This is a genomic window from Phyllobacterium lublinensis, assembly GCF_020164435.1.
Lineage (GTDB): Bacteria > Pseudomonadota > Alphaproteobacteria > Rhizobiales > Rhizobiaceae > Phyllobacterium > Phyllobacterium lublinensis.
Window position 1 is genome coordinate 1 of the sequence record NZ_JAIUDQ010000001.1, and the last position, 115343, is coordinate 115343.

The following is a 115343-nucleotide window of genomic DNA, read 5'->3' on the forward strand; positions in this document are numbered from 1 at the left end:
CTGTCCGATGAGCGTGCCGGCATGATGCATGAAGTGCGCGAGCAGCTTCGGCCCGATGCCGAATCCCTGGGTCTGCAGATTACCGACGTGCGAATTCGCAGGACGGATCTAACACAGGAAGTCTCCCAGCAGACATTCGATCGCATGAAGGCCGAACGCCTTGCCGAAGCCGAACGCCTGCGGGCACGGGGACGTGAAGCGGCACAGCGCATCAAGGCCATCACAGATCGTCAGGTGGTCGAGATCATTGCCGAAGCACGCAAGGAATCGGAAATCGCCCGAGGCGAGGGCGAGGGCGAGCGCAGCCGCATCTTCGCGGAAGTGTTCTCGAAGGATCCGGACTTCTTTGCCTTCTATCGTTCAATGACGGCATATGGCACCGCGTTGGACAACACGGGAACGACGATGGTGCTTTCGCCCAATTCCGAGTTCTTCCGTTATTTCCAGGACTCGAAGGGCACTTTGCCTCCTGTCAGTGGATCGACACCGCCGGTTACCCCGGCACCAACGCCCGCCCCTCAGTAGTAGGGCGGGCCTGGGGGATGGTTGATTTCATCGATGCCGTAGGGCTGTTCCTCGTATTCGAGGGGCTGCTCTACGGCTGTTTTCCGCTGGTTGCAAAACGGCTTGCGCGCGATGTGAGTGAACAGCCGGATGGGTTCCTGCGTATCGCAGGTGTCGCTTCGGTTGCCGCGGGTGTAGCAGTCGTTTGGATGGCGCGCGGCTAGCAGTTAAAGGCGAAGTCATTCTCGCCTTTCATCAAACCTTCGTGTCGGCGGTCATATTTTTGTCTACTCTCGCCGTTCTGTTGTATTATCCGAGCTCTCGATTAAAGGCCCGAACGTATGGTTTTCAACACTGGTCGCTCCGCTTTCCGTTCCACCACAGCGGCAATCGCCCTGATTGGCTTTGCTGCAACAAGTGCTGTTCCGGCCTTTGTGACCGTTGCCAGGGCGCAGAGCCAGGCCGCTCCGGTGCCAAACAGCGAACAGCCGCGCGCACTCGGCCCGGCATCGGTGGCCGATCTCGCCGATGGATTGCTCGACGCGGTCGTCAATATTTCCACATCCCAGACCGTCAAAGGCCAGGATGGGGAATCTGGACCAATACCGATGCCGAAGGTGCCGGAAGGCTCGCCCTTCCAGGAATTCTTTGACGAGTATTTCGGCAAGCAGGCGCCTGGCCAGAACAATCCTTCGCACAAAGTGCAGTCGCTTGGATCGGGCTTCGTTATCGATGCCGAACAGGGGATTGTTGTCACCAACAATCACGTCATCGCCGATGCGGACGAGATTGAAGTCAACTTCAATGACGGCTCGAAACTGAAGGCCGAACTGGTCGGCAAGGACACCAAGACGGACCTAGCGGTTCTCAAGGTGGATCCGAAAAAGCACAAGCTTGTTGCCGTCAAATTCGGCGACTCGTCCAAGACCCGCATCGGGGACTGGGTGATGGCCATCGGCAATCCATTCGGATTCGGGGGTACCGTGACCGTGGGCATCGTTTCGGCACGCAATCGCGATATCAATTCGGGGCCGTACGACAATTTCATCCAGACAGACGCTGCCATCAATCGCGGCAATTCGGGTGGGCCGCTCTTCGATATGTACGGCCAGGTGATTGGCATCAACACGGCGATCATTTCGCCGACGGGCGGGTCGATCGGTATCGGATTTGCAATCCCGGCGGAGCTTGCTTCCGGTGTCATTGGGCAGCTGCGCGAGTTTGGTGAGACGCGGCGCGGCTGGCTGGGCGTTCGCATCCAGCCGGTAACGGACGAGATCGCCGAAAGCCTCGGCATGCCGTCGAGCAAGGGCGCGCTGGTTGCCGGAATCATCGATGGCGGCCCTGTCGCCAACGGCGCAATCCTGGCCGGCGATGTGATCATTCGTTTCGACGGCAAGCCGGTCAACAACGTAAAGGACCTGCCGCGTGTCGTCGCCGAGAGCCCTGTGGGCAAAGAGGTTGATGTGGTCATCGTCCGCAAAGGCAAGGAGGAGACCGTAAAGGTCACGCTCGGCCGCCTCGAGGACGGAGAACAACAGGCCAAGAAGGATGATCAGACAGGCCAGGGCGAAGATGGTTCCGTGCAGAATGTCGACGTGCTCGGCATGACGCTCGATACCCTCAACGATGACAGCCGCAAGTCGTTCGGTATCTCGAAGGAGGTTCAGGGCGTTCTGATCACAGAAGTCCAGAACGACTCCATAGCCGCCAACAAACGCATCCAGGCTGGCGATGTCATCGTGGACATTGCGCAGGAAACCGTTTCGACACCTGGAGACGTCGCTGCCCGAATCGAGAAGCTGCGGGATGAGGGCCGCAAGAATGCGCTGCTCATGCTTGCATCAAAAACCGGCGAACTGCGCTTCGTGACGCTACAGATGGATTAATCGCCAGATCCGATTGGATTTTGCACAAAAGAGTCGGGTTTCGTGTGAGGAATGGCAATTCTCGACTAAATATTCGCGAATCTGACTCAATTTTTTCAACGTCCACGCGAAAAAGTGCTGTAGTGACGCGAGCGTCAGATGACGAAATCTGCCTTCCGGTATCCCTGGATATAAAGGAGAGCGGTCAAATCGCCATGGTCGATCCGCACCCTGGCCTTGGCCGCAACGGAGGGTTTGGCATGCAGCGCCACGCCCGTACCGGCCAACTGCAACATTCCGAGGTCGTTGGCGCCGTCGCCAACGGCAATTGCTTCCTGCGGCGAAAGGCCGAGGCGTGTGCATATCGATTCGAGAGCCGCAACCTTTGCCTCTCGGCCCAATATGGGCTCCTTCACCTCGCCAGTTAGGGATTTGCCGTTGTCTATCAACGTGTTGGCGCTGTTTTCATGGAAGCCGATCATGTCGGCGATGCGCTGGGTAAAAACAGTGAACCCGCCTGACACAAGCGCGGTATAGGCGCCATGCTTCTTCATTGTCCGGACCAGTTCGGGCCCGCCAGGCATCAAAGTGATACGGCTGGCAATCACTTTGTCGATGACCGAATAGGGCAAGCCCTTCAGCAATCGTACACGTTCGCGCAGCGCAGGCTCGAACGCAATTTCTCCATTCATCGCCTGCGCCGTAATGGCGGCAACCTGATCGCGCAGCCCCGCCTCTTCTGCCAGTTCATCGATGCATTCCTGCTGAATCATGGTTGAGTCCATGTCGGCGATGAGGATTTTTTTTCGCCGAGAGTCTTGATCTTGCACGACAATATCGATCGGGTCGCCATCGATTGTGCGTTTCAGCTCCGCAAGGGCATCTTCGGCCTTCATGGTATCGCGAAGCGCAATGTCACAGGCAACTCCGTCCGCCAGCCAGTAAAGACCTGTTGCATTGACGGCAGCGGAGGCTTTAATCCCGAGAGCAGGTGCCAGCCCTGCGGTGGCTGGATTGGCGATGAGCGTGGCCATCAACGACATGAGCAGATTTCCGATTGGACGGTTAGGGTGACAAAAAGACAGGCAATCCTGATAGCCGGACCGACGGCCAGCGGCAAGTCGGCACTTGCTCTTCGTTTGGCTGCCGAGTCCGGCGGCGTCATCGTCAATACGGATTCCATGCAGGTCTACAAAGTGCTGAACCTGTTGACGGCCCGTCCAGGTCCTGACGACGTGAATGCCGCTCCCCACTACCTCTATGGCCACGTTTTCCCCGACATCGCATATTCCACCGGACGCTGGCTCCTGGATGCGGAAAACATACTGGCAAATCCAGAACTATTTGAAAAAACTATGATTTTCGTGGGAGGAACCGGGCTTTATTTCCGCGCGCTTCTGGGTGGCTTGTCCGCTATGCCAGAGATCCCGGCCACCGTCCGTTCCTATTGGCGCAGTCAGGATGCCGAGCAGGGAGCGGAAAGGCTCCACGCAGTTCTTGCCGAAAAGGACGCCTTGGCTGCGTCGATTTTGCGCCCGACCGACAGTCAGAGAATTGTCCGAGCCCTGGAAGTTTTCGACGCTTCGGGTCGCTCAATCGTTGAATGGCAAAGGGAAACCGGAAAATCGCTGATCGAGGGCGACGTTCGAAAGATCGTCATCGAGCCTGATCGGCAATGGTTGGGGCAACGGATAGCATCACGGTTCGACCTGATGATGAAGGGAGGAGCGATCGATGAGGTGAAAGCCTTGCTGGCGCTTGGTCTTTCGCCCGATCTGCCAGCTATGCGCGCAATCGGTGTACGTGAAATTGCAGAGGTCCTGGCGGGCCGGCTGGCGATGGAGGAAGCCGCGGAACGCGCGACGATTGCCACCAGGCAATACGCCAAGCGGCAAATGACATGGTTTCGCAATCAGTTGGGTAACGACTGGGAACGACTGCCCTATCCGTAAGATGTCAGCTCTTGTCGTCGCGGAAAGTCCGGATGAGATCACTTGCCCGGAACCGTTCGACATTCCCGGGCTGCGGTCTCAAAGACTCCTGGTTGCGAAGGGTTGTGTCGGCGCTACGCCATTGCGGCTTCGCCGCTTCCTGAGATTGTGATGACAGGCGCTGGCTTGCAATAGGCGTGCTGACGATGCCTTCGAAAGTATCGGCCGTATCCTCGCTGCTGGTGGGTTCCGCCGCATTGAGTTGGCGCATCCGCATCAAGACCGTGTCCAGCGACAAATGGGCATCGCTGAGGCGAACCGATTCTTGCGTTTTCGCCATGTTGGCTGCGGGAAGCTGGGCAGCCGGGATGTTTTCAAACATCATGCGCATGGGTGTCGGAACCGCTTCACCGAAAGCAATCGCCTCACGGTTGGCAATCGATGACAGAAATCCGATGGTGCTTTGTGACGCCCCGGAAATGGCGCCGCGGATGATTTCCTGGTCCCGTTCGTTGCCAAGCCGCATCGCAAATACCGTGCTGCATTGGGAGAGAATCGTTGCGTCCAGTTCACCCGGCCGCTGCGTCACAACCGAGAGATAGACGCCATACTTGCGGCCTTCCTTGGCAATGCGTGCAATTGCCTGCCTTGTGGGCCAGAAGCCCGCATTCGCATCGGCCGGAATGTAGCGATGGGCCTCTTCACAGACAACCAGCGTTTGCAAGCGGCCGTCACTCGATACGGCAAGGTCGAAAGCCATGCGGCAGAGCACCGATGCAACCGAGTTGACCACTTCAGAAGGCAGTCCGGCCAATTGGAACACGCATATCGGGCGATCGTTCTTCGGAACCCTGAAGATGTGCCCGATGGTTTGGCGCATAGTATCGAGCGTCGTAGGCGCTGAAAACATGAACCGGTAGCGTGGATCGTTGACCAAGGCCAGCAAGCGCTGCTTGAGGGCCTTCATTGTGGGACGATCCGGTTTGCCGTCCAGTTGACCGATGCGCTCTTCGATGAGCTTCACGAGATCGGCCATCCGGTAGGGTGCGGGGGTGTCCGCGGTCATCGATGAATAATCGCGGTCCTTTTTTAGCAGCGAAGTTGAATTCGCCGCATCGGCACTTGCAAAGCGCTCCTTGGCAATCGGGATCAGGTCTCGCAGTATATCGACTTCTGCAGCGATGACCGGTCTTCCGCGGAAGACTGCCTCGGCAAATTCATCAAGCCTGAAGAGCCAGTAGGGCAGGTCGAATGAGGTATAGTCTATTGATATTGCGTGCTCGGGAAACGCACTGGCGAATTCATTGTGCGGATCAAGGATCAGCACGCGCAAATCGGGACGCTGCTTGATGATCTTGCGCAGGAGCAGGGATACGGCGCTGGATTTACCGACGCCCGTACTTCCCAAGACGGCAAAGTGCCGCGAAATAAGACTGTCGATCGAAATCAGGGCCGGAATGTCGGCGTTTTGCGAAAGGTGGCCGACCGATACCGTGTTGTTGAGAGTCGTCGTGTAGATACTCGCCAAATCAGCTGCACGAATGCGGTGGGCAAGGGCGCCCATGTGCGGATAGTTGGCGATACCCGATGAAAATCGCAATGTGCCGTCAGGGAGTGTTCTGACCTGTCCGACCAGCTCGACATGGATGTGCATGCTGTGGTCGGCACCCGGCGCCCATTCGGCAATCGGAAGGTCAACCTTGTAGACCAGGCCTACGATGCGGCTGGTATCAACCTGAATGGATATCAGCTGCCCGACGACCCAGTAATCGTCCGACGCGTGCACGGTGGGCCCGGTCTTGGCGTGGATAATGGCCTTTTCACCATTACACTCGATTACGTATCCATCGGTTCGGTTTCGAACCAGTGGCCTCGGCTGTTCAGAGTGCAAGGCTTCAGCGCTCATTCGATGTTCAATCCGAAGTTGTCTAAGGTTCAAATCTGATCCGTCACCCTATGCTCAAGGCATTGAGAATATATTAGCGCAGTTGCTTGCATTTGACCGTTGTGTGACGGCAGTTGGCCAATGGTTACCGATCAATTTCACTTCAATTGCATTTTGACGTTGACGGATAGAATTTGCCAAATTATCGTCCGCGACCATGAAAACAGTTCTTATCGTCGTGGGATCGCGCATGGGCAGGGTGTTGTAAGCACCCGGCGAAAGCTCCCATGCGCGAAACACAGGCTCCTTCGGGGGCCTTTTTTATTTTCAACATGTCAGATAAACGAAAATCAACCGAAGTGCCGCGCGCCGCAGAATAGACGGGAAGAAATCGATGACCGCAGAGAGACAGGATAGTGATAGCCACACATCGCAACGCCGGGAAATGACCGGCGCCGAGATGGTGGTTCAGGCCCTCATTGATCAGGGTGTTACGGATATTTTTGGCTATCCGGGCGGCGCCGTCCTTCCCATATACGATGAGCTGTTTCAGCAGGATCGGATCAATCACATTCTTGTCCGGCACGAGCAGGGCGCAGGGCATGCGGCCGAAGGCTATGCTCGTTCCACCGGCAAGGTCGGGGTGATGCTGGTTACATCGGGCCCCGGTGCGACGAATGCGGTGACGCCGCTTCAGGATGCCTTGATGGATTCAATCCCGCTCGTCTGCATCAGCGGTCAGGTTCCAACAAGCCTTATAGGCTCCGATGCCTTCCAGGAATGCGATACCGTCGGCATTACCCGTCCCTGCACCAAGCACAATTGGCTGGTGAAAGATGTCAACGATCTGGCGCGTGTTCTGCATGAGGCTTTCCACGTTGCAAAAACCGGCCGCCCAGGGCCTGTTCTGGTTGATGTTCCCAAGGACGTTCAGTTTGCAACGGGCATGTACACGCCGCCGGAAACCGCTCCACGCACAAGCTACAACCCGAAAGTCCAGGGTGACATCGAGGCGATCAAGCAAGCAGTTGCACTGCTGGCATCGGCAAAGCGCCCCATCATCTATTCCGGGGGCGGTGTCGTCAATTCCGGAAACGAGGCAAGCAAGCTGCTGCGTGAACTGGTCGAGCTGACGAATTTCCCGATCACATCGACGTTGATGGGTCTGGGGGCCTACCCGGCATCGGGCAAGAATTGGCTCGGCATGCTCGGTATGCATGGGACCTATGAAGCCAACATGAGCATGCATGACTGTGACGTCATGTTGAACGTAGGAGCGCGTTTTGACGACCGCATCACTGGCCGTATCAGCGCCTTCTCGCCAAATTCGAAGAAAATCCACATCGATATCGATCCGTCTTCGATCAACAAATCCGTCCGCGTCGATATTCCGATCATCGGGGACGTAGCCAACGTACTCGAAGACATGGTTCGTCTCTTGCGGGCATCTTCAATCCAGCCCGACAAGAAAGCCATTGGCGAATGGTGGTCGCAGATCGACAAATGGCGGGCGCGCAAGTCCTTGTCCTATACGCGCAACAAGGACGTCATCATGCCGCAATATGCGCTTGAGCGACTCTATGCCCTGACGAAGGATCACGATACCTACATCACGACGGAAGTTGGTCAGCACCAGATGTGGGCTGCTCAGTTCTACGGATTTGAAAAGCCGAACCGCTGGATGACATCGGGCGGTCTTGGCACGATGGGTTATGGCCTGCCGGCGGCGTTGGGCGTACAGATCGCCCATCCGAATTCGCTGGTCATCGACATTGCCGGCGATGCTTCCGTACAGATGACCATGCAGGAGATGAGCGCTGCCGTTCAATATGAAGCTCCGATCAAGATCTTCATTCTGAACAACCAGTATATGGGCATGGTGCGCCAATGGCAGCAGTTGTTGCACGGCAATCGCCTGTCGCATTCCTATACAGAAGCGCTGCCGGATTTCGTCAAGCTGGCAGAAGCCTATGGCGGCCATGGTATCCGCTGCGAAAAACCCGGCGATCTGGACGATGCAATCCAGGAGATGATCGATGTCAAGAAGCCGGTGCTGTTCGATTGCCGCGTTGCAAATCTGGCGAATTGCTTCCCGATGATTCCGTCCGGCAAGGCCCACAATGAAATGCTGCTGCCCGATGAAGCGACCGACGAGGCAGTCGCCAATGCCATCGACGCCAAGGGCAGACAGCTCGTCTAAGAAACCGGAGAGGATATATAGAATGAACGCTCAAAATCTGGCCTCCGGCTCGGCATATTTCATCGCCAAGGAGACGGAACTACCGGTGACCACGGTCCTATCGGTTCTTGTCGACAACGAACCGGGCGTCCTTGCCCGCGTTATCGGCCTCTTCTCTGGAAGGGGTTATAATATCGAAAGCCTTACCGTTTCTGAGACTGAACACGAACAGCACCTGTCACGTATCACGATTGTGACGCGTGGTACGCCGCACGTTCTCGACCAGATACGCCACCAGCTTGAGCGGATCGTGCCGGTACACCGCGTTGTGGACCTTTCGGTACGGGCAGACGAGTTGGGCCACGACAAGCCGATTCAGCGCGAGCTTGCCTTGGTCAAGGTCGCAGGACTTGGCGAACACCGCAACGAAGCACTGCGGCTCGCCGACGCCTTTCATGCCAAGGTTACCGATGCAACCACGGAGCATTTCATCTTCGAGATCACGGGGAAGGGTTCGAAGATTGACCAGTTCATCGCAATCATGAAGCCGCTCGGCCTCGTGGAGATCTGCCGAACCGGCGTCGCTGCCATGAACCGTGGCCCATTGGGCATGTGATCTGGGGCAAGTTCGGCAGATGCGAAAATCGAGTCAGGGATACGCAAATTGTATCCCTGACAAGATTGCTGTTGAGCGTAGTGGCATCCGATCCTAGCGTTTGGCCATAGATAAGGTTGGTTGCCAATGACGATCGAGATTTTTCTGACGCTGCTTGTCTTTGCTTTTGTAACGTCGATTACCCCCGGACCAAATAACCTGATGCTTCTGGCGTCAGGCGTCAATTTTGGGTTCAAACGGTCAATTCCCCACACACTGGGGATTGGAAGCGGATTCTTCTCGCTGCTGCTGGGTGTCGGTTTAGGTCTGGGGGCGTTGATCCAGACGTTCCCGCTGCTTTATACGATCCTGAAGATAGCCGGTGGTGCCTATCTGGCTTACCTTGCCTATAAGATTGCAATCTCACGTTCGCTCAGTGAGGTCGATGGCAAGGCTCGGCCCATGACATTCTTGGAAGCTGCCGCATTCCAGTGGGTAAATCCGAAGGCATGGGTCATGGCTGTAACGGCCATGGCGACCTACACGTCACCGGACGCTTATTTCGCGACCGTGTTGATCGTCAGTATTGCATTTGCACTCGTCAACATACCGTCGGTATCGAGTTGGGCGGCTTTCGGGCAGATGATGCGTGGCTGGCTCACCGATCCCGTGCGATTGAAATGGTTCAACATCAGCATGGCAATTTTGCTCGTTGCCAGCCTGTGGCCGATGCTGAAGTAAGCTACCAGCCAAGAACCGGCTTTGTCAGCATCAGCCAGAAAATGGCGATGACCGCGGCGAATGCCGGAAAGCCGCAGGCAAACCAAACATTGTAAAGCCGGAAATAACGAGTGGGCAACTCATTCTCCCCCGCGACGGCCTCCATTGCGAGGTTTCGCAATTGAATCTGTATCCAGACGACCGGAAGCCAGAAAATACCTGTCATCACATACAGGCCTAGAGACAAGACAATCCAGGGTGTGTCCAGTGGCCAACCCACTGACCGTGCAAGCAAATAGCCGGAGAGCGGCTGCAGGATGACCGCCGTGGTTGTAAATAGTGCGTCAGCGAGGACCACGATTCCTGCCACATGACTGATCTTGGCCGGGTCGCGCGTTCTATGGGCCATGACCATAAAGAAAGCGATCCCCATACCAGTGCCAAAAAGTACCGTCGCGCCGACAACATGGATCAACCGGAGCATGTCTTCGTACATTGTCGCCTATCGTTCGTTGATTACTGCCATGCCGACCAGGGTCAGAAACAGAGAAGGGATTACCTTCACATAAGGTCCGAGCGGATCCAGCCAGAGGGTGGGAGTGAATAAGGAGCCACCTATGAGGTAGACGATACTGATGAGCAGCATCCCCGTCATTGCGATTGTTGCGAAACGTCGGAACAAGACAAGGCACCCGAGTACGATGTCCACGAGGCTTGTGCACACTGTCAGGACTACGGAACTGGTCTCACCAAAGCTGTCTGCGAGGTGGGTCGTGGATGCAGAGAAAGCAAGCAACGCTATGATACCCGACACAGTCCAGAACAATGCCAGCACCAGGATTATCAACGGTTTCAAAAGATAAAGCCGAGCAAACCATAGATCCTGGACACCTGACAAACTGGCAGAGAGCGTTTCTTCGAGGGAGCGTAGCTGGAGCACCGAAGGCGACGTATCGACGGCATTGCTGGAGAACACGCCGTCCGCCATGATTTTCATTGCTGTTGAACGTAGTGGCGAACGCCAACCGAGGAAACCGGCGCAATCTGCAAGCCAGGCTGTGATTGTCGCCAGCCTGTGCGGCAAACGGACAACTGTTGCCTTGCCGAGCCCTAACCATGATCGATGTGCCAAGACAACATCGGCCAGGGTATGATGCTGCCGCGAGGCGAGCGCGATATCGCTTGCGGTCGAAATCCGGCCGTCCAGGCTGGCACTTACGGCTTCAGTGAGATCGCTGAGCGCCACAATCTCAACGGGCCTATCGGAATGAATCAAGGGCACAATCAGTGGGAACGACGCAAGCGAGCGAATGAGGGCGGTGCCGCCATGGGCATTGCGCCCAATAACCAACGCAGGCCGCAAGATGATGTGCGGCACCGTCGATTGGACAAGCGCCTCATCTGCTGCACGTTTTGTGGCGATAAAGGGCAAACTTGCGCCGCGACCTTCAATCGCCGTCGAAATCTGAACGACCAATCTTACGCTGGATTGGGCGGCCGCTTCATAGAGCTTGAGCATGGCGTCAAGCTGAACGGCGGTTACATTATCGCGGGCACCGTCTTGCAGCGCACCAACGCAGTTGACCACGGCATCCACGCCCGCCAGAAGCGGAACCCAGTCGTCAACGCTCGTGAGCTTGCCAATATCGATGGAACGCCACGTAACCTGTTTGATGCGCCGGCAGACCTCAGCGATATCGCGCCCCACCGCTGTCACTACGTGACCATCAGACAACAATCGCTGGCAGACCTGCTGGCCGATGAATCCAGTGCCGCCGAGTACCAAGACTTTCATGAGCATCAGGTGCGTGTATCTTTTACTGAATGTTCGTTGCTGGCTTGCTGACTCGCATGGCCGACATTACAGTCAACTCATGCCACACAATAGTGATGACCACCACCACGATAATGAACTGGATCCAATGGCGGCTCGGGTACGCGCATTGGAGACGATTCTGACGCAGAAGGGTCTCATTGATCCGCTTGCCATAGACGCAATTGTCGAAACCTATGAGACGAAGGTTGGGCCGCGCAATGGGGCCAGTGTTGTCGCCAAGGCCTGGGTCGATTCCGAATATGCCGATTGGCTGAAACGCGACGCCACTGCAGCGATCGCATACCTGAGCTACACTGGACGCCAGGGCGAGCACATGCAGGCGGTATTCAACACCCCTGATACGCACAATCTCGTCGTCTGTACGCTCTGCTCCTGTTATCCGTGGTCAGTGCTTGGGCTGCCGCCGGTCTGGTACAAGTCGCCCCCGTACCGTTCGAGGGCTGTCATCGACCCGCGGGGCGTTCTTGCCGAATTCGGCCTGACCCTTCCGGCAACGACCAACATACGCGTGTGGGATTCCACTGCAGAGTTGCGCTATCTGGTCGTGCCTCTGCGTCCGGCGGGGACCGAGGGTTTCACCGAAGACCAGCTGGCCGCGCTCGTCACGCGCGACTCCATGATCGGGACCGGGCTGCCACTCGCAACGGAGGCCGTATGAACGGCGCGCAGGATCTTGGCGGCCAGATGGGCTTTGGTCCCATCGCGCCGGAAAAGGACGAACCGCTCTTTCACGCGGATTGGGAAAAGCGGGCGCTTGGATTGACCATTGCCGCTGGTGCCATGGGCCATTGGAATATCGATGAAAGCCGCCACACGCGTGAAAGCTTGCATCCAGCGGACTATTATTCCTCCACCTATTATGAGATCTGGATTAAGGGGCTGGAGGCTCTCCTGCAGCGACATGGGTTCATCTCGGCGCAGGAGCTGAACGAGGGACATGCGCTTGACAAGGGGGTAAAGCCAAAACGGGTCCTGAAAGCGGAGAATGTGGCCGGAGCTCTCGCGAAAGGCGGGCCATGTGATCGCCCCGTTGGCGCAAAACCCCGTTTCAAGGCAGGCGATAGGGTAAAGACGCGAAATTTCAACCCGCAGACCCATACGCGCTTGCCCCGCTATGCTCGAGGGAAGACCGGACGGATCGAGGCGGTCCGAGACGGTTTCGTCTTTCCTGATACAAACGCTCATGGCAAAGGCGAGAATCCGCAATATGTCTACACGGTGGTCTTTACTGGCCCTGAAATCTGGGGCGATGAAGCAGACGCGACTTTGACCGTCAGCATCGACGCCTGGGAGAGCTATCTTGAGCCTGCGTGAGTTGATTACGCATTCGCGGGGCGTTCCGGCGGATGGCGACACGCCTGTGTTTGCCGAACCCTGGCAGGCGGAGGCCTTTGCTATTGTGGTTGCATTGCATGATCGCGGGCTGTTCAGCTGGAATGAATGGGCGAATGCACTCTCAACGCAGCTCAAGCGTCCCGATGCTCTCGCCGACGGCAGCGACTACTATCATGGCTGGCTCGCCGCGTTGGAGTCTATCATTGCGACCAAGAACATTGCAGGCAAGGAAGACATTGACGACCTTGCCGCAGCTTGGCAGCGAGCCGCCCATGCGACACCCCATGGCAAGCCAATCCTACTTGAAAATGATCCGGACCGGTCCTGAAATGCAGATATCGTTGAGAATGCGCCAGCTGGCGTTGGTTGCAGTGGCGTTTGGGCCAGTGCTCATTGGCGGCCATGCTATGGCGCAAGATGCTTCCTGGCCGGCGACGACAGAAGAGGAATTGCGCAAGGTGATCAGCGGATCGACGCTGACGGGAGAAATCAAAGCGGAGCCCCCGTTCAACTTCAGCGAGTTCCTCGGGCCGGACGGCAAGTCTCGCGGCAAGATGATCGAATGCTGCAGACCGGAACAGGTTCTGACAAAAGGCATGCCCTATGCAGGTGATTGGACGCTGGAGAAGGACAGCCTGTGCCTGACCTACGAAGGCGAGGAGCAAAAAATTTGCTGGCGGTTGCAGGTCAAGGGCGATCGCTTCCGCATGGTCGATGACAAATTTGGCCGCATCGGCGAGGGCCAGATACGTCCGGGGAATCCTGATAACCTCTAGTATTGGCGACGAGAGCCCATTTTCCTTGCTCTTGTGCGTCGAATCCGTCACTCAGGGTCATGCAATTATCACCACAACAGGATGAAGCGCTTCTAGCCGTTTCAAAATGGCTGAAGGATGGGCGTAAGCCGATTTTTCGGCTTTTCGGTTATGCCGGCACTGGCAAGACGACCCTGGCGCGTTATTTCGCGGAACACATCGAAGGGGACGTCCAGTTCGCGGCATTCACCGGCAAGGCGGCGCAGGTCCTTCGCTCCAAGGGCGCCACGAATGCCCGTACATTGCACTCGTTGATCTACCGTCCACGAGGCGAAGAAGCCGTTGAGGACGAAACCACGGGCAAGACCAGTATCGCCCCGACATTTTCGCTGAACCGGCAAAGCCCGGTGGCAAAGGCCAAGCTAATCGTTGTGGACGAATGCTCCATGGTCGACGAGCAATTGGGACGTGACCTCATGAGCTTCGGTACGCCCATTCTCGTACTAGGCGACCCCGGTCAGTTACCCCCCATCTCCGGCGGTGGCTTCTTCACCGAGCATGAACCCGATTTCCTCCTGAGCGAGATTCATCGTCAGGCCCGCGATAACCCTATCATTCGGCTGGCACTGGACGTCCGTGAGGGGCGCGAATTCAGCTACGGGGATTTCGGCGCAGCAAAGGTCATTTACAAGACCGACGTGACGCAAGACCTGGTGCTCAGCGCCGATCAGGTGTTGGTAGGCACCAATCGCACGCGCAGGCGCTACAATCACCGGCTGCGTGAGCTGAAGGGATTCTCCGCGTCGTTTCCGCAGGCCGGAGACAAGCTGGTTTGCCTCCGCAATGATCCTGCAAAGGGACTGCTCAACGGGTCGTTGTGGAAAGTCATGACCTCTTCGCGGGAGACCGTCAAGCCGGGCATCAATTTGCTCGTTGCTCCGGAAGATGAGGAGCCGGGCAGGGGCGTGGCCAAAATCAAGCTGCTCAAGGCGCAGTTTGAAGATCCCGACACGGAAATCCCTTGGCAAACGAAGAAGCGGTTTGATGATTTCGACTATGGTTATGCGCTGACAACCCACAAAGCCCAAGGTTCACAATGGGACGATGTCGTGCTTTTTGATGAAAGCTACGCCTTTCGGGACACACGCGAGCGCTGGCTCTATACAGCTATTACGCGTGCCGCCGAACGTCTGACTGTCGTGCGCTGAATATCGGCTGGTTCTGTAATACTTCGCTTGGAGGTTGAGGAAGGTCTGTCGGGGCGGGACGACTGTCGCAGCCGATATTCCGAACTTCGTTTTTTATTGAAATAGAAATGTTTAATGTCGCATTTCTCATGTAAAAGAATGGCAGGACTCCCTGCCGGACACCTCAAATGACAGCGACACTCTCCGTCAATCTCAATGCAATTGCGATGCTTCGCAATCGACGTGACCTTCCCTGGCCAAACGTTATCAGCCTTGGCCGTATTGCCTTGGCAGCTGGAGCATCGGGGCTCACGGTGCATCCGCGTCCGGACCAGAGACATATTCGTTTTTCCGATCTGCCGGCGATCCGTGCATTGATCGACGATGAGTTTCCCCAGGCGGAATTCAACATCGAAGGCTATCCCTCGGCGGAATTCCTGGAGCTCGTTGCAGAAAATGAGCCCGAGCAGGTGACTCTGGTACCTGATGATCCGCAGCAATCCACCTCCGATCATGGATGGGATCTGGAGCGGGAAGCTGACTTCCTTCGCCCCGTTATTCAGCGCTTGAAACGCCAGGATGCTCGTGTCTCCTTATTCGTCGATCCGCATCCCGAAGCCCCCTTTGCGGCCAAGGCGCTTGGTGCGGATCGGATCGAGCTCTATACTGGCCCCTATGGCGGCGCCCATGACGACCTACGCCGCGCGAATGACGAGCTAGCAAAACTGGAAATGACTGGCGCTGCCGCGGCACAAGCACAAATCGGCGTCAATGCAGGGCATGATTTGACAGTCGCCAATCTTCCTCCATTAGTCAGGAAATTGCCAAATCTTCTGGAAGTATCAATTGGTCATGCCCTGACTGCCGATGCATTGGTCCACGGAATGTCCGGCGCGGTAGAAAGATTCATGGATGCACTCAAAGCCTAGCCCGTTGATTCGCGCAGAGGATTTGCGTTGTCATGCGTTTTTGCATAACGTGAGTGAAGAGCTATGAAAAAATGGCGATTGATATTGCGCTGCAACACGACTAACTCGTCCGCCCACGCTGTAGGAGCGAGGGAAAACCTTTATGATTGACCAGTCAATGGGCGACGAGAACTGCGATAACGGTGCCGTCACCTATGAACCGGAACCGCATCACAAAGAAGCTTTCCCTGTGCTCGTGCTTGGTGCTCTCGGCGTCGTCTATGGCGATATCGGCACCAGCCCTATCTATGCATTTCGCGAGGCTCTTCACGCCGCGTCCCTGGATGGCACTTTGAGCCGTACAGATGTGCTCGGCGTCGTCTCGATGATCTTCTGGGCGCTGACGGTCATTGTAACCATCAAATATGTTCTGTTCGTGCTTCGCGCAGACAATGACGGCGAGGGCGGCATTCTGTCCCTGATGGCGTTGGCGCGCTCAAGTTTCAAGACGCGCCCGCAACTCATTTTGGCCCTCGGTATTGTCGGAGCGTCGCTTTTCTATGGCGATGCGGTCATTACGCCGGCGATTTCGGTTCTCTCGGCCGTTGAAGGTCTCGAGATTGTTACGCCAGCGCTCGAGCCCTTCATCGTCCCAATTACACTTGTCATCCTGCTGACCCTGTTTTCAGTCCAACGTTTCGGCACCGCGCGCGTTGCGACGATCTTCGGACCGATCACTCTGCTGTGGTTCCTGGCGCTCGGGTTCTTCGGTCTTTGGCATATCGCGGACGATCTGAGCGTCTTTGCGGCGTTCAACCCCATTTATGCGGTGGAGTACATCGTCGAGAACCCGGCGACGGCGTTCCCGACCATTGGCACGGTATTTCTGGCGGTCACCGGCGCCGAAGCGCTTTATGCAGATCTTGGTCATTTCGGACGCAAGCCCATCGCCACGGCCTGGATGTGGATTGTCTTTCCCTGTCTGCTCCTGAATTATTTCGGACAGGGTGCATTCATTCTCGCTCATGGCGAAGCCGCGAAGAATCCGTTCTTTGAGATGTTCCCGAACTGGGCGCTGTTACCAATGGTCGTACTCGCCACGATGGCGACGGTGATCGCCAGCCAAGCGGTGATTTCCGGCGCCTATTCCTTGTCCCGGCAGGCGGTACAACTCAATATTCTGCCGCGTTTGAACATTGAGCATACGTCCGAAAAGCAGTCGGGACAGGTTTATCTTCCCCGCGTGAACGCGCTGCTCGGGCTTGTCGTCATTCTGCTGGTGCTTGGTTTCGAGCGATCGTCCAATCTTGCGTCGGCATACGGTATCGCGGTTACCGGCAACATGATCGTTACGACGACCCTGCTTTTCATCGTGATGAGCCGCATCTGGAAGTGGCGCATGTGGATCGCGGTCGCGGTGACACTGTGCTTCCTGATCATCGACGTGACGTTTGTCAGCGCCAACCTCATCAAGGTGGTCGATGGCGGCTGGGCATCGCTGGTTGTCGCATTCCTCATCATACTGATCATGGCAACCTGGGTCCGCGGCAGCCGCCAGCTCTTCGAAAAGACCCGCAAAGGTGAGGTCCCGCTTGACCTGATCTCCAAGAAGATGGCGGAAAATCCGCCGACCCTTGTGCCTGGCACCGCTGTCTTCCTGACCGGCGATCCGAAGAGTACGCCCACGGCGCTCATGCATAGTCTCAAGCATTACAAGGTCTTGCACCAGAGCAATGTCATCCTGACCGTTATCACGGCCCCCACGCCGCTGGTCAAGAAGAGCGATCGGGTACGAATCGAGCCGATCAATGACCTGTTCATGCGTGTGACGCTGACATTCGGCTATATGGAACGTCCGAACATCCCGCGCACCCTCGCGATCTGCCGCAAGCAGGGCTGGAAGTTCGACATCATGACGACGTCCTTCTTCCTTTCACGACGTTCGCTGAAGGCATCGGCACGATCTGAAATGCCGCATTGGCAGGACCGCCTGTTCATTGCGTTGGCGCGGACGGCCAGCGATGCGACGGAGTATTTCCAAATTCCCACCGGGCGAGTCGTTGAAATCGGCACCCAGGTGAACATCTAGGTGCTTGCCCGGAAACAACCGGGCACACCGTAAAATCAATCGCACGTTGAAATTTTCAGTCCAGAATCGCGGTTTTTCGGTTCAGTTCTGGAAAAAGGCAGATGGTTCATGGGTGCGCCTGTATAAATGCAGTTGGGCAAACCGGAATATTTCTTACGACCGCTTGCCAAACATGCTCGGCCATATTACAACGCCGCCGTAACGTACGGTACGGTACGGTGGGAGAGCGGCGAGTGCAGCCAGCAGTAGAAGTCAACGAGAATGCCTTGACCGAGCGCCAGAAGGACGTGCTCGATGCGGCACTGGCCCTGCTTGTCGAAGCCGGCGACACATTGACAATGACGAGTGTTGCGCGACGTGCGAGTTGTTCCAAGGAAAGCCTCTACAAATGGTTCGGCGACCGCGACGGCCTTCTGACGGCGACCGTGCAATGGCAGGCGGCGAAGGTGAGGGGCGTGCCTGTCGATCCTGAAGCGTTCAGCCTGAAGTCATTGACCAGTGGCCTTGAGCGTTTTGCATCTGACTGGCTGCGCGTCCTTTCGGGCACTATTTCGGTCGCGCTTAACCGGGTCGCCGTTGGACATGCCGGCAGCGACAAACATGATCTCGGCGCGATCGTGCTCGAGAACGGCCCGTTCGCAATGGCGCGCCGGCTGAAGCCGCTGCTTCAGCTCGGGCTGGATACCGGCCTCCTTGCATTCAATGACACAGATGAGGCGTTTCGCACTTTCTTCGGGCTGGTGGTCCGGGATGTGCAAATCCGGTTGTTGCTTGGCGACCGGTTCGAATTGACTGAAGCGGCGATCGACCGGGATGCCCGGCGGGCGACACAGCAGTTTCTGGCTCTTTATGGAGTTCATAAAACGGCCGACATGGCCACTAAATCCTAACACGGGAAGGATACATCAATGCGTGTATATTACGACCGCGATGCGGACATCAATCTGATCAAGTCGAAGAAGGTCGCGATCATTGGCTACGGATCGCAAGGGCGCGCCCATGCGCTCAATCTGAAGGATTCAGGTGCCAAGGAATTGCGCATTGCACTGCGTCCTGGTTCAGCGACCGCCAAGAAGGCAGAAGCCGATGGCTTCCAGGTCGTCAGCGTAGCCGAGGCCGCAAAGTGGGCCGACCTGATGATGATGGCGACGCCGGACGAACTGCAGGCCGACATCTACAAGGATCACATTGCCGACAATATCCGCGATGGCGCTGCCATTGCTTTTGCTCACGGCCTCAACGTGCATTTCGGCCTCATCGAGCCGAAGAAGTCGGTTGACGTCGTCATGATCGCACCGAAGGGCCCGGGCCATACGGTACGCGGCGAATACCAGAAGGGCGGCGGCGTTCCCTGCCTGATCGCAATCCATCAGGATGCATCGGGAAATGCCCATGATCTTGCGCTGTCCTACGCCTGCGGCGTTGGCGGCGGACGCTCGGGCGTCATCGAAACGAATTTCCGCGAAGAGTGCGAAACGGATCTGTTCGGCGAGCAGGTCGTTCTCTGCGGCGGTCTGGTCGAATTGATCCGCGCTGGTTTCGAAACGCTGGTCGAAGCCGGTTATGCACCGGAGATGGCCTATTTCGAATGCTTGCATGAAGTGAAGCTGATCGTCGACCTGATCTATGAAGGCGGCATCGCCAACATGAACTATTCGATCTCCAACACGGCTGAGTGGGGCGAATATGTGACCGGTCCCCGCATCATCACTGCCGAAACCAAGGCCGAGATGAAGCGCGTTCTTAGCGACATCCAGACCGGCAAGTTCACGTCCGACTGGATGCAGGAATACAAGGCCGGCGCATCGCGCTTCAAGGCGATCCGCCGCAACAATGACAAGCATCAGATTGAAGAAGTCGGTGAGAAGCTGCGCGGCATGATGCCCTGGATCGGCAGCAACAAGTTGGTCGACAAAGCCAAGAACTAAGGCTCAACGCCTAAACGAATGAAGTGGCCGGTGGATCGCTCCACCGGCCGTTTCGTTGTATTCAGGAGGTGACGAGCCCGCCATCGACCGCGATGACCTGTCCGGTAATCCAAGTCGCGCGCGGATCTGCCACGTTCAATATCCATTGGGCCACATCGTCAGGGACGCCGCGTCGGCCAAGGGGAATACTCTGGCGCTCCTGGTCCTTTACGGCGGCAATCTGTTCATCGGAAAGCTTCATGCGTTCGCGAAGAAATTCGGTCTCGACCGGTCCCGGCGCTATGGCATTCACCCGAATTCCCTGGGGTGCCAGCTCGAGCGCCCAGCAGCGTGTGAGATGCTCTACAGCCGCCTTGCTCGATGCGTAGAGCGACAGGCCAGCGGCAGCCTTGCTGCCAAACGTGCTCGACATGTTGACGATAGCGCCCTTTGTCTCCGCAAGGTGGGGAACGGCAGCGGCGGTGAGAAGGACGGGGCCGGTAACGTTCACAGCGAAGATATCTGCGACGGATTGGGCGCTGGTTCCAACCAGTGGCTGGATGGCGCCGTTCCCGGCATTGTTGATCAGTATGTCAAGTCGGCCCCACCGATCGAGTACCGCTTCGATCGTGCGGTGAGCAGTCTCCGGATCTCCTGCGTCGGCAACATGACCGTGAATGTTCGGATTGTTGACCGATATCTCTTCCAGCACTTCCTTACGACGTCCAGTGATAAGGACTTTGGCGCCATGTGCGGCGAATTGCTTGGCAGCGGCGAGACCGATTCCGCTGCCTCCGCCGGTAATGAGGACGGTTTTCTCTTTGAAAGCGTTCATAAATGTGTCCTGCTGAGTTTGCTGTGGGCGGATGTGCTGGAATGAGTAGCAAGCTCAATCCAGCATAATTTTAGTGAGCGTGGGCGGTTTCGCCGGCCTGCGATGTGATGCTGCCGAGCCAGTCGCGCCAATGGATCGAACCCAAATGTGCATCATCGCCGGGGGTAAGGGATTGATCGTTGACGTCGATACCAAAGTAACGCGCATGAACGTCGGCCACGACCGTCCTTGGATCCTTTGTGGCAGCCAGAAACTGCCGGGCAATCTCATCAAGGGGTATCTGCTCGGGACCGGCGATCTCGACAGTGCCGTTGACTGGCTGGCCCATGGCGAAGCGTGCCATGGCCCCGGCCACGTCGTCAGAGCCGATCGGCTGGAAAAGCGCTGGCGACAGGCGAACCGTTTCCCCGACCGTCCCTGACTGGGCAATAGCGCCCACAAATTCAAAGAACTGTGTGGCCCTGACGATCGTATAGGGGATCTTAGCGTTTTTGATCAGGTTTTCCTGAACCCACTTTGCGCGGAAGTAACCGCTCGAAAGCAGGCGCTCGGTGCCAACCACCGACAGTGCGACGTGATGCTTTACACCTGCGGCCGCTTCTGCCGCGAGAAGATTGCGTCCGGACGTGTCGAAGAACTCCATCACAGGTTTGTCTTCGAACGACGGCGAATTTGCTACGTCCACTACAACCTCGGCGCCGGCCAGCGCTTCTGCCAAGCCTTCACCTGTCAGCGTGTTAACGCCTGTTCTGGGCGATGCCGCCAAGACCTCGTGCCCCTCGCGGCGCAGCCGGCTGACCACATTCGTTCCAATGAGGCCCGTACCTCCAATTACCACGATTTTCATGGCTCGATCTCCTATGTTGTCCGTCGCATCAGTGCGATCGACTGCGGTGGAGAATGCCGGAGATACAGATTGAAGTCCTTGTCGCGCTCTTGGATTGTCATTGCGTTTCCCTTGACTATTTGTCCAAGAGCGCAGCATTCATGGTAACGGATGATTGAAAATCAGGCTGCCCGAGCTGGTATCGGCAAGGTACCCGGCTGAGGGGGCAAGGAGCACCAGAGTGTCATTCAAATTCGGAGACTATGTGCTCGATACGACGCGTCGAGAACTCACTCGCGGGTCCGAGCCAATTGCGATCGGTCCCCAGGTTTTCGATTTACTGATCCACCTTGTCGAGAACCGGGACCGCGTCGTCAGCAAGGACGACCTGCTCGACGCGGTATGGGATGGACGGATCGTCTCCGAATCGACCATCACGAGCCATATCAACGCCGTTCGCAAGGCGATAGGGGACAATGGCGTCGATCAGCGCCTGTTACGGACGGTAGCCCGCAAAGGATTCCGGTTCGTGGGTGACGTGGAGGAGGCGGTTTCGCCGGATGAAGGGGCCCTGCCGGAGCCGAGGCCGGAACCGAATGCGAATGTTGGTGGCAGCCTGCCCCTACCGGACCGGCCCTCCATAGCAGTCTTGCCATTTCACAACCTCAGTGGTGATCCGGAACAGGAGTATTTCGGCGATGGCGTGGTGGAGGACATCATTGCCGCGCTGTCACATATTCGCTGGCTCTTCGTCATCGCCCGCAACTCGAGTTTCACCTATAAGGGGCTGCCAGTCGATGTGAAGCAGGTAGGGCGCGAGCTGGGCGTGCGATATGTCCTGGAAGGCAGCGTGCGCAGGTCAGCAAACCGGGTACGCATGACCGGCCAGCTCATCGACGCCACGACAGGCGGGCATCTTTGGGCAGATCGTTTTGAAGGCAATCTCGACGACATATTCGAGCTTCAGGACCAATTGGCCACGAGCGTCGTGGGCGCTATCGCGCCACGGCTGGAGCGGGCGGAAATAGAGCGTGCAAAGCGTAAATCCACGGAAAGCCTCGACGCTTACGACTGCTATCTGCGGGGAATAGCCAATCTGCAAAAGGGCGGCAAAGAGGACATCAACAAGGCATTGCCCTTGTTTCACAAGGCAATAGAGCTCGATCCCGACTTCGCCTCGGCTTACGCCATGGCAGGGTGGTGCTATTTCTGGCGCAAGGTCAATGGCTGGATGGCGGACCGCTCCCAGGAGATCTCCGAGGGTATCCGGCTCACGCGTTGCGCCGTCGAGCTGGGCAAGGATGATGCGGTGGCGCTTGCCAGAAGCGGCCATGCGCTCGGCCATCTTGCCGGCGACCTCGAAGGCGGGATCGCATTGCTCGATCGGGCGTTGGTGCTCAATCCGAATCTGGCATCTGCCTGGTTTCTTGGTGGATTTCTGAGGACGTGGAATGGCCAACCGGATGATGCAATCGATCATTTTTCGCGAGCGATGCGCCTGAGCCCTCTCGACCCCGAGATGTTCCGCATGCAAGCCGGCATGGCAATGGCCCATTTATTTGCCAAACGCTTCGATGCTGCGTCGTCATGGGCGGAAAAATCATTCAGGGATCTGCCGACGTTCCTGATGGTGGTGGGCATCATCGCGGCGAGCCATGCGCTCGCTGACCGAACTGAGGAAGCGCATCGGGCGATGCAGCATTTGCGCCGCCTCGATCCGCAGCTCCGCATATCCAATCTCATTGACTGGTTGCCCATCCGCCGGGCTGAAGACCTTGCGACATTTGCGGAGGGTTTGCGTAAGGCGGGCCTGCCGGAATGAGGGATCGCGAACGCGGCTGAATCCTGACTACAGGGTGCAGCGGCGGCGCGGACCGTTGAACGGCTGGTATGTGTTGTCGAACGCGCGGTATGATTGGTACCGGCCCTGACAACGTTCTATCTGCGTTCGTTCTGCCGGTCTGACGCCCGACGGACCAATGGGCGTGCGCACCCGGAAGTCCTTGCAGCGTGACGATCCGGTGCAATCCGGCGAAGCGGGGTTGGCAGGCGAGTTGTTGCGCAGAATAAGCGGCTTGATGGGCACAGCATCAAGGCCGCGTGGCGCCGGTCGATACATCTGGATTTCCTGGGCCGGAACGACCGCCAGTTGCGTTGTCACCAGGAGGCCAAGCATCGCGATTATGATTTTGAAGGCTTTCATCGGTGCACCATCACAATAAGTCATCCTATTCATATAAGAGATTGAATGGCTGTTGGCCACTGGCAGCAAATCACCAATAAGGTATGTTGAAGCTACGTTGCTTCCCCGAAGATAGTTTCAACACCGAGTTTTGCATGTCCGTTCGTCTCGCTACCTTCAACGTCGAAAATCTGATGAACCGTTTTGATTACTCGGGATTCAGGAACAATCTCAACAAGGACCGGACCCTGCAACTCTTCCAGATACAGGACGAAGAGCAATACCGGCAGCTGGAACAGGCAAGGACAATCGCGCATGCGGACGATATGCGCCAGCTGACAGCGCTCGCGATCGCCGAAACGCACGCGGATATTCTCTGCCTGCAGGAGGTCGACAATATCGGTGCGCTCAATGCCTTCGAGTTCGGCTATCTGTTCAAGATGATCGGGGAAGGGTACCGGCACAAATTCATGGTCGAGGGCAATGACAGTCGCGGCATTGATGTTGCGGTGCTGATGCGGGACCAGACTCGCCATGGCGATGCGATAGAATTTGTCGGGATGACCAGCCACGCCCACGTCACTTACAACGACTTCGGTATATATGAACCCCAGCTTGCCTTGTTGGGGATTGAGCCACATGAGCGCATCTTCAAGCGCGATTGCCTTGAAGTGGACGTTCGCATCGGCGGCAAGCCCCTGACGCTTTTTGTCAGTCATTTCAAATCGATGGGCACGCCGCGGAACGGCATGGACGGCCGTACCTCGACGATGCCGGTGCGCGTTGCGGAAGCCAAGGCAGTGCGGCGAATCATCGAAAACAAATTTGCGCATAGCGGCGGACCGGCCGCCAAACACTGGGTCATATGCGGCGACTTCAATGATTATCGCGAGAGGATCGTCATTGGCGGCGATTCGCTTGCCGGATTTACCTTCAGCCCCGTCAGTGAGGCAGAGAGCAGTTTGGACGTGCTATTGGGCGATGGCTTTTGCGAGAACCTCGTTGAGCGGCGGCCGGTGATGGATCGCTGGACGCTCTATCACACGCGCGGCCCCGAGGAGCGGCACCTGTGCCAGCTTGACTATATATTGGCCTCGCCGGCACTGGCACGAAGCAATGCCGACGCCATTCCGGACATTATTCGCCGCGGCCAACCCTATCGGACCATATTTCCGCCCAAGCAGGAGGTAGAACTGTTTCCGCGGACAGGCTGGGACCGTCCCAAGGCGAGTGACCATTGTCCGGTCACGGTTACTTTGAACATGATCTGAGCGATGCAGAATATTCCCGAGAAGACCGTCATCCCGCTAACAAGCGCCGTCGTCTGGATTGACAGTGCTCCGCTACGTTACGAGCTGGATCACAATGCCGACATCGCCGCGCGTTGGGCCGACGAGACTGGCGCCAATCCGGCGCTGTTCAACGGGCCATTCTTCATGGCCGAGCGGGCCGATGTGGTAAACCGGGCATTCGAGGCGAGGTATCACCGAACCCGGTTTGCCACAATGATGCACTGGAAGGCCAATGCCGCCAGCAACAAGCCCTGGCACATATTCAGTGTGGGGGTCATCGTTTCGAACGACAACAAACTCATTGCCGGCCGTATGTCAGCTTCAACGGCTGCGGCAGGGCGCGTCTATTTTCCTGCCGGGTCCTATGACGAGAGCGATGTTGTGGGTGAATATGTCGATATTGATGGTAATATGTTGCGTGAGGTCGAGGAAGAAACCGGCGTCAGGCTGTCGGAGGCAAGTCATCGGGACGCACATATGCATCTGGTCTCAGCAAACCGCAGCATCGCCTTGTTTCGCAGGCATTATTTCGCGGCTCCCGCAGCCGATCTGATTGAGCGGATCCGTCGCCATATTGCTGCCGAAGCCGATTCCGAGCTCGATGATGTCACGGCGATTTCCGCCGCGGGAGAAATGGGCGACAGCACGCCCGATACATTCCGGACATTCGCCGACTGGCACTTTGCGCAGGGCTGAATGTCACCGTCACAAGGTTTGTCTTGCATGGACAAGGCCTTGTTCTATTTTCGCCCGATACCAATTGGGGAGCAATACCGATGCGCGGTCGCAGCTATGAGGTCTTTGACGTTTTCACCGACAAGGTGCTGACCGGAAATCCCCTCGCCATCGTCCACGATGCGGAGGGCCTCGACGATCAGGCCATGCAGCGGATTGCGCGGGAGTTCAACCTTTCCGAAACGGTATTCGTGCTGCCCGCCAAAAACCCGGCCCATACGGCCTGGGCACGCATTTTTACGCCCGACTATGAAATGCCGTTTGCCGGGCATCCGACGGTCGGAACAGCCATAGCGCTGGCGCAGCGGCGCTTCGGCGCCGTCGAAGACGATCAGGATGCCTTGATCATTCTCGAAGAGCAGGTCGGGCCGGTCCGTTGCGGCGTCAGGCTGAATGCCGAAGGTGCCTTTGCCGAATTCGACCTTCCGCGCCTGCCGCAGTCCATACCCTACAAGTACGACAAAATCGCCATAGCCAACGCCTTGCGGCTCGAGCCGAGAGAGATCGGCTTCGAGAACCATGTGCCGAGCATATGGGACGCCGGCGTGCCGTTTCTGTTGGTACCCATCCATGGGATTGAGGCCGCCGGGCGCATCAGGATCAACCAGACCGCCATGAAGGATGTGGCGCCGACGATTGGTCACCGGCAACTGCCGGTCTATTGCTATTGCCGGGAAACGATCCTGCATGGCAGCCATTTTCATTCGCGCATGTTCGTCAGCGACGACGGGACCTATGAAGATCCGGCAACGGGTTCGGCCACGGCGGCTTTTGCGGGCGCCATCCATGCCTTCGACAGGCCGCTTGACGGGCTGCTGCGCCTTGTCATCGAGCAGGGACATGAGATGGGCAGGCCATCAAGCTTGCGCCTGGAACTTGATATCGCTGACCAGAAGCTGACCGGCGGGCGCATCGGCGGCGCGGCGATCAGGATTGCCGAGGGCAGGCTGTTCGTCTGACCCATGCTTCTCGTCGCAGTTGTGCACTGCCGTCATAAAGTTTTCAAGAAGGGCTGGACAGGCAAGATTTGCCCCGTTATAGAGCGCTCACTTTCGGTCGTCAAAGCGGCTGACGGGCACATAGCTCAGTTGGTAGAGCAGCTGACTCTTAATCAGCGGGTCGTAGGTTCGATCCCTACTGTGCCCACCAATCAAAACCAGCAACCTGGGATGTTTCGTTCCAGTTGCTGGTTTTTTTGTTGAACTCACATCCCCCCGCCTCAAGTCGTTGCCGGTTGACAATCGCCTTCGGCGATAAGCATCAGACATCGATATGGCCCAGCCCTGATTGCGATTCGTGGCTCTGGGGAATGTGGCAAGGAATTCCTAGATTCCCGCATTGGTGGCATGCGTACAGCAGGCCCTAACCATGAAGGAATTGGACGTGAAATGCAGAACATCCCCCTCGGGGGCTGCCTTTGCCGCGACGGAGATGCGCATGAGCCTGGATCCAGAGATCAGAGCCGTAAGGGAACCGTCGGAAATAATCGCCTGTCACGCGGTGATGTCGCAGTTGCGACCCCACCGAAATCACCAGGATGCGTTCCTGCAGCAGGTCCTGCGGCAATTTCAACAGGGCTATCTCCTGTCTGCCGCCTGGACCGGAACAAAGATCGTCGGCGCCGTGGGCTATCGCGTCCAGGAGAACCTGCTTCACGGGCGGTTCGTCTATGTGGATGATTTGGTTGTCGACGAGAATTCGCGGGGCGGCAGGCTGGGAGCGAAGCTGCTGTCCGTCGCGCGCGATCATGCACTCCAGTCCGGTTGCAAGCACTTTGTGCTCGACACAGGACTGCACAAGGCACTCGCTCAACGCTTTTACTTCCGCGAAGGACTGCTGGCCCACGCCATGGGATTCGTCGAGTGTCTCGATGAAGCCACCGAAGGAAGGTGACGCTGATTCTTTGCGCCCTCGCGGGCGGAGGAACGCCTGAGCGAATGCGTGCGGCCGAGTGGCTTTGCTTATCGCCGTTCTGCCCAGCGTCAGTGGCCCGGCCAATCTCAACGAGCCGGCCAATGGGGACATCTCCTGCGGCAGCGGCATCGATGATTCCGACCATCAGATAAAAATTCCGAATAGCGGTTGCGAAATTCTCCGAATAATATTATCTTCCTAACAATAAGAAGATATGACCAATTTGTCGAATTCCGTTGGTTGAGCCGATTGGGCAGTTGATCCGCCCGGTAAGGGAACCACTACGAGAGAGTCGGAATAGGGGCAAATAATGGCGGCCGGGCGGGAGGTGTCCGGCTACTTCAAAAGGTGAGGAATTTTAGCCGATTTCGGGCACTTCATGGGACATCTGCGAACCGGGGTCCTGGCTGGCCGTTTCGGCGGCTTCGGCGTCTTGCGCCGCAGGCCTGCAATCGATGCGAACAGGTGAGGAGACTGTCTTGGACCAATTGCTGCAGCATCTCGTCAATACACTGATAATGGGCGGCACCTACGCGCTGCTCGGTATCGGTCTGACTCTGATCTTCGGAATAATGAGGATCGTCAATTTCACGCATGGTGAGCTTTATACGTTTGGCGCGTATATGATGTACTTCTTCGCCACCATACTCGGCATGAACTTCTTCGTTTCAATCGCCTTTGCGATCGCTGCCGGTATGGTGTTGGGGGCGCTCATCGAGTTTACCTTGCTCCGCAACAAGCGTGGAGCCGACATCGATACCACGATGCTGCTCATGATCGGCGCATGGATCATATTCCAGAATGTGGAGCAGCTCACCTGGGGAGGAATTGCAAAATCGATTCCGTCGCCGCTGCCCGAGCAACCTTTGACGCTCGGCCCAGTGTCGCTTTCCTGGCTTCGCGCGATGGTGCTTGTCGTTGCCCTGGCGCTGATTGCCGCGACCTATGTCGTCATAAACCGTACCAAGCTTGGTAAGGCGATGCGCGCGACGTTCCAGGACAGCAACACCGCTGCCCTGATGGGCGTGAATATCAACGCGATCTACACCACGACCTTCGGACTGGGATCCGCCCTCGCGGCTGCAGCCGGAGCGCTGCTCGGTCCGGTCTTCGTCGTAACGCCGACGATGGGCGACCTTGCATCCCTGAAAGCGTTCGCCATCGTCATTCTTGGTGGTCTCGGCAACATTTCAGGAGCCGCCATAGGCGGGTTCATTCTCGCTTTCGCCGAGGAGATCGGTGCCGGGTACATCTCGTCGGGTTACCGCGATGCGATGGGATTCGTGATCATCATCATAGTTCTTCTTTTCAAACCAACGGGTCTCTTCGCCCGGACGGAGCGCGTCGGATGAAACGTTACCTTCCCATCATCGCCCTTCTCTTCTTTGCTTCGGTGCCGCTCTGGCTTCACGACAAATATTATCTGCACACATTGGTCGTCGCCGGGATATTCATGCTCGCAGCCATGAGTCTCAACCTGCTGCTGGGATATACCGGGCAGCTCAGTCTCGGCCATGTGGCCTTCTTTGGAATTGGTGCATATACCAGTGCGCTGACGTCGCTCGGTTTCAGCCTTTCCATTTTCGGCTACCAGATAACCCATGAACCATGGCCGCCATTCATCGGAGTAATCCTTGGAACGGCAGTTGCGGGTCTGTGCGGCTATCTGATCGGCAAGCTCGCGTTTCGGGTGCGCGGAGCGTATTTCGTCATTGTGACGGTCAGCTTCGCCGAGGTCGTCCGGCTCGTCGCCCTCAACTGGGTCGAACTCACGAACGGGCCGCTGGCGCTGCCCGGTATCCCGCCGCTGACCCTCGGTTTCGAGTGGACAGGATATATGACGTTCCTGAGCAAGGCTCAGAACTACTATCTCGTGCTCGCCTTTATCGCGTTCGCCTATGTCGTCATCAAGCGCCTGGTCTACTCGCCCTACGGCCGCGCGATGATCGCCTTGCGTGAGAACGAGACCCTGGCTGTTTCCGTCGGCATCAGCGTCACCAGATATCTCGTGCTGGCGGCCGTGTTTTCTGGAGCACTCGCGGGCCTGGCGGGCACCCTCTATGCCCATTACATCCAGATCATCGACCCCATGATTTTCATGTTCCTCAATACTGTCACCATGGTCATCATGGTGATTACTGGCGGCAAGGGCACGCTTGCCGGTCCGGTTGTGGGCGGGCTCATCTTCGGCATCGCACCGGTGATCCTGCGCAACTATGTCGGTCCTGAGGTTCAGTGGATTCTCTATGGTGTGCTGATGATCCTCATCGTCTACGTGCTGCCTGACGGCATCGTTCCGGCCATTGAGCGCTGGTTCAACCGGCCCCCCACGCCCGCTGAGAAAAACGGATCCTCCTTGGCCCTCCAGACCGGGAAAGGCAGAGCATGATAAACCCGCAGACCAAACTTTCCGCCCCCATCCTCACGGTCGAGCACGTTGCGGTGCACTTCGGCGGCCTCGTCGCCATCTCGGACATGAATTTCGAGGTGCATGAAGGAGAACTCGTCAGCCTCATAGGCCCGAATGGGGCAGGCAAGACGACCGCCTTCAACGTGATCACCGGGTTCCAGAAGCCGACCCAAGGCAATGTGACGTTCCGTGGCACATCGCTCAACGGACTGAAGCCGCACGAGGTCACGCGGCTCGGTCTGGTGCGCACGTTCCAGCGGACCAGCGTTTTCGAAAAGATTTCGGTTTTTGAGAATGTTCTGATCGGCCTGCACCGGCGCACGGCTGCAAGCCTGTTCGGTACGCTCCTCTCCCTGCCGAAGGAACGCAGCGCAGAGGAGGCGCTCCGCGAGCAAGCGTGGGAAATCCTGCGGCTCGTCGGAATTGAGCATGAGGCCGATGAGCTTGGCGGAAGCCTGCCTTACGGCGACCAGAGGCTGCTGGGAGTCGCTCTGGCGCTTGCGGCAAGTCCACGGGCCCTGCTGCTCGACGAACCGGTTTCCGGCATGAACGCATCGGAGACGGCACGATTCGTTGAGTTGCTCAACAAATTGCGGTCAAAAGGAACAACGATCGTGCTCGTGGAACATGACATGCCCATGGTCATGGGCATCTCCGACCGCATCGTCGTTCTGAACTACGGACGCATCATCGCGAATGGCACGCCTTCGGTCATCCAGAACGACCCCGAAGTCATAAAGGCCTATCTTGGGGGAGGGATCAAGCATGCTTGAAATCAGAAATCTTGTCTGTTGCTACGGAAAGGTCACAGCCCTCAAGGGCATATCCCTGAAGGTTCCCGCCAACAAGCTTGTGGTGCTCGTCGGCGCCAACGGAGCGGGCAAAAGCACGACGCTGCGCGCGATCTCCGGTATCGTTCCGGCGTCTCGGGGGCAAATCTTCTTCAACGGCGAAGAGATAACGGGCCTTGCGGCGAGCCGCATCCTTGCACGGGGCATCGCGCACTGTCCGGAAGGCCGCCGTGTCTTCGGACAGATGACGGTGCTGGAAAACCTTGAGATGGGGTGCTATCTCCGCACGGATGCGAAAGGTATTGCCGACGACATAGACCGTATCCTCGGTCTGTTCCCGCGACTGGCGGAGCGCCGGAAGCAGATCGCGGGCACGCTCTCGGGCGGTGAGCAGCAGATGCTCGCCATCGGCCGCGCGATGATGTCGCGCCCGAAACTCATCATGTTCGACGAACCGTCGCTCGGCCTGGCGCCGAACATCGTCGAACAGACCTTCAACATCATCAAGGGCATCCGCGAATCCGGCACCACTGTGCTGATGGTTGAGCAGAACGCTTTTGCAGCGCTCGACATGTGCGACTACGCCTATCTGCTCGAGGCCGGCACCATGGCCCTCGAGGGCCCAGGTGAACGATTGATAAACGACCCCCATGTTCGTGAAGCCTACCTCGGAGCGGGCATGCACGCCTGATTTTTACCTGTTTTTCTCACTTGATCTATCTTACTAATGATAGTACCATTTTAATGTGACGAACATGGGCGCGTCCTTCTTCGGAAGACCGGTAAGGGCCGCCCAGCCATCGTCCCAGCAACCAAGTGAGGCAGGAAAAATCATGGAAGAGACGTCGAAGCCCATCATAGGCATCATCGGAGGAACCGGGGACCTTGGATCAGGTCTTGCAAAGGCCTGGGCGGCTGCCGGCTACAAGGTCGTGATCGGCTCGCGCTCCCGCGAAAAAGCAGTTGCAGCGGCTGTAGAGCTTGGATCAGGTATCAGCGGCGAAGACAATGCCGGGGCCGCGTTGGCGGCAGATGTCGTGGTGCTTGCTGTGCCCTTTGCCAGCCACGACGCCTCACTCGAAGAAATCAAACATGCCGTCCAGGGCAAGATCGTGGTCGATGCGGCAGTCCCACTGGTGCCGCCGAAGGTTTCCGTGGTTCAGCTCCCCGGTGAGGGGTCCGCGGCCCAGATTGCCCAGCGCATCCTAGGACCGGATGTGCGTGTCGTTTCCGCCTTCCACAATGTCGGCGCGGCCAAGCTGCACAAGGGCGGGCGCGCGGACTGCGATGTCCTCGTATTCAGCGACGACAAGGAAGCCCGCAACCAGGTGATAGAACTGGCCGCTGCGGTTGCCAAACGCGGCGTTGGCGGCGGTTCGCTTGCAAACTCGGCCGCAGGGGAGGCGCTCACGTCTGTTCTGATCTGGATCAATCGCCAGTACAAAGTCCTCGGCGCCGGAATCAGCATCACTGGCCTTGAAGAAGCTGTCCAGGCCTGAAGTCATGCCAGCAGTATCGCCCGTCTCCTTCTACGCCCTCCGGGGGCTTCCGCTTATCGAGCCGGGCGACGACCTTGCCGCCCTCATCAGTGCCAATCTGCGCAAGAACGACCTCGAGCTTGTCGACGGTGACATCCTCGTTCTCGCTCAGAAAATCGTCTCCAAGGCGGAAGGATGCTACGTCAATCTGGACGACGTCATACCTTCGGAAACAGCGCGTACCCTTGCTGCGAAGGTCGGCAAGGACCCGCGCCATGTGGAAGTCGTGCTCTCCGAATCCGATGAGATCGTCAAGGTCGGCCCCAATGTCATTGTCGTGGCACACCGGCTTGGTCTCGTGATGGCAAATGCCGGCGTAGACGAATCCAACATCAGCCATGGCGACGGAAGCGGCCGGGTGCTGCTGCTTCCACGGGATCCTGACGAATCGGCGGCCTTGCTGAAGGCAAGCCTGGACTCCATGTTTGGCGTCTCGGTGGGCGTGATCATCAACGACAGTTTCGGCAGGCCATGGCGCAACGGCGTCGTCGGCGTCGCCATTGGTGCTGCGGGCGTCCCGTCGCTTGTCGACCGGGTCGGTGCAAGTGATCTTTTCGACCGCAAGCTCAAGGTGACCGAGATTGCATCTGCCGACGAACTCGCATCGGCCGCCTCGCTTTGCATGGGGCAGGCGGCAGAGGGCGTTCCCGCCGTGCTTGTGCGGGGCTTCCGGTCGGGCGAGCCAAATCGCCCGGCGTCAGCACTCATACGCAGCCGCGAGAGGGATATGTTCCGATGAAGGGATCCAAGGACAATACAAATTCTGGCGGCCGAATCGTTGCCCTGTGCGGCGGGGTTGGCGGGGCAAAGCTAGCCCTTGGCCTTGCGCGCGTTCTTGGCGAGGATCTGACCGTCATCGTCAACACCGGTGACGATTTCGAACACCTCGGCCTGCACATATCACCGGATATCGACACGGTTCTCTATACGCTGTCCGGCCTCGCCAACAGGGAGCTTGGCTGGGGTCGCCGCGATGAAAGCTGGAACTTCATGAAAGTTCTGCAGGACCTCGGTTCGGAAACGTGGTTCCAACTGGGCGACCGGGATCTCGCCCTGCATGTGGAGCGTACGCGTCAATTGAAAGCGGGCAATTTGCTGACACGCATTACAGGCGCAGTCGCCGCCCGCTTCGGCATTTCGGCTCAGATATTGCCGGTGAGCGATGACCCGGTGCGGACGACAGTCATTGCGGAAGGTCGGCCGCTGCCATTCCAGCGTTATTTTGTCGAACAACGCTGTGCACCGGTGGTCGAGAGAATTATGTTTGATGGCGTGGCGGAGGCGCGGCCGACGGCTCAGGTTGCGGCAGCATTGCGCGACCCAAAGCTGCGGGCGGTCGTCATCTGTCCTTCCAATCCATTCCTCAGCATCGATCCCATCCTTGCTGTTCCCGGTATGCGCGGGCTCATTGAAGCGGCAGCTGTCCCCGTGATCGCGGTTTCGCCGATCATTGCCGGCAAGGCGGTCAAGGGACCCACGGACAAGATCATGGCCGAACTTCGCGTGCCTGCCACGTCGCAGGCGATTGTCAAACATTACGGCGGGCTGCTCGACGGCCTGGTAGTGGATGAAGCGGATGGCGGCGACGCGGCGGCCCTTCCAGTGGAATCCCTCGTCACGCCGACACTGATGAAAACGGAAGAGGATCGGGATCGTGTGGCACGCGCCGTGCTCGATCTGGCTGCACGCCTCTCAGCGCGCAGCCTTGCGGAGGCCGGGAGCGAATGACCATGGCGGCATCTGTCTCAGGCATATGGGCCATTGTCCCGATAAAGCGCCTCGACCATTCCAAGAGACGCCTCTCCGACATGCTCGACCCGTTGGAGCGCTGCGAACTGGCGTGGGCAATGGTCCGCGACGTGCTTGACACGTTAAGCGTTGTGCAGTCGCTTGGCGGGATCCTCGTCGTCACAAACGATCCGCAAGCTGCAGGCTATGCCCGGGCCCGGGGTGCGGTAACGCTCGCCGATACACGGGAGGCCGGTACAAATGAAGCCGTTCGGGCCGGTATGGCCTGGCTGATGGATCGCGGCGCGGCCGGTGCTATCGTCGTGCCGGGCGATATTCCTTTCGCCGGCGAGGATGAGTTCTCCATGGTGCTCGCGAAGCTTGGCACGCACCCAGTGGTGCTTGTGCCGGCCGCACGCGATGGCGGCACCAATGTGCTGGCGATAGCTCCCTTGGGCGCAATCGCGGTCGCTTACGGCGAGAACAGCTTTGCGCGGCATTTGGCGGCGGCGCAGGAGGCGGGCATCGGGGCGCATGTGCTTCGGCTCGAGGGCGCCGGCCATGACATCGATGTTTCCGGCGATCTTTTCATTGATGCGGGACAGGGAAGGGCCGTCCGGACGCGCACCTGGCTCAAACGCATTGCACGGCCCACTCCGGCGGCCCCCGGAACCGAACTCTGCAAGGAGATATTTCAGTGATGACGACCCAGATAAACATTCCCGAGAACCTCGGCCTCGACCAGCGATTGAGCCGCGATCAGGCCCTCAGCCTTGTCGATATAGCCGACATCGGGCCGCTACTGAAAGCGGCTGGACGGCGCCGTGACGCCGCCCATGGCGGGATCGTGTCCTATTCCCGCAAAGTCTTCATCCCGTTGACGCAGCTTTGCCGGGACGTTTGCCACTACTGCACGTTCGCGCACCCGCCCCGCAAGGGCGAAAAGGCATTCCTGACGCGGGAGCAGGTGCTGGCGATTGCGGAGGCAGGCAAACGCGCCGGTTGCAAGGAGGCGCTCTTTACGCTCGGCGACAAGCCTGAACTGCGTTACCGCAGTGTCCGCGAGGAACTGCGCGAGCTCGGTCACGAGACCACGCTGTCCTACCTGACCGAGGTTGCCGGGCTGGTGCTGCGCGAGACAGGGCTGCTGCCACACGTCAATCCTGGCCTTCTGTCGGATGCCGACTTCGCGGCGCTGCGTCGGGTTTCCATCTCTCAAGGCATCATGCTCGAAACCACCTCCGACCGGCTCTGCACCAAGGGTGAAGCCCATCACGGTTCGCCAGACAAGGTTCCGGCGGCACGCCTCGATACGATTCGGCGGGCGGGGCAGCATGACGTCCCTTTCACCTCGGGCATCCTGATTGGTATCGGAGAGACCCGAGAAGAGCGCATTGATTCCCTGCTTGCCTTGCGTGACCTCAATGACGCCCACGACCATATCCAGGAAGTGATCGTGCAAAACTTCCGGCCAAAACCCGGCACGCGCATGGAGGACGTCGAGGCTCCGCAGGTTGAGGATCATCTTTGGACAATTGCGATGGCACGGCTGATCTTCGAGCCGGAAATGAACATCCAGGCACCGCCCAACCTCAGCCCCGGCGCTCTGAAGCAGCTGGTGGACGCCGGCATCAATGACTGGGGCGGGGTGTCGCCCGTGACCCCGGACCATGTCAATCCGGAGGCCCCCTGGCCGCATCTGCAGGAGCTGGCGGCGGAAACGAAGGCTGCCGGAAAGGATCTCGCCGAACGGCTGGCGATTTATCCGGCCTATGCCCGCCATCCGCAGCGCTGGGTGGAAGAAAAGCTGCGCAAGCCGCTTTACGATCTCGTCGACGCTGATGGTTGGCCGCGCACCGATGACTGGTGTCCCGGCCGAGCCGATCCGTTGCCCGCAGCCGACCTGGCCCTTGTCCGGGGGCAGGGACCGGTATCTGCCGGAGTTCAAGTCGAAGCGATTGTCGACAAGGCACTTGAGGGCCGGCCGCTCAACGAGCGGGAAATCGTGCGGCTGTTCAGGGCTCGGGGTGACGAATTCACGGCCGTCTGCCGCGCGGCCAACGACCTGCGCCGCAGCGTTAACGGCGACGTCGTGAGCTATGTGGTGACGCGCAACATCAACTACACCAATATCTGCTATTTCAAATGCCAGTTCTGCGCCTTTTCCAAGGGTAAGCTCAGCGAGAATCTGCGCGGCAAACCTTACGATATCGGTATGGACGAGGTGGAGAGACGCGTCCAGGAAGCGTGGGAACGCGGGGCATCGGAAGTCTGCATGCAAGGCGGCATCCATCCTTCCTACACCGGGCAGAAATATCTGGACATCTGTGCTGCAGTGAAGGGGGCGGTGCCAGAGATGCATCTCCACGCCTTCTCCCCTCTCGAGGTCTGGCAGGGCGCCCGGACCCTTGGGATTTCCGTCGCCGAGTTCCTCAGCGACCTCAAGGACGCCGGCCTGAAATCCCTGCCGGGAACGGCAGCGGAAATCCTCGACGATGAAGTACGCGCGTCGCTGTGCGCCGACAAGATCAACACCGGCGAGTGGCTCGATGTCATGCGCACCGCCCATGGCCTGGGCTTGCGTTCGACCGCGACGATCATGTTCGGCCATATCGAGCGTTATGAGCATTGGGCGCGGCACCTGATCCGGGTGAGGGACCTGCAGATGGAGACGGGCGGCTTTACCGAATTCGTGCCGCTACCGTTCGTGCACATGGAAGCGCCAATCTATCTCAAGGGCAGGTCGCGGCGTGGCCCGACCTTCCGGGAATCGATCCTGATGCATGCCGTCTCGCGGCTGACGCTCAATCCGCACATCACCAATATCCAGGCTTCCTGGGTCAAGCTTGGCCCGGATGGCGTCAGACAATGCCTTGAAGCGGGGGTCAACGATCTTGGCGGGACCCTGATGGACGAGAGCATCTCGCGTTCGGCAGGGGCGAGCCACGGCCAGGAAATGACACCGGCGCGAATGGAGGAGATCATCCGCTCGTCGGGACGCCTGCCGCGCCAGCGCAACACGCTCTACGGCAATGCTCCGGCCAGCCGGCGTGAGCGGTCATTTGATGCCGTCCAGCAGCCGCATCTGCTGGCCAACACGGCCGGTCAACTTCGTACGGCCTGCGGCGAATAATTACAGGAACTCCGGCTCTCGAACTTTGTACGAGAATATTCATTCTATCTTATAGACATCCTATAAATAGAATGATAGGTTCTATGATTAGGAAGATAGTTTGACTTTCCGTCCGGTAGGGCGGTTCAACGGACCGGAGTGCTTGTAAATGGCCCACGCGGCGGGATTTGTGGCGAAAGCGGAAGTGGTCGACCGCACGACTCGGAAGGCGGCGGTCGCCTGTGCCCGCGGGGCAGGAGTCGTACTGCCAACGTTCGCGGAACTTGCCGGAACGCTGCCGCTGCCGCGTGCGATCAACGAACGCCTTGCTGATGTCGATCCCGACCAGAAGGACCCGTCCAACCTGTGGCGGGTGCACTGGTTCAATGCCCGCGACCGTCGCCACCGCACTGACGTTCCCGATCATATCGTGCTTTCGCCGGCGCTGACCGGGGTTTCGGCGCCCATCGTTGTCCTGATTGGATCACGATTCCCCATGATCGGAGCCCACAAGGTGCTGCCTGCCTATGCGGGGCTTGTGAGCCTGCTTGTGACGGGGCAGTTCGATCCCCGTCGCCACCGCGCCGTCTGGCCGTCGACCGGCAACTATTGCCGGGGCGGCGTCGCCATTTCACGTATCCTTGGCTGTGATGGCGTTGCAGTGCTGCCGGAGGGCATGAGTTCGGAGCGTTACGACTGGCTTGAAAAATGGGTCGCAGATCCGGCGCATATCGTCCGGACCGTCGGCACCGAGAGCAACGTCAAAGAAATCTATGACAAGTGCCATGAGCTCGCACAGAACAGCGACAACGTTATCCTGAACCAGTTTTCCGCATTCTCGAATTACATGGTCCACCATTCCTGCACCGGCGCGGCCTGCGACCGTGTCTTTGCAGCGCTGGAGGGCAAGCGTGACGGCGCCCGCCTCGCAGCGTTTGTTTCGGCGACGGGCTCGGCTGGAACGATTGCGGCCGGCGACTACCTTAAATCTGCTCACGGCACGCGCATCGCCGCGGTTGAAGCGCTTGAATGCCCGACCATGCTCGAGAATGGGTATGGCGAGCATAATATCCAGGGCATTGGCGACAAGCATATCCCGCTCATTCACAATGTGATGAACACGGATTTCATCATCGGCGTTTCGGACCGGGTAACCGACAGGCTGAACGTGCTTTTCAACTCCGACACCGGTCGCGCATGCATCGCCCGGCAGACGGGATTGTCGCGGGAAGAGCTCACGGAATTCGAGGAGATCGGCCTGTCGGGCTTTGCCAACATCGTTGCTGCCATCACGCTGGCTCGTCACATGAATTACGGCGCTGACGACGTCATCATGACGGTCGCCACGGACAGCGCCCGAATGTATGGCACCGAAGCCGCGGCCGCACGGCAGAAATTCTTCGCCGATGGCTTCAATGATGCCGATGCGGAGCATGTCTATGCGTCCTGCCTCTCTGACAACACGTCCAATCAGTTGCTCGAAACGGGCCAGGCGGGACGGCGACGCATTTTCAATCTTGGTTACTACACCTGGGTCGAGCAGCAGGGCGTTTCGATCGAGGATTTCGATGCCCGCAGCGAGCAGTCGTTCTGGCAGGACATCGCCCAATCGGTTCCGGCGTGGGACCGCCTGATCACGGAATTCAACGCCGACGTCGGCCTGAACTAGAAGCAGTCGGTGCGCGGCCGACGAAAGGAGGTAATTGTGCTAGAAGCCCAGTTAGAGCCCTACACACGGCTCAGGGAAAACATTTCGAAGCGGGACAGAAGCCTGCGCGAGAAAGTAGTCTCGCTTGAGGAAGCGGCCTCGTTTGTCCAGGACGGCATGAAGGTCGGCATCGGTGGATCGACCATGTCCCGCACGCCGATGGCGCTGATCTGGGAGGTCATCCGGCAGCGCCGCAAGAACCTGTCCTGCTCCCGTTGCATCGTTTCGACGGATGGCGACCTGCTGTTCGGATCCGGCGTGTCGGACCACATCATCACAAGTTGGTTTGCCCAAGGCATTCTCTGGGGACTCTCCAAGGTAATGCGTCATCACGTTGAGACCCAGAAGAAGAACTATGAAGAATGGAGCCATATGGGCATCGGCATGCGCTTCCGCGCCGGAGGCATGGGCGTTCCATTCCTGCCGATGCGAGCAATGCTCGGGTCGGACGTGATGAAGCAGCGTCCTGAAGCAAAGCCGGTCAATTGCCCCTTTACGGGAGAGAAGCTCCTGCTTGTCCCGGCTCTCAACCCGGACGTGGCGCTCATCCATGTCCAGCGCTGCGACCAATATGGCAATGCGCAGATCGACGGGCTGCAATTTATGGACATCGATCTGGCGCTTGCGGCCAATCGCGTGATCCTGACGACGGAGCGGATCGTGTCCAACGACCAGATCCGGCGCGCCCCTGACCAGACCAAAATACCGTTCTTCTGTGTCGATGCGGTTGTAGAGGTTCCCTACGGTTCCGCCCCGCACGAGTGCTTCGGGCTCTACGAGCCTATGCTCAAGCACATGGAAAGCTATGTGGCGCAGGTCAATGCCGACCCCGTCAATGGCATGCGTGAATACCTTGAGCGGTACTTCTACGAGCCGAAGTCCTGGAACGAATACCTCGCACTGATCGGCATGGAGGAACTCCTCGAGGCAAGCCAGAGAGGCCGGAGCATCTACAATGACTGAAGCGCAACGCTACACAGCAACAGAAATTCTCGCAATCCTGAGCGCACGCCAGCTGCGGGACGGGCAAGTGGTATTTGCAGGCGTCGGAATTCCGCTGCTGGCCGCCACGCTGGCGCAAAGGCTGCGCTGCCCGGGTCTCACGATTCTTTTCGAGGGCGGTGTGATCGGGGCCTTCGTCGAGCCGGGCAAGCTGCCGCCGTCGACCAATGACCAACGCTGCACGAAGCGGGCCAACATGGTCCTCGGCAGTGCCGACGTGCTGCTGCTTCTGCAGCGCGGCTATGTGGATGTTGGCTTCATGGGCGGAGCTCAGATCGACCAGTATGGCAATCTCAATTCGTCCTTTATTGGCGATCCCGCTGCGCCGAAGACACGTCTGCCGGGCACGGGCGGGGGGAACGACATTTCGAGCCTCACCAACATGATCGTCGCCATGAAGCATGAGAAGCGGCGGTTCGTCGAACACGTCGACTTCATCACCAGTCCCGGATTCATCCGAGGCGACGAAAGCCGGGGGGAGAGCGGGCTGCCGATGGGCGGCATGTTCCGGGTCATCACCGAACTGGCGGTGTTCGGCTTTTCCGAGAGGAGCCGCCGGATGAAGGTCCTGGCGCTTAATCCCGGCGTAAGCCGTGAGGAGGTTCAGGACAACACGGGTTTCAGTCTGGACTTCGACGAAACGACCGCGATGACCGAACCGCCCACCGACAGCGAACTTCAAACCCTGCGGCTGCTTGATCCCGAGCGTCTGTTCACTGCCTAAACCATTTTCGGAGGAAACAATGACCACTGCAATTTCCAACACATTCGGCATTGCCGCACGAAACTTCACCGCCTATCCGGAAATGCCGAACGCGCGCGCGCTGGTCGACTACGGCGTGCGGATCGAAGAGCTTGGCTACGATTCACTCTGGGTCTGGGACCACATGCTCCTCGGTGTCGACCCGAATTTTCCCATCATAGATTCTCTTACGGTGCTGACTGGCGTTGCCGCGCGTACCAAACGCATCAAGCTTGGAACCGGAATTCTCGTCCTGCCGCTGCGCAATCCTGTTGCACTCGCTAAGCAGCTGTCGAGCATGGACCAGCTTTCGGAGGGCCGTCTTCTGATGGGCATGGCAGGCGGCTGGTACAAGCGCGAGTTCGACGCGATGGGTCTGCCCTTCAACAAGCGCGGCAAGATCATGGATCAAAACCTCGAGATCATGCAGCGTCTGTGGACGGAGGAACTCGTCACCGGTCAGTACACGGTTGCTGACAAGGACGCTGGAGAGTTTCAGATCGAGTATAATCTCTCGAAGGCGGTCATGTACCCGAAGCCGGCCCAGGATCGCATTCCGATCCTCATCGGCGGTTACGCCGACGCTGCTCTTAGGCGCGCCGGAGCGAGCGGTGATGGCTGGCTGACCTATTTCTACCGTGCGGAAGATTTCAGGAAATCCTGGGACAAGGTGCTCAACGCGGCGATAGAGGCGGGCAAGGATCCGGACAAGGTGATGAACGCCTCGCAGCTGCCGATCATGGTCGGACCCTCAAAGGAAGCTGTCCACGACGACATGATGGATTGGCTCAACAAGGAGTGGGACTTCCCCGAACACAGCGACTGCACGCGTGAAAGCGCCATCATGGGCTCGGTCGACGAATGCGTCGAACAGCTGCGCGCGCACCTTGACGCGGGCGTCCAGAAGATCATCTTCGTTCCCTACAAGTACCAGATGGACCAGATCGAAACGATCGCCCGCGACATCATCCCCCGCCTGAAGGCTGGCCGGTAATCCCGCAGCAATACATCCTTCGCTACCCGCTCGCGGGTAGCGTCCACTTCCAACCGAAATGCGGACCCAATTCCATGAGCGATCCTATCCGACAGAAAATCCTTGATAAAATCGATGCCTCGCGAGAGCACGCCATCACATTCCTTCAGGACATGGTGGCAATTCCAAGCGTCACCGGCGATGAGGCGGAAATCCAGAAATTCATGAACCGCCACCTTAGCGGCATCGGTCTCGACGTCGACATGTGGGAGACGGACTGGGATGAGCTCAAGGAGCATCCAGGCTATCGCCCCGTCGCACGCGGCTATGAAGGCCGTCCCAATATCGTAGCCACCATGAAGGGCACAGGCGGCGGACGCTCGCTGCTCCTGAACGGTCATACTGACGTTATCCCTGTTGGTAATGGCGAGGGCTGGAGCGACAATCCGTGGTCGGCAAAGATCGAGAACGGACGCATCTATGGTCGCGGATCGTGCGACATGAAAAGTGGTGTTGCCAGTCACGTGCTCGCCGTTCAATATCTGAAGGAACTTGGGCTTACGCCAAAGGGCGATGTCCTGATCAATATTGTCATCGACGAGGAGGTGAGTGGTCACGGGACGCTCGATACCGTGATCCGCGGCTACAAGGCGGACGCCGGTATCTCGGGCGAAACGAGTGACCTGCACGTCCAGCCCGCCTGCATCGGCCGTATCTGGTTCGAGATCGAAATCCAGGGCAAGCCCGCGGGCATCCAGCAGCGCTATCTCGGCGTAAGCGGCATTGCGCTCGGCCAGAAGATAGTCCAGGCCGTGCAGGAACTCGAGGATCATCGCGTCGCGACTATCAAGCATCCGCTTTACCCGAGCGCGATCGACTCGCTGCCCTGCATCATCGGCAGCTTCCAGGCAGGCAATTATCCAAGCGCTTTCCCGGCGTCGGCGCTGCTCAAGGGCTCCATCGGTACGGTGCCCGGCGAGGACCATGAAGGCGTCAAGCAAAGCCTCGTCAGGAAGATTGCCGAATGCGCGGCAGAGGATCCGTGGATGAGGGACCATCCGCCGGTCGTCCGCTTCGTCGGCTACGACGCCGAGGCGTCGGAGATCGCGCGCGATCATCCGATCGTGAACATCGTCGGCGGAGTCTACAAGGAGCTGACAGGCAAGGAGCCGACCATCAGCGGTCGCCAGGGCGCAGCCGATACGCGCTTCCTGAATAGTTATGGGGAGACCCCGACCGTCATCTTCGGCCCAGGATCCACGGCGATCATGCACGCCAACGACGAATATGTTTCCATCGATGACTACATCACCTCGATCAAGGTCATGGCACTCAGCATCTACGACTGGTGCAACGGCGAGCCGCTGGAGAAAGCGTAGGATCTGTCCGCCAACGTTTTCTCCTGGAGAAGGGGCGCCGGTTTCCGGCGCCCTTTTTCTTTCCGGGTATTTTGCAGCGCAAAATTGATGCTATCTTACTATAAATAGGTTGACTTAAAGATAGACTCGAGTCAAAGTAAACGCGACGTCGAAGGGCGACCGGATTTTCCGGATAACCCTCCCGTAAAATCAACAAGGAGATAAGGTCATGCATATTGCGGTGTTGTCCGAAACGGTGACCGACACACGGGTGGCGATCACGCCCGAGACGGTCAGAAAATATGGGGCGCTTGGCGGCAAGGTTCACATTGAAGGCGGGGCGGGCGATCGCGCCGGCATCTCGGACCAGGACTTTCAGGATGCGGGGGCCAACATGGTTCCCGATGCCTTTTCGGCCGTGAAGGATGCCGACATCGTGCTTGCCGTTGGTCGCCCGAACGAAGCGGTCATCCGTGCGTGCAAGCCGGGTGCCGCGATTTTCGCGACCATGGATCCGCATCGCGCAAACGGGGCGCTTGATGTTTTTGCCAGCGCCGGTGTCAACGCCTTCGCCATGGAGCTCATGCCGCGCATTACCCGCGCGCAATCAATGGATGTCCTTTCGAGCCAGGCCAATCTGGCCGGCTACCGCGCTGTCATCGATGCGACCGCGGAGTTCTCGCGACTGCTTCCGATGATGATGACCGCGGCCGGTACCATACCGGCGGCACAGGTGTTCGTAATGGGTGCTGGCGTCGCCGGACTCCAGGCGATCGCGACGGCCCGGCGGCTCGGGGGCGTTGTGACTGCAACCGACGTGCGTCCGGCCACGAAGGAACAGGTTGCCTCGCTCGGGGCGAAGTTCGTCGCCGTCGAAGATGACGAGTTCAAGGCGGCCGAGTCGTCCGGGGGCTATGCCAAGGAAATGTCGAGGGAATATCAGGCAAAGCAAGCGGAACTCATCGCCGACCACATAGTAAGGCAGGACATCGTAATAACCACGGCCCTGATCCCCGGTCGGCCCGCGCCGCGTCTCGTCACGCAGGATATGGTCGATGCGATGCGTCCCGGTTCGGTGCTTGTCGATCTCGCCGTCGACAGCGGCGGCAACGTCGAGGGCTCGCGGTCGGGAGAGGTCGTGACGACGAGCCGCGGTGTGAAAATCATCGGAAATTCAACTATCTCGAAGGTTGGCACGACCGCGTCCAATCTCTATGCCCGCAACCTTTACAGCTTCGTGTCGACCTTGATCGACCGCGACAAGATCGCGCTGTCGATCGACTGGGACGACGAGCTCGTCAGGAGCACCAACCTGACGCGCGACGGGATCATCGTTCATCCGACATTCAAGGGTGAAAAACCCAACTAGGTCGTCCTCCCAACGCACCGTCGGCATCTGGCCGGCGGTGCGTCAACCATCCTGGAGACAAACCATGACACCGACTGCCACAATTCAACTTTTCGTCTTTCTTCTCGCCGGGTTTGTCGGTTTTCAGACCATCAGCCGCATTCCGCCTTTGCTTCACACGCCCCTGATGGCGGCAACCAACGCTATATCCGGCATTTCTCTGGTCGCTGCACTGGTTCTTGCCGGTGCCGAGCAGAGCCTGCTCAGCAGCGTGCTTGGTGCCGTTGCGGCCGGTTGCGCAACCGCCAACATCGTCGGCGGCTTTCTGATCACTGACCGTATGCTGGCCATGTTCAAACCGGCCAAGACCGATATCGACGGAGCGCCCAAGCAATGACCGGCACGATCATTCAACTTGCCTATTTGTTTGCGGCGGCGCTGTTCATCCTCGCCCTGCGCGCGCTGGGCCAGCCGGCAACAGCGCGGCGGGGCATGCAAATGGCCGCTTTCGGCATGCTTGTGGCCGTTTGCGCCACGCTCCTTGACCAGCGTATCGTGACCTATGAGTGGCTGGCCGTCGGCGTCATCGCTGGCGCGGTTATCGGCTACCCCATGGGCATGTGGGTGCCGATGACCGCGATGCCGCAGCGTATCGCCTTCAGCCACGCCTTCGGTGCGTTGGCGGCAACGCTCGTCGGTGTCGGAGAGTATCTGCACGGCCTGCATGAACACACCCTCACACACGGCCAGACGCTCGCACTCGGCTTCGAAGTATTGCTTGGCACCCTCACGGTAACAGGCAGCCTCATGGCCTTCGGCAAGCTGCAGGAGATACTACCCGGTGCACCGGTCACATTCCGCGGCCAGAACGTCTTCAACCTTTCTCTCCTCGCGACTGGCGTCGTGTGCCTCGCCTGGCTGGTCGTAGCGCCCTTCAGCCCGCAGATATTCCTCGCCATCCTGGTAATCGGATTCCTGGTTGGCATCCTGATGGTCCTGCCAATCGGCGGTGCCGACATGCCTGTCGTGGTATCCCTGCTCAATTCCTATGCCGGTCTGGCGGCAGTCGCCACCGGCTTTGCCCTCGACAACAATATCCTGATCGTCGTCGGGGCCCTTGACGGGGCGAGCGGCTTCATCCTGTCGATGGCCATGAGCAAGGCGATGAACCGATCCTTTGCCAACGTGCTGTTCGGCGCGTTCGGAGCTGAGAAGGGTGGCGATGGCGCTGCCGCTTCGGCGGCGGGCGGTGAGATGGTGGCCATCGGCTTCGATGAGGCCGCCATGCGTCTGGCCTTTGCCCAGCGCGTCATCATCGTGCCGGGATACGGACTTGCCGTGGCACAGGCGCAGCATCAGGTGCGCGAGCTGGTCGGCCTGATGGAAAAGCGTGGGGTCGACGTCCGTTTCGCCATCCATCCGGTCGCCGGCCGCATGCCCGGGCACATGAACGTACTTCTTGCCGAAGCGGGGGTTTCCTATGATAAACTCGTCGACATGGAGGACATCAACGACCGCTTCGCCGAAGCCGATGTGGTACTTGTGGTTGGTGCCAATGACGTGGTCAATCCGGCGGCCCGTACCAACAAAAGCTCGCCGATTTACGGGATGCCGATCCTCAACGTCCAGGACTCGAAGAGCATCATCGTGTTGAAACGCGGACGCGGCAAGGGCTTCTCCGGTGTCGAAAATGACCTGTTTGTCTCACCCAAGACGAACATGCTTTTCGGTGACGCGAAGGAGTCGATCATCCAGCTCGGCGCCGAAGTAAAACTCGCGTGAGTGCAGTTGGGGCAGGAAGCTTCCTGCCCTGGTTGTCGTTGGGTCAAATGGCCACAGGGCGACAAATGTGTTGCGGTCATCCTATAAATAAGATGACATCTGCCGAGGCTGGGAGGCCGCCCGCCAAACCACATCGGTTGGGCATATTGTGAGCATGAGGAGTGAAAATGGCGGAGAAAAGCGGAAAAGCACAAGGGGTCGGCGCTTCGGTCTTGCGGAAGGAGGATGACAGGCTCCTGCGCGGCCGCGGCCAATTCGTCGCTGACATCCGCATGGCTGGAATGAAGGACGTCGCCTTCGTACGGTCCCCGCTCGCCCATGCAAGATTGAAGGGCGTGCAGGTTCCCGAGGAGGTGAAGGCGCGGGTAGTGACCGCCGCGGATCTGGAGGCCGTCAAACCGATTCGTGCCGTATCCGGGCTGGCCGGGTTCAAGCCGTCCGACCAACCTGTTCTCGCTTTCGAGAAGGTGCGCCAGGTCGGTGAACTGATCGCCATGTGCGTGGCTGACACGCGCGCCGAAGCCGAGGACATCGCCGCCATGGTCGAGCTCGATTTCGAGGAACTTCCGGCAGTCCATGACATGCTGGCGGCGCGAAAGCCCGATTCCGCCCTTTTGCACGAGGAATGGGGCGATAACGTCTTTCTTGAAACATTTGTCGACGTCAACATCGACAGCGCGCTGGATGCGCCAATCAAGATCAGGCGTCAGATTTCCACCGCCCGCCAGAGCATGGCACCGATGGAGGGCCGGGGCACCGTGGCCTATTGGGACAATCGCATGGAGCAGCTTGTGCTTTATACCGGCAGCCAGATGCCCCACATCGTGCGCACCGGACTGGCCGAGTGCCTGGGATTGCAGCAGCGCCAGATCCGCATCATTTCTCCCGATGTCGGAGGCGGTTTCGGCTATAAGGGCATTCTTCTGCCGGAAGACATCTGCCTCGGCTGGTACGCAATGAAGTGTGGGCACCCGGTCAGGTGGATCGAAGACCGTCGCGAGCATCTGACAGCCGGCGCCAACTGCCGGGAACATCACTACGACATCACCGTCTATGCTGACCGTGACGGTACCCTGCGTGGTGTGGATTGCGTCGCGCATGTCGATTCCGGAGCCTATTCCTCCTATCCGTTTTCCGCATGCCTGGAGGCGGCGCAGGTGGCAAGCATCCTGCCCGGGCCCTATGACTTCCCGTCATATCGCTGCCGCACGTATTCGATGGCAACGAACAAATGTCCGATTCTGCCGTATCGGGGGGTAGCCCGAACGGGTGTCTGCTATGCCATCGAGCTGATGATGGACGCGATTGCCCGCGAATGCGGGATGGAGCCCCACGAAGTTCGTCTGAAGAACCTCGTACGGCCCGAGCAGATGCCCTTCGACAATATCACCAAGAAACATTTCGACAGCGGTGACTATCCCGAGGCGCTAAGACGCGCCATGGCCGCCGTCGATCTTCCCGGCATACGCGAGCGCCAGAGGCAGGGCGAGCCAGACGGCCGCCTGATTGGCATCGGCCACTCGATTTATTGCGAGCAGGGTGCCCACGGTACGTCGGTCTACGCGGGCTGGGGCATTCCGATGGTGCCGGGATACGAGCAGGCAACGATCCGCATGACGCCGGATGGCGGCCTTGAGCTGCGCATCGGAGCCCATTCGCATGGCCAGAGCATGGAGACGACCCTGCCGCAGGTGGCCCATGAAATCCTTGGGATTGACATTGACAGGATCAAGCTCGTGCATGGCGATACTGAATACACGCCATATTCCACGGGCAGCTGGGGCTCCCGCTGTGCGGTGATGTCAGGGGGCGCTGTCGCAACGGCCTCGCGTGAGCTTGCCAAGCTCGCCAAGGGCATTGGTGCGCATCTACTGCAGGCCAAGGCGGAAGACGTCGAGCTGGTCGACGGCTCGGTCGTCAGCGCTTCCGGCAGCGTGACCCTCGCGGAGATTGCCCACACCTGGTATCGGAAGCCGCAGCACCTTCCCGTCTCAGTCGACACGCGCGGTCTTGAAGTAACGATCGGCCACAAGCCGGTGCGTGATTCCGGAACCTTCAGCTATGCGGCTCATGTCGCCACAGTCGCTGTCGATCCGGAAATGGGCGACATCGAGATACTGGATTATGTGATCGTCGAGGACGGCGGCAAGCTGATCAACCCCATGGTCGTCGACGGGCAAATCTATGGCGGGCTCGCGCAAGGTATCGGCACTGCGCTTTATGAGGAGATGAACTTCGACGCATCGGGACAGCCGCTTGCGTCCACATTTGCCGACTACCTGTTGCCTGGGCCGACGGAAGTACCTGCACCGCGCCTCGATCACATGGAAACGCTCGCACCCTATACCGAGTTCGGTGTCAAAGGGATCGGGGAGGGCGGTGCAATCGCGCCGCCCGCGGCGATCGGCAATGCCGTCAATGACGCGCTCCGACGCTACGGAGTGGAACTGCTGCATACGCCCATGACGCCGCACAGGGTCCTTGAGGCCATCCGCGACGCGGGTAGCAGACCGCAAGGCAATGCGCGCGAAGCGACCCAGAAGCAAGGTCAGGGAGAACTGGTGTGAAACCCGTGAATTTTGATTATGCCCGTCCCGGGGATGTCGCCGGCGCGCTCAGGCTCATCAGCGACGAGGATCACACCGTGAAAATCATGGCGGGCAGCCAGTCACTGGGGCCAATGCTCAACATGCGGCTGGTGCAGCCGGACCTGGTTGTCGACATAACCGGCATCGCGGAACTGCGGGATGTCGGGGATGGCGCGGACGCGATTGTCATCGGCGCTTGCGTGACACACGCCGACTTTGAGGATTTGCGCGTGCCCGACGTGACGCGTGGGGCCCTTCCGAGCGTCGCCCGCGGCATTGCCTACCGTGCCGTGCGCAACCGCGGCACCATCGGCGGCAGTATTACGCATGCGGACCCGTCGGCAGACTGGATATCGATCCTCGCCGCGGTCGGCGGCAAGGTGACGCTGCAGGGACCCGCGGGAAGCCGAACCGTGGCAGTCGAAGACTATATGCTGGGCGCCCTTGAAGCGGACCTCCAGCCAGGGGAAATGCTAGTTTCGGTGACAGTGCCCAAACTCAGCGCCTCGGCACGCTGGGGCTACTATAAAAGCTGTCGCAAGACCGGCGAGTTTGCCCATGCGATTGGGTCCTTCATGGTCGATCCGGAACGCGGTGTGAGCCGGGCGGTGGTCGGCGCGACGGAAAGCAGGCCATATGTTTTCAAGGACGCACGAAAGTTGATAGGGGACGGAAAATCCGACCTGCGCCTGGACAGCAAGTTGGCAGATGAACTGGTCGAGGCGGAAGGCATGGCCGATCCCATCAACCGTCAGACTCACGTCGCCGCATTGCGGCGCGCCATCGAGCGAGCACAAACAGCATGAACATGGTCAATCTCACGATTAACGGCAAGGAAGCGAACGCGGCGTGTGAACCCCGGACTCATCTCGCCGACTTCCTGCGCGAAACACACAATCTCACCGGCACACATATCGGCTGCGAGCATGGAGTGTGCGGGGCTTGCACATTGCTTGTCGACGGGGTTCCGACGCGGTCATGCATCACCTTCGCGGTGGCGTGCGAGGGGGCGGCGGTCACGACGGTGGAGGGACTCGACAATGACGAGATTGCCACAGAGCTACGTGCCGCATTTTCACGGGAACATGGCCTGCAATGCGGCTACTGCACGCCGGGAATGCTGGTCTCGGCGCGCGACGTGATCCTTCGCATGCAGGATCCAACCGAACATGACATCCGCGTTATCATGAGCGGAAATCTGTGCCGTTGTACCGGTTATGTCGGCATAACCCGGGCCATACAGAGTGTGATCGCCGATCGCCGCGCGCGCGGCATTGCCGCGATCCCTGAAGGCGGACGGTCTCGGCTCGGGCCTGCCGGTTCCGGGAATTCCGGCGCCGCCAGCGCCCGCGCAAGCGGAAGCAAGGTGACTGCGGTCGCGTCTGAGCGGAAGGCTCCGACAGCCGCCACGAGGCCAGCCGTGCGAAAGGACGATGGCTGGAAACCGCAGACGACCTTCACGCAGAGCTTCACCGTCGCTCATCCCGTGGATGTCGTGTGGGATTTCTTCGGCAGGGTCGGTGAAGTCGCGTCCTGCCTGCCCGGAGCTTCGCTTGCGGGCGAACCGGTCGACGGGCACGTGGAGGGACAGATTAAGGTCAAAGTCGGTCCGATCAGCGCCGAGTTCCATGGTGTCGCCGACATCGCACGGGACGATGCCACGCGCACCGGCACGATTGACGGCACGGGCAAGGATAAACGGAGCAACTCCGCAACGAGGGGCCGGATCGGGTACACCGTTCAGGAAGGTAATGATCCGGGCGCGACACAAGTCGACGTGACGATCGGTTTTACGCTCACGGGCATGCTTGCCCAGTTCAGCCGTTCCGGTCTGGTTCAGGACGTTGCAAACCGCCTGATTGCTGTTTTTGTCCAGAATCTGGAAGCCAAGCTGACGCACCAGGCGGGAGGCGGAAATGGTGCGGACGCGCCACCGGTCATCACGGAGTTCGATGCCGGCTCGCTTATGTCATCGGTCATTATCGGCCAGATAAAGCGGTTTTTCGCCAAGCTGTTTCGCCGCAGTTGAGCCGTCCCGACGCTCCAGCGACGGTGTACTCAGTACACGGGCCACGTGTCCGGCCAGTTCCACGTCGCGGGTTCCGATCGCCGCGACGATCGCGGCATATGCCTGATCATCGGGTTCCGCCATGGCACCAACCGGGGCGGACCAGATTGATTCCAGTATGGCGGAGGTGTAGAAATCATGGAGCTCGACGAGCGCCTGATTGCGTGATGCCGCCACGATGTATCGATGAAATGCCCTGTCATGGCGGGATAAGGCATCGCCATCGCCACGCCTTTCGAGAAGCAGAGCCAGATGATCAAGATCGCCTTGCGTGCGCCGCTGCGCCGCCAGGCGCGCGGCCTCAACTTCAATTGAAGCGCGCACCTCCCACAAGTCCCGCAGTCTCGCACCTCTTGCCCGCTGGAGCGCATGGGCGGTCATCAGTTTGGAACGGACATAAGTACCCGAGCCCTGCCGGGTCTCAAGCATCCCCTGGGAGACAAGCACACGTACCGCTTCGCGGACGGTGCCGCGGCTGACAGACAATTGCTGCGCCAGCTGTGTTTCGGTGGGGATACGGTCGCCGACGTTCCAATGGTTGTCTGCTATGGAACAGCGCAGGCTGTCCACCGCAGTTTCGACCAGGCTTGTTTTCAACAATGACTGCATTCCACCCTGTTCTTCACTGGTTTCTTGGTCGCACGGCGCACAAAAACATAACAAATTCAGATATTATACTAATATCAGAATGATAGAAACAATTTTACAGTCCTAACCTGTGGGCAGGCTAGCAAATTGAATCTATCTGTCGTACATTGCGCTTATGAAAAAACTTACGACAGTTTATGATCGCAGCCGTGTTCCGCTCTATGTGCAGGTCGCTTCCGTCATGCGACAGCGCATCGAGACCGGACACTGGGTGGAAGGTGACAAGATCTCCACGCTCGAGGAGCTGGAATCTGAATTCGGCGTTGCCCGCGTGACGATACGGCAGGCCATCGAGTTGCTGCGCGGCGAGGGACTGCTCGACGCCCAGCAGGGACGCGGAACATTCGTGTCTGGAAAGCCCATGCACAACCGTTGGCTCAATCTCGCCAACGATTTTGACAAGGTGGTGGCTTCGATCAAGGACAACGTGATCAAACGCGTCCATATCGAGGAGAACGTGGCAGCACCGGAACTGGACCCTCACGAGGGCCAGGCGGCGGATGCCTACACCTTTCTCCGCAGTATCCAGTACAATCGTGGCGAACCGTTCTCGGCGGTCAATCTCTACCTTGCCAAGGAGATTTTCGACCGGGACCGTAAGCGTTTCACGAATGCGGCAGCACTGCCGATGCTCGTGGAAATGAAGGACGTCACGATTGCGCATGCCTTTCAGACACTGACCATTGGCGTGGCGGATCCTGAGACGGCCGAACACCTGAAGATCGGCCTTGGCGAGCCAACAGCCGATTGCCGCCTCGTTCTGCTGGACGACAAGGGCGTGGCTCTTTATGTGGCCGACATCCATTACCGGAAAGATTGCTTCGCGTTGCGGGTCGATCTCCTCGAAAACGTGAAGTCGAAAGACAGAAGCAAAATATCGGCTTGAACTCTGGCCAGGTAGACCGCGTGCCGGCTGGCCCGCGGTCCTTTTGCGTGATGGTCAAGCGGCCTCGAGCACCTGAGCTGGAGCCAGCCCCACCAAAGCCTCGTAGCGCGCCTGGTCCGTTGCGCCTTCGGTGTTTATCAGGAAGATTCGTGATGTGGAGTCAAGGCCAAGCGACGACTTGTGGCTTGCACTTCCAAGGACGCTGATCAGACCAGCCAATCCCGCGGCTCCGCTTTCTCCTGCGACAATGGCGGGATCCCCGCCAGCGGGACGGGCCAGCCGCCGCATGGCTTCGGCCGCATCATCCTCGCCGACCGTCACGAAGGCGTCGGCCTTTCTCGTCAGGATACGCCAGGCAACCAGCGACGGCTCATAGCATTCGAGCATCGCCATGATCGTCGGCTCATGGTGATCTATCTTCAACGGACGGCCGGCGCGCGCGCTCTCAAGAATGCAGGCGGCACGGTCCGGCTCGACGACGATGAAGCGCGGGCGGTCCTTGCCGTAATAGATGTCGAAATACCCGGCAACCGCCGCGGCGAGGCCGCCGACTCCAGCCTGAATGAACACATGGGTCGGTACATGGGCAAGTCCTGCGATGGCTTCACGGAGCATGGCCGTATATCCCTGCATGACCAGTGCGGGGATGCGCTCGTATCCTGGCCAGGACGTGTCCGAAACGACGATCCATCCCTTTTCACTGCAAATGCGCTCGGCCGCAGCGACCGAGTCGTCGTAGGTGCCTTCGATGCGGATCATCTCGGCACCGTATTGAGCAATGGCAGCTACGCGCTCGTCGCTGACACCGGAATGAACGAAAATCGCCGCCTTGGCTCCAACGAGCTGGGCGCCGGCAGCCACCGATTTGCCGTGATTGCCGTCCGTCGCGCAGCCGACTGTCATTGTCCTGGCGATAGCGCGCACTTCGGGCGCGTGCAGCTCGTTGATGTCGACCGGCCGGCCGAACACTTCTGCCGCCTTCTCGAGCACCAGACGAATAACGGCGTATGATCCGCCAAGCGCCTTGAAACTGCCGAGGCCGAGACGGAAGCCCTCGTCCTTTATATGGATCGAGCCCACGCCAATTTCACGCGCCAGCCCGTCGAGCGACTGCAGGGGTGTGGGCGCATGATTGGAGCGGTACGCGAGGAAACGCTCCACCTCCTCGGCGGCGGCAAGGCTCAGCGTCTCCGCATCGGCGTCATGCAGCGGCAGATCGTGGTCGGCGTGAGAATTCAAAACGAGCATTCAGTCTACTCCTTCGTGGATATGAAATAGCATTGCGTCCTGGTGCATTGTGTTCGACTGCCCGTAGTTTGAAGCGGGCTTTCAAAGAGGCCTCATGGGACGGTGACGCGCCGCCTGCTTTGGTAGTCACAATATCACACAGCTCCGAACCTTGGTGGCAATGCACTGCGGCGGCAGCTGCTTCAGCCATATGTCGGCGCAGTGGTCTCGAATTTCCCCGGCATTGCTGCCGGGGAATGGTTTGGGGCAGCTTCGGTCAGGAGCCGCCGGCAAGGACAATCTTGCCATCGATGATCTTGATCAGCGTACCGTTTGTCATGTACTGGCCGCTCTCCCGACCCTCGGGCCCATCCTTGACGAACTTGACCGTCCCGTTGAGCGTTGGCACTTCGACATTCCAGAACGCATCCTTGATGGCTGCAGGGTCGGCCGCCCCAGCCTTTTCGATTGCGGCCTTGATGACGTAGATCCCGTCATAGCCGCGATAGCTTTCGGTCAGTCCGGCCTTGGTGTGCCCGGCCTTTTCCCACGCACCGATAAATGCCTTGGCTTGTTCGGGGTGTGGTGATTTGTCCGGGGCCCACGGGGCGAAGAAGACCATGTGGGTTGTGTTGTTGGCAGCGGTGCCTGCCTGTTCGATCAGCTGATCGGGATTTTGCGAACCGCCTGTGGTGACGATCTTCTTGGTCAGGCCGAGAGCAGCAGCCTGTTTGAGAACCAGCGTCAGCTGTTCTACCGCGGTGGTGACAATGATCGTATCTGAGTCCGAAGCCTTGATCTTGGAAAGTTGAGCGCTCAGATCCTGTGCGCCCTGATCCATCATCTCGGTGAGGCCGACATTGATGCCATTTTCGGCGAACGCCTTCGAAAAATCAGTGACTGTGCCGCGTCCCCAGTCGTTGTTGATGGCAAGGAAATCGACCTTCTTGATCTGAAGCTCGGGAAGGTGCTTCTTGAACAGTTCCGCCTCGACCCACGACGGTGGCGAAATGCGGAAGACATACGGATTACCCTGCTGGGTTATTTTGGACGACGATGATGTCTCCACGAGCATCGGCACTTCGTACTGCATCAGTTTCGGCATGACGGCAAGGGTGAGGCTTGATCCCCAGGCCCCCATCATGACCGGTACCTTGTCGCTCTCTATGAGCTTTTCGGCTACCGACGCCGCCTCGGTCGGATTGCTCTTGTTGTCCTCGATCACCAGCTGGATCTTCTCTCCGAGGACGCCGCCATTTGCATTGATTTCTTCCACCGCGAGCTTGGCGCCGTCGACGATGTAGGTACCCGATGCGGCAAAGGGACCGGTCAGTGGCTGATTGAGGCCGATCTTTATCGGATCCGCGTAGGAATATGCGGCTGATGTCAGCAGCACGGCGAGTGTTAGGCCTGTGATATGGATGCGCTTATTCAATGAACTCTCCTCCAGTCAGAATAGGCAGACAAATTCTGAGCTTGCAGCAGCGCTCCCCCGATGTCGGCTTGAATATCCGTGGGAGCTGACAGACCGGTTGCTTCAGCGTCCATATTGTTCTATCTTTAGGACTATCTGTCAATAGTATCAATTGTTGAGCGTCGCCCCCCGTACTTTCCAGGGATAATCGTGAAATGGATCCGATGGCCAGCATGCCTTAGAGCTCAAGCGCTTCAAGCTCACTTGCGGAAGCACTGAGAAGCTCGGCGATGATCGTGCCCTTCTGGATGGCGAGGATCCGGTCAGAAAGGGAGCGGATGAATTCGATGTTCTGTTCAACGAGAACGATCGAAATCGCCGTCTCCCGGCGGACCACTTTAAGTGCCTCGATCATTTCCTCCCGGATCGAGGGTTGAATACCCTCGGTAGGCTCGTCAAGGAGAATGACCTTCGGATTCCCGATCAGGCACCTGCCGAGAGCAAGTATCTGCTGCTCCCCACCCGACATGACGCCGCCAAGGCGGTCGAGCAGGGGCTCCAGCCGCGGGAGCAGGGCAACGATCCTTTCAACAGGGATTGCCTTGCCGCGCGCGCCAAGCGCCGCAACCTTCAGATTGTCACGCCCTGAGAGATTAGGATAGATCTGGCGGCCCTGAGGGACATAGCCGAGCCCAGCAGAGGCTCTTTTTGCGACGGGCAGTCTTGTCACGTCATTTCCGCCGAATTCGACTTTGCCCGACTTTACGGGAATAAGCCCCGCGATCGTCTTGAGAAGCGTCGATTTGCCCATGCCGTTGTGGCCGAATATGCCAAGAAACTCGCCATCGTCGAGTGACAGGCTGATTCCATTGATCACGCCGATATCGCCATATCCGGAGTATACGTTTTCGATTGAGAGGATTGACATCAGAACGCTGCCTGTTTTCCGAGATAGACATTTTTGACGCGCTGATCGTTCAGCACCTGGTCGACATGGTCGTCAACAAGGACCTCGCCACGGTTGAACACGGTGACCCGTCCCCCGATCAGGCGGATGAACTGCATGTCATGTTCGACGACGATGACCGAATGGTTCCTCGCAAGCTCCTTGATCAGTCCGGCAAGCCGGTTGGATTCCGACTTGGTCATGCCGGCGGCCGGTTCATCGAGCAGGATGAGTTCGGGAGAGGGGCCCACTACCATCGCCAGTTCGACCAGTTGACGGTGTCCGTGCGCGAGCTTGCCAACGATCTCATTCCGCAGGTCGACAAGGTGCATGGTCTCCAGCATCTCGTCGAGGCGCGCCCTGAGCGCTGCTCCCGAATAATGACGGCGTAGCGCCACCTGGATATTTTCATCGACAGTAAGTCCGTCAAAGACATTGGGGACCTGGGTCTTGATGCCGATTCCCATCTGGGCGATCTGGTGGGGCTGATATCCGCGGATGGACTTGCCTTTGAAGACAACATCCCCGTCCGTCGGTTTCAACTGACCGGTAAGGCATTTGAAGAAAGTGCTCTTGCCGGCACCGTTTGGGCCGATGACGCAACAGTGTTCTTTGGTTTTGATTGCAAAGTTTACCGAAGCGAGCGCCACCACCCCGCCAAAGCGCATGCCAAGATTCTGGACTTCGATCATCGACATGTCATTTCCTCCACTTGAGTGGCCTGCGGATCAGCCGTTCGGTGACCTGACGCAGTGCAGGTACCAGACCACTGGGGACGAACATCACGAACATGATCAGGATGCCGCCGAGGATTATTTCGGGATTAAGGAAGCCGCTGGTGCCGAGTTGGGTCGTTATCACCTGAACGAAGATGCAACCGACGAGCGGACCAAGAAGCGTGCCGCGACCGCCAATGAGCACCCAGATAACGATCTGGGCTGTGATCGATAGACTGAACATGTTCGGGGTTACTGTCAGCGAATTGGCAAACAACATCCCAGCTGCTCCCGCCAACCCTGCGCCAATCACGAAAGTGATCAGCTTTACGACACGCGTGTCGTAGCCGAGAAGTTCAGCCCGGGTTTCGTTCTCGCGGATTGCAACCATGGTCTTGCCGAGCTTCGACGCCAGATAGACGCGGCAGACCAGGTAGGCTGCGGCAAGGGCGAGAATTGCTACCTGAAATATTGCCTCCGGGGAGAGCATCTCTTCGGCCTTACCCGGGATATTCAGCGGTGGCGTCATCGGAATACCGTTGAAGCCTCCGAGCGGTACCGACCCGATTACATAAGCGTCGCCGGCGGACCCGTTCAGGAGCTGGCTGAAAATGAGCGTGATTGTGAGGGTGATGACGCCGACATAGACATCACCGATCCTGCCCCAGAAGATGAAATAGCCGACAGCCGCGGCAAAGATCATCGGAACGAGAAGCGAGGCCGCTACGCCATAGGTGGTATCACCAAAGTTTAGTGATGCGATTGCATAGGAGTATCCGCCGAGGCCAAAAAACACGGCTTGCCCCAGGCAAAAGATGCCACCATATCCCCAGACCAATCCGAGGCTCAGCGCCAGGACGCAAAGGCTGATGAAGATCGTCACGTTGATCAATGTGTAGAGCTCCGCAACGTGCGGAAAAGCTAGGGCTGCCACGATGGCAGCGGTTGTTGCCGCAGTTGCGATTGAGATTTCTTTGATCATTGGAATAACGGTCGTCCTAGAACATTGTGCTGCAGGAAGAATCTCGATGCTCATAATGCTTTCCTCATGATACGGGCTGTGAGGCCCTTGGGCATCACTCGGAGCAGGATTATTGCTGACAACAGCAGGGCGACTTCACCAAAGACCGGTGTCGCCACGAATGTCACTGCGGTGTTGACCGTGCCGAAGACGGCCGCAACGAGTCCGGTGCCGAAGATGACAGCGGGGCCGGCACAGATGACCGTGATGAATGCCTTGGCAACGAATGCAAGACCCATGCCCGGGGACACGCCGGTGAGGGGCGCAATGAGCGCGCCGGAAAGGCCGCTGATTGCCGCACCGACAACAAAGGTGGCGCAGTAGATTTTCTTGGGCTCATGGCCGAGAACTGCGGTGATGTCTGCATTCTGCATGGCCGCCCTGGCGATCAGCCCGAGATTTGTGCGTCGCAGGAAGAGCGCGCAAGCGACGAGAAGGGCGGCCGCCATCACAATGAGCACGAGATCATAAGTGCTGTTGGAGAACCGGCCAATGCTGATCGAGCCAAGCGGGGCGGAAATCCCTGTTACAGTGTTGCCGAACACGATGGTCACTGTCCCGATCATGAAAAGACTGAGCCCCCAAGTCGCGAGCATCGTCTCGATGATCCGGCCATAGAGGTGACGGATGATAACGCGCTCGACAATGAAGCCGACAAAAGCAACAGCCAGGGGCGCCACCACGAACGTCGCCAGCCAGAAGTTAAGTCCCGCATTGACGGACATGACGGACGTGTAGGCGCCGACCATGATGAACTCGCCATGGGCGAAATTGATTACCTTCATCATTCCGAACATGATCGCGAGACCGATCGCCAGCAACACGAGCATGGCGATCGATGAAATGACCTGAATAATCAAAATACAGATGTAGTCCATTCTTCCGGTCCTTTAAGGAACGCAGGAGCGACTGACCGGCGAGTCAGTCGCGGCTTGGGGCGTCAGTTACCCAGCACGTACTGCTTGGTGTCGCTGGGATTTGCCGCCAGGTCGCAAACGGCCGCAGTGTCTGATGGCGGCAGATTTTCGTAGCGCTCGAGGATCTTGAAGCCGTGATCCCAGGCCTCGGCAATATAGATGTCATGGGTGACGTGGTGCGATTCGGCGTCGACCGTGATCGGGCCGCCCGGACCCTTGTATGTCAGGTTGCCCTCAAGTGCCTTGGTAACGGCATCGCGGTCGAAACTGCCAGCGCTGCGAACGGCTTCGGCCCAAAGCTGCGGGGCGTAGTAGCTCATTGCCGGCAGCTCATTGATCGGTGAGCGGTCGCTCCCGGTTGCCTTGGCAGCCCGCGCGATGAAATCCTTGTTCTCGGGGGTGTCGATCTCGGGAAAATAGCAGGCGCTGGTCAATATGCCGTTGTGTTCACGCGGGTTTGTAAAGAGCTGCTCATTCCCGGTCCCGAAGATCGTCGATGCGAGTCCGATCCGATCGGCCATGCCCGATGATACCCACTGGCGGAAGAATCCTATGTGGTTGCTGCCCACGAGGTCGGCCATCACGAAATCCGGCTGGATGCTCTGAATTTTCTTAAGGGTCGGCCCGAAATCCGTCTGTTCCAGAGGGAAAAATTCGACGCCTTCGAACGTGCCGCCGTTTTCGGTCACGACCTTCTCGTGCCACTTGCTGACGATATGCCCGAAATTGTAGTCGGCGGCGACCGTATATACGCGCTTGCCAAACTTGTTCATGGCATACGGAATGATCTTTTCCGTCTTCTGGCCGGGGGTGGTGCCGAGGCAGAATATGTTGCGGTCACAGACGCCGCCTTCATATTGCGTGCTGTAGAAGTAAAGCGTCTTGTAGCGCCTCAGGATTGGCCGAACTATCTCGCGCGAGGCTGAGGTTACGGCACCGAAGACGGCCGCCACCTTGTACCGCGTTGCCGCTTCCGTGGCGTATTGCCCGTACAGTTGGTTGTTGGATTGTGTGTCGTAACTTTTGAGTTCTATCTTCTTGCCAAGCAGGCCACCTCCCGCATTGATTTCGTCGATGGCCATTTGGGTCATGGCCGCCATCGGCTTGCCCAGGATATCCAGGACGCCACTCGCATCATGTATCGAGGCGACCTTGATGGTTTCCTCTGCGAAGGCGTTCTTGACAAGATAAGGGGTGGCAAGAACTCCAGCACATCCCTTGACGAACGTTCGGCGGTCTACGGTCATCACTTTCTCCTCCTTAGTGATTGTCGTTGTTGTTCCTATGCAAATGAAGACAGTTTCTTACATTCCTCTCCGAAATGGGGCAGGTCCTGCCTGGCGATGATGCAGTGGACGCCCTTTTCGCGGTCCACTGACTGGGTTATCCGCAAGTCGGCGGCGATGGAGCAGAGGGTGTATGCATCCTGGCGCGACAGGCCCGAGATCTCCGAGATCAGAGACACCATTTGGCTGAGCGCAATCTGCGCCGCATGGTCAAGGCTGGGATGGAATCCCATGGTGATCAGCGATGCTTCCGTGAACGCGATCGGAAGTTTTTGACCTTTGCCTTTCTGGAGACGGAAGGTGAAGTTGCCGGTCAGTGCGGTTTCAACCGCGGTCAGGCAGACTTCGCCGTCACCCTGAAGGGCATGGCCATCGCCGACTGAAAACAGGGCACCCGGCACGAAAACCGGAAAGAGGATGGTGGCGCCGGGAACGAGCTCCTTATTGTCCATGTTTCCGCCGAACACACGCGGCTCGATCGAGGAAAGGCGGCCATAGGCTGGCGGCGGCGCAACTCCGATGTTGCCGAAGAACGGCCGGCACTTCATCTGCCTGCCCCATGGCAGGGTGACGGTGCCGTTGTGCCTGTCAATCGGCAGGTGGAGCCGGCGCTCTTCGGGAAACTCTTCCGGCAAGGTGCCGTGCAGAGGCAATTGAAGGTTCCAGCCCCAATCCTGACGCAGGCTTATGTCGTTGATGCGCACTTCAAGGACATCGCCGGGCTCTGCGCCCTCGATGTAAACCGGCCCGGTCAGCAGATGAGGCCCGGACCCTCGTGACACATGGTCCAAAACGGCACGATGATCCTCGAGTACCGTGTATGAGCTTCCGGCTGGCGGCAGGTCTTCAGGTTCCCCTGAAAGCGTGTCGATCGTGACGGAATCGCCGGGTTCGATTTGCAGGACCGGGCGAATGCCGGCGTCCCAAATCCCCCACTGAACGGTTTGCGCATTAGCAGATAGGTAGTGCTTGGTCACAGGAGCTCCTCGACATCCGAAGTGAGTGCACATTATTAAGGTTGGTGTACAATACAATGCAAATCCGGACTGTCAATGCAAATGTGATTATTTATAGAAAAACAGGACCTATTGGCGGTGCAGGGGCTTGATTGTGCGGACCAAGGGGCGATAAAACCGCACAGCGGCGTATAGAGGAGCACAAAGATTCGATTTGGTTATCACGATAGATTGTCCAGTCTACGTACATAAGGCTGGGGCCGTGTCCAAACCGGGTGCATCCTTGGTTGAAACCGGGCTGTGATCGTGCAACATCGCGCAAACATTGAAAAAAAAGCTGAGCGCTAACCTTCGGGACAGAGCAAAGTCGCGAACCAGGGATTAAAGAGAGTAGATGGTGTATACCGCAGATTCTGACCAGGTTTCCGACGGACTGTACATCGGGCAGGTTGCCGAGATGCTTGGCGTGACGACCACCATGATCCGCCAATGGGAAAAGCACGGTTTCATCAAGGCCGCCCGAACACAATCAGGTTATCGCGTCTATCCGATGGACCAGATCCAGCGGATGCAGACGGTGAGGGACCTCGTCAAATCCGGCGTCAACCCTGCCGGAATCCACCTGACCCTGCAGAACGGGGAACTCGGCTTCCCCGGTCCGCCTCCCAGCGGCAATCCGACATCTGTTGGTGCCCGGCTCCAACGCCTGAGAACGGCCAAGAAAATCAGCTTGCGCGGTCTCGCTGCAAGGACGCAGCTCAGCGCGTCTTATCTGAGTGCAATCGAGCGTTCGATAAGCAACCCTTCTGTCGCGGTGCTGCTCAAGCTCGTGGCGGCGCTCGGAACGAACCTAGTCGAAGTTCTTGGTGGGGAGCCGCTGGACAACAAGCTGGTCGTGAAGGGGAGCGAAAGGCGTTCATTGGACCAGAGGATTCCAGGCGTCGAAATTCAGCAGCTCTTCCGCGTGGACACCGTTCTTGAATCCCTGTTGTTCATCATACAGCCGGGCGCCGCCAGTGGTGAAAGCTACCAGCATGAGGGCGAGGAGTTCCTGTTCGTCGTCGAGGGAAACCTGGAGGTCGTTCTCGATGAAACCGAGCGTTTCAGCCTGGAAACCGGAGATTCAATGACTTACGCAAGTCATCGGCCGCATCGCTTCGCCAACACCGGCAGCACCGTAGCGGCCATTCTATGGGTCAACACCCCTCCAACCTTCTGATTCCGCGCTCTCCTGCACAAAGATATGCTCATGCGACAAGCAATGGAGTGGCGTGCTGCATGGTATCGGCCTATTCACAAGGTCAACTACTGACAACAAAGCTATTCGGAACACGACAATGGGCATTGACGACATCGCCGGATTCGGCAACCGGCTCTCGGGCCATCTGCAGTTTCTGATGGTTGCGGACGGGCTTCGCCGGATCAACAGGGCCAACAGGATTGCCGACGGCTCCAGGTTTGAGAACAGCGCCGAGCACTCATGGCATCTGACGCTGTGCGCGCTGGTATTCCAGGAGCTTGCCCCGCAGGCTGTTTCCATCGACCGGGTGATCAAGATGCTGATCCTGCATGATATTGTCGAGATCGACGCCGGCGACACGCCGATTTTCAGTGCGGACGCCGCATCGCAGGAGGCAGGCGAACAGGAGGCCGCAAGTCGGCTTTTTGGACTGCTTCCGGATGGGCTCGGCATGGAGTTCCGTGCCTTGTGGGATGAATTTGAAGCGGCACAGACGCCGGATGCCAGGTTCGCCAAGGCGTTGGACCGCTTCCAGCCAATCCTGCTGGATTACGCTGTTTCGGGAGGCAGCTGGCTTGATTTCGCGGTGAAGGAAGATGCGCTGAGAAAGCTCGTCCGCGCCATCCGGGACGTTCCCGAATTATGGGACGTTGCCGATGCGCTGATCAGCAGTGCAAAAGGCAAGGGCTGGCTGGCATAGGACCAAGCCTCTACCCGTTCATATCCTTCATGCTAGCGCTTGCTAACGTTCGGCAAAGTATGGCAAAGGGTGCGCGGGCCCGCCTACTGGCTCAATCGGCGGCTCCGTGGGGCTCGATCCCTACTGTGCCCACCGTTCTTTTTGGAAGAAGGCCGCATGGCCCTTTTTTCACGCATGCAAGGCAGGTGCCAGCCTGACCAAAATCGATAGAGGAGATTTTCCATGAGCATTCGTCGCATTGAAGTTGGTCCGCGCATGAGCCAGGCGGTCATCCACGGCAATACCGTCTACCTCGCCGGTCAGGTCGGTGGTCCGGGCAAAAGCGTTACCGAGCAGACCAAGGATGTTCTTGCGGCCGTCGATCGCCTGCTGAAGGAAGCCGGTACCGATAAGTCCAAGCTGTTGCAGGCCATCATCTGGCTCGACGACATGAAGGATTTCGGCGAGATGAATGCCGTGTGGGATGCATGGGTCGATCCGGCGAACAGCCCGGCGCGCGCAACCGGCGAAGCCAAGCTTGCGACGCCGGAATACAAGGTCGAGATCATCATAACTGCAGCGCTCTGATTCGCTTTGCGCAGGAGTCGAAGGCGGTTCCTGCACTTGAAACATCAAACGGGCGGGTCCGGAACAGAAATATCCGGTCCCGCGGCAGGAAAGCCCGAGTAATTCGCTCGGGCACACTGGATTTTTGGCGCGGAAATGAATAAAGTCCGCGCTTCTCCGGATTGCCGTAGGGGCAATTCTTCAAACGCTTGTCTGTTTGTGATCGATCGTGACGTCGCAAGGCGAGGCAAGCATGGGTAAGGAAAACGATTGCAAGTTCTCGTCCGTGACAACAATGTTGAGCAGGCCCTGCGGGTCCTGAAGAAGAAGATGCAGCGGGAGGGTCTCTTCCGCGAAATGAAGGCGCGGCAGGCATTTGAAAAGCCGTCTGAGCGCCGTGTTCGTGAAAAGGCTGAAGCCGTAAGCCGTGCCCGCAAGGCAGCCCGCAAGCAGGCGCAGCGCGAGGGCCTTCTGCCTGGTCCGAAGAAAAAGGAACGCACGCCTCGTCCGAACGGCAATGGCGGCGATTTCAACCGATAATCCCTGACCGGGTTCGTCCGGTCATTGCAAACGCGACAGAACCCGCGCAGCCTTTGGCTGGGGCGGGTTTCGTTATTTTCCGGGATCTGTCCGGCTGGTTTCCAAAAAGTGCCTTCTTGTGCAATGCAGCACGGCTTCCTTATTCATAGGGCGATAGGATTCACACTCCATGGAGATAGGCTATGGCTCTCAGGCTCAATATCATCATCGCAAGCACACGACCCGGACGCGGCGGCCCGGCCGTCGCCAAGTGGTTTGACGAATTTGCCAGGCAGGACGCCCGCTTCGAACCGGTCCTGATTGACCTTGCGGATCGCAATCTGCCGATTTTCGATGAGCCAAACCATCCGCGAATGAAAAAGTACGAGCACGCCCATACCCGCAAATGGAGTGAGATCGTTGATTCGGCTGACGCCTACGTGTTTGTCACGCCGGAGTATGATTATTTTGCTCCGCCGGCACTGACCAATGCCCTGGTCTATCTATGGCAGGAATGGAACTACAAGCCTGCCGGCTTTGTCAGCTATGGCGGGGTTTCCGGCGGATTGCGCTCGGTCGAGTCCGTGAAGGGCTTGATGGCAGGGTTGCGTATGGTTCCAATCCCCGAGGGCGTCCCGGTTCATTCCTACCAGAAGTTCATCGACGACGAAGGTGTGTTCCAGCCCAATGAAGCGATTGTGACCAGTGCGACGACCATGCTTGGCGAACTCGCAAAATGGGCGGACGCCTTGAAACAGCTTCGCGGATAGCAAAACCAATCGCGAACTTCGCCCGCTTGACAACGGCGATGTGAGCGGGTCATCTAGGGTTATTCACCAGGGGAGTCCCGACAAGGGGCTGAGATACTGCTGGCTTCGGCAAGCGCAGTGACCCGTTGAACCTGATCCAGTTCATACTGGCGTAGGGACGGTGCAAAGTCTTCGCGGGTCATGCCTCGGCATGGCATAGGTAGGTATAGCAGACTCGCGGACTCCTTTCATCCTTCCGGCACAGAACTGGGTTTCCACGCAACAATGCAAGGAACCTGATGATGACCGCAATTACCCCAACTGTTCCGGCTCCGACGGTGTCGACCGGTCCACTGCCTGCCTCGACAAAGATCTACAAGGCTGGCCGCCAGTATCCCGAGCTGCGCGTGCCCATGCGCGAAATCGCAGTGCATCCGACTGCGGGCGAGCCCAATGTCACGGTCTACGACTCTTCTGGCCCCTACAGCGATCCCGATACCACGATTGACATCGCCAGGGGTCTGCCACGCCACCGCGCCGCCTGGCTTGCTGCGCAGGGGGATACATCTGCTTACCAGGGGCGCCACATTACGCCTGCCGATAATGGCTTTGCCACCGGCGAACGGCTCACTCCGGAATTTCCAATTCGCAATCAGCCGCTCAAAGCCGTGGGTGGCAAGGCCGCTACCCAACTCGCCTATGCCCGTGCGGGCATAATCACGCCTGAAATGGAATATGTAGCCATCCGGGAAAATCTTGGTCGCGACGCCGCACGAGCGGGCGCTGTCCGCGACGGCGAATCCTTCGGCGCTTTCGTACCGGATTATGTGACGCCAGAGTTCGTTCGCGAGGAGATCGCCCGGGGCAGGGCGATCATACCCGCCAATATCAACCATCCCGAACTTGAACCGATGATCATCGGCCGCAACTTCCTCGTCAAGATCAACGCCAATATCGGCAATTCTGCCGTAACGTCTTCCATGGCCGAAGAAGTGGAGAAGATGGTCTGGGCGACGCGCTGGGGTGCCGATACGGTCATGGATCTTTCGACTGGCCGCAATATCCATAACATCCGAGAATGGATTCTTCGCAATTCGCCAGTGCCGATCGGCACCGTCCCGCTTTATCAGGCCCTGGAGAAGGTTGGAGGCATTGCCGAAGATCTGACATGGGAAATTTATCGCGACACGCTGATCGAACAGGCCGAGCAGGGCGTCGATTATTTCACCATCCATGCCGGTGTTCGGTTGCATTACATTCCCCTGACAGTGAACCGCGTAACGGGCATCGTTTCCCGCGGCGGTTCGATCATGGCCAAGTGGTGCCTGCATCATCATCGCGAGAGCTTCCTGTATGAGCATTTCGATGAGATCTGCGACATCTGCCGCGCTTACGATGTGAGCTTTTCACTCGGCGATGGACTGCGGCCCGGCTCCATCGCGGATGCCAACGATTCCGCACAATTTGCGGAACTGGAGACGCTGGGTGAACTCACGCAGATTGCCTGGGCGAAAGACTGTCAGGTTATGATCGAGGGCCCCGGGCACGTCCCGATGCACAAGATCAAGGAGAACATGGATAAGCAACTCGCCGTTTGCGGCGAGGCGCCGTTCTACACACTCGGACCGCTCACAACCGATATCGCGCCGGGCTATGATCACATTACCTCCGGCATTGGCGCGGCGATGATCGGCTGGTTCGGCACGGCGATGCTCTGCTACGTGACACCGAAGGAGCATCTCGGCCTGCCGAATCGTGATGATGTGAAGGTGGGGGTGATCACCTACAAGATTGCAGCTCATGCCGCTGATCTTGCCAAGGGCCACCCGGCCGCCAAGGTCCGCGATGATGCTCTTTCCCGGGCACGTTTCGAGTTTCGCTGGGAAGATCAATTCAACCTGTCGCTCGACCCCGAGACAGCCCGGCTCTACCATGACGAGACCCTGCCGAAGGAGGCGCACAAGGTTGCGCATTTCTGCTCGATGTGTGGACCAAAATTTTGCTCGATGCGCATTTCCCACGATATCCGCGCCGAAGCACAGAAGGAGGGTATGGCAGCAATGGCGGAGAAATTCCGCGAGGGTGGCGACCTCTATATGCCATTGAACAGCCGGGCTTGACGTCATGGACGTACTTGTAAGGGGCTCCGGCGTCGCCGGCCTCTCGGTCGCGCACGAGCTCCGCCTACGCGGCGCTCGGGTGACCGTGTTCGATCCGTGGTCAGACAAGCGCGCCTCCTGGTATGCGGGCGGGATGCTGGCGCCGTATTGCGAGAGGGAAAGCGCTGATCAACGAGTGATTGATTTGGGCCTGCGCGCCGCTGATTGGTGGGAGACGACACTGCCTTGCTCGGTCCTGCGCAATGGAACGCTGGTTCTTGCCGCCACGCGCGATATCAAGGAATTGGGCCGGTTCGGCGCGCGCACCTCGCATTTCGATGTGCTGGATGAACCGGCCATTGCGGCACTCGAACCTGATCTTGCTGGACGTTTCGGCAAGGGTTTGTATTTCAGGGATGAGGCCCATCTCGACCCAAGGCGAGTGCTGATCGATCTGGCAACAAAACTGGCAGGTGACGGCGTCACTTTTGTAATGGACCTGCCGCAAGAGGCAATCGGCGGCTTTGACGAAATCATCGATTGCACCGGCTATAGCAGTGCGGATGGACTTCTTCGCGGCGTGCGTGGTGAGATGCTGGTGTTGCGGACGGCGGATGTCTCGCTGTCACGTCCTGTCCGGCTCATTCACCCGCGTTTTCCGGTCTATGTCGTACCCCGCCAGGATCACACATTCATGGTGGGTGCGACGATGATCGAAAGTGACGCCACCGGTCCCATCACGGCGCGGTCGATGATGGAACTGCTCAACACGGTTTACACTCTGCATCCGGCCTTTGGTGAGGCAGAGATCGTTGAAACGGGGGTCGGGATACGCCCTGCCTACGCCGACAATCTGCCTCGCGTCACTTCCCGGGGCGACGCGATAATGGTGAACGGGCTTTACCGCCACGGGTTTCTGCTGGCGCCGGCGATGGCGGTGCAGGCAGCAAAACTGGTCTTCGAGGGAAGGAACAAGACCCCATGAGACTCATCGTCAATGGCGAACCTCACGAAATCGCGGCCCATGATCTCGACGCCTTGCTAAGGGAGCTGGAGTTCGACGGCGAATGGCTGGCAACGGCACTCAATGGTGAACTGGTGCGATCGCACGAGCGTCCGTTATGCCGCCTGAACGAAGGCGATCGTGTCGAAATTCTCACCCCCCGCCAAGGAGGCTGAGCAATGCTGCAACTTTACGGCAAGCAGATCACTTCCCGGCTTTTGCTCGGCACGGCGCAATATCCTTCACCTGCGGTACTGAAGGAGGCAATCGCTACTTCAGGTACGGAAATCATCACAGTCTCGCTGCGGCGGGAAATGACAGGCGGGAGAACGGGGGACAAGTTCTGGTCAATGATCCAGTCACTTTCAAGACATGTCCTGCCGAACACTGCGGGATGCCATACGGTCAAGGAAGCAGTCCTTACCGCCCAGATGGCGAGGGATGTGTTTGCGACCGACTGGATCAAGCTCGAGGTTATCGGCAACCACGATACGCTGCAGCCGGACGTCTTCGCGCTGGTCGAGGCTGCCCGTATCCTCACAGCAGACGGATTCAAGGTATTTCCCTATATGACAGATGACCTCACCGTCGCGGATCGGTTGCTTGGTGCGGGGTGCGAGGTGCTGATGCCCTGGTGTGCGCCGATCGGTTCGGCCATGGGACCCCTCAATATCCACGCATTGCGTTCGCTGCGTGGCCATTTCCCCGATGTTACGATGATTGTCGACGCGGGGCTTGGCCGACCGTCGCATGCGGCGGCGGTCATGGAACTTGGGTTTGACGCAATCCTGCTCAACACCGCCGTGGCCAAGGCCAGGGATCCGGCGGCCATGGCCGGCGCCTTCGCCAAGGCAACGGAGGCAGGATATGCCGCATATCACGCGGGCATGCTGGAACCGCGTGACGTGGCGGTGCCTTCAACACCGGTGATCGGCAAGGCCGTATTTACCTGATTGGCGGAAGGCCACAGTGAACCGGCAGAGCGCCCCCTCTAGCTGTCGAGCATCTCGGCCATCTTGCCGTCTTCACCATGAATCAGGCAGTCGGCGATGGTCGTCTTGTCAAGAACACCGCGCGTGACAGTGGCGACCTCATTGAAGACATGGCGGATTTCGCACGTTTCTTCGCTGGCGCAATCCTCACAGCGGCGATAGGCGATCTTGCTGAGGCAAGGCAGGGGAGCGATGGGGCCGTCGATGAGCCGCAGCACTTCGCCGAACGTGATTTCTTCGGCCGGCTTGAGAAGCAGATAGCCGCCCATCTTGCCGCGCCGGCTCATGACTATGCCCTGATGCTTCAAATCGAGCAGGATCTGTTCAAGGAACTTCTTCGGAATATTCTGTTCTTCCGCGATATCCGAGATGAAGAGCGCCTTTTCGGCGTCCGCCCTGGCGAGTACGACAAGCGCCCGCAGAGCGTATTTGGCTTTTTGCGATATCATTTTTATTGCCTGACTACCGTTGTGGTGCAGTCATAGTCCCTCGCGTCACATTTTCTAGTGTAAAAATGTTAAAAAAGTGAGTTTTTTTGCGGCAGAAAAGTGTCTTAAAAATAGCGTGTAAGAGTCTGAAAAATAATAATTGATTAAGAATCTGTTGATCCGGACAGCTTGAGGGCGTGCAGTCTGATACACGATTAATCCGGTAGAGATTATTGACAAATGATTTCAGGCGGTCATCATCAGGTATCGGTTGGCCCCACCAGGCAACTGCACTCTGCAACCGAATTGTTCTTTGGAGGTCGCAATGTACAGTGAAGTATCCAGTATTTTCAATCGGGCTGAACGCTTGTGGCGGGACGTTTTTACTGCTGAGCCGCTCGATCGGACTGCACGCGAACGGGCAACGCGCGATAGCGACGAAGCCTCGGCCAAGCGGCATCGAAACTGGACCGAAGAAGACTTCCTCTGGTGCTGGCAGCACCGCGGCTTCTGGTGATTAAACCCGGCGCTTTTGCTCCGCCAGAGTTCAATTTCCGCGTTCATTGCTAGCAGCCCTTCGCGCCGTAGGGTGCTTGCTCCATTTCAGGACGTTAAGGGAATACTGTTTCAGTCTATCCGCGCTCATTGGAAAAAAAGTTCTTCCGCATCAGGGGTTTTGCCGTCATTCTCGCAAAAATTGTCCGCGTACTCAGCAAGATCGCGCGGGTGGGGCGATGATCGAAATGCGGCAGCACCTTCATGACTGCGCGCTTGGGAGAATTCCATGAAAAGACTGTTTGTGTATGCGGCGGTGGTGCTGAGCCTTGGTTTGACGCCTGTCAAGGCCGATGAGCCAACCGAGATACTCAATGTTTCGTACGATATCTCGCGTGAGCTCTACGACCAGATCGACAAGGCATTCACTGCTTCCTACAAGAAAGAGGCCGGCAAGGACATTACGGTCAATCAATCACATGCCGGCTCGTCCAAGCAGGCACGTTCAATCCTCGAAGGGCTTGAGGCGGATGTCGTTACCTTCAACCAGGTGACGGACGTACAGGTACTGCATGACAAAGGCGATTTCATTCCCGCCGACTGGCAGTCGCGCCTGCCAAACAATTCCTCGCCCTATTACTCCCTGCCGGCGTTTCTGGTCCGTGCAGGCAATCCCAAGCAGATCAAGAATTGGGACGATCTTGTTCGCGATGACGTGAAGGTTATTTTCCCCAATCCCAAGACCTCCGGCAATGCGCGCTATACCTATCTCGCCGCTTACGCCTTCGCACTTGAGACCTACAAGGACGATGCCAAGGCCCAGGAATTCGTAAAGAAGCTTTTCGCCAATGTGCCGGTCTTCGATACTGGCGGTCGCGCGGCAACCACGACCTTTGCGGAGCGCGGGATTGGCGATGTGCTGATCACGTTCGAGGCGGAAGTGCTCGGCACGCGCAAGCAACTGGGCGAGGACAAGTATGAGGCGGTCGTTCCGCCAGTCAGTCTGCTAGCCGAATTCCCGGTGACGGTCGTGGACAAGGTTGTCGACAAGCGCGGCTCGCGTGCAATTGCGGAGAGCTACCTGAAGTACCTCTATTCGCCCGAAGGACAGGACATTCTCGCGCAGAACTTCAACCGGGTGAACGATGAGACGGTAAAGGCAAAATATGCTGCACTTTTCCCCGAGACCCGTCTGATTACTGTTGAAGAAGCCTTTGGTGGTTGGGAGAAGATCACGAAGGATCATTTCTCCGAGGGCGGCATTCTCGATCAAGTCTTCACCAAGCGATGACCAATTCCGCCTGAATGGGAGAAATGGCGCGGAACGATGTCCGCGCCATTTCTTTTCCACACGGCTTGCGTTCAAGGGAGCATGCTTTAGAAGCCGCCCATGTCTTTGTTTTCCAAGTCGAGTCGCCGCGGAATTCTGCCGGGTTTCGGTCTCACCCTCGGTGTGACGCTGCTCTACTTCGTCATCATTGTCGCCCTGCCGCTGTTGGCCATGCTCTACAAATCCGTCAATCTCGGATGGGCTGATTTCTGGACCATCGTTTCATCCGAGCGTGCACTTGCGACCTATCGCATAACAGTCGGCGCGGCAGCCCTTGCAACGGCGTTCAATGCACTGTTCGGCGTGCTGCTGGCATGGGTTCTCGTCCGCTACCAATTCCCCGGACGTCGTGTGCTGGATGCTGTTGTCGATTTGCCGTTTGCCCTGCCGACGGCTGTCGCCGGTCTTGCGCTTGTAACCGTCTTCTCGACCAATGGCTGGTTTGGCCAGTATCTCGAGCCGCTGGGCGTGAAAGTAGCTTATGCTCCGCTTGGCATCGCCCTGGCCATGATGTTCACCAGCATTCCCTTCGTGATCCGCACAGTGCAGCCGGTCCTTGAAGATGTTGCTACCGATGTCGAGGAGGCGGCGAGGTCGCTGGGTGCCAGCAACTGGCAGATATTTTCGCGGATCATCTGGCCGGCAATTTTTCCCGCATTCATAGCGGGTTGCAGTCTTTCCTTCGCACGCAGCCTTGGCGAATTCGGCGCCATCGTATTCATTTCCGGCAATTTGCCTTTCGAAACCGAGGTCATGTCGCTCCTCGTGTTCATCCGGCTGGATGAATATGACTATCCGGCAGCGGCGGCACTGGCGACCGTGATGCTGGTCACGGCCTTCGCCATGCTGTTCATCACCAATTCCATACAGGCCTGGCAGCTCCGCTATGCAGAACGCAGTTAATCCGGCTGTGCCCGCCACGCTGCAATCGCCGCGTCACGGCAGGCCGCCGTCGCGTGCCGTGCACTGGCTCCTCATCGCATCTGCGATTTTACTGTCGATGCTTTTCATCGGCGTGCCGATGCTCGTGATCTTCACATACGCGTTCCGTGGAGGCGTCGCCGTTTATCTGTCTCAGATTACCCAGCCAGCCACCCTGCATGCGATCTGGCTGACCGTGCTGACCGCCCTAGTCGTCGTACCGATCAACATGCTGTTCGGAATCTGCGTGGCCTGGCTCGTCACGCGATTCCGGTTTCCCGGCCGGCAACTGCTGATTACTTTTGTCGAAATACCGTTTTCGGTATCGCCCATCGTTGCCGGCGTGACCTATCTGTTCCTTTACGGCAGCCAGGGCCTGCTGGGGCCTCTGCTTGACAGCTATGACATCAAGATCATGTTCACGGTGCCAGCGATCTTTCTGGTCAGCCTGTTTGTGACAAGCCCGTTCGTAGCGCGGGAACTCATCCCGCTGATGCAGGCACAGGGCAGCGAAGATGAGGAGGCGGCGATCACGCTCGGTGCGACTGGCCTGCAGACATTCTTCTATGTCACCTTACCCAATATTCGATGGGCTCTGCTTTATGGCGCAGTGCTTTGCAATGCGCGCGTTATGGGAGAGTTTGGTGCCGTATCGGTGGTTTCCGGCGCGATCAGGGGGCAGACGAACACTCTGCCGCTTCAGATCGAACTATTGTTCAATGATTATAACGTCACCGGCGCTTTTGCCGCTTCATCGACACTGGCGCTGATTGCAGTGGTGACGCTGGTGCTGAAAGCCATACTGGAGCGGAAACAGGGCGGCTAGTCTGTCATGCTGCCCGTTGCGCTCTCACGACAGGCTGTGGCCGGCGCATGGACTCGGCCAGGATACGCGCCTCTGGCCACGCACCAAACCCACTCTCAATATTGATATGGCCGGCATTCTTCATATCGACGAAGCCAGAGCCCCATATATCGGCCAAGGCCTGCGCCTTGTTGAACGACATGTAAGGGTCGTCGCGGCTGGCGGCAACGATTGACGGGAAGCCGAGATTGTAGCGTGGCAATGGCGCAAAGCTGCGAAATTTCGGATCCTGGACGGCCATGCGCTCCGCATCGGCAGGTGCCACCAGAAGCGCACCCGCGACATGCGCCGCCGAAGGGCGACTGGCCAGGTGGGAAACGAGCACGCATCCCAGACTATGGGCAACCAGAATTGCGTCGGGTGTTTCGGCAAGCGCTGCCTCCAGCACGTGAAGCCATTGCGACAGAACCGGATTGTCCCAATCGTCTTGCTCAACAAGGCGCGCGTTCGGATCCTCCGCAAGCCACTGCCGCTGCCAGTGCCCTTTTTCCGAACCGCGATATCCCGGAATGATCAATGTCTTCATCAATGCCACCATTTCCTTTCACACGACCCGGCCTGGGTGGGAAATTCGTCAATGTGGCCTCAAAATAGGTTGACGCTGCGCATCGATGAAGGAAAAGCGCACTAAACTCGAGGAAATATGGAAAATATTCCTGCGGGAATGTTCAACTTCTTGAAATCGCGATCAGTGCTCGCCGTCTTTCTTGTACCAGCGCAAAAGCAATTGCGTGCGTTCGAAATAGAGCACGACGAGCAGCGACAGTGCAAAAGGGATAAGTAGATAAAAAAGACGGAAGATGATGAGCGCGGCCAGCACGTCCGCCTGGTCCATGTCTGGAAGACCGGTCAGAAATACCAGCTCCAGCACGCCGAGCCCGCCTGGGGCATGGGAGATCAAGGCGGCGGAAAATGAAACCAGGAAAATGCCGAGGATGACAAGGAAGCCAGGATTTCCTGCTACGGGCAGGGTGAAGTAGATGATCGCTGCTGCGCCGATCAGTTCCAGCGGCCCGACGATCAATTGCTGCGCAACAACCGACAGGCGTGGATATTCAAGCGTGAAGCGGCGAATGCGCAGTGGCTTGAAGTGCAGCCAGCTTCCGAAAATATAGAGCAGCACGATCAGCAGCGATCCAAAACCGAGGATATAGCTCAGCGTAATCGGTAGCTCGGAGTTGAACCGCTGAAGCAACTCAGGCTCGACGAGCAGCACGATTGCGCTCAGGGTCAGCACCCCGAGCAGGAACGTGAAAGAGCAGAAAGCAATCAGCAGTGCAATTTCAGGCGTCGCCATGCCTTGCGAGGAATAAGCACGATACCGCACGACGGCGCCGGACAGGACAGAAGCGCCGATATTATGTGACAGGGCATAGGTTGTGAACGAGCAGAGCGCGATGAAAAGCCAGGAGATTTTCCGCCGAAGATGCAGGAGGGCAATGCGGTCATATCCCGCCAGGGCAGCATAGGCCGCGAGCGTGGAGAGCCCGGCCAGGATCCAGCGATGCATCGGAATTGCATTCAGGCTGTGAATTACGTCGTCCAGCGAAATGCTCCGCAACTCCTTGTAGAGGAGCCATACGGAGATCCCGACGGCAGCCAGCCCGATGACCGGCCAAACGTAATCCTTCAACTTCATGCCATTCCCTACGAGATCATGCCGATCATCACAATTTTCTTGCCGTCATTCCGTCAATGGCCCCTCGGGCTTCGGTTCGTCAAGATCGAGTATGTGGGCGACGATCCCGCGCGCGATTTCCCGTTCTCCCATGATGACCGCATCAGCACCGAGATCCTGCAGGTGCTGGACTTCGGCATCGGAATGAGCCCGCGCCAGGATACTGATGACGGGGTTTGCGGCGCGCGCCTTGACGACGATCTGCCCGGCCTCGAAGGCGTTCGGAATGGCAAGGATCAGCTGGCGGGCTCCGGCCAGATTGGCGGCGGCTAGGATATCGCCATTGGCCGCATTGCCGACGATCGTCTCGATATTCTCGTCGCGGAGTTTCGCCACGGTCTTGTCCGCGTCCTCAATGACAAGGAAGGGCTTGCCAACTTCCTTCAAGGCATCGCCGACCAGACTGCCAACGCGGCCGTAACCAATCAGAACAGCATGATTGGTAAGGGTCGTGGGGCGGATTTCTTCAACATCCGGCTCATCCACCGGCGCTGTTTCCGTGTCTGCGGTCGGCTCTGCGGCGGCGGGCAAGCGCTTCTCAAGCCGCGGTTTCAAATAGGTGACGCCTGCAAACACGAGCGGATTGAGTAGGATGGAAAGGATGGCGCCGCCGAGGATCAAATCGCGACCTTCCTCGGGCAGCATCCCCAACCCGACGCCGAGCTCGGCCAGAATGAAGGAGAATTCGCCGATCTGCGCCAGGCTTGCAGAAATGATGAGGGCGGTTCCCGTTGGATAACCGAAGGCAAGTACGATGAAGAAGGCCGCCAGCGACTTGCCGATGATGATGATTGCGAGGGTCGCGAGTAGCGGCAGCGGATCGTTTACGATCGTCATCGGATCGAACAGCATGCCTACCGAAACAAAGAACAGCACCGCAAAAGCATCACGCAACGGCAGCGACTCTTCAGCGGCCCTATGGCTGAGTTCCGACTCGCTCATGATCATTCCGGCAAAGAACGCACCTAGGGCAAGGGAAACGCCGAACAGCTTTGCGGCGCCGAAGGCGACGCCCAGCGCAATCGCAAGGACGGCAAGGCGAAACAGTTCACGTGAACCTGTGTGGGCGATCGCGTGCAAGGTCCATGGGATGACCCGGCGCCCAACGATGAGCATAACGGCTACGAAGGCCGCGACCTTGCCGAGCGTCAACGCTATGACGCCTCCAACGCCGAGATTGAAATAGGTGACGATAGGGTCACTGGCGGCGCGGATTGTACCCTCGGGAGCCTCGCCGCCATTCATGGCACCTGCAATGGCGGGTAACAGAACGAGCGCGAGGACCATTGCCAGATCCTCGACGATGAGCCAACCGACCGCGATGCGCCCGCGTTCAGTCTCGATCAGCCTGCGTTCCTGCATTGCACGCAACAGGACGACGGTACTGGCAACCGAAAGAGCAAGACCAAACACCAGGCCTGCCTGCATGTTCCAGCCGAGCACCCAGGCCAGAGCCGCACCAAGCAGGGTTGCAGCGACGATTTGAACAATGGCGCCCGGGATGGCGATGGCCCGGACCGACAGGAGGTCTTTCAGGGAGAAGTGCAGGCCGACGCCAAACATCAGCAGGATGACGCCGATTTCGGCCAGTTCAGCGGCAAGTTCCTGGTCGGCAACAAATCCGGGTGTATGGGAGCCGGCAAGAACGCCGGCGACGAGATATCCGACAAGGGGAGGAATACGCAGACGATTTGCAATCGCACCGAAGATGAAGGCCAGAACGAGACCTATGACGATTGTCGCAATCAGCGGCGTTTCATGAGGCATATGTCGGCGTCTCCCCCTTGAGAATGTTGGATGAAAAAATTGGCGGACCTGCGAACAGGTGTCTGTCGCAGCAGTATTGCCTACCGAGGATGGCTTGCAAACCGCTTATCTCGATTTGCGGCGCAAGAAAGGAGATTTTTTCCCTGCGCCGCAAATAGTTAGCGTTAGACGCTAATGATTATTGCCATCAGCTTTGTGCGAGTGGCTTCTCGCCGGAGCTGCCGATGCGATGAGCGTGGTTCTTTTCCCACCAGGTTCCCAGCAGCAGGAGAATCGGCGCCGCGATGAAGAGCGAGGAACTTGTGGCAATGATCACGCCAAAGAGCATGGGCAGAGCAAAGTTCTCGACGGCCTTGCCACCCCAAATCGCCATTGGCAGCATGGCCAGGAAGACGGTCAGCGAGGTGTAGATACAGCGTGCCAAGGTCTGATTGATACTGAGGTCAATGATCTGGCGCAGCGGCATCTTCTTGTGAATGCGCAAGTTCTCACGCATGCGATCATAGACGACCACCTTATCGTTGACTGAGTAGCCAATGATCGTCAGCAGCGCGGCAATCGCGGTGAGATTGAAATCGAGGCCCATCAGCGCAAAGAAGCCAACCGTCTTGGTCGTATCCAATATCAGCGTGGCAATCGCGCCGAGTGCGAAGTGCCATTCGAACCGCCACCAGATGTATAGCAGCATGGCCAGGCTGGCGAGTATGACGGCCAGGATACCTGAGCGCGCCAATTCTCCACTTACCTTCGGTCCGACCACTTCCGAACTTTCGATCTTCACGCCGGGATCAAGCTGCTCGACGGCCGCCTTGACCTTGGTGACAGCGTCGGTCTGAGCGGTTTCGCCACCTTCCTGACGCTGGACGCGGATAAGCACGCGGTTGTCGCCGCCTGCTTGTTGCAGGGCGACTTCGCCAAGGCCGAGGCCTTCCAATGTCGAACGCATGGTCGCGAGATCGGCCGGTTTCGACGTGGTGACGTCGACCTGGATACCGCCCTTGAAGTCGATACCGTAGTTGAGACCCGGATGGATGAAGAGGACCACCGAGGCAATCGACAGGAAGATCGAAACGCCGATACCGAAGAAGCGGGCGTTCATGAACGAAATGTTGGTGTTTTCGGGGACGAGCTTGAAAAGATGCTCGATGTGGATGGTCTTCATCTTCCGCCGGCGAACGATGGCCATCATGATGATGCGCACGACCGTAACGGCGGTGAACATCGAGACGAGCGCACCGATGATCATGGTGATGGCAAAGCCACGTACGGGGCCCGTGCCGAACAGGAAGAGGAGAAACGTCGCGATCAGGTGGGTGGCGTTGGCGTCGACGATGGTCGAATAGGCAAGCCTGAAGCCCCGGTCGACCGCAGCCATGGCACCGATACCCTTGCGGGCTTCTTCACGGATACGCTCGTTGATGAGGATGTTGGCGTCGACTGCGAAGCCGATACCAAGGATGATCGCGGCGATGCCGGGCAGCGTCAGCGTCGCGCCGAGCAAGCTGAGTATCCCGAAGGTCAACACCACGTTGAGCGCGAGGGCAAGGTTCGCGATGAGACCCCAACCGCTGTAGAGAATGAAGATAAAGCCGACGACCAGCGCAAAGCCGATAAAGCCCGTCAACAGACCCATCTTGATGACGTCGCCACCAAGATCCGGCCCGACCGTACGCTCCTCGATGACGGTAAGCGGGGCGGGCAGGGCACCGGCGCGCAACAATGCTGCGGTCGTAACGGTATCCTGCACCGTGAAGTTGCCGGTGATCTGGCCGGAGCCGCCTGTGATCGGTACCTGGATGACGGGGGCCGTCAGGACCTTGCCGTCGAGGACGATAGCGAAGGGGCGTCCAACGTTCTGGCTGGTGATGTCAGCAAACTGACGCGCGCCGACATTGTCGAAACGGAACGTAATGATCGGCTGATTGGTTTGCTGGTCGAAGGCCGCGCGGGCATCAGTGAGGCGCTCGCCGCTGATCGCCACCCGATCTTCTACGGGATAGGTTACGCCCACGTCCTTGACGTCAGGAAGGATCGATACACCTGGCTGCGGGGTGGCACCGTCATTGCGGTCTGCGACCATATGGAAGGTCATCTTTGCCGTACTGCCGAGCAGGGCACGAAGCTGGCTCGGATCCTGCAGGCCAGGAAGCTGGACAACGATGCGGTCCGATCCGACCCGCTGAATGGAGGGCTCGGCGACGCCCACCTGGTCTACGCGGCGGCGGACAATTTCAAGGCTCTGCTGCAAGGCGTTGTCGAGCTTGTCCTTCATGCCGGCTTCGGTAAGTGTCAGCCGGATCTGATTGTCGGTGGTCGTGATATCGATATCGCTGACCGGCGCGGCAAAGCCGACCTGCGCCACCTGGGTCGTCAACTCGCGCAGCGCATTGACTGCGGCATCGCGTTGCGACGGATCGGCAAGGGTAATGACCACGCTGTCACCGGCGACACGCACCGATTGCGGCTGGATTTTTGCCGTCCGCAAGTGGCCGCGCGCATCGTCGAGCATTGCGCGCACGCGGTCTTTCTTAAGGGCCGCTGCATCGACTTCAAGAACGAGATAGGAACCGCCGCGAAGATCGAGGCCCAGTGCAACCTGTTTCTTGGGGAACCAGCTCGGCATGGCATCAAGCTGTGCCTTGGTGAAGGCATTCGGGAGTGCGAGGAAGATGCCCGCAAGAATGATAAAAATATAGGTCCAGAGAACCCATCTCGAAGTGCGCATATCTAATGTTCCGTATAAGTGCGGGCGCTGCCGAGAACTAGTGAACGCTCATGCTTGGCCGCCGCCAGATTGTCTTGTCGTGTCCCAAGAGGGAACGGTTATGTCAGGCTGCGAGTTAAGGGCGGAGCGCGAGCACTGAAAATAGTATCGTGTGTAAACACGATGGACGAACCGTTGTGAACCGGGATTGTACTCCTCTGATCCACAATGACCAGCGGTGGTTTTGCCGGCGGCAACGCACAATCGGCGCCGCTATCGGCACGCAGGCCGCTTTTGATTTTCAAGTGCAGCGCTTCAAGCGCAGCAACACGCAGCGGCCGTTGTACCGGGGTCGACTGATTGTCGGCCTCGTGAGCCAGCCGGACATCATCATTTTTCTGCGAACCGACTTCGCTCGCGGCAAGATTTACTTCGGGGCTCTTTGCGTAGGCTGTGCCCAACGCGGCGCCAATGCTGGAGACAAGCCAGAAAATAGAAATCAGCAGCGGAGCGACGCTACGCTTTCCTGTTCTGCTATTTCCATTATGGCCCATACCTACATCCAATAAACTATTATCGCGGCGCAGCGCACCTCGTTGCGACTCTATGTATGAACTCTGACTGGCTGAGTCATCTAAAATCGTCGTCCGAGGCAGTCACTGACTGTAAAATGTGTCGTTTTGCAGGAAACGGGTGGATCGAAACCGCCACCCTGGCACTCTTGTGCATCAAAGGAGAAGTCATGATGAATAGAGCGACGGCCATGCCGTGGAACGCGATTGAAGCGGAGCTGGACGCATTTGGCTGTGCGGTCTTGAAAGGTGTTCTCTCCAGTGGGGATTGCCGGCAGCTTGCGGCGACCTATGCTGAAGACGATCAGTTTCGCAAACGTATCGTCATGGCACGGCACGGTTTCGGACGTGGTGAATACAAGTATTTCGCCTATCCGCTACCGGAACTGGTGAAGGATTTGCGCCATTCGCTCTATGCTCCGCTTGCAGCCATCGCCAATCGCTGGAACGAGCAGATGGGCATCGATGTCCGCTATCCCGGCCAGCACGAGGCCTTTGTCGAACGGTGCCGCGCTGCGGGACAGGACCGACCGACTCCGCTGCTGCTTGAGTATTCCGAGGGCGACTATAATTGCCTGCATCAGGACATTTACGGCGCGCACGTTTTCCCGCTGCAAGTGGCGTTTCTCTTGTCGAGGCCAGGAGAGGATTTCACCGGCGGCGAGTTCGTCTTGACGGAACAGCGTCCGCGCATGCAGTCACGCGTCGAGATCGTACCGCTGCAACAGGGGGACGCAGTCATATTCCCCGTGAGCCATCGTCCGGTGAGAGGGACACGCGGCTATTATCGTGTCAACATGCGTCATGGCGTCAGCCGGCTGCGTAGCGGCAAGCGGCACACGCTCGGCATTATCTTCCATGATTCGAAGTAGTTGCATCGCCCCGCGAACGACCGCATTGTAGCGCGGAAACCTCGGTGGGGCCTCGATGGATTATCTGATTTTCTGGGAATGGCTGAGTTTCGCGGCGCGATGGCTGCATGTGATTACGGCTATCGCCTGGATTGGATCATCGTTTTATTTTATTGCCCTCGACCTGGGCCTGCGCCGACACCCCAAACTTGCGCCGGGTGTGAACGGTGAGGAATGGCAGGTTCACGGCGGTGGGTTCTATCATATCCAGAAATACATGGTCGCTCCCGCGCACATGCCGGAACACCTGATCTGGTTCAAGTGGGAGTCCTATTTCACCTGGTTATCGGGCTTCGTGCTGCTGTGCATCGTTTATTACGCGGGCGCGGACCTCTACCTGATCGACCGCGATGTGCTTGATGTCTCAACACCCGTTGCAATTCTGATCTCACTTGCATCGCTTTCAGTCGGGTGGCTCATATACGACGCCTTGTGCAGATCGCCACTTGCAGCCCACGATACGGCGCTGATGGTGATCCTCTATGGCGTCATCGTCTTTATGGCGTGGGGATATACGCACCTGTTTACGGGCCGGGCGGCGTTCCTGCATCTGGGTGCGTTCACAGCGACGATCATGTCGGCGAACGTCTTTCTCCTCATCATCCCCAATCAGAAGAAGGTGGTTGCCGATCTGATCGCAGGGAAAAACCCTGATCCCAAGCTTGGCAAACAGGCGAAGCAGCGCTCGACACACAACAACTATCTGACACTGCCGGTTATCTTCCTGATGTTGTCGAACCATTATCCGCTTGCAACGTCCACGCAGTTCAACTGGGTGATTGCCGCGCTGATCTTCATTATGGGCGTGCTCATGCGCCACTATTTCAATTCGAGGCATGCTAATGCCGGCAATCCACATTGGACCTGGCTGGCCAGCACCATCCTGTTCATCGTCATCATCTGGCTATCAACTGTCCCCAAGGCGTTGACAGGAGGGGACCAAAAGGTTTCGCGCGGGGCTGAGCCGTTCATGAATGCCGCGAATTTCCCGCAAGTCCGCGATACGGTGATGGGCCGCTGCTCTATGTGCCACTCGGCGGAACCCTCGTGGGAAGGCATCATGATGCCACCAAAGGGCGTCCGCCTCGATACGGATGAATTGATCGCAACCCACGCCAGCGAGATTTACCTGCAGGCCGGTGCCAGTCACGCCATGCCTCCAGGCAACCTGACGCGCATCACCGATGAGGAACGCGCGCTGCTTGTCTCGTGGTATCGGGGTGCTCGGACTGAGAGAGTGCCATGACAGAACTGCTGTTGCGGGGTCGTATCCTGACCTTTCACGATGAACCGATAGCGGGTGACGCGAGCGTGGAGGCCTTTACCTACCTCGAGGACGGCGGCCTGCTCATTCGCGACGGGAAGGTTGTTTTGATCGATGACTATGCGCGACTGCGCGCGGGAAGCGGAAGCGCTGCCGAGGTTGTCGACCATCATCCGTATCTGATCATGCCGGGCTTCATCGACACCCATATCCACTACCCGCAGATGCAGGTGGTCGGCTCCTACGCCGGGGCGCTGATGGAGTGGCTCAACAAATATACGTTTGTCGAGGAACAGAAATTCTCCAATCAGGGGCATCCAGAGCATATCGCCACGGCATTGCTTGATGAACTGATCCGACACGGAACAACCACCGCCGCTGCCTACTGTTCGGTGCACAAGGCCTCGGTTCAGGCCTTCTTCACCGAAGCGCATCGTCGCAATATGCGCATGATCGCGGGCAAGGTCATGATGGATCGCAACGCACCGCCCGGCCTGCTTGACACGCCCCAATCCGGTTATGACGACAGCAAGGCATTGATCGGGGAATGGCACGGCAAGGGTCGCCAGCTTTATGCGATCACCCCGCGTTTTGCACCGACATCCACACCGGAACAGCTTGAAATGAGCGGTGCACTGGTTCGGGAACACCCGGAGCTGCACGTTCAGACGCATCTGTGCGAAAACACTGCCGAAATCGCATTCGTCGCCGAGCTTTTCCCCTGGAGCAGGGATTATACGAATGTCTATGAGCACTATGGTCTGCTCGGTCCGAGGACATTACTCGGACATTGCATCCATCTTACGGACGCGGAAATCGGCTCGATCGCCGATAGTGGTTCCGTGGCGGTCTTTTGCCCCACCTCCAATTTGTTCATCGGCAGTGGGCTGTTTGACCTAGCGCGTGTTCGCGCTTCTGATCCGCCCGTGCGCACCGCGATTGCAACGGATATCGGGGGTGGCACATCCTATTCAATGCTGCGTACATTGGATGAGGGGTACAAGATCCTGAACATTCAGGGACAGCGTTACCATCCATTGCGATCCTTCTACCAGGTGACATTGGGCAACGCCCGGGCACTCTCACTGGAAGGCACGATCGGCTCTTTCGTTCGAGGCGCTGAGGCCGATTGCGTTGTGCTCAACGCGCGCGCTACGCCTGCAATGCGTATTCGCATGGACACTGTCGAGACGCTTGTTGAGGAGTTGTTCCTCATGCAGACGATGGGCGATGACCGCACGATAGCCGAGGTCTACGTGGCGGGAAAGGTAGCGAAGAGCCTGCTGCCAAACTGAAACGCAAGGAACAAGGGCGAGGCAGGACCGTTCTGTATGGTCACTTCCCTCGCACTTCGGAACTTTCCATGACAACGCAGCATCGCGATTTGCGCACCGGGCAGCCAATCTGGCTCGGCAAACGGACTCCTCGCATCCAGACTAACCTGCTGCTTCACGACGTTGAGACCGATATCGCCGTAATAGGTGCGGGCATCAGCGGCGCGCTGATGGCGGAAAGCTTGAGCGAATCTGGATATGACGTTGCGATATTCGACCGGCGGTTGCCGGTAACGGGTTCCACACCGGCCAGCACGGCCCTTTTGCAGTTCGAAATCGATATCCCGCTGCATCATCTGGCGCGCAAGATCGGGCAGAACGACGCCGAACGTGCATGGCGGCGTTCCAAGCTTGCCGTCGATGTGCTGCGGGAACGGACGAGACGGCTCGGCATCGACTGCGAGATGGAGAACCGAGATTCGTTGTACCTGACCGGTGATCTACTCGACAAACAGGGTTTGGAGAACGAACTGAATGCCCGTCGCCGGGCTGGTTTCGAAACGAGAATGCTGGGCAGGGAGGAACTAAAGGCCGAATTCCGCATCGACCGTGAGGCCGCATTGATGAGTTTCGACAACATTGAAGCAAATCCGCGGCGGCTCGCCATCGGATATTTGCGCAAGGCGATGGAGCGCGGTGCGAAAGTTTTTGCGCCGGCCGAAATTGCTTCTGTCGAATGCAATGCGCGAAATGTTGTGGCGTTGACAACCACGGGGCAGAAAATTCGCTGCAGGCACCTGATTTTCGCGACAGGCTATGAAATCCCTGAGCAGGTTCCTCAGAAGGGGCACTCCATCATCTCCACCTGGGCACTCGCGACCCCACCGCAGAAGCGAAATTTATGGCCGCAACGCTGTCTGATCTGGGAAGCCTCCGACCCCTATCTTTACATGCGCACGACCACAGACGGGCGGATCATTGTCGGCGGGGAAGATGAGGAGTTCGAGGATGAAGAAAAGCGCGATGTGAAACTCCCTGCAAAGACAAAGGCTATTCTGGCTAAACTCAAGAAGTTGTTTCCGGGCGTTGTGGCCGAGGCTGATTATGCGTGGACGGGCAGCTTTGGTTCGAGTTCAACCGGATTGCCGTCCATAGGCACAGTGCCGGGCATGAAGCGCTGCTACGCGGTGCTTGGATATGGCGGCAATGGCATTACCTTCTCGATGGTCGCCGCGCAGTTAATACGCAGTCTGATCACCGGTCAGGGAGATCCGGACGCCGATCTGTTTGCATTCAAATAGCGGATTTCATTCGACGCGATATCCCACTTCTTCAGCGGCGTGTCCGAGCGTCGCCCAGAAGGAGCGGGCAAATGTACGGAATACGTAAACGTCGAAGGTTTCGTCGTCGATCCGCTGAATATTGGCATGAATGTCGTGATGCAGCGTCGCGCGACCATTGCCGATCGCAAAGGCATGCTCCGAAAAGTCGATCGCAAAGAGTTTTGAAAGAACCCACTCCGAGCGCGGTCCGCTTATGCGGATCACCGTACGGCCGTGGGTGAGGTCGATGATCGTCCCAAGGTCCGGCGCTATGACGGACCGCAACCGCGTCTCCAGTTCCGGTGTCGCGCTGACGACCAAGTATCGTCCCGGCGCGAATCCGAATACCGATTTCTCGCCTGCCACACGACCAAGGCCTGGCTTGTTCTGAAGTGCCAGTCCGGTTGCGCTGCCGATCGCAGTCAGCATGGCGGGTATTGCCTCGCTCCATGCCGTGACCTGAATGATCGAGAGGCCTTTGCGCTCGCGAAGCGTGACACCTATGCCAGCCGCGGCGTTGCCATGATCTCCCGGAACATAACTTGCTCCCAGAGGTGATTGGGGTTCAGCCATGCATCCGGCTCCCTTCTGGATCGAACATATGGTGGCTGACGATTTCAACCGGGCAGTGTTTGTCCCGGAGCAAATCGGTGGCGAAGGCCCGGTTGCCGATCATCGATGTTCCGTGCTTGACGAGCGCTAGTGCAATGTACTTGCCGAGAGCCGGGGAATAACATGCCGCCGTGACGTGACCAAAACTATCGGCCGGTTCACGCGGTACCGGATCGGTCACGATGTGACTGCCGCCGGTGATCGACTGATTGTCCATCGAAATGAGGCCAACGAGTGAAAGCCGGTTTTCATCAGTGAGTCCTTCGCGTCCGATCATGGCAGAACCGATATAGGGCTTCTTTTTCGACAGCATCCAGTCGAGGTGCAGGTCATGGGCTGTTGTCCTGCCATCGATCTCGGCACCTGTGACGTGGCCCTTCTCGATACGCAGGGTGCCGAGCGCCTCAAGGCCGTAGGGCATGATGTCGAACGGCTCGCCGGCCACGAGCAAGGTCTCCCAAACCTTTGTACCGAATCCTGCACCACAATAGACTTCGTAAGCGAGTTCACCTGAAAAGGAGAGGCGGCAGATCATGACCGGAATTCCGCCGATCTTGCCGTGAACGATGCCCATGAAGGGTAGCGTAACATTGTCGACCTTGGTGCCCGTGACGCAAGCTTCAAGCACTGCGCGGGCCTTGGGACCTGAAACAGCCGATCCTGCCCAAACGTCCGTCACCGATGTCAGGTGAACCCGAAGATTCGGCCAGATGCAGTCGAGATAGTATTCCAGATGCTGCATGACGGGTCCGGCGTTTGCCGTGGTTGTCGTCATGAGAAACTGGGTTTCGGCGAGACGCCAGGTTGTGCCGTCGTCGAAGGCCACCCCGTCTTCCCGCAGCATCAATCCGTAGCGGGCCTTGCCGACCGGCAGCGTGGAAAACATGTTGGTATAGACGCGATCCAGAAATTCAGCCGCATCGGGCCCCTGGATGTCGATCTTGCCGAGTGTCGATACATCGACGATGCCGACGCTCTGGCGGACCGCACGTGCTTCGCGCGTGTACGCCTGTTCGACCGTTTCGCCATGGCTTGCGTAGATCATGGGGCGGTGCCAGAGCCCGGCCTCATACGTCTTGGCACTGTTTGCCAGATGCCAGTCGTGCATCGGCGTCAACCGGTGCGGGCGCAGGTCGCCGTACCGCTCGCCCGCAATGGCGCCAAGTGAAACGGGGGTGAAGGGTGGCCGAAACCGCGTCGTGCCGGCTTCAGGAATTGAGATGCCGCGAACGTCCGCCATGATCGCGAGGCCCGGAACATTTGAAGTCTTGCCCTGGTCAGTCGCCATGCCAAGCGTGGTGTAGCGTTTCAGATGCTCGACCGAGTGAAAGCCCTCGCGATAAGCCAGGCGTATATCGTCGGCAGTGACATCGTGTTGAAAATCAACAAATGCCTTTTGCGACTTGGCCGAGGGTTCGATCTCGAATACCGGAGCCGGCGAGGCATCGAGCATCGGTGCCTCGACTGGTGGGAGTACGAGTCTGCTCTTGGCCGAACCCTTGGTTGCGGCATCGGACAGAACGCTGATCGTATCCATATAGCCTGCGGCCGATCCGGTGGTTACCCAGTTCTGGTTTGGCTCCGGCGGCAGGAAGGCCTGCAGGTCTTCGTCCCAGTCCGGCTTCCCGCCTGCCTGGCTTGCCAAATGAATGGCTGGCGACCAGCCACCCGAAACACCGAGGCAATCAGTCTTGAGTTCACGAGGGGCACCGGAGACCCGGCCTGTCCCGGCGTTGAAATGCTGGACCGTGATCGAACTCAGGGCCTTGCCGGCGTGTGTGGCCGTGACGGCATGTGCAAGAAAAAGCTCGGCGCCTGCGACGCTGGCGATGTCGCGGCACGTACCGGAAACATCGGGGCGAACATCGATGATCGCGGTGATATTGACCCCTGCCAGTGACATCGTCCGCGCAGCATCATAGGCGCTGTCATTGTTGGTGAAGAGGGTGACGTTGTTTCCCGGAGCAACGCCATACTCGATCGCGTATCTGCGGGCAGCGTCTGCAAGCATCACCCCTGGACAGTCATTGCCGGGGAAGACCATGGGACGCTCGAACGCCCCCGTTGCAAGTACGGTTCTGCCGGTACGAATGACCCAGTGCCGCTGGCGTGGCTGACCCTTCGTCCGGTTGGGCTTGTAATCGGACACGTGCTCAACTGCGGTCAGAACGTTGCCATCGTAGTAGCCCCATACGGACGTGCGTGTCAGGAACCGGACATTCGGCATGGCCGCCAGCGCAGCGGCCTTTTCGCGTGCCCAGACGGCAGGATTGCGTCCGTCGATCAACTCTCCGGACGCGAGCAGCGAGCCGCCGGCAAGCGGCCGTTCCTCGGCAATGATCACCCGGGCGCCTGTGCTGGCGGCCGCCTCCGCTGCTATCAGACCTGCAGGACCGCTGCCAACGACCAGGACATCGCAAAAGGCATTCATGCGCTCGTAACGATCAGGATCCGCCGCGATGCCCGCCTTGCCGAGACCCGCTGCACGGCGAATGAACTTCTCGCAGAACATCCAGAAGCGGGTTCCACGGAGCGGGCCGATGGCCGGGCCCATGAAGGTCTTGTAGTAAAATCCTGCCGAGAAAAGCGGGCCAGCGAGCTGGTTAATTGCCAGGAAGTCATGTTCCAGTGACGGAAACCGGTTCTGGCTCTGCGTGACCAGACCGTCATGAATCTCAAGCTCGGTTGCCCGGACATTCGGTTCACGCACCTCACCGGCGAGCACCGTGACCAGAGCATTGGGTTCATCGCTTCCAGCCGCGAAAACGCCGCGCGGACGGTGATATTTGAATGAACGGCCAAAAAGTGTGATGCCGTTGGCAAGAAGTGCCGAAGCGAGGGTGTCTCCCGTGTGGCCGCTATATGCCTTACCATCGAATGTGAATCTTACTGACTTCGAACGATCGATGCGTCCGCCCTTGGATAGCCTAGAACTCGTCATGCCGGTTCACCGCTTTTCACTGCAACGGCGGCGTCCCTTGCAAAAACGACGGACGAGATCGCATGGGTGGAAACGTCACGCGTCACCACGAGATGCTGGCGGCAGCCGCCGCTATGTAACCAGTACTCGCGGTGCGATCCACTGGGGTTGGCGCGGTCGTATACGTAAGCGTTCCACGCCGCCATATCGTTCGATGCCGGCTCAGGCCGGCTTCGTGTTGCATCGCCCTGATAGATGAATTCGATGACGTCACGTGGTCCGCAATAGGGGCATTTGATAATCATGATCTCATTGTCTCAAGGCGAATCGTTTGATTGTATGTTGGAAGTTTTGTTTCCTGGCGAGCCAGTCAACAGATTGTGCTGGAGTTGGTCAAGACAGGAGCAAACAGCGCGAAGGCAATGACGTTATTTCGAAGCATTAATCCCCGTGAATCGTGATAACCCTTGTTACTATGCTATTGTCCGGACGCCGATGCCATCACCAGGAATGCGGCGACGAGTATCAATGGGCCGACTTGTTCCTGGCGCTGAAAGCAAAAAGTGCCTTGATTGTGCCGATATGAACGGGCAAGTCGATAGATGAAAACTATTCGTAGATGGATTTGAACCTGTGATTTCTCGTTTCCTTCGCCAGATTCTTCTGACGATTGTCGCCGTTATGATTCTGGCCGGTCCGGTACAGATGGCTGCAGCCCAGACCCCTGCACCTGATCCTGCGTCCGTATCAGGAATTGTTGCCGAGCAGCGTCCAGCCATTGATGCGCTGAAGAAGCAGATTTCCGACTATAGGCAGCAGAAGGAAAAAGCCGACACAGACGCGGCGCTGGCGGATCTGCGCCTCAATCTGGAAGCGACAGCAAAGAAGTTGCTGGAGATCGGCGTATCATTCCGGCCCCGCATCACCGAAATCAACTCCCGTCTCGAGCAGCTGGGTCCTCCGCCGGCGCAAGGCCAGCCGCCCGAAGCCCAGGTGGTCATCGACGAGCGCTCGCGGCTTACAACCGAGAAGGCCGAAATCAATGCGGTTCTTGGTGAGACCGAGGATCAGTTGATCGAAAGCAACAAGATGATCGAGGGCATTGTCGACGCACGGCGTGAGCTTTTTGCCGACACGCTTTCGCAGCGCGTGAACATAAACTATTCGCTCGGTAGCGAAATAGTCGAAGCCTATGGCCAAGAACTGCGGATGATGAACCAATTGGTTTCGTCGTGGTGGCGCTTCGTTATTTCGTTCAAATGGCAATCAATGCTGGCGGCTGCCTTCTTTGCGGCGATTGCGGCGCTCGTGCTTCTGATCGGCGGTCAGCGGACGCTGGGCCATCTCTACCTGCGCGACGCAACCATTGAATCGCCATCCTATCTGAGCCGCCTCGCAGTCGCCTTCTGGTCGACGCTGATGCGGTCTCTGACTGTCGTTGTGTTCCTGACGACAACTTATCTTTTTCTCGGTTATTTCAATGTCCTACGGCCGGACATTGCATCGCTCATCTACATGCTCTTCTGCGTTATCGGCATCGTATTTTTCGTCCATGCCCTGGCGCAGGCGGTGATTTGTCCCGGTGCGCCAAACTGGCGGCTGGTGCGGGTTGCGCCGAGGCCAGGGCGTATCCTCATGGTCCTGATCACGGCTACGGCAATGATTACCGGCTTGGACTACATCGCCGATACGATCAATCAGATTGCCGCCTCGCCATTGTCATTGACCGTGGCCAAAAGTCTTGTCGCCACGGTCCTGGTAGGCCTCCTCATCCTGGCAATGGCATTTCTCAAGCCGCTGGAGGACGAGGAGACGGGGAAAATCAAGGCGTGGCCCAAGCCGATGCGCATTTTCCTCTTCACGATCGGTCTCGTGCCGATCATTGCCGCGTCGCTTGGCTATATTGGTTTCGCCAGGTTTGTGTCCCAGCAGATCATCATCAATGGTGCCGTAGTCGTCACTATGTACCTTGGCTTTCTGACCGCCAGGGCTGTCTCTGATGAGAATGCGCTGGCAGGCACGAAGCTCGGGCAGGCGATCCAGACCCGTTTCGGCATGGATGAGACAACACTGGACCAGCTCGGACTTGTGGCCAGCATCGTCATCAACGTGTTTGTCGTCCTTCTCGGTATCCCGATCATTCTGCTTCTCTGGGGCTTCCAGTGGAGTGAAATGTCGGCGTGGTTCCTGACGATCGCCACGGGCTTTCAGATCGGCTCCGTCAATATTTCGCTGGTTGCGATTGCGATTGGCGTCCTGTTGTTCGCTCTGTTCTACTTCTTCACACGCTGGTTCCAGGGCTGGCTCGATACGAGGGTGATGGCGCGCGGCAAACTCGACTCGGGTGTGCGCAACTCGATCCGCACTGCCGTTGGTTATCTGGGACTCGGCCTAGCCGGTGTGATCGGTATTTCTGCAGCGGGTATCAATCTTTCCAGCTTGGCACTCGTTGCCGGCGGACTTTCGCTCGGTATCGGTTTCGGCATGCAGGCGATCGTGTCGAATTTTGTCTCCGGCCTGATACTTTTGGCGGAACGCCCCTTCAAGGTAGGCGACTGGATCGAGACTGGCGGGGTCGGCGGCATCGTCAAGAAGATCAGCGTGCGTGCGACTGAAGTCGAAACCTTCCAGCGGCAATCGCTCATCATCCCGAATTCGTCCTTCATCAATGGCAGTGTCGGTAACTGGACTCATCGCAACAAGCTCGGGCGTGTCGACATCCCGATCGCGGTTTCCTACAAGGAGGATCCGCGACGCATTCACGCAATCCTGCTGGATATAGCCCGCGGGCATCCGCTTGTTCTGAAAAATCCGGAACCGTTCGTTGCATTCAAGTCGATCCTCAATTCGTCGATGGAATTCGAGATGCGCGTTCATCTTGCCGACCTTTCCAATTCCGGCACTGTGCAGAACGAGATTCGCTTTAATCTGATAGATCGGTTCGCGGAGGAGGGGATCGAAATTGCTTCACCCCAACAGGACGTGAATCTGCATGTGGAGGATCCCGATTCGATCGTGGCTCTGCTTGCCGAACGGGTTAAGACGGAGCTGGGGAATGGCGCAAAAAAGGCCAAATCCTAGAAACTTCCGGCCAATTGTTCGGTGCAGCAAAAACAACGCGACGTTCAGTTGCCGTTCAGTTTGATCCCGCTATAACTGTTACTGAAAAGGGCGTTGGGCTCTTGACATCAGGGGCGGTGGAGACACCGGGTAAGAAATGAAGAAGTTTGCTGTTGCTGTTCTTCTCAGTACGATCTCTGCGGGTTCGGCATTTGCTGCCAGCGTCAAGAATGATGAAGCCAGCGCCCAAACGCTTGTCGTCACCGAGGGTTCGAGCAAGACCGAATTGCAGGTTGGCGCGGGAGAGACCGTTGAATTTTGCAACAGCGGTTGCTTCGTGACCTTTCCAAACGGCGATCGTGAGGCCCTGACGGGCGGAGAAACCGTCGAAATCAAGGGTGGCAAGGTCTCGATCAAGTAAGCCAACCGCATGTTAGCGTCAAAGAGCTTAGAAGCCGGCCGAATTCGTTTTCGGTCGGCTTTTTAGTTTTTGATTCACTGTCGATATTCTTTTCCAAGCAATCTCGAATATTTCTTGTCGGCTTCACTGTTCATTTCTACTTTCCCGTTAAGTCGTCGGCTGATAGGCAAGTAATGCCTGCCGTTGAAAAAAATGACTTCAGGGATGCGTAGTGGTGGATGCTCAGTCTGATAACAACGCCATTGATCTTGTCGTGGATCTGGACGGCACGCTGATCGCGACAGACCTTTTGTGGGAAAGTACCTTTCAGCTTCTGAAGCAGAACATGTTTTATCTCTTTCTCCTGCCAATCTGGGCTTTGAGGGGAAAGGGTTACCTGAAGCACCAGATATCGCTGCGCGTCGCCATTGACCCTGCCATATTGCCCTATCGGGGCGACTTCATTTCCTATCTGCGAGAAGAGCACGGCAAAGGTCGCCGATTGGTGCTGGCGACGGGAGCCGCCCGCCGGTTCGCTGAGAGTATTGCAGCGCATCTCGGCGTCTTCGACGCCGTCCATGCCACCGATGAAAACCACAATCTGACGTCCACGTTGAAGACGCGGTTTCTTCTTGAAACGTTCGGCGACGCCAAATTTGCCTATGCGGGCAACAGCAAGGCGGACATCCCAGTGTTTAATGCAGCAAGCGAAGCGATTGTCGTCGCGCCCGATCGTGCGGCAGCAAAGTGGCAACAGGCCAACTCCGCACGCCTTTTCGAAGCCCCGAAGCCAAGCTGGAAGGCCTTCTTCAAGATGCTGCGTGTGCATCAATGGATGAAGAACACCCTGATTTTCGTCCCGGCAATTCTCAATCACGAGCTGACGGACTGGCCGGTACTCCTGAACGCGGTGATCGCATTCCTTGCATTTTCGGCCGCTGCTTCGGCCATCTACATTCTCAACGACCTGTTCGATCTGCCATTGGATCGTCAGCATGCACGCAAGCGAAACCGCGCTTTTGCAAGTGGAGTCTTCTCGATACCATTCGGTCTCAAGATCGCGATCGGGCTGCTCGTCCTGTCAGGCCTTCTCGCCACCCAATTGCATTGGACGTTCGCAGCAGTTCTGGTGGTTTATCTCATAGCAACGACTGCCTACTCCCTGTCGCTCAAGCGAATGTTGCTGATCGACGTTCTCACTCTCGCGGGCCTCTACACGCTCCGGATACTCGCCGGTTCCGCTGCCAATCAGATCGAAGGCTCATTTTGGCTGTTGGCATTCTCGTCGTTTTTCTTTTTGTCGCTGGCGCTGGTCAAGCGTTACGTCGAGCTGCAGAATACATCGCTGGTCGAGAAAAACCGCATAGCGGGCAGGGGCTACCGGCAGGCCGACCGGGAAGTCGTCGCTCAATGTGGAGTCGCATCCGCATTTGCTGCCGCACTCGTTCTCGCGCTCTACGTAAATAGCGATGCCGTGGTCAGCCTCTATTCCTATCCGTGGCTGATCTGGCCGCTTTGCCCGATCGTTCTTTACCTGAACATCCGCATCTGGATTCTCGCACATCGCGGCGAAATGCACGATGATCCAGTCGTTTTCATCATCTCGGATTGGCGCAGCCAAGTTGTCATCGCCATCGGGGCGGCCTTGCTTTTTTATGGCGGCATGCGCTCATGACCAGCAGTTACGACAGTTTCGGGCTGATCGAGCGACGAACGCGTTCGGCAATATCGCTCGACGCGGTTCGCCAGGCCTTCGAGCACGGACACCTGCAACCGGGTGGCTATCTTGCGTTCGGCAATGGCCGGTCTTATGGCGATAGCTGCCACAACAATCATGGCACACTGGTGGATATGCGGGGCAGCGATCAGCTCATTTCGTTCGACCCCGGCACCGGGGTTCTGGTGGCGGAAGCAGGTATAATGCTCTCGGACATCATCGCGATTGCCGCACCACATGGTTATTTCCTGCCGGTCACACCCGGTACCCGCTTCGTGACGCTCGGCGGCGCCATCGCCAATGACGTCCACGGCAAGAATCATCATCGGCGCGGCACGTTCGGCCTTCATGTCACCAAGTTTGACTTGCTCCGATCGGACGGTGTGGTGACAACATGCTCCGGTACGATGAATTCCGGCCTGTTCGCGGCGACAATCAGTGGCCTTGGCCTTACCGGGATCATCCTGTCTGCCAGTATCCAACTGATGAAGGTCAACTCATTGGATGTGACAGAGCAAATCCACGCATTCAACTCGCTCGACGAATATTTCGACCTCGCGCCGCAGGCGGATAACGACAATGAATATGCGGTTGCCTGGGTTGATCAGCTTCAGACCGGAAGCCAATCCGGACGCGGTATTCTCATCACAGGCAATCACGCGGATAATGGCAATTTCGACGTCGGAACGACAGAGTCCCGGCTTGGCGTACCATTCAATCTTCCGATCACGGCACTGAACTATCCAAGCCTCAAACTGTTCAACACTGCCTATTACCATATGAAGGGCGGAAAACACGAACCGCATCTCAGTGACTACAGGGCGTTCTTCTATCCCCTCGATCAAGTGACGAACTGGAACAGGCTCTATGGACGAGCCGGGCTTTATCAGCACCAAAGTGTCATCCCGGAAGAGGAGGCGCGTAAAGTCATACCGCAAATGCTGGCCGCGACTCGCGACGCTGGCCAAAGTTCCTTCCTCACCGTGCTCAAGCGTTTCGGCGATGCAAGGTCGCGCGGCATATTGTCATTTCCCCAACCCGGATACACGCTGACGGTGGACTTTCCCAATCGCGGCGTGCGCACCTTGAGACTGCTCGAACGGCTGGATCAGATGACGATCGATGCTGGCGGGAGGGTCAACCCCTACAAGGATCAACGCATGAGCGCCGCCGTGTTCAAGGCCGGGTTCCCTGAATGGCAGGACCTCGAGCGGCAGCGGGACCCGGCATTCATTTCGAATTTCTGGGCGCGAACGGCCCTCTCGAAAGCGGCATAGGCAATGAGCGATATGTTTCAACTTTTAGCGAAGTGCTTGGTGTCTTTTCAACGTCAGGTTGATATTGCGTCACTGGCCAAAGGATCGTTCTGACATGACAAAGTACATTCCATTCATTCTCTTCACGGTCACGACCAATGCAGCAGCGCAGGTCATGCTGAAATACGGCATGATCACCCTGGGGCCCGTCAGCTTCAGCGCCGATACGATCATCCAGCGGGTATTCCAGATCGTGTTCAATCCGTGGGTGTTTGCGGGGCTATTTACATTCGTCATCTCCATGGCGTCGCACCTTTATGTGCTTTCCAAGGTCGATCTCTCCTTTGCTTATCCGTTTCTCAGCCTGGCCTATGTTGCGGTCGCGCTATTCGCGTGGGCTGTCTTCAAGGAGGAGCTCGGCACATTCAAGATTGCAGGTATTGCTTTCATCATGGTGGGAACCATCCTGATTGCCCAGAGCGGTCGTCACGAACCAGCTGAACCGGGCGAACAGAGCCCGCCTGCGTCCACAACTTCGTCTTAAGTGAGTATATCGATGAGACATATCGTATTTGGCGGTGACGGATTTGTGGGGCGTCATCTGGCGCCCAAGCTGATCGCCGATGGTGAGGAAGTCATTGTTGCCGATATCGTCAAGAGCGATCTGGCGCATTATGGCAACGTCAATTTCGTCGCGTGCGACGTGACTGACCCCAAATCGGTTGCTGCTGTTGGCATCAAGGCTGACGACATGGTCTACAACCTGTCAGCAAAAATGCTTTCACCTCTACAGGTGCGGGCAAAGCGGCACGATTTCTTCTTCCCCGTCAATTACTTCGGCACGGAGAACATCATCAAGGCGATGGATCGGGCTGGTGCGAAGAGGCTGGTCCATTACACCACCGACATGATCTATGGTCATACATATGTCTGGCCGCAGACTGAAGAGCATCCCGCAGCGCCGCTCGGCGAGTATGGCATGTCGAAACTGAAGACCGAGGAACTGGCAGCCGAATGGCGTTTGCGCGGCATGAATATATCGCTGTTTCGCCCGCGGCTGATCATCGGCCCGGGGCGCCTTGGCATTCTTGAGAAGCTGTTCAAATTGATCGACTACAACCTGCCTGTGCCAATGATCGGCTCGGGCAAGAATCCATATCAGTTTATTTCGGTCTTCGATTGCGCCGAAGCGGCGCGCGCCGCCTGGAAGGCTGGAGTGCCGAACGAAGCCTATAATCTCGGGTCTCTCAAACCACCTCCGGTCCGGAAACTGCTCGGTGATCTGGTGAAGTTTGCCCAATCGAGATCGATCCTGCTTCCGACGCCCGCATGGGCCGTGAAACGGACGCTGAATCTTTTTGACTGGATGAACATGCCGATCATGGATCCGGAACAATATCTCATTGCCGATGAGATGTGCGTGCTCGACGTTTCGAAAGCGGAGCGTCAGCTGGGATGGGTGCCGCAATATCGCGACGAGGACATGCTGATCGCCGCATACAAGGAATACCGGAACAAGAAAGACGACTCGACCGTAGGGCAAACATCGTCCTTGGCGGCGGAATAACGGGGAACGGTCATGAACAAGGTAACAACGGCAACGCAGCACCAGCCAGTGCAAGGATTGATCAGTAAGCCTGAACTGCTGTCCGTGGACGACGCCAAGGCCATGACGCTGCCCCGCATGACCGAGCTCTTCACCAAGCACCTCAATCCGGGCCAGCTGCATTTCATGAAGCTGCTCGGTTTCCATAAGGTGAAGATCGAGCGTGCGGAGGGCATGTATTATTACGACCAGAACGGACGCGCCATCCTCGACTTTTTTGGCGGGTTCGGTTCGCTGGCCTTCGGCCACAACCATCCCCGGATCGTCGCGGCGCGCAAGAAATTCCAGGATGAGAGCCGCCAGGAAATCGCCATTGCGTTCATGTCGCAATATGCGACAGCCCTGGCGCACAATCTTGCGGCCTGCTCGCCAGGCGATCTCGATATGGTGTTTCTGGGCTCGTCCGGTTCGGAAGCGATGGAGGCCGCAATCAAGGTTGCAGAGCGCGCGGCCGGGCCCAAGAAACCGAAGATCGTCTATGCCGAAAATTCCTTCCACGGGAAGACCAAGGGCGTGCTTTCGATTACGGACGGTCAGCTCTATCGCGGCGAGTTCAAGCTGGTCGACAATACGGTCCGCGTTCCTTTCGGTGACATCGATGCCGTCGAGAATGCCTTCCGGACCGATCCGGAAATCGGTGTGATTGTGCTCGAAACAATCCAGGGTGGTGGCGGCATCATTCAGGCACCGAACGAATACTGGCAAAAGCTCCGCGCGCTGTGCGATCAGTATGGCGTCCTTTGGGTGGCCGACGAGGTCCAGTGCGGCTTTGGCCGGTCGGGGCGGTTTTATGCGTTCGAGCATGCGGGTGTCGTTCCCGATGTGACCGCCCTTGCGAAATCGCTTGGCGGCGGCAAGGCAGCGGTGGGTGCCATGATTGCGCGGCGCGACGTCTACATGAAGGCCTATGGCACGCCGAAGACGGCGATGATCCATGCCATGGCCACTTTCGGCGGTATTGGCGAAGCCTGTGTGACGTCGATCGAGGCGATCAACATTCTTTATGACGAGCACTTGATCGACAATGCCAATGCGACGGGTACTTATCTCCTGCAAAGACTGGAAGAGTTGAAAGCCAGATATCCGGCGATGATCAAGGATGTCCGCGGCAAGGGTCTGATGATTGGTGTTGAGTTCCACGATTTCTCCAAGACCGTGCCGGTGGTGCTGCGCCCCGTTCTTGCCGTTCTCGACGACAAGCTGAAGGGGTCTCTTCCAGGCTTTATCGGCAGCCATCTGCTGCGCGATCATGGTGTTCTCGTCGCCTTCACCGAATATAATCGCAATGTGGTGCGGCTTGAGCCACCGTTGATTTGCGGCCGGGAACATGTCGACGCGTTCATCAAGGCCCTCGATGAGGTGCTGTCGCGCGGGATCGTCAGGATCGTCAAGGATTTCGTCAAAGCGCAGGTGAAATGATTGCTTGAGGAGGGTCCGGGCGGCCGTCTTCGTTCAGGATGGCTCATCGGCCAGCTTGATGTCGGGCCTTAGCAGCAGGTCCCAGCACTCGTTGAGCTTGACGACCCGCCGATCTGCGAGTGCCTTTTCATATACGTGCTGCAGGAGTAGCCGGGCGCTGGTGACCGGGCAGGAAGGACGCAAAACGCCATCGGTCGCCCGGATCGACTGTTCTTCCGCCGCCGTGAGGTCGCCGACCGTGCGAAATGGATCGGCGCCGATCTGAATGTTTCGCGGGGCGTCGCGATCAAGAATCCACGGGAAGGGGTTGACGAAGTCGAGCGTCATCAGGCTGTTCAACTGGATGCCATTGGCGTTCTCGAACTGCTTGATGGCTTTGACCACCCGATCGGCGGAAATGATCCAGTACATCTGGTAGTCGAGTTCGGAATAGAGCTGCCAGCTCGGCAGTTGGGCCTGCTCGGCAAGTTGCCGATAGGTTTGCGGGTTTTCCGCATAATGCGTTTCAAGCAGTTCCGCGCGATCCATGACATCCCGGCGGGTTGAGACATCGCCCATGGTCTTCACGTCCGTAACAGGAGCTGGCACGTAGGTGGGCGCTATTGCCACGAAACGCAGCGTGCCGTGCACGACCTTGGTCACAGTGGGGATCGCAGTGAACGCAACCAGGCAATAGACAACCAGCCGCCGGTTCCAGGTCAGTACGGAACCATTGAGAAGCAGCTTCAGCAGGGCAGGCCAAAGGAAAATGAACTCCTGGCTGCCAGTGTTTTGCGTTTCGAGGAAAATGCCGGCGACCAGCATGACGCCAATCCACTGCCAATCACGATCAAGCAGCGACGAGATGCTCCTGGTCGTGGGAGCGCGCCTGAACTCTCTGATTCCTTCAATGACAGAGACACGATCGAGCCAGAACAGGTACAGTACGAGGATGGCACCGGCGAGAATGACATCGAGCTTGATCGAAAACACGGTCAGGAAACGGGAGAGCAGCAGACCTTCATTCTTTCCGACCAGTTCAGCGATGCTTTTCAGATAACTCGATATCATCCCGTGATTGAGTTCGAGCAAGAGGAGAGCAAGCGCGAAGATGCAGGCCGCCAGCAGGACGTGCCGCCATTTGAACCGCCCGGCGAGGATCGCGAACAAGCCGATGAGACCACCCGCGAGGAAGCCGGTGATCTTGGTCAGGAACAGCGCAAGCATCGTCAAAGCCGCAACGATCGCGAGCCTGCGTCCTGAGGGCAGGTAAACCAGGGCACTTGTCAGCACATAAAGCAGCAGGGAGGTATGGCGATTATAGATGCCGAATCCGTTGACGCCGGGATAGGAATGAAAAGTCTGGGTGTTGGTCGGGCACAGGGCGAAGACAATGAAAGGTATGAGCAATGCAAACGCGGTCGTACGATCCCGTTTACCGATTGCAGCAATCGTTATGGCCATCAAAGGGGCAGCGGCGACCAGCACCGACCATTGCGCGAGCAGGGTTGGCTGTCCGGCAGGAAAAACGGTTTGCAGCCAATAGAACTGGTAGTATTCCAGCGCGCCGACAGGTGCGAGGAAATCCACGGCAGGTATCTGGCCGAGCGCAATTCGCTGGGCCGCGTCGAGGTAAATATAGGTATCCCAGTACATGGGGCCGATCGGAACATGCAGTGGCAGCAAAAGCAGGGCGCAAATGATGAGAAGCACAAGCGCCAGCCAGCTCAACGGCGAGCGGGGCAACCGATACGGCGTGGAAGGATCTGACATGCTTGTTCAATTAGCTTCTTGGGCGTGAGATGACTATCCTTATGCTTCCAATCCTCCACATTGCGTTAAACAGGAACGCAAAATTGCAGTTGGTTTTCTGCAAAATGCTGTCAGTTTGCCGCGCGTCGCGGCGTGTTTTGGGCATGTCGCAAACAGGCCTTAGCGATAGACATATGGGGCGGCATAGTGCACAAAAATCGGCAAGGGCCGTTCCGACCATCGATCGATACCAGAGGATAGTGAAATGAAGACTGAGGCGCGTGTTGTCGTTATCGGCGGTGGTGTGGTGGGTGTTTCGACACTCTACCATCTGGCCAAGAAGGGCTGGAGCGATGTGGTTCTCATCGAGCGCAAGGAACTGACATCGGGTTCGACCTGGCATGCAGCGGGCCTGTTGCCTCTCTTCAACATGAGTTATTCGGTCGGCCAGATTCACAAATATTCGGTCAAGTTCTATCAGGAACTGCAACAAGAAACCGGCATGAATGTCGGCTTCACCAATTGCAGTAACATACGCCTTGCCCGCACCAAGGATCGTTGGGACGAGTACCTGTATTATGCGGGTGTCGCCGAAACCATTGGCGTCCCGGTCAAATTGCTGACCCCGGAGCAGGTGAAGGAAATCTGGCCGCTTGCCGAAATGGATGGCATTCTTGGCGCAATCCAGCACCCCGATGACGGCTACATCCAGCCTGCCGACCTGACGCAGGCTCTGGCCAAGGGGGCACGCGATCGCGGAGCGACCATCTACCGCTACACCACCGTTCTTGGCATCGAGCAACTGCCATCCGGGCAGTGGCTGGTCAAGACGGACAAGGGCGATATCACAGCTGAACACGTGGTATCGGCTACCGGCAACTTTGCGCGCAAGACCGGAAAGATGGTGGGCCTCGACGTGCCTGTCATTCCGGTGGAGCACCAATACATCGTAACCGAACCGCATCCCGCAATCCTTGAGCGCAAGGCAAAAGGGCTACCTGAGATGGGTGTCCTGCGCGAAAGCGACAGTTCCTGGTACATGCGCGAGGAAAATGGCGGCCTGCTGCTCGGACCTTATGAGAAGGGTGCGCCTGTTTGTTATGTGGATGGTCCCTCGGACGAGAGCGAATATGAGCTGTTCCAGGAGGACCTTGACCGCCTTGAACCGCATATTGAAACCGCCATCGCACGCGTTCCGGCCTTCGCGGAAGTGGGTATCAAGAAGGTCTATAACGGCGCCATCGCCTATACGCCGGATGGTTCCCCGATCATCGGACCTGCGCCGCGCCTGAAAAACTTCTGGCTGAACGAAGGTCATTCCTTCGGTGTGACTGCCGCGGGCGGCGCCGGCTGGCAGCTTGCCGAATGGATCGTCGAGGGTGAACCTTCCATCGACATGATGGGTGTGGATCCACGTCGCTTCGGACCTTATGCGACCCAAGGCTATCTCAAGGAGAAGAACGAGGAGGCCTATGCTGAAGTGTTTTCGGTCCACTACCCGGATGAAGAGCGCGTTGCGGCACGCCCGCTGAAGCGTTCCCCATCCTATGACCGGCAGAAGGCACTTGGCGCTGTTTTCGGCACCGTTTACGGCTGGGAGCGTGCCAACTGGTTCGCACCTCAGGGCTATGGACTTGACGTTGCAAAACTCGAAAAACCCGATGTTCTGATGAACCAGAACCATCCGAAGCCCGATGCCGAGGGCAAGGTAAAGGAACTTTGGTCGTTCCGCCGCTCGAACTACTTCGAACATGTCGGACACGAGATCAAGAACGTGACAAACAATGTCGGTCTCCTCGACATGTCAGCCTTTGCGAAGATGGAAGTTTCGGGTCCTGGCGCACGCGCCTGGCTCGAGTCGATCCTGGCGAATCGCATCCCGAAGAAGCAGGGGCGCATTGCTCTTTGCCACCTCCTCACCAAACTCGGCGGAGTACGTTCGGAGTTTACCGTCTATGAATGGGCGCCGGGCAAATTCTATCTCGTCTCGGCAGGCGCTTATGAGAACCACGATCACGACTATCTGCACAAGCTGCTGCCGGCTGATGGTTCGGTCTCGTTACGGCCGATAACCCAGATGTACGGCGTTCTTGTCCTGGCGGGCCCCAAGAGCCGTCAGGTGCTGGAAAAGCTCACCCGTTCGGATCTGTCAAATGAAGCATTCCCTTGGCTTTCCGGCAAGGAAATCAGTGTGGGCACCGCAACAGCCCACGCCCTGCGTGTCAACTTTGTTGGCGAGTTGGGTTGGGAATTGCATCATCCGATCGAACAGCAGAATACCATTTATGATTTGCTGCTTGAGGCCGGTGCGGAGTTTGGCATCAAGCCATTTGGGATCCGCGCCATGACTGCGATGGCCGTTGAAAAATCATATCGTTTGATCCCGCGCGAATTGTCGATCGAATACAATGCTTTCGAAAGCGGGCTTGATCGCTTCGTTCATCCCAACAAGGGTGAGTTCATTGGTCGCGACGCTGTGGTCCAAGCACGCGAACAGGGCCTGAAGTGGAACTTCGTCACTCTGGAAGTGCATGTTCCAGGTGTTTCCGATGTGGACGCCCGCGGCAGCGAGCCAATTTATGCCAAGGGCGAACTGGTTGGACGGGCTACCCATGGCGGGTACGGCTGGCGCCTCGGCAAGAGTCTTGCGCTTGCCATGGTCAAGCCGGAATATTCCGGACTCGGTACGGAACTCGAGATCAAGATCCTTGGCAAGACGCACAAGGCAACGGTCATTCCCGAGTCGCCATTTGACACGGAAAACGAACGCTTGAAGGCGTAGTTTGCCCCATTCTTCGTTCTGACATGAAGGCAGCACCTCAAAAAGGTGCTGTTTTCATATGCTTGTTCGCCGTTCAACAGAATGTGAACGAGTTCGAAGTTGCTTTGCGTTTTTGCAATTTGAGTTAGACTTTGGTCTATGTCATCGCGAAGGAAAGCTTTCAGCAGTTTTCTCACACTGGCGGCGCTGTTGGCCAGTTTTCCAACGCATGCCCAAACGACAGAAACAGATGTCGACGTCGAGCTCGTGCTTGCTGTCGATGCATCGCGCTCGATGGAGCCGTTCGAGCAAAAAATCCAGCGTGAGGGCTATATTGCCGCTTTCCGCCGCAAGGATGTGATCGATGCCATTCGCGAAGGCGTTCACGGGCGTGTGGCAATCACATATGTGGAGTGGGCTGGATCGACGGTGCAGCGTACGATCGTTCCGTGGACTCTGGTAGACGACGCCGCGTCTGCGGAACAGTTTGCGGCGGCCCTTGATAAGCCTATCCCATCGACACAGAGCAGAACTTCGATCTCCGGAGCCATCGATTTCAGCAGCAGCCTGTTCGATGACAACGGCTTCAAGGGAATGCGAAAGGTAATCGATGTTTCAGGCGACGGCGCCAACAATAATGGTCGTCCTGTTGCCGATGCGCGTGATCAGGCCCTGGCAAAAGGGATTACCGTCAACGGCCTGCCGCTGATGACTCGCGGCGATTTCTATTCTGATTGGGCGGTGAAGGATCTTGATGTTTATTACAGTAATTGTGTGATCGGCGGACCTGGAGCGTTCATGATTCCGGTCAATTCCTGGGATCAGTTTCCAGAAGCTGTACGCCGTAAGCTAGTGCTTGAACTCGCCGGTGGTACACTGCCCTTGCAGAAGGTCGATTGGACGGCGCCCGGCGGTCTGCCTGTCATACTTGCGCAGGACAAACTCGTCTATGATTGCCTGTCCGGGGAGCGGATATGGCAGCGCCGCATGCAGGACTGGGAGTCCCGCTAACAATCCGACGCTGCTGTCGATGCTTCCGTGCAGGCTGATGGAGTTTCCAGCGTTTTCTAAGCCGCTATCAATTGCTTGCGGTCGGCACGCTCCTGCTGCGGCGAACGGCCATAGAGCTCGCGATAGCACTTCGAAAAATGCGACGCTGAGACAAATCCGCAGGCAACTGCAACTTCGACTATCGGCATTGACGACTGAATGAGCAGGTGGCGTGCACGATCCAGCCGTATCTCGAGGTAGTAACGGGCAGGCGAGCGTCCCATTTCCTGGCGGAACAGCCGCTCGATCTGGCGGCGTGACAAGCCGACATGATCGGCGATTTCAATCAAGGACAATGGCTCGGAAAGGCGCGCTTCCATCAGTTCGATGATGGTCAGGACCTTGGAATTCTGTACACCGAGGCGTGCGCGTAGTGGCAGCCGTTGACGGTCGTGCGGGCTGCGAACGCGATCCGTCAGAGCCTGTTCGCAGACGCGATTGACGATATTGTCTCCGAAATCATCACCGATCAGTTTCAGCATCATATCCAGCGCAGCAGTTCCGCCGGCGCAAGTGTAGATATTGCCATCGACTTCGAAGAGATCGGCATAGACGTCGGCCTTGGGAAAGGACTCGGCAAAGCCCGGCAGGTTTTCCCAATGAATGGCGCAGCGCTTCCCAGAAAGCAGGCCCGCCGCGGCAAGGATATGCGCACCGGTGCACAGGCCGCCGACGGCGACGCCGCGGTTGAACTCTTCGCGCAGCCACGCGAAAACGGACTTGTTCTGAAATTTCTCGACATGAACGCCCGAGCAGACGAACACCATCGAGGGCCTTTCCTCGCCGGTCAGATATCGCCGTTCGTCTTCCAGGGAGGTTGTGGTGGCGCATTCCACGCCGTTGGATGCCGTGACGGGCTTTGCGTCAACCGAAGCAAGACGCCAGCGATAGGCCTCGTATCCCAGCATGCGGTTGGCGATACGTAGCGGCTCGATCGCCGTCGCAAACGCGATCATCGAGAAATTGGGGACGAGGAAAAAAACGAATGAGCGCTTGGTGAGACCGACATGATCCATAACGATTCTATGTTCCCGTAATCTGGCTTCCGGGCCATGTCGCAACTGAAGTAGCACCTTCAAATTAAGCGCGTGGTCCTCTGAGCTTTTTTTCAGATAGAACCATAGAATTATTCTAAATGGAAGAGATCAAAGCTGTGTCGCAAAAGCGCAGGCATCACATATGATAAAGGGAGCAGACGGGCCGTTATCTGCTCCCTTGGGTCCTTGGATCATGATCAGTGCCGCGACTTGAGTTTTTTATGTTCGGTGATCTGGCGCTCGTAAAGGTCTGGCCAGCCGATGTCGCAACGGATATCTTCCGGCAATCCATCCAGCGCCAACTCGGTTTCGCGCAGCCGACGTTCGCGGACGTAGACCTGGCGGGCCTGGGCAACGGCATTCGCCAGACGGTGCGTGCGTTCGATGACAATGGTCGCAATACGTTCGGCTATGCCCTGCCGAGGTTGATACAGTTCATCGCAAGTGCTCATTTTTCTTCTCCTACCTACGGAGGCAATATGAAGAGCTCCGTTTCATGATCTTGACTATCGGACGAAGTTGATGTTCAATCAAACGAAATTAAGAAACACTATGTTTCAGAAAAATTGATGGAGGATACGACGCTATGTCAGCACCCATGCATCATCCCATCCCGATCCTGGATCTCGATGTGTTACGCACCTTTGCAATGATTGCCGAGACGGGAAGCTTTTCCAGCGCTGCCAATGCAGTCTTCCGCACGCCCTCGGCCGTCTCCATGCAGATCAAGAAGCTGGAGGAGACACTGGGGCACATTCTGCTCGAGCGCGATGCGCGTTCGGTGAAGTTGACCCCGAGCGGTGAAGTGCTCCTTGGCTATGCGCGTCGCATGCTTGCGCTTAACCGCGAAACTGTGGCGAAATTCATTGCCCCGACGGTTTCGGGCGTCGTGCGCCTCGGTGCGCCAGACGATATTGGCGAGCGCGTGCTGCCGTTCGTTCTCAAGCGGTTTGCGGAATCACACCCGGATGTAACCGTCGACGTTGTCATCGATCAAAGCAACAGCCTGCGCAAACGCCTGGACGAGCAGCGGCTTGATGTCACGCTGGTGAATGTGAATGAGACGTTGGCCAAAGTCGACGAAATTGAAATTCTGATGACAGAGGACATCATCTGGGCTGGTGCCAAGTGTGGCACGGCTCATGAGCGTAATCCGCTACCGCTTTCCATGTGGGAAGAGGGCTGCATCTGGAGAGCAAACGCCATCAGTGCGCTGGAAAGTGCAGGCAGGGATTATCGGGTTGCATATATGAGCGCCCATACGATGGGCCAGCGTGCTGCCATCATTGCTGATCTGGCCGTGGCCCCATTCTCGAAATTCCTGCTGGACGACAATATGGTGCAGCTCGGCGCGGAGCACGGCCTGCCTGCCCTCGGCGAATCGAAACTTGGGATGCTCGTTGCCAAGAATGCCGGTGCTCATGTGAAAGCGGTGGCCCAGCATCTGCGTGTTTACTTTGAAGGGTACGAGCGCACGGGCAAGCTTTGAGCCTTCAGCCAACCGAAACGGTCCTGTTACCGGTTCAGGCAGTAGCTTTTCAAGGCCCTGACGAGGTCTACATTCGTCTGCTTTTGCGAGGCGGTTTCGAAGCCGAGCCGCCTTGCCGCTTCACTGACAGGCGGCATCACTGCCGCGCAGGATGAATGTATTTCACCAAACGGAATGCGGTCCAGCAACGCGCCGGCATTGGCAATATTAATGCCGGAGCCAGGCATGACCTTGATGCGGCCATTGCTTATGTCGAACGTCGTTTCAAGATCGTCGACGCCCACAAGGGCGGTCAATGACCGGCCAGACGTCAGGATGCGCTCAAATCCGAGTTCAATGGCGATTTCAACCGCCTCTGCAAGATCAGGAACGAGGTCAAAGGCGCGGTGAAGGGTAACGCCGAGCCCCTCGCACTGGCGCATGAGCCGTTCCAATGTCGTGTGGTCGAGCTGGCCATCGGCAAGATTGGCACCGAGAACGACCCCAGCTAAACCGGCGCTGCGTACCGCATCGATTTCATGCACCATTGCGTCAGTATCCGCCTCGGAGAAGACGAAATTGCCTGGGCGCGGACGGACCATTGCGTAAACGGGAATTGGTGAAGCAGCGGCTTGCCGGATCAATCCGGAAGTCGGTGTCAATCCGCCGAGTTCGAGCGAGGAGCACAGTTCGACCCGATCGGCTCCGCCGTTGATGGCGGCTGCCAAGCCCTCGGAACTGTCCACACAGACTTCCAAAAGGACGCTCATTTGGCAGCTTCCATCAATCCGAGGACACCAGCACCGATCAGCCCCGGCTCGATTTTGAGCTGTGCGGGCACGACCAGGGGTTTGTCGGTTTTTCTAAGAATGCGCGCCCTGACTGCTTCATCCAGGCGCTGGATCAGAGGTACTGAATTGGCCAACCCGCCACCCACCGGCACGATCGACGCACCGACGACATTGATCGTCATTGCAAGCGGGCCGCTCACAATGTCGATATAGCAATCAATGGTACGTTCAGCGGCTGGATCGCCTGCATTCCATTGTGTGATAATCTCCGTGCTGGGTAGTTGCACCCCGTGCAGATGTGCGTGCAATCTCTCCATACCGCGCGCTGCGCCGATGGCGTCGATGCAACCGACCTGGCCGCAGCCACACGCAAAACGCGGAATGGCCACCGGCGGATTGCCGGCGAGCGTGGCTGACACCGGTCCGTGCCCCCATTCGCCCGCGAAACCGCCGGCTCCTTCGTGAATCTTGCCATTGATAACAATGCCGCCGCCAACGCCAGTACCGAGAATGACCCCAAAGACCACGCGATGATCACGGCCTGCTCCAACAACTGCTTCCGACAGGGCAAAGCAGTCGGCATCATTGGCGATGAGCACCGGCCTTTGCAGCTTCGCGCTGAGATCGGCCATGAGAGTACGTTGGTGAACGCAAGGTATATTGGCGCAAGTGATCACACCCGTATCGGAATCGACGACGCCTGCAATCGATATGGCAATGAGACTTTTCGGGTCGGCACCGCCGTCGGCAGCAATCTTGGCGATAACCGATGCAAAGGCGTCAAAGTCATGAAGTGGCGTCGGTACCTTCGGCATCGGTCTGATGTCTTCGGGCGAATAGGCAATTGCACCCTTGATGGCCGAACCGCCAATGTCAAAGCAGGCTATCATTATGGAGTATTCCGGAATCAATCATCGTTCATGTGTGATAGCGGAAAACCCTTGGCGGACAAAGCGCTGCTTGCACGATTGCAATAAGGCCATCGTGTCTATTCGCGGTTGCGCCGTGCGGCGCGGTCTTCCCGCGACCGCCGCCGCGGCGTCGCGTCACCGGCGATGCCATCCTGGCTGACGTTCTTGCGTGGCGGCAGCGTTACTGCCTGCGACAGCTTTGGGAAGGGATCAACCTTGTTCGGCATTGCCATTGCATTGATGAAGAGCTGCTGGAAGTTCGGCTCCAGTGCAGTCTCGATCTTTTCGATGCGTGCAACTTCGTTTTCAATTTCGCGACGATGGTTGCGATTGAGAAGCGCCATCAGCGCGCCCGTACCGGCCGCGTTGCCCACCGCCTTCACCTCGGACAGCTCGCAGTCGGGAATGAGGCCGAGCACCATGGCATATTTCGGATCGATGAAAGAGCCGAAGGCGCCAGCGAAACGAATGGTATCGACCGTCTCGACGCCCTGTTTTTCCATAAGAAGCTTCACACCGGCATAGAGGGCGGCTTTGGCAAGCTGAATGGCGCGGATATCGTTCTGAGTAACGGTAATGCGCGGCTCGCCGTCACGCAGGAGGTATGAGAAGGTTCGGCCATTGGCAATGATGCGCGGGCTCCGCTCTGCCATCGTGCCATCAACGACACCGTCTTCCGAGATGATGCCGGCAAGATACATCTCCGCGACAACCTCGATGATCGCCGAGCCACAGATACCGGTAACCCCGGTCGTCTTGGCGGCTTCATCGAAACCTTCCTCATCGGACCAGTTGTCAACACCGATGACACGGAACTTCGGTTCGAGGGTCTCAGGATCTATGCGAACGCGCTCGATTGCGCCCGGGGCAGCGCGTTGTCCGGACGAAATTTCAGCGCCTTCGAAGGCGGGGCCGGTCGGCGAGGAAGCGGCAACCACGCGTTTTCTGTTACCGAGGACGATCTCGGCATTGGTGCCGACATCGACGAGCAGCATCATCTTGTCTTGCCGGTAGGGGCCTTCCGACAGCGTGGCGCCCGCAGCATCGGCACCGACATGACCAGCAATGCAGGGCAACATGTATAGGCGCGCACCACGGGCGACCTCGATATCGATTTCATGCGCCCAGTACTGCAGCGGTCCCGAGACGGCAAGCGCGAACGGTGCCTGGCCAAGTTCGGTCGGATCGATCCCCAGGAACAGGTGATGCATGATAGGGTTGCCGACGAAGACACAGTCGAAAATGTCGTGCCGGTCGACATTGCCTTCCTCGCAGACCTTGCCAATGAGCTTGTTGACCGCGTCGCGGACGGCCTTGGTCATCGCCTCGCGCCCGTCGGGGTTCATCATCACGTAGGAGACGCGGCTCATCAGGTCTTCGCCAAAGCGGATTTGCGGATTTGATGTGCCGGATGAGGCGACGATACGACCGGACAGCAGGGAAACCAGATGCATGGCGATCGTGGTCGAGCCGATGTCGCAGGCTATGCCGTAGGCTTCATTCTTCAGGCCCGGGTACAATCCGATGATGAATGGCCTGGAGGAATCCATGTCGCGGTGGATGGCGGCAGTGACGCCCCAATTGCCCTTGCGCAAAATGCCCTGGATCTGAGGGATCAGGTGCGGTGCGATAAGCAGGTCCTTCCAGCCCCAGTCCTTTTCCAGCATTGCTTTCAAGCGGTCAAGGTCGCCCAGGGGCTTGTGCATGTCGGGTTCGTCCACCTCGACATAGCAAAGCTGGACGGCGGAATTGCGCTCGATTACGCGGTCGGTGGCAGCTTTGCGAACCACCTGCGCGTTGACCTGCACATCCTGGGGTACGTCAACCACGAGATCGCCCTGTATCGTGGCCGAGCAGGAAAGACGACGCCCGTCGGGAAGGCCGCGCACCCGGTCGTAACGATCTTCCTTGGGACCCCTCGGAGAAATGTGGTCGAGCGAGGAGACGATCTTGTGCTTGGCAAAACTGCCTTCCTGAACTTCCACCTGGCAGCGTCCACAGGTGGCGCGGCCGCCGCAGACGCTCTCAACATAAACACCAAGGCTGCGCGCCGCTTCGAGAATGGGCGTGCCGACGGCAAAGCGTCCGCGCTTACCCGATGGCATGAAGAGAACCAGCGCTTCCTTTGCCGATGTCTCCGGTGCTTTCACGGGTGCATTCACGATCGATCTCCAAAACGTTCAGGCGAGGGGCAGTATATCTGCCCACCGCCTTATTAGGCTGCGCTGTTTGCTAAACGCAAACGGCTCAGCCTGCGGCGCCGCGACGCGCCTCGCGACCGCCTCGCCGGCGGCCGCCTCCAGCAGCGTCTGCTGGCACGGACACTGGTGCCACTCCTGCCGCTGCCGACTGGTGGTCGCGATACTTCTTGATCCAGTAGGTGCAATTGGCATCGGTGCCGTTCAGGACGTTGGCGGCATGAACCGCTTCCATCTCCTGAGGACGGCAGGGGTTCATGATGGCGGACGTCATGCCGGCACCAATCACCATTGGAATAAATCCGGCATTGATGCCGTGCCGGTGCGGCAAGCCGAAGGAGATGTTGGACAGTCCGCAGGTCGTATTGACCTTCAACTCTTCGCGCAGGCGGCGCAGCAGTGCAAAGACCTGACGTCCCGCATCTCCCAGCGCACCAATTGGCATGACCAGCGGATCAACGACAATGTCATGGGATGGAATGCCGAAATCGGCGGCACGCTCCACGATTTTCTTTGCGACGGCAAAGCGAACGTCCGGGTCCATGGAGATGCCGGTTTCGTCGTTCGAGATGGCAACGACAGGCACATTGTATTTCTTGATCAGCGGCAGAATGGCTTCGAGCTTTTCTTCTTCGCCCGTGACCGAATTGACGAGAGGACGCCCCTTTGCAACCTTGAGCGCGGCCTCGATGGCGGCTGTAACCGAACTGTCGATCGACAGGGGAACATCGACCAGATTCTGCACGATTTCCAGCGTCTGGACCAAAAGACCGGGCTCTGTTGCGTTCGGGTCGACTGCCGTTACACCTGCATTGACATCCAGCATGGTCGCGCCGGCCGCGACCTGCTCCAACGCGTCCTTGATAACCGTGTCGAAATTGCCTTCGATCATCTCCGCTGCGAGCTTCTTGCGGCCAGTCGGATTGATTCTCTCGCCGATGACGCAGAACGGCTGGTCAAATCCGATGATGATTTCTTTGGTCGCCGAGGCAACGATCGTGCGGGTCATGCAGGGAACCTCAGTTTGCGATTGCGTTTACAGAAGTGTATTGCGCGTTGTTTACGTTCCAGGAGCCACGCTCGACAAGCCACTCGGACGTCTTTTTGAGGCCGCCGAACGGGAAAAGGTGAACCTGCTTGATCGCGGAAGCCGGATTGGCAATCACATGCTGCTCGATCGGTCCGACCACGCCTTCCGGAGAATGGCTGGTGGCGAGTGCGGTCAGCGAGAGAGCGTTCTTCTTCAAGAAGCTGATTGAATTTCCGACGCCGCACATGGCAGCATATTTGATCAATGTGGTAATCTTGGCCGGTCCAGCCACGCCGAGATGAACCGGCAGATCGACGCCGTGCTCGCGCAGCGATTCCGAGTAGCGGATGAAGCGATCGGCATCGAAGCCGAACTGGGTGACAACGCGTAGCCGGGCGCCGGTGCGCTCGCCAAAATTTTTCTTCAGGCGCAATGCTTCGATTGCAACAGCTTCAGAAAATTCAGGGCTGCCTTCAGGGTGTCCAGCAACGCCCATTTCAGTGATGCCATATTTGTCGAAGAGGCCCGTCTCCAGGACTTCCATTGTCGACGAAAAGTCGCCTGCCTGACGCTCCAGACCACCGCCAATGACGAGAACATCGGTGACGCCAGCTTCTTCGGCAGCGCGGCGGATGCGGGTTTCGAGGGCGGATCTGGTGGACAGACGGCGTGATGCAAAGTGAGGGACCGGCTTGTAGCCAAGGTCATGAACGCGCTTCGCCGCAGAGGTCAGCGTATCCAGACTGTCGGTGCCCATATCGGTAATGTAAACCCGGGTACCGGCCGGGAACAGACCAGGCAAGTCCTGCGATTCAATAGCCTGGCGTGCCGCCACTTCTATGGATGCTGCGATCTTTGTCATTGGCTTCGCTCTCAATTCATGAATTGTCATGTCCACCTGCCTTTACAAGCGCCACAAGGCGTTCCCGATTATATTCATTGTCAATTCGTGCGAGGGCTGCATCAGCCTCGGTATCCAGATCGTCACTCACGGGCACCGGAGTGCCGCGGCGCCATTCCGCCAGATAGGCATCGGAATCCTTGGCGCCTATACGCATCGCACACATGTCGATGGCCTCGGTAAAGCGAAGGGGAAGCTCGCGCTTCGCTGCCTGACGTCCCTTCTTGACGGTCACTTGAGCAGGAATGTCCCGCCAATAAACGACAATGAGATCAGCCATGCAATTCATCCTCCGATGAGGACCGTTTTGCCGGAATCTCAGGGTTTAAGCTTGCTGTCTCACGACGCGCGCGCACTCAAATGCGACGTGCTTCAATACTGTGCAGTCGCGAGCCCAGCCGCGCGAAAGCATCCAGTAACACGTTGATTTGTGCGTAATCCTTGCGATAAGCCCATGCCCGCCTCCGCTGCGGGTGCTGGTGCTTTTGCGACAGCCGTCTAGAACGGCCAAAAACTTGCGGCGTATGTAACAGCGCTTGCCGCGATGAAGGCAAAGCCAAAGACAATGCTGATGGAGATCACGCCGAGAACGAGCCCGCCGAACATCAGTCTGCCGTCGCGCTCGCAAAGGGCTATGCCAATGATTGCCGTCGCGAGTGCCGGCAGCCAATTGGACAGCGGCATGGGCAGGACCACCGAGATACCCAGTATGGTGGTAAACACGCCCAGCCATCGATCACCCTGCTTGCGGCCAAATGGCCAGTTGCGGGGCCGGATGAACCGCTCCAGCCATTGCAGCCAGGGGACGACCTTGTTCGAGACGAGGCGAAACCGGTCGGGCGAGATGGATTTGGTCAACATGAAAGCCGGCAACCACACCGAATCCCGGCCCATCACCATTTGAACCGACACCAGAACCAACGGAATTCCGGTCACGACGCCGGTGCCTGGTGGCAGGGGAAGCAAATTCAATATTGCAAAAAATGTCAGCAGCGCAGCGAAACTGCGGTCGGTGAAAGCGTCTTCAAGCTCGGCAAATGTCACCGGTTCCGTCGCCGTTGATGCCAGATCCTCGAAGACCTGAGAAAGCGGACGCGGGTCGTTGTCTGCTGTCAATTGCACCAATGCTCGGTCCGGCTTCATATCGTGATCTGTGTCTATGGCGGCCATATTCTCGTCTTTGTTCGAAGTTTGACGCATATGGAGCGACAATAGTGACATTGCAATGACGAAAGCGAATCAGCGCTTCAATTCAAGAATATCAAGAAGCGATTCTTGAGCAGGCGCGGGAAACTCGATTCGGAATTCATTTTTGCCGGTCCGATAGGCATAGCCGACCTGATCCGTGTCCGTGCCGGCGCTATAGGATTTTGGTTTCTCGCCTGCAACGTAGCCTGTGCCGAGATAGGTGAGACGCTTGTCGCTATCGGTGTAAAAACGCCCCTTGGTGCGTTGCGACCCACTTGTCTTTTCCAGCACCCAACCCGAGCCGTCGTCGGTCACCCGGCATTTGAACCAATCGTAAACAACCAGTGGTGGTTTGTTGCCGAGTTTGGTTGTCCGGCACTGCCAGTCGCCGACCATATCGAAGCCCTCACTGAACGCCAGATCAGGCTTGGCCAAGGCAGCGTCCAGTTGCTCCACATCCATTGCACCGCCGCCTTTGCGCGCCTCGGCGATGGCAGTGCTTCTGGTTGCCTCATATTTGTCGAGCCGAGCCTGATCGGCCTTCGTGATGAACTTCGTAATTGCGCCGTCGGCATGGGCGAAACTGATGCTGGCAAGGCACGCGAGCGTTGCAATGGCGGTACGAAACATCGTTGGGCGACTCCTGTGGATGGATTTGTTGCGGCAGTGGAGGAGAAAACCGGTGACTTTATGACGCTCGGGAAGGAAACCGAGCAGACAGAATTGCGCTAACGCGTTGCCGCCAATGTCAGGGCAGGGATGAGATCGCCATAACCTGTCATGCGCCGCTCGTAGGCGAGGCCGAGGAAAGCCGCTGACTGTTCAGCTTTTGCGCTCAATTCAGGGTCGTCAGTCTGTGCAAGGTAGACCATTTTCTTGTAGTTGCCGAAGTACATGTCGCGCAATTCGGGATGGCGGTCCAGCCCCAGCGGCTTGACGAGGAAGGCCTCGAAATGGCGTGCCAGAAAATCCGTCATGAAGAACGACGTCATGTCGTCGTCCCACTGCGAGGCGAAGAGTTCGTTTCCTGCGTAAAAGGAGAAGCAGTGCGGACCGGCTATACGGTTGACGCCATGTTTCTCACAAACGCGATCAAGCATTCCACCTGTGCCGCAATCGGCATAGCCGACAAAAATGTGAGCAATGCCTTCGGATTTGGCCTTGATGATCGCACGATCCACTGACGGTGCTATCTTGTCCGGATAGTGGTGGTAGATGGCCGGCAGGCATTTCAGCTCGATGTGGTTCAAGCCAAACCGTTCGCGGATCGCCAGGATTTCCCGCGCGATCATTCCGCAGGCTATCACCCGCACGGTTTCTATTGATTTCATTGACTTTTGGCTAACATTCATGGAACTGATTTTGCTCCATCGCGTTATGCGAGCGTTGGATTTAATTTTAGCAGAACGGGAGACACAGTCCATGAAACTATCACACATCGTTCCAATTGCTGCTGTACTTGCTGTTGTGGCTCTCGCAGGCTGCGCAAACACCATTCGCGGTATGGGAGCGGACGCTGCCAATACGGTCAATGCTACCCAGAATGCTGGCCAGAGGGTTGCAAGGTCCGCCAACTGATCCCTGTGCGATCAATATCCATTCTGTTGACAAACGGCCGCATCCTGATGCGGCCGTTTGTGGATTATCAAGCGCCTGAAAGTTGGTTGTGCTTGCGCTTCATATAGGCCTTGGCTGTCTCGACTGCCACTGCGGCATCACGGCAATAAGCGTCGGCACCAACGGCCTTGCCGAACTCCTCGTTCAACGGCGCGCCGCCGACGAGGACAACATATTCGTCGCGAATGCCCTTTTCCTTCATCGTGTCGATGACGACTTTCATATAGGGCATCGTCGTCGTCAGCAGCGCCGACATTCCAAGAATATCGGGTTTGTGTTCGTCGATGGCGGCGAGATAGTTTTCGACCGGATTGTTGATCCCAAGATCAATGACGTCGAAGCCGGCACCTTCCATCATCATGCCAACGAGGTTCTTGCCGATATCATGGATATCGCCCTTGACCGTCCCGATGACGAGCTTGCCCTGCTTGGGTGCGCCCGTCGCCGCAAGGAGAGGGCGCAGAATGAACATGCCGGCCTTCATGGCATTGGCCGAAAGCAGCACTTCGGGCACGAAAAGAATTCCGTCGCGGAAATCTTCGCCGACAATGCGCATCCCTTCGACCAGCGCTTCGGTAAGAACCTTGTAGGGCACCCAGCCGCGCTCAAGCAGAATGCGGGTGCCTTCCTCGATCTCTTCCTTCAGACCATCATAAAGGTCATCATGCATTTGCTCGACGAGTTCATCGTCCGAAAGCTCCGAAAGAATGATTTCATCATCGGCCATGGCTATGCTTCCTTTCAAGCGTTATGCACAGGTCACCTAACATAACTGGCATTCGTTTAACATATCGGGCAAGTTGCTGAAAACGCATTGCTTAAATGCGACCTTGTGAATGACGAAAACGACCGGATGTTTGTCTCCGATGCGCCATTGCGTGCCGCACACGGAAACGCCCTCGCGGGTGTCGCGGTTAGGATTTGGTTTGATCAGAATAAGTCTGCGCTTGCGTAGCGTTAGGAGAGAAAAAAATGATTGAGGAAACACCGGTCGATGCTCCCGCGGATGCGGAGACAAGCAGTGGGCGCCGCGGACGCGGTGCGGGTGCAGGTGCCGCAGCCCGGCGCGCCGCCCGGTCTGGTGGTGGCCCCGGAAAGTCACTCACCTACATCACACGCAAGATTCGCACCTACGAAGTGCTGGACGAAGAAGGCCTGGCGCTCATCGAAGCCAATGCCGACACGGTATTGGAAGAGATCGGTATCGAATTCCGAGACGATGCCGAAGCTTTGGCCCTTTGGAAAGAGGCCGGTGCCGATGTCAAAGGGGAAAGGGTTCATTTCCCCAAGGGACTTCCACGTTCCCTGCTGAAGACGGCACCTTCAATCTACACGCAACACGCCCGCAATCCGGAACGATCAGTTCAGATTGGTGGCGACGCGACCGTGTTTGCACCCGTATATGGCCCGCCTTTCGTGCGGGATCTCGACGGCAACCGCCGTTATGCGACGATCGAAGACTTCAATAACTTCGTCAAACTTGCCTATATGGCACCGTCGATTCATCATTCGGGCGGGACGGTGTGCGAACCGGTTGACGTGCCGGTCAACAAGCGCCACCTGGACATGGTCTATGCCCACATCAAATATTCCGACAAGCCATTCATGGGTTCAGTCACTGCGCCAGAGCGTGCCGAAGATA

General features: G+C 57.9%; 109 protein-coding genes, 1 tRNA gene and 1 riboswitch (1 of these 111 running past the window's edge). Of the genes, 72 read left to right on the plus strand and 38 right to left on the minus strand.

Features of this window, described 5'->3' with window-relative positions; translation table 11 throughout:
• The 3 genes from K9U38_RS00005 to K9U38_RS00015 all read left to right on the plus strand — a co-directional run.
• Window positions 1-525, plus strand: a 525-nt coding sequence (locus K9U38_RS00005) for an SPFH domain-containing protein (RefSeq protein ID WP_255606837.1), incomplete at its 5' end; no start/stop codon positions are given.
• A 17-nt stretch (window positions 526-542) separates the two neighbouring features.
• Entirely contained in the window at window positions 543-728 is a 186-nt protein-coding gene (locus tag K9U38_RS00010; RefSeq protein WP_224492291.1) for a DUF2065 domain-containing protein, read from the plus strand.
• A gap of 117 nt (window positions 729-845) precedes the next feature.
• The gene (locus K9U38_RS00015; RefSeq protein WP_224492292.1) at window positions 846-2393 is read left to right on the plus strand and encodes a DegQ family serine endoprotease; all 1548 of its coding nucleotides are present in this window, start codon (window positions 846-848) and stop codon (window positions 2391-2393) included.
• A gap of 134 nt (window positions 2394-2527) precedes the next feature.
• Here the strand turns inward: K9U38_RS00015 and serB are convergent, their stop codons facing one another.
• Complete coding sequence (gene serB / locus K9U38_RS00020; RefSeq protein ID WP_224492293.1) at window positions 2528-3415, minus strand: phosphoserine phosphatase SerB; 888 nt, start codon at window positions 3413-3415, stop codon at window positions 2528-2530.
• A 27-nt stretch (window positions 3416-3442) separates the two neighbouring features.
• On the opposite strand from serB, the gene miaA reads away from it, so the two are divergent.
• Complete coding sequence (gene miaA, locus K9U38_RS00025) at window positions 3443-4324, plus strand: tRNA (adenosine(37)-N6)-dimethylallyltransferase MiaA (protein ID WP_224492294.1); 882 nt, start codon at window positions 3443-3445, stop codon at window positions 4322-4324.
• A 4-nt stretch (window positions 4325-4328) separates the two neighbouring features.
• On the opposite strand, the gene K9U38_RS00030 is transcribed toward miaA, so the two are convergent.
• Window positions 4329-6209, minus strand: coding sequence for an ATP-binding protein (locus K9U38_RS00030; protein WP_224492295.1), 1881 nt, complete (start codon window positions 6207-6209; stop codon window positions 4329-4331).
• 373 nt (window positions 6210-6582) lie between these two features.
• Here K9U38_RS00030 and K9U38_RS00035 point away from each other — a divergent pair, with 373 nt between their 5' ends.
• The 3 genes from K9U38_RS00035 (at window position 6583) to K9U38_RS00045 (ending at window position 9703) form a co-directional block, all read left to right on the plus strand.
• Window positions 6583-8388 carry an acetolactate synthase 3 large subunit gene (locus tag K9U38_RS00035; protein ID WP_224492296.1) on the plus strand — a complete coding sequence of 602 codons (1806 nt, stop codon included), beginning with the start codon at window positions 6583-6585 and terminating at the stop codon, window positions 8386-8388.
• A gap of 22 nt (window positions 8389-8410) precedes the next feature.
• The gene (gene ilvN, locus K9U38_RS00040) at window positions 8411-8983 is read left to right on the plus strand and encodes an acetolactate synthase small subunit (RefSeq protein WP_106710188.1); all 573 of its coding nucleotides are present in this window, start codon (window positions 8411-8413) and stop codon (window positions 8981-8983) included.
• A 126-nt stretch (window positions 8984-9109) separates the two neighbouring features.
• Window positions 9110-9703, plus strand: coding sequence for a LysE family translocator (locus K9U38_RS00045; RefSeq protein WP_224492297.1), 594 nt, complete (start codon window positions 9110-9112; stop codon window positions 9701-9703).
• A gap of 1 nt (window position 9704) precedes the next feature.
• Here K9U38_RS00045 and K9U38_RS00050 read toward each other — a convergent pair whose 3' ends face one another.
• Together K9U38_RS00050 and K9U38_RS00055 are read right to left on the minus strand one after the other, a co-directional pair.
• On the minus strand, window positions 9705-10178 hold the full coding sequence (locus tag K9U38_RS00050; RefSeq protein WP_224492298.1) for a DUF2269 family protein: 474 nt from the start codon (window positions 10176-10178) through the stop codon (window positions 9705-9707).
• A 6-nt stretch (window positions 10179-10184) separates the two neighbouring features.
• Window positions 10185-11477, minus strand: coding sequence for an SDR family oxidoreductase (locus tag K9U38_RS00055; RefSeq protein ID WP_224492299.1), 1293 nt, complete (start codon window positions 11475-11477; stop codon window positions 10185-10187).
• Window positions 11478-11556: 79 nt separating this feature from the next.
• Between K9U38_RS00055 and nthA the strand changes: the two genes are divergently transcribed.
• The 9 genes from nthA to ilvC all read left to right on the plus strand — a co-directional run bounded on the left by nthA (window position 11557) and on the right by ilvC (window position 19721).
• Window positions 11557-12177 (plus strand): nitrile hydratase subunit alpha, encoded by a 621-nt coding sequence (nthA, locus tag K9U38_RS00060; RefSeq protein ID WP_224492300.1) that lies wholly within the window; start codon window positions 11557-11559, stop codon window positions 12175-12177.
• Window positions 12174-12833: a nitrile hydratase subunit beta gene (gene nthB, locus K9U38_RS00065; protein WP_224492301.1), complete on the plus strand. Its 660-nt coding sequence runs from the start codon at window positions 12174-12176 to the stop codon at window positions 12831-12833. The genes nthA and nthB overlap by 4 nt, the downstream gene beginning before the upstream one ends.
• On the plus strand, window positions 12826-13182 hold the full coding sequence (locus tag K9U38_RS00070; protein ID WP_224492836.1) for a nitrile hydratase accessory protein: 357 nt from the start codon (window positions 12826-12828) through the stop codon (window positions 13180-13182). Before nthB ends, K9U38_RS00070 begins: the two co-directional genes overlap by 8 nt.
• 1 nt (window position 13183) lies before the next feature.
• A complete protein-coding gene (locus K9U38_RS00075; RefSeq protein ID WP_224492302.1) occupies window positions 13184-13630 on the plus strand; it encodes a hypothetical protein in 447 nt (148 codons plus the stop codon).
• A gap of 59 nt (window positions 13631-13689) precedes the next feature.
• Window positions 13690-14817 (plus strand): ATP-dependent DNA helicase, encoded by a 1128-nt coding sequence (locus tag K9U38_RS00080; protein WP_224492303.1) that lies wholly within the window; start codon window positions 13690-13692, stop codon window positions 14815-14817.
• A gap of 167 nt (window positions 14818-14984) precedes the next feature.
• Window positions 14985-15725, plus strand: a complete 741-nt coding sequence (locus tag K9U38_RS00085) for a pyridoxine 5'-phosphate synthase (protein ID WP_224492304.1) — start codon at window positions 14985-14987, stop codon at window positions 15723-15725.
• Between the two features lie 142 nt (window positions 15726-15867).
• A complete protein-coding gene (locus K9U38_RS00090) occupies window positions 15868-17793 on the plus strand; it encodes a potassium transporter Kup (RefSeq protein ID WP_224492305.1) in 1926 nt (641 codons plus the stop codon).
• Between the two features lie 233 nt (window positions 17794-18026).
• Window positions 18027-18683 (plus strand): TetR/AcrR family transcriptional regulator C-terminal domain-containing protein, encoded by a 657-nt coding sequence (locus tag K9U38_RS00095; RefSeq protein WP_224492306.1) that lies wholly within the window; start codon window positions 18027-18029, stop codon window positions 18681-18683.
• A gap of 18 nt (window positions 18684-18701) precedes the next feature.
• The gene (gene ilvC / locus K9U38_RS00100) at window positions 18702-19721 is read left to right on the plus strand and encodes a ketol-acid reductoisomerase (protein ID WP_224492307.1); all 1020 of its coding nucleotides are present in this window, start codon (window positions 18702-18704) and stop codon (window positions 19719-19721) included.
• 61 nt (window positions 19722-19782) lie between these two features.
• Here the strand turns inward: ilvC and K9U38_RS00105 are convergent, their stop codons facing one another.
• Window positions 19783-20535, minus strand: a complete 753-nt coding sequence (locus K9U38_RS00105) for an SDR family NAD(P)-dependent oxidoreductase (protein ID WP_224492308.1) — start codon at window positions 20533-20535, stop codon at window positions 19783-19785.
• Between the two features lie 70 nt (window positions 20536-20605).
• Window positions 20606-21382: an SDR family oxidoreductase gene (locus K9U38_RS00110; protein ID WP_224492309.1), complete on the minus strand. Its 777-nt coding sequence runs from the start codon at window positions 21380-21382 to the stop codon at window positions 20606-20608.
• Between the two features lie 220 nt (window positions 21383-21602).
• Here K9U38_RS00110 and K9U38_RS00115 point away from each other — a divergent pair, with 220 nt between their 5' ends.
• Window positions 21603-23183, plus strand: a complete 1581-nt coding sequence (locus K9U38_RS00115; RefSeq protein ID WP_224492310.1) for a winged helix-turn-helix domain-containing protein — start codon at window positions 21603-21605, stop codon at window positions 23181-23183.
• Between the two features lie 27 nt (window positions 23184-23210).
• Here the strand turns inward: K9U38_RS00115 and K9U38_RS00120 are convergent, their stop codons facing one another.
• Window positions 23211-23564: a BA14K family protein gene (locus K9U38_RS00120; RefSeq protein WP_224492311.1), complete on the minus strand. Its 354-nt coding sequence runs from the start codon at window positions 23562-23564 to the stop codon at window positions 23211-23213.
• Window positions 23565-23698: 134 nt separating this feature from the next.
• On the opposite strand from K9U38_RS00120, the gene K9U38_RS00125 reads away from it, so the two are divergent.
• The 25 genes from K9U38_RS00125 (at window position 23699) to K9U38_RS00245 (ending at window position 50593) form a co-directional block, all read left to right on the plus strand.
• Entirely contained in the window at window positions 23699-24814 is a 1116-nt protein-coding gene (locus tag K9U38_RS00125) for an endonuclease/exonuclease/phosphatase family protein (RefSeq protein WP_224492312.1), read from the plus strand.
• A 3-nt stretch (window positions 24815-24817) separates the two neighbouring features.
• Window positions 24818-25531, plus strand: coding sequence for an NUDIX hydrolase (locus K9U38_RS00130; protein WP_224492313.1), 714 nt, complete (start codon window positions 24818-24820; stop codon window positions 25529-25531).
• 80 nt (window positions 25532-25611) lie between these two features.
• Window positions 25612-26529 carry a PhzF family phenazine biosynthesis protein gene (locus K9U38_RS00135; RefSeq protein WP_224492314.1) on the plus strand — a complete coding sequence of 306 codons (918 nt, stop codon included), beginning with the start codon at window positions 25612-25614 and terminating at the stop codon, window positions 26527-26529.
• A 114-nt stretch (window positions 26530-26643) separates the two neighbouring features.
• Window positions 26644-26719 (plus strand) — tRNA-Lys (locus K9U38_RS00140).
• Between the two features lie 288 nt (window positions 26720-27007).
• Entirely contained in the window at window positions 27008-27463 is a 456-nt protein-coding gene (locus tag K9U38_RS00145; protein ID WP_224492315.1) for a GNAT family N-acetyltransferase, read from the plus strand.
• A 500-nt stretch (window positions 27464-27963) separates the two neighbouring features.
• Complete coding sequence (locus tag K9U38_RS00150) at window positions 27964-28836, plus strand: branched-chain amino acid ABC transporter permease (protein WP_224492316.1); 873 nt, start codon at window positions 27964-27966, stop codon at window positions 28834-28836.
• Window positions 28833-29873: a branched-chain amino acid ABC transporter permease gene (locus tag K9U38_RS00155; protein WP_224492317.1), complete on the plus strand. Its 1041-nt coding sequence runs from the start codon at window positions 28833-28835 to the stop codon at window positions 29871-29873. Before K9U38_RS00150 ends, K9U38_RS00155 begins: the two co-directional genes overlap by 4 nt.
• A complete protein-coding gene (locus K9U38_RS00160; RefSeq protein ID WP_255606840.1) occupies window positions 29870-30667 on the plus strand; it encodes an ABC transporter ATP-binding protein in 798 nt (265 codons plus the stop codon). Before K9U38_RS00155 ends, K9U38_RS00160 begins: the two co-directional genes overlap by 4 nt.
• Window positions 30660-31376 carry an ABC transporter ATP-binding protein gene (locus tag K9U38_RS00165; RefSeq protein ID WP_224492318.1) on the plus strand — a complete coding sequence of 239 codons (717 nt, stop codon included), beginning with the start codon at window positions 30660-30662 and terminating at the stop codon, window positions 31374-31376. Before K9U38_RS00160 ends, K9U38_RS00165 begins: the two co-directional genes overlap by 8 nt.
• Before the next feature lie 142 nt (window positions 31377-31518).
• A complete protein-coding gene (gene npdG, locus K9U38_RS00170) occupies window positions 31519-32184 on the plus strand; it encodes an NADPH-dependent F420 reductase (protein WP_224492319.1) in 666 nt (221 codons plus the stop codon).
• Window positions 32185-32188: 4 nt separating this feature from the next.
• A complete protein-coding gene (cofE, locus tag K9U38_RS00175) occupies window positions 32189-32962 on the plus strand; it encodes a coenzyme F420-0:L-glutamate ligase (RefSeq protein ID WP_224492320.1) in 774 nt (257 codons plus the stop codon).
• Window positions 32959-33951, plus strand: a complete 993-nt coding sequence (gene cofD / locus K9U38_RS00180; protein WP_224492321.1) for a 2-phospho-L-lactate transferase — start codon at window positions 32959-32961, stop codon at window positions 33949-33951. The genes cofE and cofD overlap by 4 nt, the downstream gene beginning before the upstream one ends.
• Before the next feature lie 2 nt (window positions 33952-33953).
• The gene (gene cofC / locus K9U38_RS00185; protein WP_224492322.1) at window positions 33954-34652 is read left to right on the plus strand and encodes a 2-phospho-L-lactate guanylyltransferase; all 699 of its coding nucleotides are present in this window, start codon (window positions 33954-33956) and stop codon (window positions 34650-34652) included.
• Complete coding sequence (gene cofH, locus K9U38_RS00190; protein ID WP_224492323.1) at window positions 34652-37084, plus strand: 5-amino-6-(D-ribitylamino)uracil--L-tyrosine 4-hydroxyphenyl transferase CofH; 2433 nt, start codon at window positions 34652-34654, stop codon at window positions 37082-37084. The genes cofC and cofH overlap by 1 nt, the downstream gene beginning before the upstream one ends.
• Before the next feature lie 148 nt (window positions 37085-37232).
• Window positions 37233-38732 (plus strand): pyridoxal-phosphate dependent enzyme, encoded by a 1500-nt coding sequence (locus K9U38_RS00195; RefSeq protein WP_224492324.1) that lies wholly within the window; start codon window positions 37233-37235, stop codon window positions 38730-38732.
• A gap of 36 nt (window positions 38733-38768) precedes the next feature.
• Entirely contained in the window at window positions 38769-39734 is a 966-nt protein-coding gene (locus K9U38_RS00200) for a CoA transferase subunit A (protein ID WP_224492325.1), read from the plus strand.
• Complete coding sequence (locus K9U38_RS00205; protein ID WP_224492326.1) at window positions 39727-40497, plus strand: CoA-transferase subunit beta; 771 nt, start codon at window positions 39727-39729, stop codon at window positions 40495-40497. Before K9U38_RS00200 ends, K9U38_RS00205 begins: the two co-directional genes overlap by 8 nt.
• Window positions 40498-40516: 19 nt before the next feature.
• On the plus strand, window positions 40517-41509 hold the full coding sequence (locus K9U38_RS00210; protein ID WP_224492327.1) for an LLM class flavin-dependent oxidoreductase: 993 nt from the start codon (window positions 40517-40519) through the stop codon (window positions 41507-41509).
• A gap of 74 nt (window positions 41510-41583) precedes the next feature.
• Complete coding sequence (locus K9U38_RS00215; protein WP_224492328.1) at window positions 41584-42867, plus strand: ArgE/DapE family deacylase; 1284 nt, start codon at window positions 41584-41586, stop codon at window positions 42865-42867.
• A 208-nt stretch (window positions 42868-43075) separates the two neighbouring features.
• Complete coding sequence (locus K9U38_RS00220; RefSeq protein ID WP_224492329.1) at window positions 43076-44215, plus strand: Re/Si-specific NAD(P)(+) transhydrogenase subunit alpha; 1140 nt, start codon at window positions 43076-43078, stop codon at window positions 44213-44215.
• A 64-nt stretch (window positions 44216-44279) separates the two neighbouring features.
• Entirely contained in the window at window positions 44280-44591 is a 312-nt protein-coding gene (locus tag K9U38_RS00225; protein WP_224492330.1) for an NAD(P) transhydrogenase subunit alpha part 2, read from the plus strand.
• Window positions 44588-45976, plus strand: coding sequence for an NAD(P)(+) transhydrogenase (Re/Si-specific) subunit beta (locus K9U38_RS00230; protein ID WP_224492331.1), 1389 nt, complete (start codon window positions 44588-44590; stop codon window positions 45974-45976). The genes K9U38_RS00225 and K9U38_RS00230 overlap by 4 nt, the downstream gene beginning before the upstream one ends.
• 167 nt (window positions 45977-46143) lie before the next feature.
• On the plus strand, window positions 46144-48543 hold the full coding sequence (locus K9U38_RS00235) for a xanthine dehydrogenase family protein molybdopterin-binding subunit (protein ID WP_224492332.1): 2400 nt from the start codon (window positions 46144-46146) through the stop codon (window positions 48541-48543).
• Window positions 48540-49370, plus strand: a complete 831-nt coding sequence (locus K9U38_RS00240) for an FAD binding domain-containing protein (RefSeq protein WP_224492333.1) — start codon at window positions 48540-48542, stop codon at window positions 49368-49370. The genes K9U38_RS00235 and K9U38_RS00240 overlap by 4 nt, the downstream gene beginning before the upstream one ends.
• Complete coding sequence (locus K9U38_RS00245; RefSeq protein WP_224492334.1) at window positions 49367-50593, plus strand: xanthine dehydrogenase family Fe-S subunit; 1227 nt, start codon at window positions 49367-49369, stop codon at window positions 50591-50593. The genes K9U38_RS00240 and K9U38_RS00245 overlap by 4 nt, the downstream gene beginning before the upstream one ends.
• Here the strand turns inward: K9U38_RS00245 and K9U38_RS00250 are convergent.
• On the minus strand, window positions 50534-51241 hold the full coding sequence (locus tag K9U38_RS00250; protein WP_370631791.1) for a FadR/GntR family transcriptional regulator: 708 nt from the start codon (window positions 51239-51241) through the stop codon (window positions 50534-50536). The two genes, K9U38_RS00245 and K9U38_RS00250, sit on opposite strands and share 60 nt — an antisense overlap.
• Before the next feature lie 154 nt (window positions 51242-51395).
• Between K9U38_RS00250 and K9U38_RS00255 the strand changes: the two genes are divergently transcribed.
• Window positions 51396-52166, plus strand: a complete 771-nt coding sequence (locus K9U38_RS00255; protein ID WP_224492336.1) for a GntR family transcriptional regulator — start codon at window positions 51396-51398, stop codon at window positions 52164-52166.
• 54 nt (window positions 52167-52220) lie between these two features.
• On the opposite strand, the gene K9U38_RS00260 is transcribed toward K9U38_RS00255, so the two are convergent.
• From K9U38_RS00260 to K9U38_RS00295, 8 genes are all read right to left on the minus strand, one after another.
• On the minus strand, window positions 52221-53414 hold the full coding sequence (locus K9U38_RS00260; protein WP_224492337.1) for a diaminopropionate ammonia-lyase: 1194 nt from the start codon (window positions 53412-53414) through the stop codon (window positions 52221-52223).
• A gap of 256 nt (window positions 53415-53670) precedes the next feature.
• On the minus strand, window positions 53671-54816 hold the full coding sequence (locus K9U38_RS00265) for an ABC transporter substrate-binding protein (RefSeq protein WP_370631808.1): 1146 nt from the start codon (window positions 54814-54816) through the stop codon (window positions 53671-53673).
• A 229-nt stretch (window positions 54817-55045) separates the two neighbouring features.
• Window positions 55046-55735, minus strand: coding sequence for an ABC transporter ATP-binding protein (locus tag K9U38_RS00270; protein ID WP_370631792.1), 690 nt, complete (start codon window positions 55733-55735; stop codon window positions 55046-55048).
• Entirely contained in the window at window positions 55735-56451 is a 717-nt protein-coding gene (locus K9U38_RS00275; protein ID WP_224492338.1) for an ABC transporter ATP-binding protein, read from the minus strand. The genes K9U38_RS00270 and K9U38_RS00275 overlap by 1 nt, the downstream gene beginning before the upstream one ends.
• 1 nt (window position 56452) lies before the next feature.
• Window positions 56453-57451 carry a branched-chain amino acid ABC transporter permease gene (locus tag K9U38_RS00280; protein WP_224492339.1) on the minus strand — a complete coding sequence of 333 codons (999 nt, stop codon included), beginning with the start codon at window positions 57449-57451 and terminating at the stop codon, window positions 56453-56455.
• Window positions 57452-57501: 50 nt separating this feature from the next.
• On the minus strand, window positions 57502-58368 hold the full coding sequence (locus K9U38_RS00285; RefSeq protein WP_224492340.1) for an ABC transporter permease subunit: 867 nt from the start codon (window positions 58366-58368) through the stop codon (window positions 57502-57504).
• Window positions 58369-58430: 62 nt separating this feature from the next.
• Window positions 58431-59654 (minus strand): ABC transporter substrate-binding protein, encoded by a 1224-nt coding sequence (locus tag K9U38_RS00290; RefSeq protein WP_224492341.1) that lies wholly within the window; start codon window positions 59652-59654, stop codon window positions 58431-58433.
• A 35-nt stretch (window positions 59655-59689) separates the two neighbouring features.
• Window positions 59690-60670 (minus strand): acetamidase/formamidase family protein, encoded by a 981-nt coding sequence (locus tag K9U38_RS00295; protein ID WP_224492342.1) that lies wholly within the window; start codon window positions 60668-60670, stop codon window positions 59690-59692.
• 373 nt (window positions 60671-61043) lie between these two features.
• Here K9U38_RS00295 and K9U38_RS00300 point away from each other — a divergent pair, with 373 nt between their 5' ends.
• The 9 genes from K9U38_RS00300 (at window position 61044) to K9U38_RS00340 (ending at window position 68458) form a co-directional block, all read left to right on the plus strand.
• Window positions 61044-61868 (plus strand): cupin domain-containing protein, encoded by an 825-nt coding sequence (locus tag K9U38_RS00300; protein ID WP_224492343.1) that lies wholly within the window; start codon window positions 61044-61046, stop codon window positions 61866-61868.
• A gap of 118 nt (window positions 61869-61986) precedes the next feature.
• Window positions 61987-62589 carry an HD domain-containing protein gene (locus K9U38_RS00305; protein WP_224492344.1) on the plus strand — a complete coding sequence of 201 codons (603 nt, stop codon included), beginning with the start codon at window positions 61987-61989 and terminating at the stop codon, window positions 62587-62589.
• A 222-nt stretch (window positions 62590-62811) separates the two neighbouring features.
• Window positions 62812-63156 carry a RidA family protein gene (locus K9U38_RS00310; protein ID WP_224492345.1) on the plus strand — a complete coding sequence of 115 codons (345 nt, stop codon included), beginning with the start codon at window positions 62812-62814 and terminating at the stop codon, window positions 63154-63156.
• A 249-nt stretch (window positions 63157-63405) separates the two neighbouring features.
• Entirely contained in the window at window positions 63406-63675 is a 270-nt protein-coding gene (gene rpsU / locus K9U38_RS00315) for a 30S ribosomal protein S21 (protein WP_224492346.1), read from the plus strand.
• 182 nt (window positions 63676-63857) lie between these two features.
• Window positions 63858-64424 carry an NADPH-dependent FMN reductase gene (locus K9U38_RS00320; protein ID WP_224492347.1) on the plus strand — a complete coding sequence of 189 codons (567 nt, stop codon included), beginning with the start codon at window positions 63858-63860 and terminating at the stop codon, window positions 64422-64424.
• A 58-nt stretch (window positions 64425-64482) separates the two neighbouring features.
• Window positions 64483-64600: riboswitch (TPP riboswitch) on the plus strand.
• A 105-nt stretch (window positions 64601-64705) separates the two neighbouring features.
• Window positions 64706-66523, plus strand: a complete 1818-nt coding sequence (thiC, locus tag K9U38_RS00325) for a phosphomethylpyrimidine synthase ThiC (protein ID WP_224492348.1) — start codon at window positions 64706-64708, stop codon at window positions 66521-66523.
• Window positions 66524-66527: 4 nt separating this feature from the next.
• Window positions 66528-67487 (plus strand): glycine oxidase ThiO, encoded by a 960-nt coding sequence (gene thiO, locus K9U38_RS00330; protein ID WP_224492349.1) that lies wholly within the window; start codon window positions 66528-66530, stop codon window positions 67485-67487.
• Complete coding sequence (thiS, locus tag K9U38_RS00335; protein ID WP_224492350.1) at window positions 67484-67681, plus strand: sulfur carrier protein ThiS; 198 nt, start codon at window positions 67484-67486, stop codon at window positions 67679-67681. Before thiO ends, thiS begins: the two co-directional genes overlap by 4 nt.
• A gap of 3 nt (window positions 67682-67684) precedes the next feature.
• On the plus strand, window positions 67685-68458 hold the full coding sequence (locus K9U38_RS00340) for a thiazole synthase (protein WP_224492351.1): 774 nt from the start codon (window positions 67685-67687) through the stop codon (window positions 68456-68458).
• A 38-nt stretch (window positions 68459-68496) separates the two neighbouring features.
• Here the strand turns inward: K9U38_RS00340 and K9U38_RS00345 are convergent, their stop codons facing one another.
• A complete protein-coding gene (locus tag K9U38_RS00345; protein ID WP_224492352.1) occupies window positions 68497-68946 on the minus strand; it encodes an RrF2 family transcriptional regulator in 450 nt (149 codons plus the stop codon).
• 304 nt (window positions 68947-69250) lie between these two features.
• On the opposite strand from K9U38_RS00345, the gene K9U38_RS00350 reads away from it, so the two are divergent.
• The 4 genes from K9U38_RS00350 to cysW all read left to right on the plus strand — a co-directional run bounded on the left by K9U38_RS00350 (window position 69251) and on the right by cysW (window position 72497).
• Window positions 69251-69442 carry a hypothetical protein gene (locus K9U38_RS00350; RefSeq protein WP_224492353.1) on the plus strand — a complete coding sequence of 64 codons (192 nt, stop codon included), beginning with the start codon at window positions 69251-69253 and terminating at the stop codon, window positions 69440-69442.
• Between the two features lie 267 nt (window positions 69443-69709).
• Entirely contained in the window at window positions 69710-70711 is a 1002-nt protein-coding gene (locus tag K9U38_RS00355) for a sulfate ABC transporter substrate-binding protein (RefSeq protein ID WP_224492354.1), read from the plus strand.
• A gap of 99 nt (window positions 70712-70810) precedes the next feature.
• Window positions 70811-71653 (plus strand): sulfate ABC transporter permease subunit CysT, encoded by an 843-nt coding sequence (gene cysT, locus K9U38_RS00360; protein ID WP_224492355.1) that lies wholly within the window; start codon window positions 70811-70813, stop codon window positions 71651-71653.
• Window positions 71637-72497 carry a sulfate ABC transporter permease subunit CysW gene (gene cysW / locus K9U38_RS00365; protein ID WP_224492356.1) on the plus strand — a complete coding sequence of 287 codons (861 nt, stop codon included), beginning with the start codon at window positions 71637-71639 and terminating at the stop codon, window positions 72495-72497. The genes cysT and cysW overlap by 17 nt, the downstream gene beginning before the upstream one ends.
• A 4-nt stretch (window positions 72498-72501) precedes the next feature.
• Here cysW and K9U38_RS00370 read toward each other — a convergent pair whose 3' ends face one another.
• From K9U38_RS00370 to K9U38_RS00390, 5 genes are all read right to left on the minus strand, one after another.
• On the minus strand, window positions 72502-73065 hold the full coding sequence (locus tag K9U38_RS00370; RefSeq protein ID WP_370631793.1) for an RBBP9/YdeN family alpha/beta hydrolase: 564 nt from the start codon (window positions 73063-73065) through the stop codon (window positions 72502-72504).
• 159 nt (window positions 73066-73224) lie between these two features.
• Window positions 73225-74175 (minus strand): lysylphosphatidylglycerol synthase domain-containing protein, encoded by a 951-nt coding sequence (locus tag K9U38_RS00375; protein WP_224492358.1) that lies wholly within the window; start codon window positions 74173-74175, stop codon window positions 73225-73227.
• 45 nt (window positions 74176-74220) lie between these two features.
• The gene (gene ybaL, locus K9U38_RS00380) at window positions 74221-75981 is read right to left on the minus strand and encodes a YbaL family putative K(+) efflux transporter (protein ID WP_224492359.1); all 1761 of its coding nucleotides are present in this window, start codon (window positions 75979-75981) and stop codon (window positions 74221-74223) included.
• Between the two features lie 187 nt (window positions 75982-76168).
• Window positions 76169-78706 carry a protein translocase subunit SecD gene (secD, locus tag K9U38_RS00385; protein WP_224492360.1) on the minus strand — a complete coding sequence of 846 codons (2538 nt, stop codon included), beginning with the start codon at window positions 78704-78706 and terminating at the stop codon, window positions 76169-76171.
• A 98-nt stretch (window positions 78707-78804) separates the two neighbouring features.
• Window positions 78805-79251 (minus strand): hypothetical protein, encoded by a 447-nt coding sequence (locus K9U38_RS00390; RefSeq protein ID WP_224492361.1) that lies wholly within the window; start codon window positions 79249-79251, stop codon window positions 78805-78807.
• A 179-nt stretch (window positions 79252-79430) separates the two neighbouring features.
• On the opposite strand from K9U38_RS00390, the gene K9U38_RS00395 reads away from it, so the two are divergent.
• The 4 genes from K9U38_RS00395 to K9U38_RS00410 all read left to right on the plus strand — a co-directional run bounded on the left by K9U38_RS00395 (window position 79431) and on the right by K9U38_RS00410 (window position 84007).
• Window positions 79431-80129, plus strand: a complete 699-nt coding sequence (locus tag K9U38_RS00395) for a 2OG-Fe(II) oxygenase (protein WP_370631794.1) — start codon at window positions 79431-79433, stop codon at window positions 80127-80129.
• 55 nt (window positions 80130-80184) lie between these two features.
• A complete protein-coding gene (locus K9U38_RS00400) occupies window positions 80185-81414 on the plus strand; it encodes a urate hydroxylase PuuD (protein WP_224492363.1) in 1230 nt (409 codons plus the stop codon).
• Entirely contained in the window at window positions 81411-82727 is a 1317-nt protein-coding gene (guaD, locus tag K9U38_RS00405; protein ID WP_224492364.1) for a guanine deaminase, read from the plus strand. The genes K9U38_RS00400 and guaD overlap by 4 nt, the downstream gene beginning before the upstream one ends.
• A gap of 68 nt (window positions 82728-82795) precedes the next feature.
• On the plus strand, window positions 82796-84007 hold the full coding sequence (locus K9U38_RS00410) for an NAD(P)/FAD-dependent oxidoreductase (protein ID WP_224492365.1): 1212 nt from the start codon (window positions 82796-82798) through the stop codon (window positions 84005-84007).
• A gap of 6 nt (window positions 84008-84013) precedes the next feature.
• Here the strand turns inward: K9U38_RS00410 and K9U38_RS00415 are convergent, their stop codons facing one another.
• From K9U38_RS00415 to K9U38_RS00425, 3 genes are read right to left on the minus strand one after another with little or no spacing between them, the layout of a single operon-like run.
• Window positions 84014-84601 carry a sarcosine oxidase subunit gamma gene (locus K9U38_RS00415; RefSeq protein WP_224492366.1) on the minus strand — a complete coding sequence of 196 codons (588 nt, stop codon included), beginning with the start codon at window positions 84599-84601 and terminating at the stop codon, window positions 84014-84016.
• Window positions 84594-87581 (minus strand): sarcosine oxidase subunit alpha family protein, encoded by a 2988-nt coding sequence (locus tag K9U38_RS00420; RefSeq protein ID WP_224492367.1) that lies wholly within the window; start codon window positions 87579-87581, stop codon window positions 84594-84596. Before K9U38_RS00420 ends, K9U38_RS00415 begins: the two co-directional genes overlap by 8 nt.
• Complete coding sequence (locus tag K9U38_RS00425) at window positions 87578-87865, minus strand: sarcosine oxidase subunit delta (protein ID WP_224492368.1); 288 nt, start codon at window positions 87863-87865, stop codon at window positions 87578-87580. The genes K9U38_RS00420 and K9U38_RS00425 overlap by 4 nt, the downstream gene beginning before the upstream one ends.
• A 328-nt stretch (window positions 87866-88193) precedes the next feature.
• Here K9U38_RS00425 and K9U38_RS00430 point away from each other — a divergent pair, with 328 nt between their 5' ends.
• From K9U38_RS00430 to K9U38_RS00460, 7 genes are all read left to right on the plus strand, one after another.
• Window positions 88194-90641 carry a mechanosensitive ion channel family protein gene (locus tag K9U38_RS00430; protein WP_370631795.1) on the plus strand — a complete coding sequence of 816 codons (2448 nt, stop codon included), beginning with the start codon at window positions 88194-88196 and terminating at the stop codon, window positions 90639-90641.
• Window positions 90642-90777: 136 nt separating this feature from the next.
• Window positions 90778-91041: a hypothetical protein gene (locus tag K9U38_RS00435; protein WP_224492369.1), complete on the plus strand. Its 264-nt coding sequence runs from the start codon at window positions 90778-90780 to the stop codon at window positions 91039-91041.
• Window positions 91042-91255: 214 nt separating this feature from the next.
• On the plus strand, window positions 91256-92695 hold the full coding sequence (locus K9U38_RS00440; RefSeq protein WP_224492370.1) for a UbiA family prenyltransferase: 1440 nt from the start codon (window positions 91256-91258) through the stop codon (window positions 92693-92695).
• The gene (locus K9U38_RS00445) at window positions 92692-94014 is read left to right on the plus strand and encodes an FAD-binding oxidoreductase (protein WP_224492371.1); all 1323 of its coding nucleotides are present in this window, start codon (window positions 92692-92694) and stop codon (window positions 94012-94014) included. Before K9U38_RS00440 ends, K9U38_RS00445 begins: the two co-directional genes overlap by 4 nt.
• A gap of 94 nt (window positions 94015-94108) precedes the next feature.
• Window positions 94109-94537 carry an EamA family transporter gene (locus K9U38_RS00450; protein ID WP_224492372.1) on the plus strand — a complete coding sequence of 143 codons (429 nt, stop codon included), beginning with the start codon at window positions 94109-94111 and terminating at the stop codon, window positions 94535-94537.
• Window positions 94538-94549: 12 nt separating this feature from the next.
• Window positions 94550-95560: an NAD-dependent epimerase/dehydratase family protein gene (locus K9U38_RS00455; protein ID WP_224492373.1), complete on the plus strand. Its 1011-nt coding sequence runs from the start codon at window positions 94550-94552 to the stop codon at window positions 95558-95560.
• Between the two features lie 12 nt (window positions 95561-95572).
• The gene (locus K9U38_RS00460) at window positions 95573-97018 is read left to right on the plus strand and encodes an aspartate aminotransferase family protein (RefSeq protein WP_224492374.1); all 1446 of its coding nucleotides are present in this window, start codon (window positions 95573-95575) and stop codon (window positions 97016-97018) included.
• Window positions 97019-97051: 33 nt separating this feature from the next.
• Here the strand turns inward: K9U38_RS00460 and K9U38_RS00465 are convergent, their stop codons facing one another.
• Entirely contained in the window at window positions 97052-98770 is a 1719-nt protein-coding gene (locus K9U38_RS00465; RefSeq protein WP_224492375.1) for a hypothetical protein, read from the minus strand.
• A gap of 244 nt (window positions 98771-99014) precedes the next feature.
• On the opposite strand from K9U38_RS00465, the gene K9U38_RS00470 reads away from it, so the two are divergent.
• Entirely contained in the window at window positions 99015-101531 is a 2517-nt protein-coding gene (locus K9U38_RS00470; RefSeq protein ID WP_224492376.1) for a GcvT family protein, read from the plus strand.
• 138 nt (window positions 101532-101669) lie between these two features.
• Complete coding sequence (locus tag K9U38_RS00475) at window positions 101670-102521, plus strand: DUF1194 domain-containing protein (protein ID WP_224492377.1); 852 nt, start codon at window positions 101670-101672, stop codon at window positions 102519-102521.
• A 56-nt stretch (window positions 102522-102577) separates the two neighbouring features.
• On the opposite strand, the gene K9U38_RS00480 is transcribed toward K9U38_RS00475, so the two are convergent.
• On the minus strand, window positions 102578-103576 hold the full coding sequence (locus K9U38_RS00480) for a GlxA family transcriptional regulator (RefSeq protein ID WP_224492378.1): 999 nt from the start codon (window positions 103574-103576) through the stop codon (window positions 102578-102580).
• A gap of 218 nt (window positions 103577-103794) precedes the next feature.
• Window positions 103795-104049 carry a hypothetical protein gene (locus tag K9U38_RS00485; RefSeq protein ID WP_224492379.1) on the minus strand — a complete coding sequence of 85 codons (255 nt, stop codon included), beginning with the start codon at window positions 104047-104049 and terminating at the stop codon, window positions 103795-103797.
• Between the two features lie 134 nt (window positions 104050-104183).
• On the opposite strand from K9U38_RS00485, the gene K9U38_RS00490 reads away from it, so the two are divergent.
• Window positions 104184-105086, plus strand: a complete 903-nt coding sequence (locus K9U38_RS00490) for a LysR family transcriptional regulator (RefSeq protein WP_224492380.1) — start codon at window positions 104184-104186, stop codon at window positions 105084-105086.
• Window positions 105087-105112: 26 nt separating this feature from the next.
• Here the strand turns inward: K9U38_RS00490 and K9U38_RS00495 are convergent, their stop codons facing one another.
• From K9U38_RS00495 to K9U38_RS00535, 9 genes are all read right to left on the minus strand, one after another.
• Window positions 105113-105835, minus strand: coding sequence for a copper homeostasis protein CutC (locus tag K9U38_RS00495; protein WP_224492381.1), 723 nt, complete (start codon window positions 105833-105835; stop codon window positions 105113-105115).
• Entirely contained in the window at window positions 105832-106746 is a 915-nt protein-coding gene (locus K9U38_RS00500; RefSeq protein WP_224492382.1) for an ROK family protein, read from the minus strand. The genes K9U38_RS00495 and K9U38_RS00500 overlap by 4 nt, the downstream gene beginning before the upstream one ends.
• A 98-nt stretch (window positions 106747-106844) precedes the next feature.
• Complete coding sequence (locus K9U38_RS00505) at window positions 106845-108872, minus strand: ASKHA domain-containing protein (RefSeq protein WP_224492841.1); 2028 nt, start codon at window positions 108870-108872, stop codon at window positions 106845-106847.
• A 142-nt stretch (window positions 108873-109014) separates the two neighbouring features.
• On the minus strand, window positions 109015-109974 hold the full coding sequence (locus tag K9U38_RS00510) for a methyltetrahydrofolate cobalamin methyltransferase (RefSeq protein ID WP_224492383.1): 960 nt from the start codon (window positions 109972-109974) through the stop codon (window positions 109015-109017).
• 10 nt (window positions 109975-109984) lie between these two features.
• Window positions 109985-110857, minus strand: a complete 873-nt coding sequence (locus tag K9U38_RS00515) for a methylenetetrahydrofolate reductase (protein ID WP_224492384.1) — start codon at window positions 110855-110857, stop codon at window positions 109985-109987.
• A 16-nt stretch (window positions 110858-110873) separates the two neighbouring features.
• Window positions 110874-111176 carry a virulence factor gene (locus tag K9U38_RS00520; RefSeq protein WP_224492385.1) on the minus strand — a complete coding sequence of 101 codons (303 nt, stop codon included), beginning with the start codon at window positions 111174-111176 and terminating at the stop codon, window positions 110874-110876.
• 218 nt (window positions 111177-111394) lie between these two features.
• A complete protein-coding gene (locus K9U38_RS00525) occupies window positions 111395-112066 on the minus strand; it encodes an exopolysaccharide biosynthesis protein (RefSeq protein WP_224492386.1) in 672 nt (223 codons plus the stop codon).
• A gap of 69 nt (window positions 112067-112135) precedes the next feature.
• The gene (locus tag K9U38_RS00530) at window positions 112136-112714 is read right to left on the minus strand and encodes a DUF4893 domain-containing protein (RefSeq protein ID WP_224492387.1); all 579 of its coding nucleotides are present in this window, start codon (window positions 112712-112714) and stop codon (window positions 112136-112138) included.
• Window positions 112715-112812: 98 nt separating this feature from the next.
• Window positions 112813-113415, minus strand: a complete 603-nt coding sequence (locus tag K9U38_RS00535; RefSeq protein ID WP_224492388.1) for a DUF1638 domain-containing protein — start codon at window positions 113413-113415, stop codon at window positions 112813-112815.
• Window positions 113416-113506: 91 nt separating this feature from the next.
• Between K9U38_RS00535 and K9U38_RS00540 the strand changes: the two genes are divergently transcribed.
• Complete coding sequence (locus K9U38_RS00540) at window positions 113507-113662, plus strand: entericidin domain-containing protein (RefSeq protein WP_224492389.1); 156 nt, start codon at window positions 113507-113509, stop codon at window positions 113660-113662.
• Window positions 113663-113729: 67 nt separating this feature from the next.
• On the opposite strand, the gene K9U38_RS00545 is transcribed toward K9U38_RS00540, so the two are convergent.
• The gene (locus tag K9U38_RS00545) at window positions 113730-114428 is read right to left on the minus strand and encodes a cobalamin B12-binding domain-containing protein (protein WP_224492390.1); all 699 of its coding nucleotides are present in this window, start codon (window positions 114426-114428) and stop codon (window positions 113730-113732) included.
• 245 nt (window positions 114429-114673) lie between these two features.
• On the opposite strand from K9U38_RS00545, the gene K9U38_RS00550 reads away from it, so the two are divergent.
• Window positions 114674-115343 carry the beginning of a trimethylamine methyltransferase family protein gene (locus tag K9U38_RS00550; RefSeq protein WP_224492391.1) on the plus strand. It continues 917 nt past the right edge of the window, so only the first 670 of its 1587 coding nucleotides appear in the window; its start codon is at window positions 114674-114676; its stop codon lies off the right edge, out of view.

What these genes read in the sequence shown, in the direction of transcription:
- K9U38_RS00010 (WP_224492291.1), top strand. Translation starts at nt 543, where the DNA reads ATGGTTGATTTCATCGATGCCGTAGGGCTGTTCCTCGTATTCGAGGGG.
- K9U38_RS00015 (WP_224492292.1), top strand. Translation starts at nt 846, where the DNA reads ATGGTTTTCAACACTGGTCGCTCCGCTTTCCGTTCCACCACAGCGGCA.
- serB (WP_224492293.1), bottom strand. Translation starts at nt 3,415, where the DNA reads ATGTCGTTGATGGCCACGCTCATCGCCAATCCAGCCACCGCAGGGCTG.
- K9U38_RS00030 (WP_224492295.1), bottom strand. Translation starts at nt 6,209, where the DNA reads ATGAGCGCTGAAGCCTTGCACTCTGAACAGCCGAGGCCACTGGTTCGA.
- K9U38_RS00035 (WP_224492296.1), top strand. Translation starts at nt 6,583, where the DNA reads ATGACCGCAGAGAGACAGGATAGTGATAGCCACACATCGCAACGCCGG.
- ilvN (WP_106710188.1), top strand. Translation starts at nt 8,411, where the DNA reads ATGAACGCTCAAAATCTGGCCTCCGGCTCGGCATATTTCATCGCCAAG.
- K9U38_RS00045 (WP_224492297.1), top strand. Translation starts at nt 9,110, where the DNA reads ATGACGATCGAGATTTTTCTGACGCTGCTTGTCTTTGCTTTTGTAACG.
- K9U38_RS00050 (WP_224492298.1), bottom strand. Translation starts at nt 10,178, where the DNA reads ATGTACGAAGACATGCTCCGGTTGATCCATGTTGTCGGCGCGACGGTA.
- K9U38_RS00055 (WP_224492299.1), bottom strand. Translation starts at nt 11,477, where the DNA reads ATGAAAGTCTTGGTACTCGGCGGCACTGGATTCATCGGCCAGCAGGTC.
- nthA (WP_224492300.1), top strand. Translation starts at nt 11,557, where the DNA reads ATGCCACACAATAGTGATGACCACCACCACGATAATGAACTGGATCCA.
- nthB (WP_224492301.1), top strand. Translation starts at nt 12,174, where the DNA reads ATGAACGGCGCGCAGGATCTTGGCGGCCAGATGGGCTTTGGTCCCATC.
- K9U38_RS00075 (WP_224492302.1), top strand. Translation starts at nt 13,184, where the DNA reads ATGCAGATATCGTTGAGAATGCGCCAGCTGGCGTTGGTTGCAGTGGCG.
- K9U38_RS00080 (WP_224492303.1), top strand. Translation starts at nt 13,690, where the DNA reads ATGCAATTATCACCACAACAGGATGAAGCGCTTCTAGCCGTTTCAAAA.
- K9U38_RS00085 (WP_224492304.1), top strand. Translation starts at nt 14,985, where the DNA reads ATGACAGCGACACTCTCCGTCAATCTCAATGCAATTGCGATGCTTCGC.
- K9U38_RS00090 (WP_224492305.1), top strand. Translation starts at nt 15,868, where the DNA reads ATGATTGACCAGTCAATGGGCGACGAGAACTGCGATAACGGTGCCGTC.
- ilvC (WP_224492307.1), top strand. Translation starts at nt 18,702, where the DNA reads ATGCGTGTATATTACGACCGCGATGCGGACATCAATCTGATCAAGTCG.
- K9U38_RS00105 (WP_224492308.1), bottom strand. Translation starts at nt 20,535, where the DNA reads ATGAACGCTTTCAAAGAGAAAACCGTCCTCATTACCGGCGGAGGCAGC.
- K9U38_RS00110 (WP_224492309.1), bottom strand. Translation starts at nt 21,382, where the DNA reads ATGAAAATCGTGGTAATTGGAGGTACGGGCCTCATTGGAACGAATGTG.
- K9U38_RS00120 (WP_224492311.1), bottom strand. Translation starts at nt 23,564, where the DNA reads ATGAAAGCCTTCAAAATCATAATCGCGATGCTTGGCCTCCTGGTGACA.
- K9U38_RS00125 (WP_224492312.1), top strand. Translation starts at nt 23,699, where the DNA reads ATGTCCGTTCGTCTCGCTACCTTCAACGTCGAAAATCTGATGAACCGT.
- K9U38_RS00130 (WP_224492313.1), top strand. Translation starts at nt 24,818, where the DNA reads ATGCAGAATATTCCCGAGAAGACCGTCATCCCGCTAACAAGCGCCGTC.
- K9U38_RS00135 (WP_224492314.1), top strand. Translation starts at nt 25,612, where the DNA reads ATGCGCGGTCGCAGCTATGAGGTCTTTGACGTTTTCACCGACAAGGTG.
- K9U38_RS00145 (WP_224492315.1), top strand. Translation starts at nt 27,008, where the DNA reads ATGAGCCTGGATCCAGAGATCAGAGCCGTAAGGGAACCGTCGGAAATA.
- K9U38_RS00155 (WP_224492317.1), top strand. Translation starts at nt 28,833, where the DNA reads ATGAAACGTTACCTTCCCATCATCGCCCTTCTCTTCTTTGCTTCGGTG.
- K9U38_RS00160 (WP_255606840.1), top strand. Translation starts at nt 29,870, where the DNA reads ATGATAAACCCGCAGACCAAACTTTCCGCCCCCATCCTCACGGTCGAG.
- K9U38_RS00165 (WP_224492318.1), top strand. Translation starts at nt 30,660, where the DNA reads ATGCTTGAAATCAGAAATCTTGTCTGTTGCTACGGAAAGGTCACAGCC.
- npdG (WP_224492319.1), top strand. Translation starts at nt 31,519, where the DNA reads ATGGAAGAGACGTCGAAGCCCATCATAGGCATCATCGGAGGAACCGGG.
- cofE (WP_224492320.1), top strand. Translation starts at nt 32,189, where the DNA reads ATGCCAGCAGTATCGCCCGTCTCCTTCTACGCCCTCCGGGGGCTTCCG.
- cofD (WP_224492321.1), top strand. Translation starts at nt 32,959, where the DNA reads ATGAAGGGATCCAAGGACAATACAAATTCTGGCGGCCGAATCGTTGCC.
- cofC (WP_224492322.1), top strand. Translation starts at nt 33,954, where the DNA reads ATGGCGGCATCTGTCTCAGGCATATGGGCCATTGTCCCGATAAAGCGC.
- cofH (WP_224492323.1), top strand. Translation starts at nt 34,652, where the DNA reads ATGACGACCCAGATAAACATTCCCGAGAACCTCGGCCTCGACCAGCGA.
- K9U38_RS00195 (WP_224492324.1), top strand. Translation starts at nt 37,233, where the DNA reads ATGGCCCACGCGGCGGGATTTGTGGCGAAAGCGGAAGTGGTCGACCGC.
- K9U38_RS00205 (WP_224492326.1), top strand. Translation starts at nt 39,727, where the DNA reads ATGACTGAAGCGCAACGCTACACAGCAACAGAAATTCTCGCAATCCTG.
- K9U38_RS00210 (WP_224492327.1), top strand. Translation starts at nt 40,517, where the DNA reads ATGACCACTGCAATTTCCAACACATTCGGCATTGCCGCACGAAACTTC.
- K9U38_RS00215 (WP_224492328.1), top strand. Translation starts at nt 41,584, where the DNA reads ATGAGCGATCCTATCCGACAGAAAATCCTTGATAAAATCGATGCCTCG.
- K9U38_RS00220 (WP_224492329.1), top strand. Translation starts at nt 43,076, where the DNA reads ATGCATATTGCGGTGTTGTCCGAAACGGTGACCGACACACGGGTGGCG.
- K9U38_RS00225 (WP_224492330.1), top strand. Translation starts at nt 44,280, where the DNA reads ATGACACCGACTGCCACAATTCAACTTTTCGTCTTTCTTCTCGCCGGG.
- K9U38_RS00230 (WP_224492331.1), top strand. Translation starts at nt 44,588, where the DNA reads ATGACCGGCACGATCATTCAACTTGCCTATTTGTTTGCGGCGGCGCTG.
- K9U38_RS00235 (WP_224492332.1), top strand. Translation starts at nt 46,144, where the DNA reads ATGGCGGAGAAAAGCGGAAAAGCACAAGGGGTCGGCGCTTCGGTCTTG.
- K9U38_RS00245 (WP_224492334.1), top strand. Translation starts at nt 49,367, where the DNA reads ATGAACATGGTCAATCTCACGATTAACGGCAAGGAAGCGAACGCGGCG.
- K9U38_RS00250 (WP_370631791.1), bottom strand. Translation starts at nt 51,241, where the DNA reads ATGCAGTCATTGTTGAAAACAAGCCTGGTCGAAACTGCGGTGGACAGC.
- K9U38_RS00255 (WP_224492336.1), top strand. Translation starts at nt 51,396, where the DNA reads ATGAAAAAACTTACGACAGTTTATGATCGCAGCCGTGTTCCGCTCTAT.
- K9U38_RS00260 (WP_224492337.1), bottom strand. Translation starts at nt 53,414, where the DNA reads ATGCTCGTTTTGAATTCTCACGCCGACCACGATCTGCCGCTGCATGAC.
- K9U38_RS00270 (WP_370631792.1), bottom strand. Translation starts at nt 55,735, where the DNA reads ATGTCAATCCTCTCAATCGAAAACGTATACTCCGGATATGGCGATATC.
- K9U38_RS00275 (WP_224492338.1), bottom strand. Translation starts at nt 56,451, where the DNA reads ATGTCGATGATCGAAGTCCAGAATCTTGGCATGCGCTTTGGCGGGGTG.
- K9U38_RS00280 (WP_224492339.1), bottom strand. Translation starts at nt 57,451, where the DNA reads ATGATCAAAGAAATCTCAATCGCAACTGCGGCAACAACCGCTGCCATC.
- K9U38_RS00285 (WP_224492340.1), bottom strand. Translation starts at nt 58,368, where the DNA reads ATGGACTACATCTGTATTTTGATTATTCAGGTCATTTCATCGATCGCC.
- K9U38_RS00290 (WP_224492341.1), bottom strand. Translation starts at nt 59,654, where the DNA reads ATGACCGTAGACCGCCGAACGTTCGTCAAGGGATGTGCTGGAGTTCTT.
- K9U38_RS00300 (WP_224492343.1), top strand. Translation starts at nt 61,044, where the DNA reads ATGGTGTATACCGCAGATTCTGACCAGGTTTCCGACGGACTGTACATC.
- K9U38_RS00305 (WP_224492344.1), top strand. Translation starts at nt 61,987, where the DNA reads ATGGGCATTGACGACATCGCCGGATTCGGCAACCGGCTCTCGGGCCAT.
- K9U38_RS00310 (WP_224492345.1), top strand. Translation starts at nt 62,812, where the DNA reads ATGAGCATTCGTCGCATTGAAGTTGGTCCGCGCATGAGCCAGGCGGTC.
- K9U38_RS00320 (WP_224492347.1), top strand. Translation starts at nt 63,858, where the DNA reads ATGGCTCTCAGGCTCAATATCATCATCGCAAGCACACGACCCGGACGC.
- thiC (WP_224492348.1), top strand. Translation starts at nt 64,706, where the DNA reads ATGACCGCAATTACCCCAACTGTTCCGGCTCCGACGGTGTCGACCGGT.
- thiO (WP_224492349.1), top strand. Translation starts at nt 66,528, where the DNA reads ATGGACGTACTTGTAAGGGGCTCCGGCGTCGCCGGCCTCTCGGTCGCG.
- thiS (WP_224492350.1), top strand. Translation starts at nt 67,484, where the DNA reads ATGAGACTCATCGTCAATGGCGAACCTCACGAAATCGCGGCCCATGAT.
- K9U38_RS00340 (WP_224492351.1), top strand. Translation starts at nt 67,685, where the DNA reads ATGCTGCAACTTTACGGCAAGCAGATCACTTCCCGGCTTTTGCTCGGC.
- K9U38_RS00345 (WP_224492352.1), bottom strand. Translation starts at nt 68,946, where the DNA reads ATGATATCGCAAAAAGCCAAATACGCTCTGCGGGCGCTTGTCGTACTC.
- K9U38_RS00350 (WP_224492353.1), top strand. Translation starts at nt 69,251, where the DNA reads ATGTACAGTGAAGTATCCAGTATTTTCAATCGGGCTGAACGCTTGTGG.
- K9U38_RS00355 (WP_224492354.1), top strand. Translation starts at nt 69,710, where the DNA reads ATGAAAAGACTGTTTGTGTATGCGGCGGTGGTGCTGAGCCTTGGTTTG.
- cysT (WP_224492355.1), top strand. Translation starts at nt 70,811, where the DNA reads ATGTCTTTGTTTTCCAAGTCGAGTCGCCGCGGAATTCTGCCGGGTTTC.
- cysW (WP_224492356.1), top strand. Translation starts at nt 71,637, where the DNA reads ATGCAGAACGCAGTTAATCCGGCTGTGCCCGCCACGCTGCAATCGCCG.
- K9U38_RS00375 (WP_224492358.1), bottom strand. Translation starts at nt 74,175, where the DNA reads ATGAAGTTGAAGGATTACGTTTGGCCGGTCATCGGGCTGGCTGCCGTC.
- ybaL (WP_224492359.1), bottom strand. Translation starts at nt 75,981, where the DNA reads ATGCCTCATGAAACGCCGCTGATTGCGACAATCGTCATAGGTCTCGTT.
- secD (WP_224492360.1), bottom strand. Translation starts at nt 78,706, where the DNA reads ATGCGCACTTCGAGATGGGTTCTCTGGACCTATATTTTTATCATTCTT.
- K9U38_RS00395 (WP_370631794.1), top strand. Translation starts at nt 79,431, where the DNA reads ATGAATAGAGCGACGGCCATGCCGTGGAACGCGATTGAAGCGGAGCTG.
- K9U38_RS00400 (WP_224492363.1), top strand. Translation starts at nt 80,185, where the DNA reads ATGGATTATCTGATTTTCTGGGAATGGCTGAGTTTCGCGGCGCGATGG.
- guaD (WP_224492364.1), top strand. Translation starts at nt 81,411, where the DNA reads ATGACAGAACTGCTGTTGCGGGGTCGTATCCTGACCTTTCACGATGAA.
- K9U38_RS00410 (WP_224492365.1), top strand. Translation starts at nt 82,796, where the DNA reads ATGACAACGCAGCATCGCGATTTGCGCACCGGGCAGCCAATCTGGCTC.
- K9U38_RS00415 (WP_224492366.1), bottom strand. Translation starts at nt 84,601, where the DNA reads ATGGCTGAACCCCAATCACCTCTGGGAGCAAGTTATGTTCCGGGAGAT.
- K9U38_RS00420 (WP_224492367.1), bottom strand. Translation starts at nt 87,581, where the DNA reads ATGACGAGTTCTAGGCTATCCAAGGGCGGACGCATCGATCGTTCGAAG.
- K9U38_RS00425 (WP_224492368.1), bottom strand. Translation starts at nt 87,865, where the DNA reads ATGATTATCAAATGCCCCTATTGCGGACCACGTGACGTCATCGAATTC.
- K9U38_RS00435 (WP_224492369.1), top strand. Translation starts at nt 90,778, where the DNA reads ATGAAGAAGTTTGCTGTTGCTGTTCTTCTCAGTACGATCTCTGCGGGT.
- K9U38_RS00445 (WP_224492371.1), top strand. Translation starts at nt 92,692, where the DNA reads ATGACCAGCAGTTACGACAGTTTCGGGCTGATCGAGCGACGAACGCGT.
- K9U38_RS00450 (WP_224492372.1), top strand. Translation starts at nt 94,109, where the DNA reads ATGACAAAGTACATTCCATTCATTCTCTTCACGGTCACGACCAATGCA.
- K9U38_RS00455 (WP_224492373.1), top strand. Translation starts at nt 94,550, where the DNA reads ATGAGACATATCGTATTTGGCGGTGACGGATTTGTGGGGCGTCATCTG.
- K9U38_RS00460 (WP_224492374.1), top strand. Translation starts at nt 95,573, where the DNA reads ATGAACAAGGTAACAACGGCAACGCAGCACCAGCCAGTGCAAGGATTG.
- K9U38_RS00465 (WP_224492375.1), bottom strand. Translation starts at nt 98,770, where the DNA reads ATGTCAGATCCTTCCACGCCGTATCGGTTGCCCCGCTCGCCGTTGAGC.
- K9U38_RS00470 (WP_224492376.1), top strand. Translation starts at nt 99,015, where the DNA reads ATGAAGACTGAGGCGCGTGTTGTCGTTATCGGCGGTGGTGTGGTGGGT.
- K9U38_RS00475 (WP_224492377.1), top strand. Translation starts at nt 101,670, where the DNA reads ATGTCATCGCGAAGGAAAGCTTTCAGCAGTTTTCTCACACTGGCGGCG.
- K9U38_RS00480 (WP_224492378.1), bottom strand. Translation starts at nt 103,576, where the DNA reads ATGGATCATGTCGGTCTCACCAAGCGCTCATTCGTTTTTTTCCTCGTC.
- K9U38_RS00485 (WP_224492379.1), bottom strand. Translation starts at nt 104,049, where the DNA reads ATGAGCACTTGCGATGAACTGTATCAACCTCGGCAGGGCATAGCCGAA.
- K9U38_RS00490 (WP_224492380.1), top strand. Translation starts at nt 104,184, where the DNA reads ATGTCAGCACCCATGCATCATCCCATCCCGATCCTGGATCTCGATGTG.
- K9U38_RS00495 (WP_224492381.1), bottom strand. Translation starts at nt 105,835, where the DNA reads ATGAGCGTCCTTTTGGAAGTCTGTGTGGACAGTTCCGAGGGCTTGGCA.
- K9U38_RS00500 (WP_224492382.1), bottom strand. Translation starts at nt 106,746, where the DNA reads ATGATAGCCTGCTTTGACATTGGCGGTTCGGCCATCAAGGGTGCAATT.
- K9U38_RS00505 (WP_224492841.1), bottom strand. Translation starts at nt 108,872, where the DNA reads ATGCCATCGGGTAAGCGCGGACGCTTTGCCGTCGGCACGCCCATTCTC.
- K9U38_RS00510 (WP_224492383.1), bottom strand. Translation starts at nt 109,974, where the DNA reads ATGACCCGCACGATCGTTGCCTCGGCGACCAAAGAAATCATCATCGGA.
- K9U38_RS00515 (WP_224492384.1), bottom strand. Translation starts at nt 110,857, where the DNA reads ATGACAAAGATCGCAGCATCCATAGAAGTGGCGGCACGCCAGGCTATT.
- K9U38_RS00520 (WP_224492385.1), bottom strand. Translation starts at nt 111,176, where the DNA reads ATGGCTGATCTCATTGTCGTTTATTGGCGGGACATTCCTGCTCAAGTG.
- K9U38_RS00525 (WP_224492386.1), bottom strand. Translation starts at nt 112,066, where the DNA reads ATGGCCGCCATAGACACAGATCACGATATGAAGCCGGACCGAGCATTG.
- K9U38_RS00530 (WP_224492387.1), bottom strand. Translation starts at nt 112,714, where the DNA reads ATGTTTCGTACCGCCATTGCAACGCTCGCGTGCCTTGCCAGCATCAGT.
- K9U38_RS00535 (WP_224492388.1), bottom strand. Translation starts at nt 113,415, where the DNA reads ATGAAATCAATAGAAACCGTGCGGGTGATAGCCTGCGGAATGATCGCG.
- K9U38_RS00540 (WP_224492389.1), top strand. Translation starts at nt 113,507, where the DNA reads ATGAAACTATCACACATCGTTCCAATTGCTGCTGTACTTGCTGTTGTG.
- K9U38_RS00545 (WP_224492390.1), bottom strand. Translation starts at nt 114,428, where the DNA reads ATGGCCGATGATGAAATCATTCTTTCGGAGCTTTCGGACGATGAACTC.